Origin of the sequence: Micromonospora musae, assembly GCF_003626635.1 — a bacterium.
In the GTDB taxonomy this organism is placed as follows: Bacteria; Actinomycetota; Actinomycetes; order Mycobacteriales; family Micromonosporaceae; genus Micromonospora; species Micromonospora musae.
Window position 1 is genome coordinate 1 of the sequence record NZ_RAZT01000016.1, and the last position, 112,398, is coordinate 112,398.

The following is a 112,398-nucleotide window of genomic DNA, read 5'->3' on the forward strand; positions in this document are numbered from 1 at the left end:
CGAACCCGGAAGCTAAGCCCTCCAGCGCCGATGGTACTGCACTCGGGAGGGTGTGGGAGAGTAGGACACCGCCGGACATTCTTTCCGTTCAGGGTCACCCCTTTCAGGGGTGGCCCTGAACGCGTTTCCAGCTGTCTTCAGAAACGGCGCGGGCATCGCCGGCCCCGGTGAAGGAGCGGATGGCGCCGGCCCGCCGACGAACGGGCCGGCGATGTTCAGCCGCGGGTCTGGATGACGTTCCGAATGTCGCCGAAGAGCTGGCCCGCGTCGTCGACCGAGCGGCCGGGGAACATGCCCAGCACCACGCTGCCGTGGTCGGCCCATCCGCAAACCGCGAAGTCCCCGCCGTCCCCGCTGGTGGTGCCACACTTCATGACCCCACCCAGCTCGCCGGCCGGCACCTCGCGTAGCCCCGTCACCTTGCCCGTCTCGTCGGCCATCAGGCCGAAGAGGCTGTCCAGGTCGCGCTCCGGCTGCCACAGCAGGGTCGTGCCGCCGAAGAGCAGTACGGACCGCTTCTCATCGGTCGGGTCCCGGTAGACGGTGCCGAAGCTGCGGTCGAGCTCGATGTCCGCGGCGAAGCCGCTCCGCAGGTAGTCGGCCGTGCTCCGGGCCCGCTCGCTGTCGTCCCTGCTGAGACCGGCCACCTGGTCGGGCGAGGCGATCCTGGTGTCCTTCTCCTGAGCCACCCGCCAGCCCGCAACCCCGAGCACGCCCGCTCCCGCCAGGCCCACCACGAGCGCCGCACTCCACACGATCCGCCGTCGGCGGGACCAGCCCACCCGTCGCTCCGGGGCGGCGGCGGGGTCCCGGTTGCTCAGCTGGATGGGCTCCTCGGTCAGCTCGACGGGCTCCGGGCCGTCGGAGAGCTGCCGCTCGGTGAGATGTGCGTCGGACATAGCCGACACCGTACGCGAATGGCAGGTGGCGCACGCCGGGTCCGCCGAAGCCCTCCGTAGACTTTCTCGGGTGACCGAGAGACTGGATGCCCGACGCCCCGACGCCCCCACCCTGCCCGGCCAGTACCAGCCGGGTGAGGTAGAGCAGCGACGGTACGAGCAGTGGGTAGCCGCCGGCCACTTCCGGGCGTCGGCGGAGAGTGACAAGCCCCCGTTCACGATCGTCATCCCCCCGCCGAACGTGACCGGTTCGCTGCACATGGGGCACGCGTTCGAGCACACCCTCATGGACTCGCTCAACCGGCGCAAGCGGATGCAGGGCTTCGAGGCGCTCTGGCTGCCCGGCATGGATCACGCCGGCATCGCCACCCAGAACCTGGTCGAGCGGCAGCTCGCCACCGAGGGGCTCTCCCGGCACGACCTGGGTCGGGAGAAGTTCGTCGAGCGGGTCTGGCAGTGGAAGGCCGAGTCCGGCGGTGCGATCCTGGGCCAGATGCGGCGCCTCGGCGACGCGGTCGACTGGGACCGGGAGCGCTTCACCATGGATGCCGGGCTGTCCCGGGCCGTCCAGACCATGTTCAAGAAGCTCTTCGACGACGGCCTCATCTACCGGGCGAACCGGATCATCAACTGGTGCCCGCGCTGCCTCACCGCGCTCTCCGACATCGAGGTGGAGCACACCGACGACGAGGGTGAGCTGGTCTCGATCCGCTACAGCGACGACGTGGTCGTGGCCACCACGCGGGCCGAGACGATGCTCGGTGACACCGCGGTCGCCGTGCACCCGGACGACGAGCGGTACAAGCACCTGATCGGCACCGAGGTGCCCGTGCCGCTCACCGACCGGCGGATCCCGATCGTCGCCGACGAGCACGTCGACCCGAGCTTCGGCACCGGCATGGTCAAGGTGACCCCGGCGCACGACCCGAACGACTTCGAGATCGGCCAGCGGCACGACCTGCCCGCCCTGACGATCATGGACGAGCGGGGCATCATCACCGCGCACGGCCCGTTCCAGGGGCTGGACCGCTACGAGGCCCGCCCGGCGATCGTCGCGGCGCTGCGTGAACAGGGCCTGATCGTCAGCGAGAAGCGGCCGTACGTGCACGCGGTCGGGCACTGCTCGCGGTGCAAGACCACCGTCGAGCCGCGCCTGTCGCTCCAGTGGTTCGTGAACACGGCGCCGCTGGCCAAGGCCGCCGGCGACGCGGTCCGGGACGGCCGGGTGAAGATCGAGCCGGCCGAGCTGGCCAAGCGCTACTTCGCCTGGGTCGACAACATGCACGACTGGTGCATCTCCCGCCAGCTCTGGTGGGGCCACCGCATCCCCGTCTGGTACGGGCCGGACGGCGAGATCGTCTGCGTCGGCCCGGACGAGCAGCCGCCCACCGGCGAGGGCTGGCGACAGGACGAGGACGTCCTCGACACCTGGTTCTCCAGCGGCCTCTGGCCCTTCTCCACGCTGGGCTGGCCGGAGCGGACCCCGGACCTGGCGAAGTTCTATCCGACCAGCGTCCTGGTCACCGGGTACGACATCCTCTTCTTCTGGGTCGCCCGAATGATGATGTTCGGCCTGTACGCGATGGACGGGGTGCAGCCGTTCGACGTGGTCGCCCTGCACGGCATGGTCCGCGACGAGCACGGCAAGAAGATGTCCAAGTCGTTCGGCAACGTCGTCGACCCGCTGGACTGGATCGACCGGTTCGGCGCCGACGCCACCCGGTTCACGCTGGCGCGCGGCGCCAACCCGGGCCAGGACGTGCCGGTCAGCGAGGAGTGGTGCCAGGGCTCCCGCAACTTCTGTAACAAGCTCTGGAACGCGACCCGCTTCGCGCTGATGAACGGCGCGCACACCGACGGGCCGCTGCCGGCCGCCGAGCAGCTCTCCACCGTCGACCGGTGGATCGTGTCCCGGCTCGCGCACGTCACCGCCGAGGTCGACGAGCAGTTCGAGGCGTACGAGTTCGCGAAGGTCTGCGACCTGCTCTACCACTTTGCGTGGGACGACGTCTGCGACTGGTACGTCGAGCTGAGCAAGCCGGTGCTCGCCGAGGACGGACCGGCCGCCGCGGTCTCCCGTCGGGTGCTCGGACACGTGCTGGACCAGCTGCTGCGGCTGCTGCACCCGGTGATCCCGTTCGTCACCGACGAGCTGTGGACCGCGCTCACCGGCGCCGAGAGCGTGATGGTCGCGGCCTGGCCGGTGGCCGACCGTACCCTCGTCGACGACGCCGCGGAGGCGGAGGTCGGCACCCTGCAGCGGGTGGTGACCGAGGTGCGGCGGTTCCGCTCCGACCAGGGGCTGAAGCCGACGCAGCGGGTCGCCGCCCGGCTCGACGGTCTCGGGCCGGCGGGCATCGCCGCGCACGAGCCGCTGATCCGCTCCCTGGCGCGGCTGGACGCGGCCGGTGACGACTTCACGGCGAGCGCGACGCTGGCCATGCCGGGCGAGGTGAGCGTGGCCCTGGACACCCGGGGCTCGATCGACGTCGCCGCCGAGCGGGCGCGCCTCACCAAGGACCGGGCGGCCGCCGAGAAGGAGGTCGCGCAGGCGCGGGCGAAGCTCGACAACCCGGCGTTCGTCGGCAAGGCCCCGGAACCCGTGGTCGCCAAGATCCGTGAGCGACTGGCGGCGGCCGAGGCGGACCTGGTCCGCGTCGACGCCGCGTTGGAGGCGCTGCTCCCATGACCGATCACCACGCCTTCGCCGAGGTGGAGGCCGAGCTGGCCGAGCGGGGCTTCACCCGCATGGTCTTCGAGCTGGACCGGATCGAGTCCCTGCTCGACCTGCTCGGCAGCCCTCAGCGGGCGTACCCGTCGATTCACCTGACCGGAACGAACGGCAAGACGTCGACGGCCCGGATGATCGACTCCCTGCTGCGGGCGTTCGGCCTGCACACCGGCCGCTACACCAGCCCGCACCTGGAGACCGTCCGGGAGCGCATCAGCCTGGACGGGGAGCCGGTCAGCGAGGAGCGGTTCGTCGCCACCTACCGGGAGGTGGCCCCGCTCGCCCGGCTGGTGGACGAGCGCTCGGCAGAGCCGCTCACCTACTTCGACATGACCACGGCGCTGGCCTTCGCGACCTTCGCCGACGCGCCCGTCGACATCGCGGTGGTCGAGGTGGGGCTCGGCGGGGCCGAGGACTCGACGAACGTGCTGCAGGCCGGCGTAGCGGTCATCACCCCGATCGGCCTGGACCACACCGAGTGGCTCGGCGACACGATCGAGGACATCGCGCTGCACAAGGCGGGCATCATCCACCCCGGCGCCACCGTCATCTCGGCGGCGCAGGAGGAGGAGGCCGCCCGGCCGATCCTGGAGCGCTGCGCCGAGGTGGGGGCCACCGTCGCCCGGGAGGGTTCGGAGTTCGGCGTGCTGCGCCGGGCGGTCGCCGTCGGCGGCCAGGTGCTGACCCTCCAGGGCCTCGGCGGCGTCTACGAGGAGGTGTTCGTCCCGCTGCACGGCGCTCACCAGGCGCAGAACGCGGCGGTGGCGCTCGCCGCGGTGGAGGCTTTCCTGGGTGCCGGAGCCCGGCGGCAGCTCGACATCGACGCGGTGCGGGAGGGTTTCGCGGCGGCGAGTTCACCGGGTCGGCTGGAGCGGGTACGCAGCGCTCCCACGATCCTGCTCGACGGCGCGCACAACCCGCACGGAATGGCCGCCACCGTAACCGCCCTGCAGGAGGAGTTCGCGTTCAGCAAGCTGGTCGCGGTCGTCGGCGTGCTCGGCGACAAGGACGCCCCGGCCCTGCTGGAGCTGCTGGAACCGGTGGTCGACCAGTTGGTGGTGACCGGCAACAGCTCGCCCCGGGCGATGCCGCCGCGGGAGTTGGCGGCGCTGGCGGCCGAGGTGTTCGGCCCCGAGCGGGTCGAGGTGGCCGAGGAGATGCCGGACGCGATCGAGACGGCGGTGGCGCTGGCCGAGGAGGACGTGCCGGGGGAGCTGAGCGGGGTGGGTGTGTTGATCACCGGATCGGTGGTGACCGTGGCCGACGCCCGCCGGCTGCTGAAGCGATGACCGGGCCCGAGCAGCCGCGCCCTTCGGGGCTGCGTAACCCGCAGCGGTCGGTCCGCAGCCTCGGTGCCGCGACGCTGGCCATCGAGGCGTTCGTGCTGCTGCTCGCCATCCAGCCGATCCGGGTGGTCGGTGGTGACCTCAGCGGCACCGCGATCGGCGTGGTGGTGGCGTTGGCGCTGGTGGGGGTGGCGCTCGCGGGCATGATGCGTCGCCAGTGGGCGTGGCACGCCGGTACCGCCCTGCAGGGGCTGTTGCTGCTCTCCGGTCTGCTGCACTGGTCGCTGCTGGTGCTGGGCATCATCTTCGCCCTCGCCTGGGCCTACGCCCTGCACGTGCGCCGGGTCATCCTCGGCTGACCCGTCCGCGCCGGGCGTCCGCCCCGACGACGGCGCACGCTTTCACGGAAAGAGTGGCTGTTCCGCGCGGAACAGCCACTCTTTCCGTGTACGAGGCATCTCGGGGCGGGGCGGGGGTCAAGCGTCGGCGCGTTCGCGCAGCTGGGTGAGAGCGATGCCGTGGCCGTCGGGGTCACGGAAGGCCGCCGCCCACACCTCGAACTTGGTGCCCCGGTTGACCACGCGGGGGGCGTAGGTGAACCGCACACCGGAGTCGCGCAGCCGCCCGTACGCCGCCTGGATGTCGTCCACCTCCAGGTTGACGTGCACCAGCCGGCGGCTCACCGGCGCGGCCTCGGTCACCTGGCGCAGCACGAGCCGGGTCGGGCCCGAGGCGAGCAACGCGTTGCCGCTGCCCTGGTCGACCTCGGTGAAGCCGAGTACGTCCCGATAGAAGTCGAGCGACCGGGACAGGTCGGTGACCAGCACCGTGAGCCCGATCCCGCTGATCGGCGCCGCCGGATCGGAGGGGTCGTCCACCGGGTCGGCGCCGAAGATCGCTTCGTCCAGGTCGGCCGGCGTGACCCGCTCGTCGCGCGGCTCGCGAGCCGGGGTCGGCTCGTCCAGCGGCAGGTCGAGCGGGTCGAGGGGGTCGACCGGGTCGAGCGGATCCTCGCGGACGGTGGTGGGGGCGGCAGCCGTCGGCGCGACGGTGTCGAAGTCCTCCTCGGCGGGTGGTCGCGGTGCCGGGGTGGCGCGGCGCGGGAGCGGATTGCTGGCCGTCGGCTCGACGAGCGTGCCCTCCAGCACGACCGGTCCGCCCGGACGCTGGTGCACCACGACCGGCTCGCGCTCCTCCGGCGGGGCGCCCGGCTCGTCGCGCAGCGGGTCGCCGGCGAGCGGGTCGCCGAGCGGGTCGCGGAAGTCGTCGTCGGCGGAGCGTCCCGCCCACGGTGGGGCGTCCTGGGCGATAAGCACCTCGTCCACCGGCTCGGGGCCGGCGTACTCGGGCGGCAGGTCGGCCGCGGCCGCCGCAGTCTCCGCGTGCGTGGGCACCTCGTCCCAGAGCACCCGCACGTGCCGCTGGTCGTCGAGCGCCACCCGGATGGGCAGGGTCTGCCCGAGCGAGGGCCACTTGGCCACCGGCACCCGCGGTTCGATGATCTTCTTGCTGCGGGGCGGCAGTCCCGGCGCGTCGATGACCAGCTGCAGCTCGCACCGGCCGAACGCGTACTGGGTGGGGGGCTCGGTGGCGCTGTGCACGTGTCCCACGCCGATCACCCAGGTGCGCCCACCGGCGCGTACCGTCGCCAGCGCGATCGCCAGCACCAGGAGGGCGGTGCCGAGCGCCACGATGGGCCAGCTCGTCATGCCGAGGCCGAAGAGCATCACGAAGGTCGCCACGGTGCCGAGCACCGCGCCGATCAGCTTGCGTACCGGTGCGATGGGCCGGCTCCCGCCATTCGCCACAGTGGACCTCCCGGGGGTCAAGGGCCAGGCTAGGCCGCAGCGGCCACCGGGGGAAAGGCCAGCCGCCGCGCCGGCGCCGGGACCGGGTCGCTAGGCTGACCGTACCCAGCCAGACCCGCTTCCGCGCACAGGAGGAACTCAGCGTGTCCAGCAGCATCCCCGAGGAGCGCACGCTCGTACTGATCAAGCCCGACGCGGTTCGCCGTGGCCTGGTCGGTGAGATCATCTCGCGCTTCGAGCGCAAGGGACTGCGGATCGAGGTCATGGACGTCCGGACCATGGACGCCGCGCTGGCCGACGAGCACTACGCCGAGCACGTGGACAAGCCGTTCTACCCGCCGCTGAAGACCTTCATGACCGGTGGTCCGCTGGTCGCCCTGGTGCTCGCCGGCGACCAGGTCATCGACGTGGTCCGCAACCTGGTCGGCGCGACCGACGGGCGGCGGGCGGCCGCGGGCACCATCCGCGGCGACTTCTCCCTCTCCAACCGGGAGAACCTGGCGCACGCGTCCGACTCCGTCGACAGCGCGAAGCGCGAGATCGCGCTCTGGTTCCCCGAGCTCGCCTGACGTAGCCCGAAGGGCTCGGCCCAGCCGCGCACGGGCGCTGCTGCCGAGCCCGCCACGGCGCCACCCCGCCACGGCGCCACCCCGCCACGGCGCCACCCCGCCACGGCGCCACCCCGCCACGGCGCCACGGCCGAGCTCCGTCGGCTCGACTCGTCGTTCCGCGACGCCGGTGCGCGTCCGAACCCGTGCCCACCTGCGCTTTCTCGTCTCCGCCGCCGGTAGGACGGGCGGGCCGGAAGGGTTGTGGCAGCGGCAGCTGTGACGCCGGTCGTCAGCCGCCGTTCCGGTCACGGTCACTCGGGCCCCGGGAACCGGACACGTCCGGCCGGTACACCGACTGGATCAGTCCCCGATCCGGGAGGAACGATGACCGAACTTGATCGACGTGCGGTACTGCGGGCCGGTTTGGTGGCCGGCGCGGGAGTGGTCGGCGGCGGGCTGCTCGGTGCGGCCGGCGCGACGGCCGCACCCGCGTGGCGGCCGGCCGGCCGCCCGGTGCTCACACACGGTGTGCAGAGCGGCGACGCGACGGCCGACTCGGCGCTGGTGTGGACCCGCGCCGACCGGCCGGGCCGGATGCTGGTGGAGGTGAGCCGCCGGCCCGACTTCCGGGGCGCCCGACGGTTGACCGGCCCCGTGCTCGACCCGTCCGGCGACCTCACCGGCAAGGTGCGGCTGCGTGGGCTCCCTGCCGGTGAGCGACTGCACTACCGGGTGCGGGTGGAGAGCCTCGACCGGCACGGACTGGTCAGCGAGCCGCTGACCGGAACCCTGACCACCGCCGCCCGGGAGCACGACCGGCGGGACGTCCGCTTCGTCTGGACCGGTGACATCGTCGGGCAGGGCTGGGGCATCGCACCGGACTTCGGTGGCCTGTCGATCTTCCGAGCGATGCGGGCCACCCGCCCCGACTTCTACCTGTGCAGCGGGGACACCGTCTATGCCGACGGCCCGCTCAGCGAGACGGTGACCCTGCCGGACGGCCGAATCTGGCGCAACCTGGTCACCCCGGAGAAGAGCAAGGTCGCCGAGACGCTTACCGAGTACCGGGGGCAGTACGCGTACAACCTGCTCGACGAGCACCTGCGTCGGTTCGTCGCCGAGGTGCCGCAGGTCAACCAGTGGGACGACCACGAGGTGACCAACAACTGGTACCCGGGTGAGGTGCTGACCGACGACCGGTACACCGAGCGCCGGGTGGACGTGCTCGCCACCCGGGCCCGCCGGGCGTTCCACGAGTGGGTGCCCACCCCGCTGGACGGACGCCTCTACCGGCGGCTGTCGTACGGGTCGCGACTGGACGTGTTCGTGTTGGACATGCGGACCTGGAAGGACCCGAACGACGGCAACACGTACGCCGACCCGAAGCGGGGGCTGCTCGGCCGGGAGCAGCGCGAGTGGCTGATCCGTGAGCTGAAGCGGTCCCGGGCGACCTGGAAGGTGATCGCCGCCGACCTGCCGATCGGGGTGGTCGTACCGGACGGGCCCGGTACCCAGGAGGGTGTGGCCCAGGGCGATCCGGGCGCGCCGGCCGGGCGGGAGCTGGAGTTCGCCGAGGTGCTGCGGAGCGCGCACCGGGCCGGGGTGACCGGCATCGTCTTCCTCACCGCCGACGTCCACTACAGCGCCGCCCACCACTACGACCCGGCCCGGGCGGCGGTCGGCGACTTCACCCCGTTCTGGGAGTTCGTCTCCGGCCCGGCGCACGCGGGCGCGTTCGGACCGAACGCGTTGGACGGCACGTTCGGGCCGGAGGCCGTGTTCGTGCACGCCCCGCCGCGGGCGAACGCCTCTCCGGCCGAGGGATTCCAGCACTTCGGCGAGGTGGAGGTCGACGGCGACACCGGCGCGTTCACGGTCCACCTGCGCGACCGTGACGGTGTCTCGCTCTGGAGCCGGACGCTCCCGGCCCCGACGCGCTGATCCGCTCGACGATCGACGGCGGTGGCCCGGGACGCCGGGCCACCGCCGGCTGCGGGGGATCCGACCGTCGGGCCGTACGACGCCCGGTGGTTCGGTGGCACCTTCGAGTGACGGGGGCGCCGTCCGCCGGTGACGCCGGCGGCGCTTCGGGTAGATGAGGTACGCGCACCCCGCGATCCGTCCCCATCCGAGCACCTGGGGAGCACCACCCGTTCGGGGATCTGGGGTACGTCCGCTACCGTGACACCGCCCGCACGTACACGACCTGTCGGAGGACCAGTGCCGCTGCTCTACACCATCGGCAAGCTCACCGTGGGGCCCGCGATGCGGTTGGCGTTCCGTCCGACCGTGGAGGGGTTGGAGCACGTGCCGGAGACCGGTGGAGCGATCTTCGCCGGTAACCACCTCTCGGTCGCCGACGAGCTCTTCCTCGGTTCGGTGGTGCCGCGTCATCTGGCGTTCTGGGCCAAGTCCGAGTACTTCAAGGGCGTCGGCGTGAAGGGGAAGTTCTCGAAGTTCGTGCTCACCGGGCTCGGTGCGATCCGGGTCGAGCGGACCGGTGGACGGGCCGCGCTGTCCGCGTTCGACGCGGCGATCCCGGCGCTCAAGGCCGGTGAGCTGGTGGTGGTCTATCCGGAGGGGACCCGGTCGCCGGACGGTCGGCTCTACCGGGGCCGCACGGGCGCGGTGCGGCTGGCCGTGGGTGCGGGAGTACCGATCATCCCGGTCGGCACGATCGGTACGGAGAAGGTGCAGCCGGTCGGGGTCCGGATCCCGCGTCCCGGCGCCGGTAAGGTCACCATCCGGTTCGGCAAGCCCTTGGACTTCACCGGGCGTCCGAACGACAGTGCCTCATTGCGTGCCATGACGGACGAGGTGATGAGCGAGATCCAGAAGCTCACCGGCCAGGAGTACGTCTCGCGGTACGCGCCGATGCTGCGCGTCCAGCCGGATCAGCCCCGCCCCGACCCGGCCTGAGCCGGCAGCCCGGCCTGAGCCGGCAGCCCGGCCTGAGCCGGCAGCCCGGCCTGAGCCGGCAGCCCGGCCTGAGCCGGCAGCCCGGGCGGGGGCCGGCTCAGTTCCGGTCCGGGCTCACGATCCGGCCGCGCAGCTCGTCGAGCAGACCGGCGCTGTCCTGCAGGGAGAGACGGGTGAAGACTGCGGTGGCGATACTGCCGTGGTCGACCGACGTGCAGACCACGACGCCGTCCCCGTCGGCCCGTCCCACCGCGCAGCGCTGGTGCCGGCCGCGTACCCCCGTGTCGACGGTCTCGGCGGAGCCGAGCTGGTACTGCTGCGCGAGCCGCGCGATCTCTTCGTCGGCGGCCGACTCCGGGTCGAGCCGGAAACCGGTGCCGCCGAAGACGGTCACCTGCTTGCCGTCCGGGTTCGTGTAGACGCCGGCGAAGGTGTCCTCGGCCAGCAGGTGCGCCTTGCGCACCTCCGTCTCCAGCTGCCGGGCGGTCTGCGTGCTGGTGCCGTCCTGGCGCAACGACAGGTCGGAGACCTGGGCCGGGAGCGCGGCGTGGGCCGGGTACTGCGACCAGATCGGCAGGCCGTAGTACGCCGGACAGCCGCAGCAGCAGGCCAGGGCGAGCAGCAGCAGCCACGGCCAGCGGCGCCGCTTGCGGACCGGGACCGGGACGTACCCCTTCGGTGCTCGCCAGCCGGGCGGCGGCGCGGCCGGTGGCGGGGTGTCGCGTCGCTTCGACCGGCGCTGCTTCGGCGGCGCGGGTGGGGGCGGCAGTGGTCGCGATGCGGCGGCAGGTGGCGGCGCCGGTGGGCGGGCGGTGTGCTGCTGAGCCGGCGCGTTCGGCGCCGGGGGCAGCGGATGGCCGGGCGGCGGGTGGCCGGGCGGGGGTGCCGGCTGCGGAACCGGCTGCGGCGGTGGCGACACCGGCACCGGCGGACCGGAGTAGGGCCGGGTCGGCGCGGGAGCCGGGTACGGCTGCGTCGGCGGCAGGGGCGGCAGCGGCGGCAGTTCGCCGGAGGGCAGCTCCCAACCGCCGGTGTCCACTCCGGCCCACGGATCGACCGGCACCCGGTGCTCGGGCGGCTCGGGTGGCGGCGGCGCGGGGGTCGGCTCGGCCGACTCGCCCCAGGCGCGCCGCCGGGGCGGCGGTGGCGGCACCGGGGCGGAGCCGCTCCACCGGGGTGCCGGATCGGGCGCCTCGCCGACGGGCAGCTGCCGGGTGCCGGAGGGGCCGTCGGCCCGTGGCTCGTCCCGGGGTGCCGGAGCGGCCTCGCCGACGGGCAGCTGCCGGGTGCCGGAGGGGCCGTCGGCCCGCGACTCGTCCCCGGGTGCCGGAGCGGCCTCGCCGAGGTGGCGGGTGCCGTCGGGGCCGGCCGGTTCGGTGCCCGCACGGTCGTCGGTCACTGTCGGTTCGTCGAGACGGCGGGTGCCCTCGAGCCGATCGGTCGGAGCGGGCTCCGTCGGGTCGGTGCCCGCCTGTCGATCCGTCCGGGTCGGTTCGTCGGGCCGGCGCTCGCTCCGCTGCGCCGGTGCGACCTCGTCGGGTGCGGAGCCGTCGACAGGCCGGTCGGCCGGCCCGGTGGTGGCAGTCGTGTCCGCGTCGGCGGGGAGCGCGGCGTCGGCGGGGAGCGCGGCGTCGGACGGCGCCGTCGGATCCACGGTGGCGGCCTCCGATGGTTCGGGGGAGGAGGTGGGCTGCTGCTGCCCGGGGGCGGCCGATTCACGGTGCGGCCCCGGGCTCGGGGGCGTCTCGTGGGCCGGTCGGTCCGCTTCCGGCTGCGGCTCCGGCATCCGGCAATCTCCTCTCGCGCCGAACCGAGGTTAGTACCGATGCGCCACGAGCGGGGAGTCGGGCCACCGCGTGCGGGGCGATGCTCCCGGTCGACGAGGGCGGAGGTGGGCGGGTCGACGACGACCGTGACGGCGTGTCACCGCCGCGCGCGTGGCCGCGCGGGGCGGGCGCGTACCCTTGGGCATCATGAGCGTCCAGTCCACGACGCCGCGCCCGGTCGCGGCCAACTCTGTTTGGCCCCGGTTGGAGCCGCTGCTGCCCCAGGTGACGAAGCCCATCCAGTACGTCGGTGGTGAGCTGGGGGCGGTGGTCAAGGACTGGGACGCCGCGGTGGTGCGCTGGGCGCTGATGTACCCGGACGCGTACGAGGTGGGTCTGCCCAACCAGGGTGTGCAGATCCTCTACGAGGTGCTCAACGAGCTGCCCGACGTGCTGGCCGAGCGGACGTACGCGGTCTGGCCCGACCTGGAGAAGCTGATGCGCACGCACGGCGTGCCGCAGTTCACCGTCGACGCGCACCGGTCGGTACGCGATTTCGACGTCTTCGGCGTCTCCTTCGCCACCGAGCTGGGTTACACGAATCTGCTCACCGCCATCGACCTGGCCGGCATCCCGATGCTCGCCGCCGACCGCACCGAGGCCGACCCGGTGGTGCTGGCGGGCGGGCACGCCGCGTTCAACCCGGAGCCGATCGCCGACTTCGTCGACGCCGCCGTACTCGGTGACGGCGAGGAGGCGGTGCTGGAGATCACCGCGATCGTCCGGGAGTGGAAGGCGGAGGGCTGCCCGGGTGGGCGTGACGAGCTGCTGCTGCGGCTCGCCCGCACCGAGAGCGTGTACGTGCCGCGCTTCTACGACGTGGACTACCTGCCCGACGGCCGGATCCAGCGGGTCGTGCCGAACCGGGCGGACGTGCCGTTCCGGGTGCACAAGCGCACGACGATGGATCTGGACGCCTGGCCGTACCCGAAGAAGCCGCTGGTGCCGCTCGCCGAGACGGTGCACGAGCGGTACGCGGTGGAGATCTTCCGGGGCTGCACCCGCGGTTGCCGGTTCTGCCAGGCCGGCATGATCACCCGACCGGTACGGGAACGCTCCATCACCACCGTGGGACAGATGGTGCGGGAGGGCCTGGAGTTCTCCGGCTTCCACGAGGTGGGCCTGCTCTCCCTCTCCTCCGCCGACCACTCCGAGATCGGCGACATGTGCTCCGGCCTCGCCCAGCAGTACGAGGGCACCAACGTCTCGCTCTCGCTGCCCTCCACCCGGGTGGACGCGTTCAACATCGACCTGGCCCAGGAGCTGTCCCGCAACGGTCGCCGGACCGGTCTGACCTTCGCCCCCGAGGGCGGGTCGGAGCGGATCCGCAAGGTGATCAACAAGATGGTGTCGAAGGACGACCTCATCCGCACCGTCGTCACCGCGTACACCAACGGCTGGCGGCAGGTGAAGCTCTACTTCATGTGCGGCCTGCCCACCGAGACCGACGACGACGTCCTCGAGATCGCCGAGATGGCGCACGAGGTCATTCGGGCCGGCCGCGCGGCGACCGGTTCGAAGGACATCCGCTGCACGGTCTCCATCGGTGGGTTCGTGCCGAAGCCGCACACCCCCTTCCAGTGGGCGGCGATGGAGCGGCCCGAGGTGATCGACGGCCGGCTCCGGCTGCTCAAGCAGGCGATCAACGCCGACCGGTCACTCGGCCGCGCCATCGGCTTCCGCTACCACGACGGCGAGCCGTCGCTGATCGAGGGCCTGCTCAGCCGCGGTGACCGCCGGGTCGGCGCGGTGATCCACCGGGTGTGGGAGAACGGCGGTCGGTTCGACGGGTGGAGCGAGCACTTCTCCTACCAGCGGTGGGTGGACGCGGCGGCCGAGGTGCTGCCGGGGTTCGGCGTCGACCTGGACTGGTACACCACCCGCGAGCGCGACGAGCTCGAGGTGCTCCCGTGGGACCACCTCGACTCCGGGCTCGACAAGGACTGGCTCTGGCAGGACTGGCAGGACTCGCTGGGCGAGTACGAGCAGGACGACTGCCGGTGGACGCCGTGCTTCGACTGCGGCGTGTGCCCCGCGATGGACACCGAGATCCAGATCGGGCCAACCGGTAAGAAACTGCTCCCGCTCACCCCGGTCAACGGACTGAAGCTGCCCGCCGGCGCCGAGCAGTAGCGTCGAGACGTCTCCGCCCCGGCCGCGTACCGCCCAGAGCGCTGCGCCAGGATGGGGCGGAGACGCAGGTACCCCCGAGGAGCTCACGATCGCCAGAAAGCCTCAACCCGAGGGCGGCCAGGCACCCGTCGTCCAGCGGGTCCGGATCCGGTACGCCAAGCGTGGACCGCTCCGGTTCACCTCGCACCGGGACTTCGCCCGGGCCTTCGAGCGCGCGCTGCGCCGGGCCGGCGTACCGATCGCCTTCTCCCAGGGCTTCACCCCGCACCCGAAGATCTCCTACGCCTCCGCCGCGCCCACCGGCGTGGGCAGTGAGGCGGAGTACCTGGAGATCGGCCTGCGCGAGCCGGTCGATCCGGAGCAGCTGCGCGTGGCCCTGGACGCGGCGCTCTCGCCCGGCCTCGACGTGCTCGACGCCGTGGTGGCCGGCGGCGGGAGCCTCGCCGACCGGATCGAGGCGTCCCGGTGGCGGATCGAGCTGCCCGAGGTCGACCCGGCGACGGTGGAGCCGGCGGTGCGGGCCTTCACGGCCGCCGAGGAGATCCAGGTCGAGCGGATGACCAAGCAGGGGCGGCGCACCTTCGACAGCCGCGCCGCCGTCATCGGCATCGATGTGCTCTCGCCGTCGGAGACGCCTTCCGGGGCACCGGCCGTACCGTGTGCGATACTCGAAGTGGTCGTGCGGCAGGTCACCCCGTCCGTACGACCCGATGACGTCCTTTCCGGCCTCCGCGTGGTGGCCGGCCTGGAGCCGCCGGTTCCGCCGAGAGTGACCCGGCTGGCTCAGGGCACGCTGACCGCGCAGGGCGAGATCGTGGATCCGTTGGATGCGGACCGCGACGGGGCAACCATCGGCGAACACTGACCGACGGTCGGTGTTCGAGTAGGCAGACTTCGGCGGTCGCGCACCTTGCGCACCGGCGGAACACCTTTTGCGGCGACCCTGCGTGGCAGCGCTCACCCGCGCCCGGGGTAGCCAGAACTGGAGAACGTCCATGCTCGAGAACGAGCCCGAGGGCGGCGAACGGACCGGTTCACAGCCGGCCGGCGACACCGCCGATCAGCAGCACGACGCCGTCGACGTTGGCGGCGCGGAGAGCCGCGTCGGCGCGGAGGGCGCCGAGGAGTCCGGCGCCGCCGAGGCCGCGCCGGTCCGGCGGCGTACCACCCGGCGGCGCGCCAAGCCGGTGACCGAGCCGGAGCAGGCCGACGCGCCCGTGGCGGCGTCCACCACCAGCGTGGGCAGCGCCGAGTCTCCGCAGGCGGAGGTCCTCGCGCCCATCTCCGGTGACTCCGACATCGCCCCGAAGACGCCGCGCCGACGCCGCAAGGCCACCGCCGCGAAGGCGGTCGAGGAGCCGTTGGTCGCGGAGGCCGTCGAGGAGGGCTCCGCGGAGCTCGTCCCGCCGGTCAAGGTCACCCGTACCCGTCGGCGGAAGGCCACACCGGCGGTCGAGCCGGCCGCGGCGACGCCGGCCGAGCCCGTGGCGGAGCCGCCGGCCGAGGAGCCGGCGACCGCGACGAGCGAGGAGCCGGGGGAGACCGGCGAGGCGCGGACGGCGGACGCGGAGCAGCCCGGGCCCGACACCGGCACCGAGGCGCAGTCCGGCGACGTCTCGCCCGGGGTCGCCGTGTCGCCCGCCCAGGAACAGCTCACCGAGGCTGCCGGGGCGGAGGAGCTGCCGCGTGGTCGCCGTCGGCGGGCCGCGCTCGCCGCGCCCACCGTGCTGTTCATGGCCCCGCAGCCGGAGTCGGAGCCGATCGTCCGGGCACCCGAGCCCGCGCCCGCCGAGCCGCCGGCCGCCGAGGAGGCGGCCGAGCCGGCCGAGCCGGCCCGCCGCCGTCGGCGTGGCCGCCGCGAGGCCGAGCTGGTGGAGGCGGCCGAGGCGGAGCAGGAGCCGACCGAGGAGATCACCGAGGCCGAGGAGGCCGCCGAGGTCGAGGAGGACGAGGACGACACCCTCGCCGCCCGGCGCCGGCGTCGGCGCGGCCGTCGGGGTCGTGGCCGGGGCAAGGGCGGCGCCGACGAGGCCGACGAGGACGAGGCCGAGGAGGCGGCGCAGGCCGAGGTCGAGGCCGAGTCCGAGGCCGAGGAGGCCGACGAGGAGGACGAGGCCGAGGGCGGGGACGGGATGACCCGTCGTCGTCGCCGCCGTCGTCGTCGCGGTGCCGGTGACGTGGAGGCGGGCGCGGACGACGGCGTCCCGACCGTGGTCAAGATCCGTGAGCCGCGCCGGAGCGTGGACGAGGTCCAGGGCGTCTCCGGCTCCACCCGGCTGGAGGCGAAGCGGCAGCGCCGCCGCGACGGTCGGGAGCAGCGGCGTACCCGGCCGCCGATCCTCAGCGAGTCGGAGTTCCTGGCCCGCCGGGAGGCGGTGGACCGGGTGATGGCGGTACGCCAGCGCGGCGACCGCACCCAGATCGCGGTGCTCGAGGACGGCGTCCTGGTCGAGCACTACGTCACGCGCAACTCGTCGGGCACCATGGCCGGCAACGTCTACCTGGGCAAGGTGCAGAACGTCCTGCCGAGCATGGAGGCGGCCTTCGTCGACGTCGGCCGGGGCCGCAACGCGGTGCTCTACGCCGGCGAGGTCAACTGGGACACCACTGGCCTCGAGGGGCGGGCCCGCTCGATCGAGCAGGCGCTCAAGTCCGGCGACTCGGTGCTCGTGCAGGTCACCAAGGACCCGATCGGGCACAAGGGGGCGCGGCTCACCAGCCACATCGCGCTCTCCGGCCGGCACCTGGTCTACGTGCCGAACGGCAACGCGTCCGGGATCAGCCGGAAGCTGCCGGACACCGAGCGCAAGCGGCTGCGGGACGTGCTGAAGAAGCTGGTCCCGGACGGCGCGGGCGTGATCGTCCGTACCGCCGCCGAGGGCGCCAGCGAGGACGAGCTGGCCCGGGACGTCAAGCGGCTCCAGGCGCAGTGGGAGGACATCCAGGCCAAGGCGGCCGAGGGCGGCGCCCCGGTGCTGCTCTACGAGGAGCCCGACCTGGTCATCCGGGTGGTCCGGGACCTGTTCAACGAGGACTTCCGCGAGCTGGTCATCGAGGGCGACGAGGCGTACGACGTGGTCGAGTCGTACCTGTCGCACGTCTCGCCGGACCTGGTCCCCCGGCTGCGCCGGCACGCCGGCACCACGGACGTCTTCGCCGAGTACCGGATCGACGAGCAGATCCTGAAGGGTCTGGACCGCAAGGTCTTCCTTCCTTCGGGCGGTTCGCTGGTGATCGACCGCACCGAGGCGATGACCGTCATCGACGTCAACACCGGCAAGTACACCGGCTCCGGGGGCAACCTGGAGGAGACGGTCACCCGCAACAACCTGGAGGCGGCCGAGGAGATCGTGCGCCAGCTCCGGCTGCGTGACCTGGGCGGCATCGTCGTGATCGACTTCATCGACATGGTGCTGGAGTCGAACCGGGAGCTGGTGCTGCGCCGGCTGACCGAGTGCCTGGGCCGGGACCGCACCAAGCACCAGGTAACCGAGATCACTTCGCTCGGTCTGGTGCAGATGACCCGTAAGCGGATCGGCGCGGGGCTGTTGGAGGCGTTCAGCGAGACCTGCGAGTGCTGCAAGGGCCGCGGCGTGATCATCCACACCGAGCCGGTGCCGGAGAAGCCGCGCACCGGTGGGGCGGGGGAGAAGGTCAAGGCGGTGGCCTCCGCGGTCGTCACCCCGCCCGCCGAGTCGGGTGGCGCGACCCGCCGTCGGGCGCGCAAGTCGGCGGCCCCGGTGGAGCGCGCGGTGGCCGAGGTCACCGAGACCGATCCCGGCGCCGCCACCACCGAGGTGGACGCCACCACCCGCACGGCCGCCGTCACCGGCGCCGACACGACCGCGGGGCGCGACACCGAGTACTACGACACGATGGGCTACGACCTCTCCCGTTACGAGACGGCGACCGAGGCCGCCCCGGCGGTGGCCGACAGCCAGGAGGGCGACTCGGCCCGGCTGGCCGGGGCCGACGATCCGGACGCGCTCTCCGAGGAGGGCGACGAGGAGAGCACCACCCGGCGTCGCTCCCGGCGCGGCGGTGCCCGGCGGCGTACCCGCCCGTGACCTGACCGGTCGATCCACGCGTGGACGGCAGGGCCCCCACTCCGGCAGCATGAGGCCGGTGGGGGCCCGGCTCGTTCCCGGCGGGGCCCACCGGGCGAGAGGACCGCGGATGCGTCGGGTGCTCGTGGTGGTCGTGCTGGTCGCGGGCCTCTGGCCGGCCGTCGCCTGTACCTCCGAGCGGCCCGCCGCCGCGCCGAGCAGCCCCGCCGGTCCGGGGGCGACCGCCGCCGCGACGGCGGGGGGCGGCGCTCCGACCGGCGGGAACACTCCGGCGGTGTGCGCAGCGGTCCGGCGGGCCGGCGAGGTCGCGGTCCGGACGTACGACGAGGAGTTGGGCCGGATGGTCGCGGCGACCGGCGCCGGCGACGCCACGGCGGCCGAGACGGCCCGCCGGCGTGCCGGGGACGCCCTCGCCGGCTGGCGTGCGGTGCTGCGTGAGCAGTCGACCCGAGCCGCCGACCCGCAGTTGGGCGCGCTCCTCGACGACCTGGGCGCCGAGGTGGCGGGGATGGTCGCCGACGTGGGCGGGTTCGACGAGACCGGGCTGGACCGCCTCCGGCAGCGCCTCGATCGGCTCTGCCCACGCTGATCCGCCGGGGCGGTTTGGGCTGCGGGGCGGACATGGCGTACGCTGACCTGCGGCGCACTCTTGTGTGCCGAGTTCCCGCGTGCCCGCGCCGCCGTGCCACTGCTACCCGGCGAGCCGCCGCGGGGACGACCACCAGCAGCCTCAACGACAGGGAGTCCGCCTCCGATGTACGCGATCGTCAAGACCGGCGGCAAGCAGTACAAGGTCGCCGAGGGCGACGTGATCGAGGTCGAGAAGCTCGCCGGTGCTCCCGGCGACGCGGTGAAGCTCGCCGCGGTGCTCCTCGTCGACGGTGACGACCTGGTGACCGACGCGGCCAAGCTCGCCGAGGTCGCGGTGTCCGGCGAGATCACCGCGCACACCAAGGGCCCCAAGATCCGGATCCACAAGTTCAAGAACAAGACCGGCTACCACAAGCGCCAGGGTCACCGCCAGCCGCTGACCCAGGTCAAGGTGACCGGCATCTCCAGCGGGAAGTAGGTCGTCCTCAGATGGCTCACAAAAAGGGTGCGTCCAGCTCGCGTAACGGCCGTGACTCCGCGGCCCAGCGGCTCGGCGTGAAGCGATTCGGTGGCCAGGTGGTCAGCGCCGGCGAGATCATCGTCCGGCAGCGCGGCACCAAGTTCCACCCGGGTGACCTGGTCGGCCGTGGCGGGGACGACACGCTCTTCGCGCTGTCCGCCGGTGCGGTCCAGTTCGGCACCAAGCGCGGTCGCAAGACCGTCAGCATCGTGCCGCAGCAGTAGTTTTCCGGCGAAGCGGGCCGCGGACCTGGTGTCCCGGCCCGCTTTGCTTTTCTCGTGCGGGGCGTTCCCCGCTGGAAGGATTGACAGCGTGACGACGTTCGTTGACCGGGTCGTCCTGCACCTGCAGGCCGGCGACGGCGGGCACGGCTGTGTCTCGATCCACCGGGAGAAGTTCAAGCCCTTCGGTGGTCCGGACGGTGGCAACGGCGGGCACGGCGGCAGCGTACGGCTGGTCGTCGACCCGCAGGTGCACACGCTGCTCGACTTCCACTTCCGCCCGCACGTGAAGGCGCCGAGCGGCAACGGCGGCGCCGGGTCGAACCGGGACGGCGCCAACGGCGGCGATCTGGTACTCACGGTCCCCAACGGGACGGTGGTGCTCGACCAGGACGGCACCGTGCTCGCCGACCTGGTCGGCGCCGGCACGACCTTCGAGGCGGCGCGCGGCGGTCGGGGTGGCCGGGGCAACGCGTCGCTGGCCAGCTCCCGGCGCAAGGCGCCGGGCTTCGCCGAGCTCGGTGAGCCCGGCGAGCACCTCGACGTGGTGCTGGAGCTGAAGAGCGTCGCGGACGTCGGCCTGGTCGGCTTCCCATCGGCCGGCAAGTCCTCGCTGATCTCGGTGATCTCCGCGGCCAAGCCGAAGATCGCCGACTACCCGTTCACCACCCTGGTGCCGAACCTCGGCGTGGTCCGGGTCGACAGCCACACCTTCACCGTCGCCGACGTGCCGGGCCTGATCCCCGGCGCGGCCAGCGGCAAGGGGCTCGGCCTGGAGTTCCTCCGGCACATCGAGCGCTGCGCGGTGCTGGTGCACGTCGTCGACACCGCGACCCTGGAGCTCGACCGGGACCCGCTCGCCGACATCGACGCCCTCGAGGCCGAGCTGAGCGAGTACGGCGGCCTTGCGGACCGGCCCCGGCTGGTGGCGCTCAACAAGATCGACGTCCCGGACGGCCGTGACCTGGCCGAGATGGTGCGGCCGGACCTCGAGGCGCGCGGCTTCCGGGTCTTCGAGATCTCCACCGCCACCCGCGAGGGGCTGAAGGAGCTCACGTTCGCCATGGCGCAGCTCGTCGAGGAGAACCGCGCGGCGACGCCGATCATCGAGCCGACCCGGATCGTGATCCGGCCGACCGCGGTGGACGACGCCGGCTTCACCATCGAGGCGGAGTCGGACGGCTCCTACACCGTCCGCGGCTCGCGCCCCGAGCGCTGGGTACGCCAGACGAACTTCGACAACGACGAGGCGGTCGGCTACCTCGCCGACCGGCTGGCCCGGCTCGGCGTGGAGGAGAAGCTCGCGAAGGCGGGCGCCCAACCCGGTGATCTGGTCCGGATCGGCGAGCGCGAGTTCGACTGGCAGCCGACGCTCTACGCCGGAGCGGAGTTCGTTCCCAACGTGCGCGGGGCCGACCAGCGGCTGGAGGAGAAGTCGACGCGGGCCAACGCGGCCGAGCGGCTGGCCGCCCGGAAGGCGCGCCGGCAGCGACCGGCCGACGAGCTCGGGACCGAGACGTCCGCCGACGCCGATACGGCGGCCGAGGACGTCGACGACGTCGAATAGCTCGGTACCGTCCGCGATCGGGTCGTTTCATGGAAACCTGGCGGAAATCCGTCCGGCCTACCGTGAAGCGATGCTGATCGAGTTCCGCGTCGCCATCGATCCGGAGATCGCCGCCCTCGTCACCGCCCAGCAGCGTGAGCTGCGCGAGGCGGACGGCGGGCTGGACGGGCAGGCGACCGAGACCCATGACGGCATCCGGTACCTCGCCGTCGTGGTCAACGGTCGGGCGGTCGCCTGCGGGGGCCTCCAGTCCCTCGACGCGGAGACCGGCGAGATCAAGCGGATGTACGTCCGGCCGGCGTACCGGGGGCGGGGCATCGCCCGCCAGCTGCTGGCCGCGCTGGAGGAGTTGGCGTACCAGCGGGGGCACAGCACCATCCGCCTGGAGACCGGCACGTACCTGCCGGCCGCCATCGGGCTCTACACCTCCTGCGGTTACCAGCCCATCCCGACCTACGGCGAGTACGTCGGCAACCCGTACAGCGTCTGTTTCGCCAAGCGGCTGCCGGTGCCGGCCTGACCGGTGCGGGCCCGGGTCGCCGCTCGGGCTGCTACCGACGGCTCAGGCGCCGGTCTCGGCGTGCGCCCGGGTGACCGGCTTGGACTCCGGTGACGAGTGCTGACGCAGGAAGATGCTCAGCACGACCAGGGTGCCGACCGCCAGGAACTCGCTCTGCCAGTTCTGCATGGACTGGAACCAGAAGTCGCTGGTGCCGAGGAACTGGAGGGAGCTGATCGGCGGGGCGCCGCTCTGCAGCGCCTGCTCGGCGTTGTACTGCGCGGTGCCGCCGAAGAGGTGCCCGACGAAGGAGCCGGCGAAGATCAGCAGCAGGGCGATGGAGAGGCTGTTCCGGTAGATCACCAGCGGTAGCCCGCCGTGGCGTACCGGCCAGGGTGAGGCCGCGGTGGCCCGGCGCTCGTCGTCCTCGGGGCGGTCGGTCTCGTCCTCCGGCTTCGACTCCGCCGACCCCCGCTGCACCAGGTACGCGGTGAGCAGGACGTAGCCGCCCATCTGCAGGAACTCCGACTCCCAGTTCTCGAAGACCGCCTCGGCGAAGTGCCCGGTGGCCAGGTACGCCGGCCAGCTCAACGGGGCGGCCCCGAACTCGGTCAACTCCTCGTTGTGGCTCTGCCAGCCGAACACGCTCTGCAGTGCCAGGAAGACGAAGAACGCGCCGAACATGGCGACTGCGAGGGCGTTCTTCCGCAACCAACGCGGCATCTCGACCTCCTCGGCGCTGCTCCGGCAACTCTCCGTTGCCCAACCGGCTCAGCGGGCAAACCGGACCAGTCCGCCCCGGCGCGGGAGCACCCGTTCGGGTGACGGCGCCGGACAGGGGCGACCGAGCGGTCGGTGGCGGCACGCGAGGCGTACCAGCGGCGTCTGCGGCGGCGCGACGTCAGCGGCGCTCGGCGGGGGCGTCCAGGCGCCCGCCGGTGCCGTACCGGTTGGAGAGCAGCAGGCCGAGGACGAGCATGCCGAAGCCGAAGCCGAGGTGCAGCCAGTTGTCGGCGTTGTTCACCGGCAGGAAGTTCGCCGCGCCGTCCTGGTTGATCGCGAAGCCGAAGAGCCAGACGCCGAGGTAGAACGTTCCACCGCCGGCCAGGAAGAGCCGGGCGCCGGCGATGGTCCGGGCCATCACGAGGCCGAGCAGCCCGAAGAAGAGGTGTACCGCGTTGTCCAGGATCGAGATCTGGAAGACGTTGAAGAGCATGGCCTGCGAATTGCGCCCGGCGCCGGAGAGCTCGTCGTAGTTGGTGGTGACACCGGGAACGAAGCCGAACGCGCCGATGACGAGGAAGAACACGGCGACCGTCACGGCGGCCAGCTGCACGTTGGGCCTGGGCCGTGCCGGTCGGCCGGCGCGCGCGTCCCTTGCCATCGATGCCACCTCCGGAGATTCAGACCCGCCGACGGTCGGCCGGCCGCTGGCCGTGCGGACCGTTCACCTCACGATCCGAGGCGGTGACGTGACGCGGCCCAGCGATGCCCCATTTTCGAGTCGGCGTGCCCGGTGGCGCAGAGGAATGCGAGAACAGGTACGACGGCGGCGGCCGGGACGGGTGACTCGACGGGCGGCGCGGCCCCCTGCCCGTCGCTCCACAGCTCGATCGTTTCGTCGTGCCGAGTCCGGTCAGGCGGTGCGGCGTACGCCGGTGATGACGAATCCGCTCGGCGGCAGGGCCGGCATCCGGCGCAGGCTCACCGCCAGGTCCTGCGGTGGTACGTTGTACCGCATCCGGCTGGTCAGGTTGGTCACCGCGCGCTTCATCAGCTCGATGGTGATCCACTCGCCGGCGCAGCGGTGTCCGGTCGCGTGGTCCCCGCCGCCCTGCGGGATCAGCGCGAACGGGTCCGGTGGCCCGCCGTCGAAGCGCTCCGGCCGGAACCGCTCCGGCTCGGGCCAGAGCGCCGGATGGTGGTTGGTGCCGTACAGGTCGAGCAGGACCCGACGGCCGCGTGGGAAGTGGTAGCCCCGCCAGACGAAGGGGCGTCGTACCCGCGCGGCGGCGGCCGGGAAGAACGGGTAGTACCGCCGCACCTCCTGGACGAACCGCTCGGTCGCCGCGTCGTCGTCGCGCACCCGTTGCCGCCACTCGGGGTGGTCGTGCAGGGCGAGCGCGGCGAAGACCACGAACCGGTCGACGGCGACGGTCGGCCGCAGCAGGTTGAGCAGTTCGACGGCGGCGATCCGGCGGGGGAGCGCCCGGCCCCGCTCGTCGCGGTGCTCGGCGACGACCCGCAGCGCGCTGCCGGCGGGGGCGGGCACTGCGCCACTGCGGGTCCGGTCGACGAGGCCGGCCAGCCAGCGTTCGCCCCGGCGTCGGGCGAGCAGCCCGCGCCAGTGTCCCGGGCCGATCGCCGCGCCGCCTCCGATCATGGCGTGCAGGTCGCCGGCGCACCGGTCGACCTGCGCGTCGGGCAGCGGCACGCCGGCCCAGGCGCAGACCGCCCGGGTGAGCATCCGGCCCAGCTCGGGGTAGAGCACGACGCGGCCGGCACCCGCCCAGCGCGAGAGGTGGGCCTGCCACTCGTCGTCGAAGAGTTGGCCCAGGCGGCGGAGCGCGGTCGGGGTCATCAGCGACAGGAGCATCTCCTTGCGGGCCCGATGCGCCGCGTCGTCGAGCCCCTGCACCCCGCCGCGCCCGGTCAGCGTCCGCTGCACGCGCATCGGAGTGGCCTTCGCGCGTTCGAAGCGGTCCGTGTCGTAGAAGAGCGCCGCGGCGTCCCGCCCGCGTAGGCAGATGGTCGGCCGCAGCAGCAGCCGGGTCTGGAAGATGTCGCCGCCGTGCCTGTCGCATCGCGAGCCGATGAACCGGTAGCCGTCGCGGAGCAGCGCGAGGGAGCTCTCCGGACTCCGGTCGGCCGGGATGCTCGCCATCGGGGCCTCCTGACGCGGGTGGCGGCGGGGCCTCCGGGCGGGTGGCCCGTCGGCCGACTGCCGTCTACCCCGGTCCGGGGCGGCTGAATCCCGCGCGGCACCCGGAGTCGGCGTCGGCCGGCCGCTCCGGCCGCGGGCCGTGCGTCGCCTTGCGGGTGCCGAGCGGCGGCGGACGGTCGGGGGGAGGGGCCAGCGGACGACGACGTCCGCTGGCCCCTCCCAGGAGCGCGGAAACCTGGTTCGCTTCGGTGAGCGGCGCGGCCTCGCGGAGCGTCGCCCGGTGCGGCGCGGGGTGCGGCGCACCTGCGGAAGCAGGATCACGGGGAGGCGCAATGCGGGGTAGCAGCTCGTCGCGGTGGGGGCGGACGACCGGGGCGCCCGGCGGCCGGCCCGGCCTGGGCCCGGGCCCGCTCGGCCTCGCCCCGGGCGCGGCGGAGGCGCCGCTGATCGCTCCACCACGGCGGCCCGCGCCGCCACCCCGCCATTTCACGGTGCACCTGGGCTTCACTGCGCCGGGCCCGGCGCAGGCCCGTGAACTGGCCGTCGGCTACGCCGAGGCGTTGAGCCTGCTCCGGCCCGAGCTGGCGCTCGGTGCGGCGGCGCTCTCCCCGGCCGACGCCTGGCACCGGGCCGAACGACTCTTCTGCGGTGCGGTCGGCCCGGACGCCGAACACTGTGTCGACGTGGCCGGTCACCCCGGCTTCCACCACGCGGCAGGCCCGGGTGGCCTCGGCTGGGGCGACGGGGACTCGTGACCGGCCGTACCGCGCGGGGCCGTCGCGACGGGTCCACCCCGTCGCTCCGGCGGCCCGCGCCGGTCGCCTCCGCGCCCGGGTGTCAGGCCAGGTCGAACTCGCCGTCCTGGGCGCCGGCGACGAACGCGTCCCACTCGTCCTGGGTGAAGACCAGGACCGGCCCGTCCGGCTCGGCGGAGTTGCGCATGCCGATCAGGTCGTCGACGAAGGCGACCTCCACGGCGCCGTCGGTGGCGTCACCCTCGGCCCGCTGCCAGACCGCCCGGGACAGGTCGAAGTCTCCCTTGGGGTGCTGAGCCATGGTCAATCCTCCAGTGCACGCGTCGAAGCCGGGGAGCGCATACCGATCCCTATCGGGCAGGATAAGCGGATGCCCAGCCTTACCCGTGTAGAGGCGACCGCGCGTGGCGCGGCGATTACCGTCGAGTCCTACGAAGTGGACCTCGACCTGACCGGTGATGGGGGGCTGTTCCGTTCCCACGTGACGATCCGGTTCCGGGCGGCCGCGGGCACCGAGACCTTCGCCGAGGTCAAGCCGGCGAAGCTGCTGGCGGTACGGCTCAACGACGACGAGCTGGACCCCGCCGGGCTGACCGACAACCGGTTGCCGTTGCCGGGGCTGCGTGAACGCAACACGTTGACCGTCGAGGCCGAGATGGCGTATTCGAACACGGGCGAGGGCATCCACCGCTTCGTCGACCCGGCCGACGGCGAGACCTACCTCTACGCCATGTCGTTCCTCGACGACGTGCAGCGCATCTTCGCCGCCTTCGACCAGCCCGACCTGAAGGCGCCGTTCAGCCTCACCGTCACCGCCCCCGCGGAGTGGACGGTCGCGGCGAACGAGCGGGTCGTGGCGACCCCTCGACCCGGGCGTTGGGAGTTCGCCCCGACCCGGCCGCTCGCCACCTACCTCTTCACGCTGATCGCCGGGCCGTACCACGTCCGGCGGGACGAGCACGACGGGATCCCGCTCGCCGTCTACTGCCGTCGTTCGCTCGCCGAGCACCTCGACGCCGACGTCGAGGAGATCTTCACCGTCACCAAGCAGAGCTTCGACCGGTTCCACGAGCTCTTCGCCGAGCGCTACCCGTTCGGCAAGTACGACCAGGCGTTCGTGCCGGAGTTCAACGCGGGCGCCATGGAGAACCCCGGCCTGGTCACCTTCCGCGACGACCTCGTCTTCCGCTCCGCGGTGACCGACACCGAGCGCGAGCGGCGGGCCAACACCATCGCGCACGAGATGGCCCACATGTGGTTCGGCGACCTGGTCACCATGCGCTGGTGGGACGACCTCTGGCTCAACGAGTCCTTCGCCGACTACCTGGGCACCCGGGTGACCGCCGAGGCGACCCGGTTCGACCACGCGTGGACCACGTTCGCGCTGCGCCGCAAGGCGTGGGGATACGCGGCCGACCAGCGCCCCTCCACGCACCCCGTCGCCCCGCGCGAGGTGGCCGACGCCGCCCAGGGCCTGCTCAACTTCGACGGCATCTCGTACGCCAAGGGCGCGAGCGTGCTGCGTCAACTGGTCGCCTGGCTCGGCGACGACGCGTTCCTGGCCGGGTTGAACCGGCACTTCGCGGCGCACCGGTTCGGCAACGCGACCCTCGCCGACCTGCTCGCCAACCTCTCCGCGGCGAGCGGTCGTGACCTCGGCGATTGGGCCGAGCGCTGGCTGCGGCAGGCCCAGGTGAACACGCTGCGCGCCGAGGTGGCCGTCGACGCGGACGGGCGCTACCAGGAGGTCGCCGTGGTGCAGACCGCCCCCGAGTCGCACCCGGTGCTGCGTCCGCACCGGATCGGCGTGGGCCGGTACGCCGCCGACGGCACTGTCGACCGGATCGACGTGGACCTCGCCGCCGACGCGCCGCAGGGCCGGACGGTGCTGCCCGAGCTGACCGGCGTGCCGGCCGCCCGGCTGCTGCTGCCCAACGACGGCGATCTCACGTTCGCGAAGGTCCGCCTCGACCCCGCCTCGGCGGACGCCGTGCGGCTGCTGCTGCCTGCTCTGGCCGACCCGCTGGCGCGGGCGCTGCTCTGGCGCGAGGCGCTGGACGCGGCGACCGACGGGGAGCGGCCGGTGAGCGGCCTGGTCGCGCTGATCGCCGCAGCGCTCCCCGCCGAGACCGAGGTGATCATCGCGGAGGACCTGCTGACGCAGAGCCGTTCGCTGGTCGACCGCTACCTCGACGACACGACGCGCGAGGCGTCGCTCGCCCTGATCGCGGAGGCCTGCGCGGCTCTGCTGCACGGTGCGCCGTCCGGCGGATCGCTTCAGCTCGCCGCCGCGCGCGGGCTGATCGACGCCAGCAGCGACGCCGACCTGCTGATCGGCTGGCTCGCCGGCCGGGCGGTGCCCGCGGGGCTCGCCGTCGACGCCGAGCTGCGCTGGGCGGTGCTGCGCCGGCTGGTGGTGCTCGGCGCGGCCGGCGAATCGGAGATCGCCGCGGAGGCCGCGGCCGACCAGAGCGCGGCGGGCGCCGAGCGGGCCGCCGCGTGCCGTGCCGCGCTGCCCGACGCGGACGCCAAGCGCGCCGCCTGGGAGATCGTCGTACGCAACACGGAACTCTCCAACCGGCTGGTCGAGGCGGCCGCGGAGGGCTTCTGGCAACCCGAGCAGGCGGAGCTGACCGCGCCGTACGTCGAACGGTTCTTCGCCGAGATGGCGGCCGCCGCGCGGCTGCGTACGCCCTGGACGGCCGACCGGGTGGCCGGCCGCGCCTTTCCCAGGTACGCGGTGGCGCAGCCCACCCGGGAGGCGGCCGCGGCGCTGCTGGCGCGCGACGACCTGACGCCCGGCCTGCGCCGGGTGGTCACCGACGCCGACGACGACCTGCGCCGGGCGTTGGTCGCCCGGACGGCGATCGCGGCCGCCGCCGCCTGACCGCCGTCGGACGGCGGGCCGCCGCGGGGGCACCCGGCCGGCGTCGCCACGACCGGGCTGTGAGGTGTGCGACCGGCCGTAACCCGCCGGTCGCCACCCGGCCACGGCGTGGTGCGGGCCACGTCACCATCGAGGGTCTCCGTGCCGGCGTCCGGCCTACGATCACGGGGTGGAGGAAGATATCCGGCGGATCGGGATCATGGGTGGCACCTTCGACCCGATCCACCACGGACACCTGGTCGCGGCGAGCGAGGTGGCGGACCGGTTCGGGCTGGACGAGGTGGTCTTTGTGCCCACCGGTCAGCCGTGGCAGAAGGCGGACACACCGGTCAGCCCGACCGAGGACCGCTACCTGATGACGGTGATCGCCACCGCCTCCAACCCGCGCTTCCAGGTGAGCCGCGTCGACATCGACCGGGGCGGCCCGACGTACACGGTCGACACGCTCCGGGAGCTGCACGCCGAGTACGGCCCCAAGGTCCAGCTCTACTTCATCACCGGAGCGGACGCGCTGGAGAAGATCCTCTCCTGGAAGGACCTGGACGAGATCTTCGAGCTGGCGCACTTCATCGGGGTGACCCGGCCGGGCTTCGAGCTCACCGACAAGCACCTGCCCGCCGACACGGTCACCCTCGTGCGGGTGCCCGCCATGGCGATCTCCTCGACCAACTGCCGCGATCGCGTCGCCCGGGGTGAACCGGTCTGGTACCTGGTGCCCGACGGTGTGGTGCAGTACATCGCCAAGCGTGGCCTTTATCAGCGGTGATATGCCCCTCTGAGCCCCTGATCGGGTGGGTTATCCACCAGAACTGACAAGTCCGGACGACGCGACGTGTGAGACGCTTGAGGGGTCGCACGGTTGATCGAAGGAGAACGGTGACAGTTTCCGAACGCGCTTACGAGCTGGCGACCGCCGCGGCCCAGGCCGCCGCCGACAAGAAGGCACAGGACATCGTCATCATCGACGTCGGTGACCAGCTCGCCATCACCGACGCGTTCCTGATCGCCGCCGCCCCCAACGAGCGTCAGGTGCTCGCCATCGTCGACGCCATCGAGGAACGCCTGCTGGAGCTGCCCGAGAAGGCCAAGCCGGTACGGCGGGAGGGGGAGCGCGCCGGCCGTTGGGTGCTGCTCGACTACGTCGACATCGTCGTGCACATCCAGCACACCGAGGAGCGCGAGTTCTACGCCCTCGACCGGCTGTGGAAGGACTGCCCGACCATCCCGTTCGTCGACCGGGACCTGGTCGACGCCGAGTCCGGCACCGGCTCCGCCACCGAATGACCCGGCTGATCGTCTGGCGGCACGGCAACACCGACTGGAACGCCGCCGATCGGGTCCAGGGACAGACCGACGTACCCCTCAACGACCTCGGCCGCGAGCAGGCCCGAGCGTCGGCGCCGCTGCTCGCCGCACTGCGTCCGGACGTCATCGTGGCGAGCGACCTGAGCCGGGCCGCCGACACCGCTGCCGCGCTGGCCGCCGTGACCGGGCTGCCGGTGACCGCCGACGCGCGGCTGCGGGAACGCCACTTCGGGCACTGGCAGGGCCTCACCCTCACCGAGGTCGCCGAGCGCTTCCCCGACGAGTACGCCCGCTGGCGCGCCGGTGACCCGGACCCGGGCGCCGAGATCGAGACGCTGGGTGACCTCGGCGAGCGGGTCGGAGCGGCGCTGAGGGCCGCCGCGGCCGCCGCTGCGGGCGGCACCGTCGTGGTCGCCACCCACGGCGGCGGCGCCCGCCAGGGCGTGGGGCACCTGCTCGGCTGGGACGCCGCGATCCTGCGAACCGTGGGTTCCCTGCAGAACTGCCACTGGACGGAGCTGCGCCACGACGACGTGCGGGGCTGGCACCTGCGCGCGCACAACGCCGGCCTGGTGGCCGCACCCGTGGTGGCCGACGCCGTCTGAGCCGCCCCGCGCGCCAGCACCGGCCCCGCCGCCCGTCGGCCGGAGGCCCGGCCCGTCGGCCGGAGGCCCGGCCCGCCGTCCGTCGGCCGGAGGCCCGGCCCGGCGTCGAGGCGCGGCCCCGTCGTGGCCGACGGCGCACATCGGCCGGACGCGGGGCCTCGTCCTGACGAACGCCATCGGCTAGCGTGCCGGGCATGCCCGTCGCGGTCGTCACCGACTCCACCGCCTACCTCCCGCCCGAGCTGGTACGTACGCACCGGCTGACCGTCGTCCCTCTGACCGTCGTGCTCAACGGCGCGGAAGGGCTGGAAGGGGTGGAGATCTCCCCGGTCGACGCGATCCGGGCGCTCGGCGCTCGGCGGCTCTCGGCGAGCACCTCCCGCCCCGCGCCCGAGCAGTTCGCGCAGACGTACCGCCGGCTGCTCGACGCCGGCGCCGACGGTGTGGTGTCGGTGCACCTGTCGGCGGAGCTCTCCGGCACGGTCGAGGCGGCCCAGCTCGCCGCCGCCGACCTGGGCGACCGGGTCGTCGTGGTCGACAGCCGCTCCACCGGCCTGGGCCTGGGCTTTCCGGTGCTCGCGGCCGCCACCGCCGCCGCGCAGGGCGTGGACCTCGACGGGGTACGCCGGGCGGCGGTCGACGCCGCGGAGCGGACCACCATCTACTTCTACGTGGACACCCTGGAGTTCCTCCGCCGCGGAGGGCGGATCAACGCGGCCGAGGCGCTCTTCGGCACCGCGCTCTCGGTCAAGCCGATCATGCACATGCCGGACGGAACCATCGTGCTGCGGGACAAGGTGCGCACGGCCAGCCGAGGTGTGGCGCGCCTGGTCGACCTGGCCGTCGAGTCGGCCGGGGACGCCGAGGTCGATCTGGGCGTGCATCACCTCGCCGCGCCGGAGCGGGCGGAGGCGCTGCTCGCCGCGCTGACCGAGCGCCTCGGCGACCAGGTGCGCGAGACGTACGTCTCGGAGGCCGGCGCCGTCGTCGCGGCGCACGCGGGCCCCGGCCTGGCCTGTGTCGTCGTGCACCGCCGGCCGGCCGGAGCGGGGTGACCCGCTCCGGTCCTGAGCGCCGGGCCGGCTAGCAGACGCCCGCATGATCAGGGCGTTTCCCACAGGTGGCCCCTCCGTCCACAGGCGACGGCTCGGGAACCGCGCGGAGGCGGAGCGCCACCGTAGCGTCGCGCCGTGTCACACGACGACGAGACCGTGGTACGCCGCCGCCTGCTGCGGTTGACCGCGCCACCGCCGACCGGGTCGCTGCCCGCCGGCCAGTTGCCCTTGCTCGCCCCGGCCCCGGGGCGCGGCGAGCCAACCGCTGTGGTCGACCCTGTGCCCGGAACGCACCCGCTCGGCGATCGGCCGCTCCGATCGGCCGTCGACGACGGCCGACTGGAGCCGGAGTCGACCACCACGGAGCGTGTACCTGCCGACGAGTCGTCAGTCCCGGGCGGACCGGAGCCCGCGACCGGCCGCCGGCTGCCCGGCCCAGCCGCGTTCGACCCGGGACGGCGCGGGGTGCGCGCGCTCGCCGTCGTTGCCGTACTGGTGGTGCTCGGCGCCGGGTTCTGGGCCTGGCGGGCGCGACCGCAGGCGGAGCCCGTCCCGCCGGTGGCCGACGCCACCGTGCCGGCGGCCGAGGAGGTCGCCGAGCCGGCGGCGAGCCCGAGCGCCGAACTGGTGGTCGCGGTCGCGGGCAAGGTCCGCCGCCCAGGGCTGGTGCGGCTACCGGCCGGTGCCCGCCTCGCGGACGCGGTCGAGGCGGCCGGCGGAGCACTGCCAGGGGTGGACGTCGCCCTGCTCAACCCGGCCCGCAAGGTGGCCGACGGTGAGCTGATCGTGGTCGGGGTGACGCCGCCGCCCGCCGTCGCCGGGCAGGCGGCCGGGCCCGCGGCGGGGGCCGCCCCGGCCGCCGGCGGCCCGGTCAACCTCAACACGGCGACCCTGGCGGAGCTCGACGCGTTGCCCGGGGTCGGCCCGGTGCTCGCCCAACGCATCCTCGCCCACCGTGAGCAGCACGGCGGCTTCAAGTCGGTCGGCGACCTCCGGCAGGTCGACGGGATCGGCGACGCCCGCTACGAGCAGCTCAAGGAACTGGTGACGGTGTGAGCATGCCACCGGAGGAGAGCGGGACCGGGCTCGGCGGCGGCGAGCCGGATCTGCGGCTGGCCGGGCTCGCGGTGGCGACCTGGCTCACGGCGCTGGCCGGGCTGCACGTCGGTGCGCCGACCGTGCTGCTGGTCGCGGCGGTGGCGGCCGTGTTCTGCGTGGCCGGCTCGCTGCACCTGCTCGGTCTGCTCGGGCGGCCCGGCCGGCGCGCCCGGCGGCACGGCTGGATCGCCGTCGCGGTGGGGCTCGGCGTCGTCTGCGGCGGCACGGTCGGCGCCGCCCGGCTTGCCGTACGCGACGCCGCGGCCCTGCGCACCCTGGCGGAGCAGGGGGCGAGCGTCAGCGCCGAACTGGTGGTCCGCGAGGATCCCCGGCCGATCCGCAGCACGACCGGTCGCCCCGGCACCCTGTTGGTCCCCACGGAGCTGGTCGAACTCCGCCGGCCGGGCGGTACGCGGATCACCGGGCCGGCCCAGGTGCTGGTGCTCGCCGCGAATCCGGCCTGGCAGGGGCTGCTGCCCGGGCAGCGGCTGACCGCGCAGGGACCACTCGACGTGCCGCGCGGCGGCGACCTCACCGCAGCGGTGCTCAGCGCCGACGGGCCGCCGCTGCGGCACGGTCCACCGTCCTGGGCTCAGCGCGCTGCCGGGTCGCTGCGCGCCGGGCTCCAACGCGCCTGCGCGCCGCTCCCCGACGAACAGGGCGGCCTGCTGCCCGGGCTGGTGGTGGGCGACACGAGCCGGCTGTTGCCGGCCGTCGAGGAGGACTTCCGTGCCACCGGGATGACCCATCTCAACGCGGTCTCCGGCTCCAACGTGGCGATCGTGGTCGGTGCGGTGCTGCTGCTCGCCCGTTGGTGCCGGGCGGGCCCGTGGCTCGCCGCGGGCCTCTGCGGGGTCGCCCTGGTGGGTTTCGTGATCCTGGTGCGCCCGTCGCCGAGTGTGGTCCGGGCCGCGACGATGGGGGCGATCGGGCTGGCCGCGCTGGCTGCGGGCCGGCCCCGAGCCGCCCTGCCCGCCCTGGCCGCGGCGGTGACCGTGCTGGTGCTCGTCGACCCGGCTCTGGCCGGGGACGCGGGTTTCGCGCTCTCGGTGCTGGCCACCGGTGGGCTGCTGCTGCTCGCGCCACGCTGGCGCGACGGACTGCGCCGCCGCGGAGTGCCGCCCGGTCTGGCCGAGGCGCTCGCGGTGCCCGCCGCCGCGCAGCTCGCCTGCGCGCCGGTCGTCGCCGGCATCTCCGGCACGGTCAGCCTGGTCGCCGTGCCCGCGAATCTGCTGGCGGTGCCGGCCATCGCGCCGGCCACCGTCCTCGGTGTGCTGGCGGCCATTCTGTCGCCGCTCTGGTCGGCCGGTGCCGAGTTCGCCGCCTGGCTGGCGAGCTGGCCCGCCTGGTGGCTGGTGCTGGTCGCCCGGCACGGCGCCCGGCTGCCGGCGGGCACGCTGCCTTGGCCGGACGGCGTGTGGGGTGCCCTGCTGCTGGCAGCATCGACCGTGGCGCTGCTGGTCGCCGTCCGGCGGCCCGTGGTGCGCCGACTGGTGGCGGTGGTCAGCGTCGCGGCGGTGCTGGGTGCGCTGCCGGTACGCCTGGTCGCCCGGGGCTGGCCACCCGCAGGGTGGGTGGTGGTGGCGTGCGCGGTCGGGCAGGGCGACGCCGTGGTGCTGCCGATCTCGGCGGGGCGGGCGGTCGTTGTCGACGCCGGGCCGGAGCCGGCGGCGGTGGACGGGTGCCTACGCCGGCTGGGGGTGCGCGAGGTGCCGCTTCTCGTGGTGAGCCACTACCACGCTGACCACGTGGGCGGGGTCGCCGGAGTGTTCCGGGGACGTCGGGTGGCGGCCGTTGTCACTCCCGCCTGGGGTGAGCCGGAGGGCGGGCAGGGACTGGTACGGGCGGCGGCCGTCGCCGGGCGAGCGCGACTGTCGACGGTCTCGGCCGGCTGGGCGTATCGCGCGGGCGGGACGGAGCTCGTGGTGCTCGGCCCGCCTCATCCGCTGCGCGGCACTCGATCCGATCCGAACAACAACTCGCTCGTCGTACGCGCGACGGTGGCGGGGGTGCGGATCCTGCTCCCCGGTGACGCCGAGACCGAGGAGCAGCGCGCGCTGCTGGACCGGCTGCCGCCGGCTGCGCTACGCGCCGAGGTGTTGAAGGTCGCACACCACGGTTCGGCCTATCAGGATCCGGCGTTCCTCGACTCGGTTCGCCCAGCCGTGGCGCTGGTGCCGGTGGGTACCGGCAACACGTACGGGCATCCGCATCCGGAGCTGCTGGCCCACCTGGCCCGTGGTGGGGCGCGGGTGCTGCGGACCGACACCGACGGTGACGCGGCCGCGGTCTCCGGCGACCGTGGTCTCGCGGTGGTGGCCCGGGGTGTGCCGGCCGGTGGCCGGTAGCGACAGCCCACTGGGGCCGGCACGAACTGCCGGACCGGTAGCGATGGCGCGCTCGGGGCCGGCACGAACTGCCGGACCGGTAGCGATGGCGCGCTCGGGGCCGGCACGAACTGCCGGACCGGTAGCGATGGCGCGCTCGGGGCCGGCACGAACTGCCGGACCGGTAGCGATGGCGCGCTCGGGGCCGGCACGAACTGCCGGACCGGTAGCGATGGCCCTGAGGCTGGCGCGAACTGCTCGGACATGAAAGCGCTATTGCTGGGGAATTTGTGTCGTTTGATACATAAACAAGGCGAATGTCTGGATTTGCGCTGAGTGCAGGCTCCGCCGCCTGAGCGGCCGGTGAGCAGGCACGATCCCGCAGCGGGCCGTGCGAATATGGGCGACGTGACCCCCGCCAGCCTCGCCCCCATTCTGCTCGTCCTCGGCGATGAGGAGCTGCTCGCCACGCGCGCGGTGACCGAAGCCGTCGTCAAAGCGCGCAGCGTCGACCCCGACGTCGACGTCCGCGAGTACCAGGCCGGCGCGCTCGCCCCGGGCGAAGTGGCCGAGATGCTCAGCCCGTCGCTCTTCGGCGGCCGGCGGCTGCTGGTGCTCCGCTCCGGTCAGGACGCCCGCAAGGACCTGGTCGCCGCCCTGCTGGCGTACGCGAAGAATCCCGACCCGGAGGTGCAGCTGGTAGTACTGCACCTCGGGGCCGCCAAGGGAAAGGCATTCGCGGAGGGGCTGAAGGCGGCCGGTGCCACGGTGGTGCCGGCGGCGAAGCTCAAGGGGCACCGTGACCGGGTCGCCTTCGTCCGCGAGGAGATCCGTCGGGGCGGCGGGAAGTGCACCGAGGAGGCCGCCGAGGCGCTGATCGCGGCGATCGGCAACGACCTGCGCGAGCTGGCCGCGGCGAGCTCGCAGCTGATCGCCGACACGGACGGCCGGATCGGCGCGGACACGGTGGCCCGGTACTACCGGGGCCGGGTCGAGGTGAGCGGCTTCACGGTCGCCGACGCCGCCATGGTCGGCGACGTGCCGGCCGCGCTGGAGGCGCTGCGCTGGGCGCTGCACGTGGGGGTCGACCCGGTGCCGATCGCCGATGCGCTCGCCGACGGTGTGCGCACCGTGGCCCGGGTCGCGTCCGCCGGGCGGGGCAGCGCGTACCAGCTGGCGAGCACCCTCGGCATGCCGCCGTGGAAGATCGAGCGGGCGCAGCGGCAGAGCCGAGGCTGGACGCCGGAGGGGCTCGCCCAGGCCATGCAGGCCGCGGCCGAGTGCAACGCGGCCGTCAAGGGTGGCTCCGACGATCGGGCGTACGCCCTGGAACGGGCCGTCTTCTCGATGGCCGCCGCCCGGCAGGGCGGCGCCCGGTGACCGGATCTCCTCGTACGGCGTGGGCCACCCTGCCGGCCGACGAGGAGCAGTACCGCCCGCTCTACGCGCGAGTGCTGGGGCTGCGGTTCGTCAATCCGGGCGGGGTGCTCTGCTTCCTCTTCTTCGAGGGAGTGGTGGCGCTGGCGGTGCTGCTCGCCCTCGCCGAGCTGGTCAGCTGGTGGGCCGTGCTGATCCTGCCGGCCGCCGTCGCCGTCATGGTCAAGCTGAACGACATGGTGGCCGCGGTCGTGGTCCGGTCCGCGGCGCTCGTGCCGGAGCAGGAGCGCGACCGGTTCCGCCGACAGATGGAACCGGTGGTCGGACGGGCGCGGGTGGAATGGATCACCCACAGCGTTTCCGGCATCGTCGTCTCGGCCGAGCCGTCCGGTTCCACACCCCGACCGGACGGATCCGAGGTTCGGTCCGCCCGTCGCGAGATCGGTCCGAGCGTCGGCCCCGATCGGCACTGAACCGTCCGTCGCCGGGACGACGCTCGTTCTCCGTCCGCCCCCGGAGCGTCTGTCCCGGGGCCCCGCTCGACGTCCGGGCCTCAGCCCGTGATCAACCCGATCTCCCCGAGGCCGGGTGACCCGTCAGCCGGAACAGCCCGACCTCGGCGCAACTCGAGTCGACCGAGAGCGGGCGGGGCCCAGAACGCGGACAGCCGGAAGCCCCGGGCAACGCCCGGGGCTTCCGGCAATGTCTGACGCCGCGAGGGTCAGGCGGAGAACGACGCGACGCGCTTGGCGATCGCGGACTTCCGGTTCGCGGCCTGGTTGGAGTGGATCACGCCCTTGCTGACCGCCTTGTCGAGCTTGCGCGAGGCGTCCCGCATGAGGGCGGTGGCCTGCTCGACGTCGCCGGACTCGGCGGCCTCGTTGAACTTGCGGATGGCGGTCTTCAGCGACGACTTGACCGACTTGTTACGCAGCCGGCGCTTCTCGTTCTGCCGGTTGCGCTTGATCTGGGACTTGATGTTCGCCACGCGACAGCCTCGTCTTGATAGCTCGGGTTGGTCAGCTTCTCCGCACGACGAGCATGCGTCATCGCCGCGCGAAAAGCCAGGTTACCAGGTCGGCCGGGACGAGCCAAAACGGCACCCGACCGCGCCGTCGTCCCACCCGGGAGGCGGGCCCGCCTCGCGAGGGGCGCGGGCCGGGTCAGGCCCAGCCCTGCCGGGCGGCGAGCCAGGTCAGCGCCGTCTCACCGCTGAACCGGTGGTGCCGGTGGATCTGCGGAGAGGCGGTGGGCGGGGTCGCCTCGGCGGTGGTGAGAAAGTAGCCGGCCAGCGCGGCCAGCGTCACGTCCAGTGCGTCCGCGGGAGCGCCGGCGGCGGCCGGGTGCTCGGCGAAGAGGCCGTCGGCGTCCAGCCCGCTGGCGTACGCGGTGAGCAGCAGCGTGACCAGGTCGAACCAGGCCGGCCCGTGGCAGAGCCAGGTCCAGTCGCAGAACCAGGCGACGCGGTGGCTGTCGATCAGCACGTTGTCCAGGCGCAGGTCGCCGTGGATCAGCCCGGTGCGGGCCGCGGCGTAACCGGGCAGGCGTGACTCCAGCGCGACCAGCTCGGGCAGCCGCCCCTGCACCAGCGCGGGCAGCGGCGGCGCCGGTTCACGCCCGGCGGCCACCTCGCCCCACCAGAGGATGTCCTCGCGCGCCAGGTCGGCCAGGTGGGGCAGGTCGAGGGCGGTCAGCTCGGCCGGCGGGTGGGCCAGCGCGGCGGCGAGCTCGGCGTACCCGGCGAGGGCGGCCGCGAGATCGGCCGGCGACCAGGGCAGGTCGGGCGTACGGCCGTCGACGGCCTCGAGGCCCAACACGTACCAGTCGGCCGCGCTGAGGGTCCAGCGCAGTCGCGGCACCGGCAGCCCGGCCGGGAGCCGGGCGAGGACGGCGACCTCCCGGGCATACCAGTCGACCAGTCGCGGCTGGTCCGTCCTGGCCGCCGCCTTGACGAAGACCGACGAGCCGTCGGCCGTGCTCAGCAGGGCCGCGAAGCCCCGGGTGAAACCCGCTCCCGCCACGCGGGTGGCGGTGACCGGAGCGCCCAGCCGCGCGGTTATCGCCGACCGCAGCCCGGGCGGCAGGTCCGTCCAGGCCGGCCGTACGGCGGTCGCGTCGTACGGCGGAGGGGTGACCGACATGACCCCATGCTGTCCTATCCGTGCTGGCGCGGCCGGCCGCGCACGCCGACGATCCCTCGGCGATGATCGAGGCGTCGCGCCCGGTCGACGCCGTTCCGCCCGGTCGTCTGAGAGACTGCCAGGCCATGAGGACCGACGAGTTCTGGCAGTTGATCGATCGGGCCCGGGCCGGCGGCGGGGGAGAGGCCCCGGCGGTGGCCGCGCGGGCGACGGCGCTGCTGGCCGAGCACGACCCGGCGGAGATCGTCGGCTACGCGCGCCACCAGCGGCGGGTGCTCGTCGCGTCCCGCACGGTGGACCTCTGGGGGGCCGCGTACCTGATCAACGGGGGCGCCTCCGACGACGGCTTCGAGTACTTCCGTGGCTGGTTGATGACTCAGGGACGGGAGGTCTTCGCCCGGGCGGTCGCCGACCCGGACTCTCTGGCCGAGCTGCCGCAGATCCGGTCCGCCGCGCTCACCGGCGAGGAGTTCGAGTCGGAGGACATGCTCGCGGTGCCCTGGGAGGCGTACCGGAAGGCGACCGCCGCCGACCTGCCGGCCGATCCCGATCCCGCGCCCGGGCCCGCGCCGGAGCTCGACTTCTGGGACTTCGACGACGAGGAGTCGGCGCGGCGCCAGCTGCCGCGGCTCGCCGCGCTCTTCGTCGAGCCGCCGGAGGAGTGATCCGACCGCGCCGGAGACGGCGTGGGAGCATATAGGGGGCCGGCTCCGCGCCGGCCTGCTCACGTCAGCCGACCAGAACGGACAGCTGTGCCTCCGACGCTCGATTCCGGCGCGAACGCTCCTGGTGCCACCGACCCGGCCCGCATCAGGAACTTCTGCATCATCGCCCACATCGACCACGGCAAGTCGACCCTGGCCGACCGGATGTTGCAGCTCACCGGCGTGGTCGACCCGCGGCAGATGCGCGCCCAGTATCTCGACCGGATGGACATCGAGCGCGAGCGCGGCATCACGATCAAGAGTCAGGCCGTCCGGATGCCGTGGACGATCCGCGAGGGCGACCGGGCCGGCGAGCAGGCCGTGCTCAACATGATCGACACCCCGGGGCACGTCGACTTCACCTACGAGGTGTCCCGGTCGCTGGCCGCCTGCGAGGGCGCGATCCTGCTGGTGGACGCGGCGCAGGGCATCGAGGCGCAGACTCTCGCCAACCTCTACCTCGCGCTCGAGAACGACCTGCACATCATCCCGGTGCTCAACAAGATCGACCTGCCGGCGGCCCAGCCCGAGAAGTACGCCGAGGAGCTGGCTCACCTGATCGGCGGCGACCCGGCCGACTGCATCAAGGTCTCCGGCAAGACCGGCGAGGGCGTGCCGTACCTGCTCGACGAGATCGTCCGGCAGTTCCAGCCGCCGGTCGGCGACGCCGACGCGTCCGCCCGGGCGATGATCTTCGACTCGGTCTACGACGTCTACCGCGGCGTGGTCACCTACGTCCGGGTGATCGACGGTCGGATCGGCGCCCGCGACCGGATCAAGATGATGTCCACCGGCGCCACCCACGAGCTGCTGGAGATCGGCGTCATCTCCCCGGAGATGGTGAAGGCCGACGCGCTCGGCGTCGGCGAGGTGGGCTACCTGATCACCGGCGTGAAGGACGTGCGCCAGTCGCGGGTCGGTGACACGGTCACCATCAACGCCAATCCGGCGACGGAGGCGCTCGGCGGCTACAAGGATCCGAAGCCGATGGTCTACTCCGGCCTCTATCCGATCGACGGGTCCGACTACCCCAACCTCCGCGACGCCTTGGACAAGCTCAAGCTCAACGACGCCGCGTTGACGTACGAGCCGGAGACCTCCGGGGCGCTCGGCTTCGGGTTCCGCTGCGGCTTCCTCGGCCTGCTGCACCTGGAGATCATCCGGGAGCGGCTGGAGCGGGAGTTCAACCTCGACCTCATCTCCACCGCGCCGAACGTGGTCTACCGGGCCATCCAGGAGGACGCCCAGGAGATCGTGGTGACCAACCCGAGCGAGTACCCGACCGGCAAGATCGCCGAGGTGTACGAGCCGACGGTGCGGGCCACCGTGCTGACGCCGAACGACTACGTCGGTGCGGTGATGGAGCTCTGCCAGGGGCGACGGGGCACGCTGCTGGGCATGGACTACCTCTCCGCCGACCGGGTGGAGCTGCGCTACACGCTGCCGCTGGCCGAGATCATCTTCGACTTCTTCGACCAGTTGAAGAGCCGGACCAAGGGCTACGCCTCGCTGGACTACGAGCCCTCCGGCGAGCAGGCGTCCGACCTGGTGAAGGTCGACATCCTCCTGCACGGCGAGCCGGTCGACGCGTTCAGCGCCATCGTGCACAAGGACAAGGCGTACAACTACGGGGTGTCGATCGCCGCGAAGCTGCGCAGTCTGATCCCCCGCCAGCAGTTCGAGGTGCCGATTCAGGCGGCGATCGGTAGTCGGGTGATCGCCCGGGAGACGATTCGCGCGATCCGCAAGGACGTGCTCGCCAAGTGCTACGGCGGTGACATCAGCCGTAAGCGGAAGCTGCTGGAGAAGCAGAAGGAGGGCAAGAAGCGGATGAAGATGGTGGGCCGGGTGGAGGTCCCCCAGGAGGCCTTCATCGCCGCGCTCTCCTCGGACTCCGCCGAGGGCAAGTCCGCCGGAAAGAAGTAGTCCGGCTCCGGTCGGTACGACGGCCGGCACCCGTACGGCGCTCCGCCGCGGGTGCCGGCCGTCGGCGTTCGAGGCCGTCTGCGTTCGAGGCCGTCGACGTTCCAGGCTGTCTCGGGGTGCCGGCCGTCGGCGTTCCGGGCCGTCGAGACGGAAATTTTCGGCGGCGGGCGCTCGGTCGGCGGATACGTCCAACCGGCTTCGACCTGGGTGGACGGTGCTCCGGCCCGACCATTCGCATCGAAGCCGGTGGACGTTCTGCGTTCGGTCCGGTTTGGCCTCTCCGCGGCTCGGGAACTCTAGCGCCCACGACAGGAAGCACACCTCGTGTGGCTCATTCTTGAAGGAGGGCGGCCATGGAGCTGACCGTTTGGGGCATCATCACTGCGCTGATCGTTGGTCTGATCGTCGGGGCGCTGGGCCGCCTGGTCGTCCCGGGCCGGCAGGACATGCCGATCTGGCTGCACATGCTGATCGGTGTGGGTGCCGCGTTGCTCGGCACCGTTCTGGCGCGGGCGTTGGGGATCGCGACGGAGACCTCGGGTGTGGACTGGGGCGAGCTGCTGGTGCAGGTCGTGCTGGCGGCGATCGCGGTGGCCCTGGTGGCCGGGGTGGGCCGACGCCGCCACGTCACCCGCTGACCATCGCGCCGGCGTACGGCCGGTGACGTGCCGCGACGGGCGTCCGACCGAACGGGTCGGGCGCCCGTCGGCGTGCGTGGGGTCGCCGCCGCTCGACGACGAACACGGGCGGCGGGGTGCTGGCGGCGAGCCCGGGACGTGGTGGAAAGCAGCCTTCTCGACCTGTCCGGCGGGCACTGTCCCGGAACGTCGGTTTGCCGATCGGGCCGATCGGGAACCTAGTCGTCGAGACAGCACGCACACGACGTGAGGGACGTTTCGAAGGAGGGCGGCCATGGAGCTGACCGTTTGGGGCATCATCACTGCGCTGATCGTTGGTCTGATCGTCGGGGCGCTGGGCCGCCTGGTCGTCCCGGGCCGGCAGGACATGCCGATCTGGCTGCACATGCTGATCGGTGTGGGTGCCGCGTTGCTCGGCACCGTTCTGGCGCGGGCGTTGGGGATCGCGACGGAGACCTCGGGTGTGGACTGGGGCGAGCTGCTGGTGCAGGTCGTGCTGGCGGCGATCGCGGTGGCCCTGGTGGCCGGGGTGGGCCGACGCCGCAGCGTCACCCATCGGTAGTTCACGCATCGACTCACGAAGGGGCGTCCGACCAGCTGGTCGGACGCCCCTTCGGTTAGGTACGGCCGGATTCGTCTGTCGCGACCCCTGCCCTGCGGCCCCGACCTGCGATACGGTCGCGTCGCCTCCCGACGAAGCGCCCCACTGTCGTAAAGGATTTTTTCCTACTAAGGTGCGGCGGTAAAGGTTAGTGCCAGGCGGTGCGAGGGGAGATGTGGCGTGAACAGGTGGAAGCGGCTGGCCCCGGTCACCGCCGTGGTGACTGCGGCCGCGATGGTGCTGACCGGCTGTGGCGGCTCGGGTGACGACGAGGCGGCCGACACGAGCAAGCTCACGGTCTGGATGATGGGCGAGGGCGGCGACGCCCAGACCAAGTTCCTCGACGGCGTCGAGACCGAGTTCCGGCAGAAGCACCCGGACACCGACGTGGTGGTGCAGTACATCCCGTGGCTGGAGGCGCCGAAGAAGTTCCAGGCCGCGCTCGCCGGGGGTGAGGGGCCGGACGTCACCGAGCTCGGCAACACCGAGACCCAGGGCTGGGCGGCGCAGGAGGCCCTCGCGGACCTGAGTGGACGGATGGGCGGCTGGGCGGAGGGCAAGGACCTCCTGCCGGACCTGGTGCGCAACGCCCAGCTCGACGGCAAGCAGTACGGCGTGCCGTGGTACGCCGGTGCGCGCGCCATCTACTACCGCACCGACTGGTTCGCCGAGGCGGGCGTGCAGCCGCCGAAGACCTGGGACGAGCTGGTGAGCGTGGCGAAGGCCGTGCAGGCCAAGAAGCCGAACACGTACGGCATCGCCGTTCCGGGCAACTCGGAGCTGCCGTTCTACTCCTTCCTCTGGGCGGCGGGCGGCGAGATCGCCGCCGACCAGGGCGGCACCTGGAAGTCCGGCTACACCACGCCGGAGGCGCAGAAGGCGGTCAAGTTCTGGACCGACCTGGTGACCGTGCACAAGGTCGCCCCGCCGGCCGCCGCCGGTTGGAACGAGATCGACGCCCGGACCCAGTTCGCCACCGGCAAGGCCGCCATGGCGTTCGCCGGCAGCTGGCAGCAGGGCGCCATCAAGAAGGACAACCCGGACATCGAGAAGGTGTGGGGGACCTTCCCCATCCCCGGCCCGGACGGCAAGCCGGCGCCCGGCTTCGCCGGTGGCTCGGACATCGCCATCTGGAAGGACAGCGAGCGCCAGGACCTCGCCTGGGACTACATGACCGTGCTACTGAACAAGAAGAACGGTCAGACCTTCGCGGACAGCCTCGGCTTCTTCCCGGTCTACCAGGATCTGGTGAGCGGTGGCACGTACGCCAATGACAAGATCATGGCGGCGTTCGCGACCACGATGCAGAACACCAAGCTCACGCCGGTCACCCCGAAGTGGGTGGAGGTCAGCCGGACCAAGACGGTGACCCAGGCGATGAACAGCTCGGTCATGAAGGGTCAGAAGACGGTCGAGAAGGCTACCGCCGACGCGGCCGCGGAGATGGAAAGCATCCTCAACGCCAAGTGACCACGCTGACCGACGCTCCGGAGACGTCCGCCGCGCGGGAGACCCCCGCGCGGCGGCGTCGGCCGGTCGACCGCCTCCCGTACCTGCTGCTCCTACCCTGCCTGGTCGTCATCGGCGGGCTGCTGCTCTGGCCGCTCGGCCAGGTGGTGGCCATGTCGTTCCACCGGCTCAACAACGTCCGGCAGCTGCGCGGGGACCGGGAGTGGCCCTGGATCGGGCTCGAGAACTACACCCAGATCCTGGGGGATCCGTTCTTCCTCACGGTGCTGCGCAACACCGTGCTCTTCGCGGCGGCGAACGTGGTGCTCACCATGATCCTGGGCACCCTGGTCGGCCTGCTGCTCAACCGGCTCGGCCGCAGGATGGCCACCTTCGTGGCCAGCTGCGTGATGCTCGCCTGGGCGACCCCGGCGCTGACGGGCACGATCGTCTGGAAGTGGATCTTCGACGACACCAGCGGGCTGGTCACCTGGCTCTTCAACGCGCTGCCGGACGGGCTGTCACAGGCGCTCTTCGGGCGCAGCGACTGGACCGGCTACGGCTGGTTCAACTCCCCGCTGCTCTTCTTCTCGATCCTGACCCTCGTCGTGGTCTGGCACTCGTTCCCGTTCATCGCGGTGAGTGTCCTGGCCGGGCTGAAGAGCGTACCGAGTGAGCTGCACGAGGCGGCCCGGGTCGACGGGGCCAACCCCTGGCGGGTCTTCTGGCGGATCACGTTTCCGCTGCTGCGCCCCGTCTTCGGGATCCTCATCGTGCTCTCCACGATCTGGGACTTCAAGGTCTTCACCCAGCAGTTCGTGCTGGCCGGCGGCACCCAGGACCGGTCGACGTTCATGCTCTCCATCTACTCGTACGCGGAGGCCTTCTCGCCCCCGCCGAAGTACGGGCTCGGCGCGGCCATCGCGGTGATCCTCACCGTGATCCTGCTCGTGGTGACCGGCCTCTACGTACGGATGGTGCTCAAGCAGGAGGACGAGTTGTGAAGCGGGTCGCGCTCAACGGCGCCGGGCTGCTGGTGGCGCTCTTCGCGGCCTTCCCGGTCTACTGGATGATCGCCACGTCGTTGAAGCCCAGCCGGGACATCTTCTCCGCCACCCCGCAGCCGGTGCCGACGCATCCGACGCTGGAGCACTACCGGGAGATCCTGACCGGCAACCTGATCCCCGGGGTCACCTTCGCCGACTTCTTCCTCAACAGCGCCCTGGTCGCGGTCGCCACCGTGGTGCTCAGCGGCCTCGTCGCGCTGCTGGCGGCGACCGCCGTGGCCCGGTTCCGGTTCCGACTGCGGACCAGCTTCCTGATCATGCTGCTCGTGGTGCAGATGATCCCGTTGGAGGCGCTGGTCATTCCGCTCTTCCTGATGATCCAGCGGCTCGGGCTCTACAACACGCTGCCCAGCCTGATCCTCACCTACCTGGGCTTCTCGCTGCCGTTCGCGGTCTGGATGCTGCGTGGCTTCGTGGCCGCGGTGCCGAAGGAGCTGGAGGAGGCCGCCGCCATCGACGGGGCCAGCCGCGCCCAGACGTTCCGGCGGATCCTCTTCCCGCTGGTCGCCCCCGGACTGGTCGCCACCAGCATCTTCTCCTTCATCACGGCGTGGAACGAGCTGATCTTCGCGCTCACCTTCATCAACGACCAGGATCGGTACACCCTGCCGGTGGCCATGACGTTCTTCTTCGGGCGGGACGACACGGCCTGGGGGCCGGTGATGGCGGCGTCCACCCTCTTCACCCTGCCGGTGATCGTCTTCTTCCTGCTGGTGCAGCGGCGGATGGTCTCCGGGCTGGTGGCCGGAGCCGTCAAGGGCTGAACCCTCGGCGTCGGCTCGCACACCGGGACGGCGGTTAGGCTGACCGCCATGACGGGCAGAGTGGCATCGGTGAACGTCGGGGCGGCCACCGTGGCGGAGTGGGCGGGCGACGCGAGCGGTCGCAGCGGTATCGACAAGCGGCCGGTCGACGGCCCGGTGCTGTTCCGGGTCGACGGCGTGACCGGCGACTTCATCGGCGAGCGGGCCGTGCACGGCGGCCCCGACCAGGCGGTCTACGCGTACGCGGAGGAGGACGCGGCCTGGTGGGCGGGGGAGCTGGGCCGGCCGGTCGGGCCGGGCGGCCTGGGCGAGAACCTCACCACCTCCGGGGTGGACGTGACCGGGGCGGTGATCGGTGAACAGTGGCTGATCGGGTCGGCGCTGCTCGAGGTGACGAAGCCGCGTACGCCGTGCCGCACGTTCGCCGGTTTCTGGGGGCTGCCGGATCTGATCAAACGGTTCACCGTGCGGGCGCTGCCCGGGGCGTACCTGCGGGTGCTGCGCGCGGGGGAGGTCGGCGCGGGTGATCCCGTCCAGGTGGTGGAGCGGCCCGCGCACGGGGTGACCGTCGGCGAGGTGTTCCGGGCGCTCAACCTGGAGCCGGAGCTGCTGCCGCGGCTGCTGGACGTGGCCGAGCTGCCGGAGAAGACCCGGGAGAAGGTGCGCCGCCGGGTCGCCGGACGGGCCTGACCGGGGGCGGTCGCCGGGCGGTCCGGGCCGGTCGTGGTCGCCGGACGGGCCTGACGGGGTATCCCCGGCTGCCGGCCCCGAGCCGGGTGTGCGGAAAGGCCCCCTGCTCCACCCGGAGCAGGGGGCCTTTCTCAATGGTTCAGCGGAGCCAGGGGATCTTGCGGTCGAGGAGGTTGCGCTCCTTGAGCTCCTTGCGCAGCGGGATCTCGTCGTCGACGTAGCCGTCCCAGTTGATGCCCCAGTAGTTCGCGGTGTGGGTGCCCTCACCGCAGAGCTGGCGCTGCACCGGCGTGCGGTTGGCCCACCACTCGCTGTCCTGGTCGATGTGCAGCTCGTCCAGCGGGCGGATCCACCGGTAGGTGTAGCCCACGAAGAGCATCTTGCGGGTGATGTTCGACAGGTTCGTCGACCGGGAGTGCCACTGGCGGCGGTCGAAGATGAACGCGTCGCCCGGGTTGGCGGTGATCTCCACCGTGCCCTCCGGGTCGGGGTTGTGCACCGTCACGTCGTCCGGGCGGGGCAGCGAGTTCCACAGGTGGCTGCCGGGGATGACCTTCGTGGCGCCGCGTCCGGTCTCCGAGAGGTCGGAGAGCACGTAGGCGACCTTCAGCGAGAACATCGGCCGCGGGAGGTTCGGGTCCATCGTCTCCGGGTCGGAGTTCTGCCGGTACCCGTCCTGGTGCCAGCCCCAGTACGGCTTCTCCGGCTCCAGCGCCGGCGGGGTCACGTCCAGGTGGTTGTGGTGGGAGTAGAGGTTCCACCCGGCCAGGCCCCACATGTACGGGAAGGCGATCGGGTGGGTGAGCAGGTCGCCGAAGAGCTCGTCCCGGTCGAGGAAGCCCAGCAGGTGCAGGGTGCCGTCCTTCTTGGTGTTGCCCTTCGCCTTCTCCTCGGCGTAGACGCGGTCGACCGCCTCCTCGAGCGCTGCCCGGTGCTCCTCGGTCAGGACGTTGCGCAGCAGCAGGAAGCCCTGCTCCTGGAACTCCTTGCGGTCTACGTCACTGATCGGTTCGTAACCGGTGCGGCCGTCGTAGTCGAACGCCACGTCGTACCCCTCCCCATGAGGCGAAACATTCTCTGGCACAGGGCGCCGATCGTAACGCGGTCACCCGTGAGCCGGGAGGGGCGGAAGGCGGTGATTTGCCGGATCGCGGACCATGGGGAGTGGGTCGATCACGGAGCGTGGCGATCGCAAGGTCAAAGCGGCGATTTGGGTAGTTTGCCGGATTGTGCGATAACCGACGGTAGAGAAGTCGGGATCGACTCAACCCTCGGCGAAGACCTCGGCGACCACCCGGGCGCCGGCGTCCGAACTCCCGGACACCTCGACCCACTTGCCGTCGCGGGCGGTCCACTCCAGGTCCTCGAACCGGACGCGTTTCACCCCGTGGTCCTGGGCGTGCGAGACGAGCCAGTGCGCGTACCGCCAGCCGTCCCGCTGGCCGGTCGCGGCCAGGGTGAGCCCGGTCAGCTCCGCCGGCGCGGCGCTGCCGACCACGCCCCAGTCCAGCTCCAGGCTCCGGGTCAGCGCCGCCGCCGCGGCCGCGCCCCGCATCACCGGCGTACGCCCCACCGAGCAGGCCACCGCCCGCGTCGCGTCACCGAGCAGGGCCCGGCTCAGCACCTCCGACTCGTCGGCCCACTTCTGGTACGCCTCAGGGAAGGCGGAGCGCTGCACCCGCTGGGCGGCGTCGGTGATCCGCATCCCCTCCCAGCCGCGCACCTTCTTCAACGCCCCGTAGAACCGTTTCGCCGCGTAGCGCGGGTCGCTGATCTGGGTCGGCTTGCCCCAGCCCTGGCTGGGCCGCTGCTGGAACAGGCCGATCGAGTCCCGGTCGCCGTTCGGGAGGTTGCGCAGGCCGGACTCCTGGTAGGCGGTGGCCAGCGCCACCACCACACCCCGCTCCGGCATGCCCAGCTGCGCGCCGATCGCCGCGATGGTCGCCGCGTTGGCCATCTGGTCGGCGTCGAGCACCACCCGACCGTCGGCCTGCACGGTGCAGGACTGGTTGGCCAGGGGCAGGCGCAGCTCGCTGCCGAGCTGTCGGAGGAGGACCAGGACACCCACCACGGCGAGCAGTACGAGGACGACGCCACCCGCCACCACGGTCCGAGTTCGCACCCACACCCCCAGTTCGACAGTTCGACAAGCGTACGTCCCCCGTGGCCCCGCGCGGGCCGTCCGAGCGGTTTCCGGCCCGTCCGCCCCGAAGCGGTGCCGCCGTCCCGGAGCACGTCGGCGCTCGCGTTCCCGCTCCGACCGGCCTCTCACCCGCCGGTCGCGGCGGCGTTCGCCTAGGGCCCGTTTCGTAAGGCCGTGTCCGGCTGCGCCGGCCCCGGGCCTCGGCTCGCTCGGGCGAGCCTTGTGAAACGGGCCCTAGCCCGCGGAATCCTCCTCGAGCGCGGCCACCCAGCGGGGCGACCGCTTCTCCCGGAACGCCAGCACGCCCTCCCGCCCCTCCTCGGAGAGGAAGTAGCCGGTCGACAACGCGCCCAGCTCGGCGGCCTCGGCGCGCAGCTCCGTGGCCGGGGGCCGGCGCAGCAGCCGCTTGGCCCCGGCGAGCGCCGCCGGCGCGCCCCGGACCAGCGAGTCGCAGTACCGCTCGACCGCGCCGTCCAGCTCCTCGGCCGGCACCGCGGCGGTGACCAGACCGATCTCGGCGGCGCGCCGGCCGTCGAACGTGTCCCCGGTCAGGTAGAGCTCCGCCGCCGCCCGCGGAGACAGGCGGGGCAGCACGGTCGCCGAGATCACCGCGGGGATCACCCCGATCCGCACCTCGGTGAAGGCGAACGTGGCCTCCTCGGCGCAGACCGCCAGATCAGCGGCGGCGATCAGCCCCAGGCCACCGGCGCGGGCCGGCCCGGCCACCCGGGCCACCACCGGCTTCGGGCACTCCCAGACCGCTGCCAGCACGTCGCCGAGCATCCCGGCCGGCACCGACCCGCTGGCGTAGGCGGCGGCGGTCTCCTTGAGGTCCGCGCCCGAGCAGAAGACCGGCCCGGCGTGGTCGAGCACGACGACCCGAACCCCGTCGTCGGCGACCGCGTCGGCCAGGCCGGCGAGCAGCTGCGTCATCAGCGGGGTGGAGAGCGCGTTGCGGTTGTGCGGGCTGTCCAGGGTGAGGGTGGTCACCCCGCGGGCCGTGGCGACCCGCACGAGCGCGTCGGGAGAGGTCATGCCGGGCACACTAGTGGCCATGCCCGGCGTCCTTCCAGATGGCGAACCCGTACCGGCGGACGGTTCGCTGCCCGCCACCGCGACCCGCGAGGTCGGCGCGCGGGGTTTCGGCGTCTACGTCCACGTGCCGTTCTGCGCCAGCCGCTGCGGCTACTGCGACTTCAACACGTACACCTCCGCCGAACTCGGCGGCGGCGCCACCCGCGAGGGGTACGCCGACACCGTGCTGGCCGAGCTGCGGCTCGCCGCCCGGGTGCTCGGCGACGGCCCGCCCCGGCAGGTCGACACCGTCTTCGTGGGCGGGGGCACCCCGACCCTGCTGCCCGCCGACGACCTGGCCCGGATCCTGGACGCCGTCGACCGCACCTGGGGGCTCGCCGCCGACGCGGAGGTGACCACCGAGGCCAACCCGGAGTCGGTCACGCCCGAGTCGCTGAAGGCGCTGCGGGCGGCCGGTTACACCCGGATCTCGCTGGGCATGCAGTCCGCCGCGCCCGGCGTGCTGGCGATCCTGGACCGTCGGCACAGCGCCGGCCGGGCCACCGCCGCCGCCGCCGAGGCGCGGGACGCCGGATTCGACCACGTGAACCTCGACCTGATCTACGGCACGCCGGGCGAGCGGGCCGAGGACTTCGCCCGCTCGCTGGACGAGGTGATCGCCGCCGGCGCCGACCACGTCAGCGCGTACGCCCTGATCGTGGAGGACGGCACGCGGCTCGCCGCCCGGATGCGCCGCGGGGAGCTGCCGTACCCCGACGACGACGTGGCCGCGGACCGTTACCTGGCCGCGGAGGAGGCGCTCGGCGCGGCCGGCTTCTCCTGGTACGAGGTCTCCAACTGGGCCCGCACCCCGGCCGCCCGCTGCCGTCACAACCTGCTCTACTGGGCCGGCGGGGACTGGTGGGGGCTCGGCCCGGGGGCGCACAGCCACGTGGGTGGGGTGCGCTGGTGGAACGTCAAGCACCCGTCGGCGTACGCCCAGCGCCTCGCCGAGGGACGGTCGCCGGGGCTGGCCCGGGAGGTGCTCGGCACGGACGAGGCGCACATGGAGGACGTGATGCTGCGGCTGCGCCTCGCCAGCGGGCTGCCGCTCGACGTGCTGGACGGCGCGGGGCGGGCCGGGGCTGATCGGGCGCTCGCCGCCGGTCTGCTGGCCCCGGACGAGTACGCGGCCGGCCGCGCCGTACTCACCCTGCGCGGCCGGCTGCTCGCCGACGCCGTCGTCCGGGACCTTTTGCCGTAGGCCGAAGGCCCGGCCGGTGTCCGGCCGGGCCCGGAGGTGGACCGGGGCGGCCGACCGGACGTCGGCCGGCCGGGGTCACTTGATGAAGCTCGCGGACATCGGATAGCGGTAGGCGTTGCCCTCGTTGGCCTTCATGCCGGCGATCACCCCGAACGCGATCTGGATCACCACGACGGCCACGCTGGGCAGGAAGAGCAGGCACCAGCTGACGAAGAGCAGCACGAAGGCGATGCCGGACCAGAGGATCTGGAAGTTCAGCGCCGCCAACGCCTGCGCCCGTACGGCCGGGGACTGCTGCCCGCGTGCCAGGTAGGCGATGAGCGGGGCGACGAAGCCGAGCGGCCCGAAGCTGATCAGCGCGCCGAGCGCCCCGCCGAAGTGGGCGACCAGCGCCCACGTCTTGTCCTCGTTGCTGGCGTAGCCGGCCGGCGGGCCGTAGCCGCCTCCGGTCGGATATCCGGCACCGGGCGGGTAGCCACCCGGCGGGGGATAGCCGCCCGACGGGGGTTGGCCGCCGCTGGGCGGCGGATAGCCACCGGGCGGGGGATAGCCGGCTGGTCCGGGTGACCCGGACAGTGGTGCGGTGGGCTCGTCCGGGGCGGACGGGCCGGGAGCTGCCGGCGGCGGGGTCGGATCCGGGTGGTCGCCGGGGTCAGCCGCGCCGGGAGGGCGAGGTGGTTCAGTCATGAACGTCACGGTAGGGGGCGGCCACAATGACGCGCCAGAGCGGCGTCGCCGGGTGGTTCCGGCCGGCGGGCCGAGCGCCGGTGGGCGGCCGGAGGGCCCCGGGTGGGCGGAGACCGCACCCGTGGTCCGTCCTTGATCATCGCGCTGCCGGGTCTGCCGACGTAGACTGGCACTCGCTACAGTCGAGTGCCAGGAATGTCGCGGGTGGTGTGGAACACCGGCGGCCGATGCGCGTAGGAGGTGGGGAGGATGGGTCTCGACGACCGCAAGCTCGCCGTGCTCCGCGCCATTGTCGAGGACTACGTCGCCACGCAGGAGCCGGTCGGCAGTCGGGCGTTGGTCGAGCGGCACCAGCTCGGGGTCTCCCCGGCGACCGTCCGCAACGACATGGCGGTCCTCGAGGAGGAGGGCTACATCCGGCAGCCGCACACCAGCGCCGGCCGGGTGCCCACCGACCGCGGCTACCGCCTCTTCGTGGACCGGCTCTCCCGGGTCAAGCCGCTCAGCCCGGCCGAGCGGCGGGCGATCGAGCGCTTCCTGCTCGGCGCCGTCGACCTGGACGACGTGGTGCACCGCACGGTCCGCCTGCTGGCCCAGCTGACCCGGCAGGTCGCCGTCGTGCAGTATCCGAGCCTCGCCCGCTCGTCCGTCCGGCACCTGGAGCTGGTGCCGATCTCCACCACCCGGCTGATGCTGGTCATGATCGCCGACACCGGGCGGGTCGAGCAGCGGCTCGTGGAGATGCCCGGCCCGATCCCCGCCGACGATGTCACCGACCTGCGCCGCCTGGTCAACGAGAAGCTCGTCGACACCCGGCTGTCGGAGACCCCGCCGCTGGTGCAGGCGCTGGTCGACGAGGTCGGTCCCGACCTGCGTCCGGCCATGGCCACCCTCGCCAGCGTGCTGCTGGAGACGCTGGTCGAGCGGCACGAGGAGCGGATAGCGCTGGCCGGCACGGCGAACCTCACCCGCGGTGGCCTGCTCGACTTCCAGGGCTCGCTGCGACCGATCCTCGAGGCCCTCGAGGAGGAGGTCGTCCTGCTGAAGCTGATCGGCGAGGTCGAGGAGAGCACGATGCGGGTGCGCATCGGTGACGAGAACGAGATCGACAACCTCCGCGCCGCGTCGGTGGTGAGCACCGGCTACGGCCCGAATTCGATGATCGTCGGTGGCCTTGGCGTGCTGGGGCCGACCCGGATGGACTACCCCAGCACCATCGCCACCGTGCGGGCCGTGGCACGCTACGTGGGCGATCTGCTGGCCCAGAACTAGAGCAGTAACCGTCCGGCCGGTTCCGGCCGGCGCAACGCGACCGAACATGAGGACACGGAACGCAGTGGCCAGGGACTACTACGGCATTCTCGGTGTGAACCGGGACGCCTCCGACGACGAGATCAAGCGCGCCTACCGCAAGCTGGCGCGCCAGTTCCACCCGGACGTCAATCCGGATCCGGAGGCGCAGGAGAAGTTCAAGGACATCAACGCCGCGTACGAGGTCCTCTCGGACGACCGGAAACGGCAGATCGTCGACCTCGGCGGCGACCCGCTCGCCCCGGGCGGCGGGGGCGCCGGTGGCCCGGGCGGCCCCGGTGGGGCCGGACCGTTCGTCGGCTTCCAGGACATCATGGACGCCTTCTTCGGCGGTGCGGCCGGTGGCTCCCGGGGGCCCCGGCCACGGACCCGGCCGGGCGCCGACGCGATCCTCCGCCTCGAGCTGGACCTGCACGAGACGGCGTTCGGCGTCGAGGCGCCGATAACCGTCGACACCGCCGTGCTCTGCACCACCTGCTCGGGCGCGGGCACCGCCGCCGGCACCCACCTCGCCACCTGCGAGGCGTGCGGTGGCCGGGGCGAGGTGCAGTCGGTGCAGCGCACCTTCCTCGGCCAGGTGGTCTCCGCCCGCCCGTGCACCGTCTGCCAGGGCTACGGCACCACCATTCCGCACCCCTGCCCGACCTGCGCCGGCGACGGTCGGGTGCGTACCCGCCGCTCGCTCACGGTGAAGATCCCGGCCGGTGTCGAGGACGGCATGCGGATCCGCCTGGCCCAGCAGGGCGAGGTCGGCCCCGGCGGCGGCACCGCCGGCGACCTCTACGTGGAGATCCACGAGCGCCCGCACGACGTCTACTCCCGCAAGGGCGACGACCTGCACTGCCGGGTCACCGTGCCGATGACCGCGGCGGCGCTCGGCACCCGGCTGACCATCAAGACGCTGGACAGCGAGGAGACGGTCGACGTCAAGGCCGGCACCCAGCCGGCCAGCACGCTGCGGCTGCGCGCCCGGGGCGTGCCACACCTGCGCGGCACCGGCCGGGGTGACCTCTACGTGCACCTGGACGTACGTACGCCGAGCAAGCTCGACGCCGACCAGGAGCGGATGCTGCGGGAGTTCGCCAAGACCCGGGGCGAAGAGGTGGCCGAGCTGAGCAAGCAGGGCGGCTTCTTCTCCCGGATGCGCGACGCCTTCAACGGTCACGCCTGAGCCGACGGCTTGCCGTCCCGGCCGGGTGCCGAGGAGGTTAGCCTGTTGACCGTGTCCGCCCCGCTCTTCCTGGTCGAGTCGCTGCCCACCACTGACACGCTGACCCTCGGTGGCCCCGAGGGTCACCACGCCGCCACCGTGCAGCGGTTGCGGGTGGGCGAGGAGCTGCTGCTCGCCGACGGTCAGGGCGGTACCGCCACCGCCGTGGTCACGGCGGTCGGTCGGGGCAGCCTGGAGCTCGAGCTGACCGCACGGGGGTACGTCGACGCCTCCGTCCCGCGACTGGTCGTGGTGCAGGGCATCGCCAAGGGCGATCGCGGCGAGCTGGCCGTACAGGCGATGACCGAGGTCGGGGTGGACGAGATCGTGCCCTGGGCGGCGTCCCGCTCGGTGGCGCAGTGGCGCGGTGACCGGGGCGTACGGGCCCGGGAGAAGTGGGTGGCGACCGCCCGGGAGGCGGCCAAGCAGGCCCGCCGCCCGTGGCTGCCGGTGGTGGCCGGGTCGCCGGACGAGTCGACCGGCCGGGTCGCCGGGCGTCTCGCCGGGTCGGCCGCCGCGTTCGTGCTGCACGAGGAGGCCACCGACCGGCTCACCACCGTGGAGCTTCCCGACGCCGGCGAGATCGTGCTGGTCGTCGGCCCCGAGGGGGGAATCACGGCGGACGAGGTGGACGCGTTCGTCGCCGTGGGGGCCCGCCCCGTACGCCTCGGCCCCGCGGTCCTGCGCACCTCGACGGCGGGCGTCGCCGCCCTCACCGTCCTCGCCACCCGCCTCTCCCGCTGGTGAGTCCCCGCGATCGGTGATCCGAACCGGGGTTCGGCGCGGGTGGGTCGCCGCGGGGGGAGCGGAACTCGGGTCAGCTGCGCAGGTACGACGCGCCGTTGAGGTCGACGATGGTGCCGGTCGCCCACTCGGCCTCGGGCGAGGCGAGCCAGTGCACCGCGGCGGCGATCTCGTCGGGGCGGGCGATCCGGTTGAACGGGCTCTGGGCGCGTACCGCGACACCGCGCTCGGCCTTGAGGTGCTCGTTGGTCATGTCGGTCTCGACGAATCCGGGCGCGACCGTGGCCACCGCGATGCCGTACGGCGCGAGCGCCACGGCCAGCGACTGGCCCATCGCGTTCATGCCCGCCTTGCTCGCCCCGTACGCCGGGTTCGCCGGCTCACCGCGGAACGCGCCCCGGGACGAGACGTTGACGATCCGGCCACCCCGATCGCGCATGTGCTGGGCGGCGCACCAGGCGGCGTTGGCCGCGCCGAAGAGGTTGGTGTCCAGCACCTCACGCCAGCGCTGCCGCCACTGCTCGTAGGTGCTCTCGAAGACCGGGTGCGGCGGGTCGGCGGGTCCGAAGGTGCCCGCGTTGTTGACCAGTACGTCCAGCCCACCGAGCCGGTCGGCCGCCTCGTCCACCATCGCCCGGACCGCGTCCGGGTCGGCGAGGTCCGCCCGGACCACCACGTGTCCCTCGCCGGGCAGCTGCGCGCGCAGCTCCTCGGCCAGCTCCGCCGAGTCCCGGTGGTGGATCGCCACCCGGTCGCCGCTCGCCGCGAAGGCCTTCGCCACCGCTCGCCCGATGCCGCGCGAGCCTCCCGTCACCAGTACCGCCCGTGAAGTCACGCCGGCCATCCTGCCGCACCGGACGCCGGTGCCGAGCAGCGGTCCTTCCCCGCGCCGAAACCCCTGACAACGGGCCGTTCCTTACACTGCCCGGATGGGATCAGACTGCCTGTTCTGCCGCATCGTCGCCGGGGAGATCCCGGCCACCGTCGTCCGGGAGACCCCCAGGACCCTCGCCTTCCGCGACATCGCCCCGAAGGCGCCGGTGCACGTGCTGGTGATTCCCAAGGAGCACTACGCCGACGTGGCGACGCTCGCCGAGGGTGACCCGGCGCTCGCCGGCGAGGTGCTCGCCACGGCCGCCGCGGTGGCCGAGGACGAGGGTCTGCTCGGCGACGGTTTCCGGCTGATGTTCAACACCGGGGCGTACGGCGGCCAGGAGGTCTTCCACGTGCACGCGCACCTGTTCGGTGGGGCGCCGCTCGGTCCGATGCTCGCCCGGGATCTCGCGTGAGCGCCGTGCCGGAGAAGTTGGAGCGGCTGGTGCGCCGGGCGCAGGCGCAGCACCGCGTCCCGGCGGTCTCGGCGGCCCTGCACCGAGCCGACCGGCCACTGTGGGCGTTCGCGGTCGGCGGCGCCGGCAACGACACCCCGCTCGGGCCGGGGACGCAGTTCCGGATCGGCTCGGTGACCAAGACGTTCACCGCCGTACTGACCCTGCAGTGCCGCGACGACGGCCTGCTCGACCTGGACGATCCGGTGGGCCGCCACCTCGACCTGCCCGCGCACGGGGAGCTGACGGTGCGCCGGCTGCTGTCGCACACGGCGGGCCTGCAACGTGAGCCGTACGGCGACGTCTGGGACACCCTGCGCGCGCCCGACACCGAAGAGCTCCTGGCCGACCTGGCCCGGGCCGAGCGGGTACTGCCCGCGGGTCGCCGCTACCACTACTCGAACCTCGGGATGGCGCTGCTCGGTCAGCTGGTCGGCCGGCTGCGCGGCGGTACGTGGGCCGAGGTGCTCGGCGACCGGGTGCTGGCGCCGCTGGGCCTCGCCGACACGACCGTGAGCCCGGGCCCGGCCGCGGCCACCGGCTTCCTCGTCGACGCGTACTCGGACGAGGCGCGTCCGGAGCCGCCTACCGACTTCGGCGCCGTGGGGCCGGCCGCCCAGCTCTGGAGCACCGCCGGGGACATGGCTCGCTGGGCGGCCTTCCTGGCCGATCCGGCGGCGGTCGACCCGGCCGGTGCGGTGCTCGCTCCGGCCACGCTGGAGGAGATGCGCTGGCCGGTGACGGTGACCGACGAGGCGCTGTGGGGCGGAGGCTTCGGGCTCGGTCTGATCCTGGTGCCGCAGGGGGAGCGGGTGATGCACGTGGGGCACGACGGCGCGATGCCCGGCTTCCTGGCCGGCGTCTACGGCCGGCGGGGCGGGGAGGGCACCCCGGGCGCGATGGGCTGTGCCGTGCTCGTCTCCTCCGGCACCGCCTCCGAAGCCCTCGATCTGCCGCATCAGCTGCTCGCCGCCGCGGTCGAGCACGATCCGGCGGAGATCGAGCCGTGGCGACCCGGCCCGCCCGCCCCCGCCACGCTGCGCGGTGTGCTGGGCCGTTGGTGGGGGGAGGGCTACGAGTACGTCTTCTCCTGGCACGACGGCGCGCTGCGGGCCCGGGGCGCCGGCGATCCGCCGGGCCGGCCGCCGGCGGTCTTCACGCCGCTGCCCGACCGGCCGGACGTGTTCCGCACGGTCTCCGGCCGGGAGGTCGGTGAGCTGCTCCGGCTGAGCCGGGACGACCGGGGCGCGGTGGTGCGGATGCACTGGGCGACCTACCGGTTCACCCGCAACCAGGAGACCTTCGACCGGTACGACTTCCGCGTCGGGGAGTGACCCGGTAGGGGCGCGGGGCGGGGTTCCTCCCGCTCCGCGCCGACCTGGCTTTTCGCCCTTTTTATCGCTTTTGTTGGTCAGTGCGGCCGCGCCCCGGGGGCGGGGAAATGCAGACGATGTCGCCGCTGTTGAACCGATACGATGAGTGGAACGTCCGTACGCCGCGCCACCAGGGCCGGCGCCGAAATCGAGAGCAGGTGGCACAGGGCCCCTCGGCCCGAGCTATGACCGGCACCCCACCTCCCGGCCCGCCCCAGGTGCAGACCCGGATCACCGTTCCCGATCCGAAGATCATGGTCAACCTGCTCGGTGCGGGTGACGAGATCCTGCGACTCGTCGAACGCTCGGTCAACAGCGACGTGCACGTCCGGGGCAACGAGATCACCATCTCCGGTGCGCCCGCGGACAACGCCCTCGCCGAGCGTCTCTTCACCGAGCTGCTCGAACTCATCGAGAAAGGCGAGACCCTGACCACTGACGCCGTCCGGCGTACCGTCGGCATGCTCGAGCAGGGCAGTGCCGAGCGGCCCGCCGACGTCCTGACGCTCAACATCCTCTCCCGCCGCGGCCGCACCATCCGTCCCAAGACGCTCGGGCAGAAGCGCTACGTCGACGCGATCGACTCGCACACCATCGTCTTCGGCATCGGCCCCGCCGGCACCGGCAAGACCTACCTGGCGATGGCGAAGGCCGTCCAGGCGCTCCAGGCCAAGCAGGTCAACCGGATCATCCTCACCCGGCCCGCCGTCGAGGCGGGGGAGCGGCTGGGCTTCCTGCCCGGCACGCTCAACGAGAAGATCGACCCCTACCTGCGCCCGCTCTACGACGCGCTGCACGACATGCTCGACCCGGACTCGATCCCGAAGCTGATGGCCGCGGGCACGATCGAGGTGGCGCCGCTGGCGTACATGCGCGGTCGGACGCTGAACGACGCGTTCATCATCCTCGACGAGGCGCAGAACACCACGCCCGAGCAGATGAAGATGTTCCTCACCCGGCTCGGCTTCAACTCCAAGATCGTGGTCACCGGTGACGTGACCCAGGTCGACCTGCCCGGAGGGACGACCAGCGGCCTGCGCCTGGTGCGAGAGATCCTCACGAACGTGGAGGACGTCCACTTCGCCCAGTTGTCCAGCTCCGACGTGGTTCGGCACCGGCTGGTCGGCGAGATCGTCGACGCGTACGCCCGCTGGGACGCCGAGCGGGAGAACCAGCAGGCACAGAGCGTGCACGCCGTACCGGGGCGGACCGCCCAGGGCGGCGGCCGATCCGGCCGCCGCCGCTAGATCAGGGGAAACAGTTGTCCATCGAGATCGCCAACGAGTCCGGTGTCGAGGTCGACACCGACGCCGTGCTCGCCGTCGCCCGGCACGCCCTCGACGAGATGGGGGTCAACCCCCTCGCCGAGCTCTCCGTGCTGCTGGTCGACGTCGAATACATGACCGAGCTCAACCATCGCTGGATGGGGGGCGACGGGCCGACCGACGTGCTCGCCTTCCCCATGGACGAGGGCAGCGTGGACCACGGCCCGGGCGAGAGCGCCCCGGCCGCCGGTGAGCCGGCGCTGCTCGGCGACATCGTGCTCTGCCCCGACGTCGCGGCCAAGCAGGCGGCCACGGCGGGCCACTCGGCCGCCGACGAGCTGCACCTGCTGACCGTGCACGGGGTGCTGCACCTGCTCGGGTACGACCACGCGGAACCGGAGGAGGAGCGGGAGATGTTCGCGCTCCAGGCCCGACTGCTGTCCAGTTGGCGGTCGAGCCGGTCACAGTGATGTCCGTACAGGCCTCCACAGCCGCCGCCGGCCTGCCCGACGTGCAGCTACTCGTCTTCGCCGCCGGTCTGGTGGTGCTGGCCGGGCTGATCGCGATGACCGAGGCGGCGCTCGCCGCGGTCTCGCCGGCCCGCGCCGCGGAGCTGGCCCGCGACGGCGCCCGCGGCGCCCGCACGTTGCAGACCGTCGCCGGTGACGTCGTCCGGCACCTCAACCTGCTCCTGCTGCTGCGACTGCTCGCCGAGCTGACCGCCACCACGCTGGTGGCGCTGGTCGCCGTGGACACCTTCGGCGCGGGGTGGCGGGCGGCGCTCGTCACCGCCGGCGCGATGACCGTGGTCAGCTTCGTGGTGGTCGGCGTCGCCCCACGCACTCTTGGCCGGCAGCACGCCTACGTCGTCGGTCGGGTGGTGGCCCCGCTGGTCCGCTGGCTGGGGCGCGCGCTCAACCCGCTCGCCTCGCTGCTGATCCTGATCGGCAACGCGGTGACGCCGGGGCGCGGCTTCCGCGAGGGCCCGTTCGCGACCCAGGTGGAGCTCCGCGAACTGGTCGACCTCGCGGAGCAGCGTGGGGTGGTCGAGCACGGCGAGCGGCAGATGATCCACTCGGTCTTCGCCCTCGGAGACACCATCGCCCGCGAGGTGATGGTGCCCCGTACGGAGACGGTGTGGATCGAGTCGGGCAAGACGCTCTCGCAGGCGCTCGCCCTCTTCCTCCGCTCGGGCTTCTCCCGGATCCCCGTGATAGGCGAGAACGTCGACGACGTCCTCGGCGTCCTCTATCTCAAGGACCTGATCCGCCGGGTGCGCGGCGGCGATCCGTCGGCCGAGCAGCTGCCCGTCTCCGAGCTGATGCGTCCGGCCACGTTCGTGCCGGAGTCGAAGCCCGTCGACGACCTGCTCTCCGAGATGCAGGCGGCCCGCAACCACCTGGTCATCGTCGTCGACGAGTACGGCGGCACCGGCGGCCTGGTCACCATCGAGGACATCCTCGAGGAGATCGTCGGTGAGATCACCGACGAGTACGATGTCGAACGCCCACCGGTCGAGCAGCTGGAGGACGGGTCGGTGCGGGTCACCGCCCGACTTCCCGTGGAGGACCTGGGCGAGCTGTTCGACATCGAGTTGCCCACCGACGAGGTGGAGACGGTCGGCGGCCTGCTGGCCCAGTCGCTGGGTCGGGTGCCGATCCCGGGAGCCCGGGTCGAGGTGGCCGGCCTGCGGCTGATCGCCGAGGGCACCACCGGCCGACGCAACCGGATCGACACCGTGCTGGTCAGCCGGGTCGTGCCGACCGACGAGCAGGAGAGCCCGGGGCGTGGCGAGCGCGCCGAGTCCCGGGGCAGTCACCAACCGATCGAGGAGAGGCAACCCGCCGATGCCTGAGTCGCCCACCGTGCCGGCAGCCCGGCCCACCCCGTCCGCTCCGGCGGAGCTGAGCGCCGAGGACGCCAAGTTGGTCGTCCTGGCCCGAGGCGCCCGTGGCCGGGTGGGAGCCGTGGAGGGTGCGGCGGTCCGCGACCAGGACGGTCGGACGTACGCCGCCGCCAGTGTCGCGCTGCCCTCGCTGACGCTCACCGCGCTGCAGCTGGCGGTGGCTTCGGCGGTGGCCGCCGGCGCCGGCCGGCTGGAGGCCGCCGTGGTGGTGACCGAAGCCTCGACGCTCGACGGCGCCGGGCACGCGGCGGTCCGCGACCTCGCCGCCGACGCGCCGATCCACGTGGCCGCGCCGGACGGCACCGTCCTCGGCACGGTCGTCCAGTGAAGGACCCGGAGGAGCGCCCCTACCGAGCCGGCTTCGCCTGCTTCGTGGGGCGGCCCAACGCGGGCAAGTCGACCCTGACCAACGCGATCGTCGGTCAGAAGATCGCGATCACCTCGAACAAGCCGCAGACCACCCGGCACGTCATCCGGGCCGTACTGCACCGGCCGGACTCGCAGCTCGTCCTCGTCGACACCCCGGGCCTGCACCGCCCCCGCACGCTGCTCGGCGAACGCCTCAACGACCTGGTCCGTCAGACCTGGAGCGAGGTCGACGTCATCGGGCTCTGCATCCCGGCCGACGAGCCGATCGGACGCGGAGACCGGTTCATCACCGGCGAGCTGGCCGAGCTGAAAGCGACCGTACTGGCCGTGGTCACCAAGACCGACCTCGTCGACCGCGGGCGCCTCGCCGAGCAGCTGCTCGCAGTGAGCGAGCTGGGTGAGTTCGCGGCCGTGGTGCCGGTGAGCGCCGTCTCCGGGCACCAGCTCGACACCCTGGTCGACGTGATGACCGGGTACCTGCCCGCCTCCCCGCAGCTCTACCCGGACGACATGCTCACCGAGGACCCGGAGCAGGTGCTCGTCGCGGAGCTCATCCGGGAGGCGGCACTGGAGGGGGTGCGCGACGAGCTGCCGCACTCCATCGCTGTGGTGGTGGAGGAGATGATCCCCGAGGGGCAGCTCATCCGGATCTTCGCCGACCTCTACGTCGAGCGGCCCAGCCAGAAGGCGATTGTGATCGGTCACCGGGGCAGCCGGCTCAAGGAGGTCGGCACCACCGCACGGCGGCAGATCGAGGAGCTGCTCGGCAGCCGGGTCTTCCTGGACCTGCACGTACGGGTGGCGAAGGACTGGCAGCGCGACCCGAAGCAGCTGCGCAAACTCGGCTTCTGACCGGCTCGTCCCGTTCGTTCCGTCGGTCAGCCGGACGGCCGCGTCGTCCGGCTGATCAGCATCGGTCGAACGGCCGACCGGGGCGGGCCGTACGGGGAGAGCGGCTGATCCTACTCGGTCGGGCGTATGGCTAGATTCACGTCCGGGTGGGGCGTGCGGCCGTTTACCGGGAACGCGGCGGAGGGTAGGAGACATCCGCCGCGCCCCCGAGACAGATGCAGGCTGATGCGTAACAGATACCTGGACCTGCTCCGCTTCCTCGCCATCGTTCGAGTCGTCGTCTACCACGTCACCGGCTTCGCCTCGCTCACCCTGGTCTTCCCGGCCATGGCGGTGATGTTCGCGCTGGCCGGCTCGCTGATGGCCGCCTCGCTGGAGCGATCCGGGCCGGCTGCGGTGCTGCGCCGGCTGCGCCGCCTGCTGCCGTCGCTGTGGGTGCTGGCCGCGATCTTCGTACCGGCCATGCTCCTCACCGGGCTGCCGTTCACCCCCCGCGTGCTGCTCTGGCTCTTCCCGATCGCCGATCCGCCCGCCAACGGCTGGGGGGCGATGGCCCTGAGCCCGATCTGGTACCTACGGGACTACCTGTGGTTCGTCTTCGCCTCGCCGGTCGCGCTCTGGGCGTTCCGGCGGGCGCCGCTGCCGACCCTGCTGGCCCCGTACGTCCTGCTCGTGGTGATCGAGTCGGGCATCTGGCCGAACGCCCCCGGCCCGTACCGGGAGTTCGGTCTCTACTTCGGCGCCTGGATGCTGGGCTTCGCGCACCACGCGGGCATGCTGCGCCGGCTCGCCAACCGGGTGCTGGTCCCGGCGGTGCTGGTGCTCGTCGCGGCGGGCGGCGCGTGGATCCTCACGCATCCCGGCCCACGCGGCTACGACCTCAACGACATCCACCTCGGCAACGCCCTCTGGTCGACGGCGTTCATCCTGGTCGTGCTCGGCCGGGGACCGGCCGGCGCGGCCTGGGTCGATCGCAGCGCCCTCTTCGGGCGGGTGGTCACCGTGCTGAACCGGCGGGCCCTGACGATCTACCTCTGGCACATGCCGTTCGTGGTGGCGATCACCCCGCTCTTCGACCCACTGGGCTGGACGCACGAGGACCCGCGTGGGCTGGCGATCCGGGTGGTGCTGGTCTTCGCCCTGGTCGGCGTGGTGACGCTCGCCGTGGGATGGGTGGAGGACCTCGCGGCGCAGCGGCGGCCGGAGCTGATCCCCGGCGGCCGGCGACGGACGAGGCCCGTCGGTCCGCCCACGTCGACCGGCCACCAGGTGCCCGCGCAGCGGGCCGCCCCGGAGGCGGAGGTCACCGCTGGGCGACCCTGAGGTCGCCGCTGTCGGCGCTCACCGCGAGGACCAGCTTGGCGGCCGGGTCGTCGGCGACGGCGACGTGCTCGTCTCCCGAGTTGCCGTTGGCCCGGACCCGGTACGGGCCGGGCGGAACGACGAGGTCGACGTCACCGCTGTTCGCGTGCGCCCGGACCGAGGCGGCCTTGTCCAGCTCGATCCGTACGTTGCCGGATTTGGCCTCGGCGTCCACCTCGCCCTGCAGCCGCCGGGCGGAGATGTCGCCGGAGGAGGCGCGCAGCGTGACCGGACCGGTGGCCTCGGACACCTCGATGTTGCCGGAGCTGGCCTCCAGCCGTACCGGACCACTGGCGCCGGTGAGCTGGACGTCCCCCGAGTGGACCTGCAGCTCCACCGCGCCGACCCGGATCAGCTCGACGTCGCCCGAGTTGCTCTCGCCCCGCACCGCGACACCCTCGGGGGCGGTCACCTCGTACGACACGCTGCACCGGGACCCGCAGTCGGTGTCCAGCACCAACTCGCTGCCCTTGATCTCGTACTTCGCCCGCGGCTCGGCGCCCTGGTAGCGGACCACCCGCTTGATCCGCACCTCGGTGGCGGTGCCGGTGGCCCGGACGATCACGTCACCCGAGCCGGGCAGCACCCGGATCGTGGTGATCCGGGCGGACTCGGTGTTGTCGAAGTCCAGGCGCCGGTAGGAGAGGTTGTCGCACCCGGTGAGCAGGATGAGCGCGGTGACGGCACCGAACGCGACCGGTGCCACGGCACGGCGGCGGAGCAGAGCGGCACCGGAGGAGGCGGTGCCGACGGGGCGCTGAGCGGTCATGGCGAGAACGCTACGGCCGGCACCGCCCCAGACACATCCGGGTTCCGCCGCCGCCGGACCCCGAAGGAACCCTGATTTCGTACCCCGAGGGAGAATGGTCCGATGACCGGGTACCGCCGACAGCTCTACCGCGACGACGCGGTGGTACTGCGGGTGCAGAAGCTCGGCGAGTCTGATCGGATCATCACGCTGCTCACCCGACGGCACGGCCGGATCCGTGCGGTGGCCCGGGGCGTGCGGCGCACCACCAGCAAGTTCGGTGCCCGGTTGGAGCCGTTCGGGCACGTGGACCTCCAGCTCGCCGGGGACCCGAAGGGCAACCAGGGCAGCTCGCTGCACACGGTGAGCCAGGTCGAGGGGATCGACCTCTACGGCAAGCGGTTCCTCGGCGACTACCCGCGCTACACCGCGGCCAGCGCCGTCGCCGAGACGGCCGAACGGCTCACCCCGGTCGAGCGGGAGCCGTCGCTGCGGCTGTTCCAGCTCACCCTCGGCGCGGTGCGTGCGCTCGCCGAGGGCAGCCACGCCACCACCCTCGTGCTCGACGCGTACCTGCTGCGGGGGATGGCCCTGGCGGGCTGGGCGCCGGCGTTGATGGCGTGCGCGGTCTGTGGCACGCCCGGGCGGCACCGGGCCTTCTCCGTACCGGCCGGCGGTGTGGTGTGCCCGGACTGCCGACCACCCGGCGCGGCCCATCCGGCGCCGGCCACCATCGAGCTGATGTTCGCGCTGAGTAGCGGTGACTGGCGGATCGCCGACGCCGCGGAGGCCGGCGTACGACGCGAGTGCAGCGGGCTGGTCGCGGCTCACCTGCAGTGGCACCTGGAACGCGCGCTACGCTCGCTTCCGCTGGTAGACCGGGGCGTTTCGACGCCCGGCGCCGATGGCGTGAACAGGGAGTAACGAGTGATCCGATCAATGAGGGCCGGCCGGCGGCAGCCGGTGCCACCCACGCCGCACCCGTCCGGTGCCCGTCCGCCGGCACTGCCGGCCGACGCGGTGCCTCGGCACGTCGCAGTGGTGATGGACGGCAACGGTCGGTGGGCCAAGGAGCGTGGGCTGCCCCGCACCAAGGGCCACGAAGCCGGGGAGTTCTCCCTCTTCGACACGATCGAGGGCGCCATCGAGATGGGCATCCCCTACCTGTCGGCGTACGCCTTCTCCACCGAGAACTGGCGGCGCTCGCCGGACGAGGTCCGCTTCCTGATGGGCTTCAACCGCGACGTGATCCGCCGCCGCCGTGACCAGCTGGTCGACCTCGGCGTACGGGTGGTCTGGTCGGGTCGGGCGGGGCGGCTCTGGAAGAGCGTCATCTCGGAGCTGCAGACCGCCGAGGAGATGTCCCGCGGCAACTCGACGCTCACCCTCCAGTTCTGCGTGAACTACGGCGGTCAGGCGGAGATCGCCGACGCGGCGGCGGCGATCGCCCGCGAGGTGGCCGCCGGCCGGCTCGACCCGGCCAAGGTCAACGAGAAGACCGTCGCGAAGTACCTCTACCACCCCGAGGTCCCCGAGGTGGATCTCTTCCTGCGCCCGTCCGGGGAGCAGCGGACCTCCAACTTCATGCTCTGGCAGAGCGCGTACGCCGAGCTGATCTACCTCGACACGCTCTGGCCGGACTTCGACCGCCGGCACCTCTGGTACGCCTGTGAGCTCTACGCGCAGCGCGACCGGCGCTTCGGCGGAGCCCTGCCCAACCCGGTCGCCCCGCCGACCCAGGGCTGAAACCGGCGTTCGCGGTGGTCCGCCCGTTGCCGGGCGGGCCGCCGCCCAGGCTTACCGTGCCGTCACCCTGGGTATCTGTTCTCCCAGGAGCCACTGACGGAGGTGAACCCACATGATTCAGAAGCGCATCGTCCAGTGGGCGCTGATGGCGATCGCCGTTCCGGTGGCGGCGGCCGGCGCACGCCGGCTCAGCCGCACGATCGAGGCCCGTCGCGGCCCCTCCGGAGTCAGCCGCCTGCTCGCCAAGGGCGCGGATCGCCTCCGCCCGCAGAAGGCCAAGCGGCACGCCTTCTGGTGAGCCCGACCTTCTGGTGAGCCCGACCGGTCCGCCGCGCGCCGGTCGGGCTGGGTCGTTGCCGGGGTGGTGCGGCCCGGGCGCGCCTAGGATCGAGAGGCGCGGGGCGTGTCGCGGGGGTGCGTCCCTGACGCGGGGGTGGTCATGCGGGATCTCCGGTTCGAGATGACGGCCGCGCTGGCGGGCGCGAACCTGGTCGACGCCGCGCAGCGGGAACGGGTCGCGGACGTCTGCGCCGACGTGGCCGAGCGGTACTGCGCCGAACTCGGTCACACCGCCGCCATCCGGTCCGGCGAGATCGGTGAGCTGGCCCAGGGCGAGCCGGCCGCCGGATGGGCCCCGACGCCGGCGGAGGAGACCCAGCGCGCCTGGTGAGGACCGGGCCCGCCGTCGCCCCGGCCCGTCCGCGGGCCTGCTGTCGCCAGGCCCCGTCCGCCTGCCGTCCGGCGTGACCGCCACAGGTGTTTCTCGCTGAGCCCGATACCTCAGCGGCATCAATATGCCGCTGAGGTATCAGGCTCATCCTGGTCGTCGACGGGCTACCAGCCCTCCGCGACCTCGCGCCGACCGGACGGGGTCCGCGGCCGGCGGCCGGGACCACCGACGACCGGCCGGCGCGGTTCAGGCCTCCACTTCGGAGCGGTCGCCCGCCCAGAGGGTGTGGAACGTTCCCGCCCGGTCGACCCGGTGGTACGTGTGCGCACCGAAGTTGTCCCGCAGCCCCTGGATCAGCGCGGCGGGCAGCCGCTCCGCGCGCAGCGCGTCGAAGTACGCCAGCGACGAGGCGAACGCCGGAACGGGCACCCCGGCCCGGGCGGCCTCCGCCACGATGCGACGCCAACCGGGCACGCCCGCGCTGACCGCCTCGGCGAAGTACGGCGCCACCAGCAGGGTGGGCAGGTTGGGCTGCTCGTCGTACGCCTCACGGATGCGGTCCAGGAACCGGGCCCGGATGATGCAGCCGCCCCGCCAGATGGTGGCGGTGCCGCCCAGGTCGATGTTCCAGTCGTACTCCCGGCTGCCCGCGCTGATGTGGTCGAAGCCCTGCGCGTAGGCGACGATCTTCGAGGCGAGCAGCGCCCGGCGGACGTCCTCGACGAATGCGTCGCGGTCCTCGACCTTCAGCTGCGCGCCGCCGCCGGGGAACGCCCGGCGGGCCGCCTCGCGCTGGTCGGCGTGCCCGGAGAGGGAACGCGCGAACGTCGCCTCGGCGATGCCGGTGATCGGGATGCCCAGGTCGAGCGCGCTCTGCACGGTCCACCGCCCGGTGCCCTTCTGCTCCGCCTGGTCGCGTACGACGTCGACGAACGGGCGGCCGGTGGCGGCGTCGGCGTGCGCCAGCACGTCGCCGGTGATCTCGATGAGGAAGGACTCCAGCTCGCCGCGGTTCCACTCCCGGAAGATCTCCGCGAGCTCCGCCGGCTCCGCGCCCAGACCGGCCCGCAGCAGGTCGTACGCCTCGGCGATGAGCTGCATGTCGGCGTACTCGATGCCGTTGTGCACCATCTTCACGAAGTGGCCGGCGCCTCCCGGGCCGATGTGCCGGCAGCACGGCACCCCGTCGACCTGCGCGGCGATCTTCTCGAAGATCGGTCCCAGCTTCTGGTACGACTCCGCCGAGCCGCCGGGCATGATGCTCGGCCCGTGCAGGGCACCCTCCTCGCCGCCCGACACGCCGGTGCCGACGAAGTGCAGCCCGTGCTCGCGCAGCGCCGCCTCCCGGCGTTGGGTGTCCGCGAAGTGCGCGTTGCCGCAGTCCACCACGATGTCGCCCGGCTCCAGCAGCGTGGCCAGCTCGTCGATCACCGCGTCGGTCGGCGCACCGGCCTTCACCATCACGATCACCGCGCGGGGCCGCTCCAGTGCGGCGACGAAGTCGGCCATCGACTCGGCGGCCACGAACGTGCCCTCGTCGCCGTGCTCGGCGATCAGGCTCCGGGTGCGCTCCCAGTTGCGGTTGTGCACCGCCACCCGGAACCCGTTGCGCGCCAGGTTGCGGGCCAGGTTGCGGCCCATAACGGCGAGTCCGGTAACCCCGATCTGCGCCTTCGCCTGCTCGGCCATGCGCCGCCACCTCTCACTGTCGCTGTTCGCGTTTCGAACCTATCGCGACGGACGGCGGCGGGGACCAGTGATCGTGATCCCGTCACGGTGGGTAGCGGGACGGCTTCCGGTCAGCCCTCGGCGAGCCGGGCCTCGATCCGGGCGACCTTCTCGGTCAGCGCGTCGGTCACCCCGGGGCGGACGTCGGCCTTGAGCACCACGCTGACCCGTGGCGCCTGTTGCGCGACCACGTCGACGGCCCGCTTCACCACCGCCATGACCTCGTCCCACTCGCCCTCGATCGTGGTGAACATGGCGTCGGTCCGGTTGGGCAGGCCGGACTCGCGGACCACCCGGACGGCCTCGGCGACGAGGTCGCCCACGGAGTCACCGGCCCCGAGCGGGGTGATCGAGAACGCGATCAGCATGGGGCGATCGTAATTCGGGTGCGCGTACGCGGGCCGGTGACTACGCTCACCTCATGCGCTGATGACGCCCCAGCTCCGAGCCGGCCCGCTGCCCGTGCGCGCGGTCCGTGCGCTCCCGGGCGTTCGCATCTCCTCCCGCCGCCTTCGCGGTGTCGGGCGTGGCCGATCCCGGGACCAGTCCCAGCCCGTTCCGACCGTGGCTCACTCCAGCCCGGTCCCCGCCCAGCCGTGACCGGCCGGGGCGGTGCGGCGCCGCGATCCTCGGCGTCGGCACCTCCCGCCCGGCCGGACGCGGAGAAGGAGGCCCGGATGCCTGCCAAGCGCACCGCGAAGAAGTCCCGTACGACCCGTCCCGCCCCGAGCGTCGAAGCCCTGACGCCTGTCGACCTCGACCGGCTGTCGGTCACGCCCGCCGTGCCACCGCTGCCCGACGGTCTGGCCGAGCCGGTGTCGCGTACGGCGTCACCGAAGGCCGGTCCCCCGGTCGTACCGGGCCGTTCGGGGTCGGGCCGCGGCAGCCAGCGGGCCGGCCAGCCCCGCCGGTACGCCTTCCGCCGCAGCTGACCGGTCCCGGGTGCGGTCCACCGTCGCGGCGGTGGGCCGTACCCGCCCGTACCGGGCCGGGGCCAGCGCGCCGGGCGGCCCGGTCAGCCGATCAGCGGGCGGAACGTCCCGAGCACGATGCTGGTGGTGAGCGCGGCCGCGGCCACCGCCACCGCACCGGCCACGAGCAGCGCGTCGACGGCGGTGAACCGCTGCCGTCGGGCGACGGTGCGCGCGATGCCGGCGTCGAATCCCCGGGCGTCCATCGCGACCGCGAGCCGGGTGCCGCGCCGGATCGCCCCGACCAGCAGGGCGAACGCGGTCGAGACGAAGAGCCGCAGCTTCGCCACCGGGTTGCGTCCCGCGTCCACTCCGCGGGCCCGGCGGGCCATGCTGATCGCCTGCCACTCCTGCCCGAGCAGCGGCACGAGGCGGAACGCGGCGAGTGCGCCGATGGCGAACCGCGCCGGTGCCTTCGCGTTCTGGACCAGGGCGTCGGCCAGGTCGGTGGGGTCGGTGGTGGCGAACACGATCACGCCGGGCAGCGCCACCGCGAACATCCGCAGCACCAGGCCGAGCGCGGTCAGCAGCACACCCGAGGTGACCACGACCGGGCCGGCCTCGACCAGCAGCTGGCCCGAGCGCTCGGCCGCGAAGAGGACCAGGGTGACCACGATGCCGACCGCGCTCACCAGCAGCGGCCAGGCCCGCCGGGCGAGCACCCGGTAGCGGACCCCGAAGAGCGGCAGCACCGCCAGTTCGACGGCGATGGCGATCGCCGGGGCCACCGGGTCGAGCGTGGCGACCAGGACGAAGGAGAAGAGCAGGGCAGCGAGGAGCTTCGCGACCGGGTTGCGTCGGGCCAGCGGCGCTCCGGGGGCGGCGACCGGTTCGAGGCTGATCACGAGGACTCCCCGGCCTGAGCCGCCGGCCCGTCACCGGGCGGCGCGGGGCGGGTCAGCGTGACCTGCCGGTCGGCCAGCGCGGCGACGAACTCCGCGTCGTGGGTCACCGCGACGACACCGTGCCCGGCGTCGCGCAGGTCGGCGAAGAGGTCGACCAGCTCCAGCCAGGTCCGCCGGTCCTGACCGAAGGTGGGCTCGTCGCAGATCAACAGCCGGGGCGCGGTGGCCAGGGCGGTCGCCACGCTCAGCCGCCGCGCCTCACCGCCGGAGAGGGTGTACGGGTTGGCGCGCGCCAGCGCGGTCAGCCGTAGCCGGTCGAGCAGGTCGTCCACGGTGGAGTCGACCTCCGCCTCGGTGCGACCGGTGCGGCGCGGGCCGAGGGCCAGCTCGTCGAAGACCGTGCCGGTGACGAACTGGTGCTCCGGATCCTGGAAGACCGAGCCGATCCGGGTGGCCAGCGCCGGGGCGCGCCAGCGGTGCGGGGGAGCGGAGGCGTCCCGACCGGCCAGCTCCGTGCTCGCCGTGACCGTGCCGGTGCCGGGCTTGAGCAAGCCGCCGAGGAGCAACGCCAGGGTGGATTTGCCCGCCCCGTTCGGACCGAGCACGGCGAGTGCCTCGCCCGCGCGTACGGTCAGGTCGGTCGCGGCCAGGCGGGGGCGCAGGCCCAGCCGGTCCGCGGTGAGCAGCGCCGCGCCGGCGGTGGTGGCGGCGCGGCGCGGCGGCACGGTCCGGCCCGGCACCCAGACGCCTTCGGCGGCGAGCGCGTCACCGTACGCGTCGAAGACCGCCTCCGGCGTTCCGTCGGCCCGTACGCCGCCACCGGCCTCCAGGACCACCACCCGGTCGACCAGCGGCAGCGCCTCGGCCACCCGGTGCTCGACCAGGATCAGCGTCGTGTCGGCGTCCAGCGCACCGGCGATCGCCGAGCGCACCAGGGCGGCGCCGGCCGGGTCGAGGTTGGCGGTCGGCTCGTCGAGCAGGAGCAGCCCCGGGCGCAGTGCGAGTGCCCCGGCCAGTGCCAGCCGCTGCTGTTCGCCGCCGGAGAGCGCGGCGGTGGGCCGGTCCCGGTGGTACGGGAAGCCGACCCGGCGCAGCGCCTCGTCGACCCGCGGCCAGATCTCGTCGCTCGGTACGCCCCGGTTCTCCAGCCCGAAGGCGACGTCGTCGCCGCAGCGGGCCATGACCAGCTGGCTCTCCGGATCCTGGAAGACGATGCCGACGCGCTCCCGGGCCTTGCGCGGGTCGAGTCCGTCGATCTCGACGGTGCCGCTCTGCTCGCCCGAGTCCTCGGGCAGCAGCCCGGCGAGCGCGGCGAGCAGGGTGCTCTTGCCGGCGCCCGAGGGGCCGAGCAGCAGCACCCGTTCGCCGCGCTCGACGCGCAGGTCCACGCCCTGCACGGCCCAGCGTTTCCGCCCGGCGTGCCGCCACCCGAATCCCCGCAACGTGACACCGCTCACCACCCTCACCTCCTTCCGGCCCACGAACCAGCAGCGTTGATCAAGAGGTTTGCGTCAGAATCGCGATCCCCGTTGACGCAAACCTCTTGATCAACGGGGTCGAGGCCCGGGGGTGGGGGTTAGATGGCGGCGCGTTCGCGGCCGGCGGGGAAGCGGTCCAGGGTGCCGGTGTTCGCGAGCGCGCGGGTCAACGCCCAGCCGCCGACGCCGGCCACGATCGTCGAGCTGACGACGGTGAGCAGGGCGTACGGGAGCCGGTAGCTCGCCAGGTCGGTCGCCGTGTTCCAGTAGACGAAGTCGAAGATCGCCGCGCTGACGCCGGTGAGCGCGCCCGCCAGCACCGAGGCCGGGAGGCGGAACGAGTGGTACCGGAACGCCGCGAAGGCCAGTTCGGCGCCGAGGCCCTGCATAACGCCCTGGACGATCGTGATGCTCGCCCACTGGCTGCCCAGCAGCGCGGAGAGGATCGCGGCCACCGTCTCGCAGTAGAGCGCGGCGCCGGGCTTACGGATGACCAGACCACCGAGCACGGCCGGGACCAGCCAGACGCCGTAGATCAGCGTCTGCGCCGGCGGGAAGAAGGCGAACGCCGCGTCGGTGGCGCTCCAGACCAGGTTCCAGGCCCAGAAGATGACGCCGAAGGCGACGGCGATCACGGACGCGACCACGATGTCGATGGTGCGCCAGCGATTGGTGTCGGTGCTTTTCATCTGTTTACTCCCAGTTCGGCAGAGGGAACCAGGAGAAGACGCACGCCGCGCCCGGTATCACCGGACGGCGACGCGGCTGGAGGTCGACCGAACTCCCTGCGCTGGCATTACCCAGATCAGGTTCGAGGGTCTGCGGGCGTGCCCGCACTCTCAGCGCTGTGCGCTCCCCTGTCGGATGTGAAATTGATACGGAGACGCTAGCACCGTGGGCAGGGGCCGGGCCACGCCGCCCGACCTGGGTAGGCTGCCGATCATGCGCATCGACGCCCGTGGTCTGGAGTTCGTGGTACGCGCCGGCGGCCCGGAGGGCGGCGAGCCCGTCCTGCTGCTGCACGGCTTCCCGCAACACGGCGGAGAGTTCGACGAGGTGGTGCCCGTCCTGCACGACGCGGGGCTGCGCACCTACGCGCCGGACCAGCGCGGCTACTCACCCGGTGCCCGGCCGACCGACGTCGAGGCGTACCAGCTGCCGGAGCTGGTGGCCGACGCGGCGGCGCTGCTCGACGCGCTGGGCGTCGAGGCAGCGCACCTCGTCGGGCACGACTGGGGTGCCGCCGTCGCCTGGGCGCTCGCCGCGGCGCACCCCGAGCGGGTCCGGACGCTCACCGCCGTGTCGGTACCGCACCCGGCCGCCATGGCGCACGCGCTCGCGCACGACCCGAAGCAGAAGGCCCGCTCGTCGTACATGGCGCTCTTCCGCCAGGCCGGGACGGCGGAGAAGATGCTGCTGGGAATGCGGGCGGCCGGGCTGCGCCGGGTGCTGAGCGGCGTCGGAGACAGCGCCCGGGTGGCCGCGTACGCGGAGCCGATGCGTGAGCCCGGCGCGCTGACCGGGGCGCTGAACTGGTACCGGGCGATGTCGGGGGCCGCGCTGGGAGCCGTCGGGCCGGTGACGGTGCCCACCACGTACGTCTGGAGCGACGGCGACACCGCGATCGGTCGCGGCGCCGCCGAGGAGTGCGCGCGGCACGTGACCGGCGACTACCGCTTCGTGGAGCTGCCCGGGGTGAGCCACTGGATCCCGGACGAGGCGCCCGCGCCGCTGGCCGAGGTGATCCTGGCCCGAGTCGCCGGCGATGCACGTACGGATGGGACGGAGGAGCTGTGACGTTGAACGCCGAGGGTTACCTGGCGATGGTGACCGAGACGATGAACCGGGTGGCCGAGAGCCAGCGGGAGGCGGTCGGCCGCGCGGCCGACCTGATCGCCGAGTCGATCGGCGCCGACGGCGTGGTGCACGCCTTCGGCACCGGCCACTCCGAGGCGCTCGCCATGGAGCTCGCCGGTCGGGCCGGCGGGCTGGTGCCCACCAACCGGATCGCGCTGCGGGACCTGGTGCTGCTCGGCGGCGCACCCGTCGACCTGCTCGGCCCGACCCTGGAGCGGGACCCGACGGTCGCGCACCGCCTCTACGCGCTGGCCCCGGTACGCCCGCAGGACGTCTTCGTGCTCGCCTCGAACTCGGGGGTCAACGGCGCGATGGTGGAGTTCGCCTCCGTGGTCAAGGAGAACGGCCATGCCCTGGTGGCGATCACCTCGGCGCAGCACTCCGCCCGGATGACGTCCCGCCACCCGTCCGGGCGCAAGCTCGCCGACTTCGCCGACGTGGTGCTCGACAACGGCGCCCCGTACGGCGACGCGACGCTGCCGCTGCCCGGTGGCGGCGCGGTCGGCGCGGTCTCCTCGATCACCGCCGCCCTGCTCGCGCAGCAGATCACGGTCGAGGTGGTGGCCCGGCTGCTCGCCGAGGGGCAGCAGCCCCCGGTCTACCTGTCGGCCAACATCGCCGGCGGCGACGAGCACAACAACGCCCTCGAGGCCCGCTACGCCGGCCGGATCCGCCGGGGCGCCTGACCCGGCTCCCGCGTTCGGCGTGGCACGTCGGCCTGTCATGAGTCGGTTTCAGATGACGGGCCATCGGGCACTGGCGTTCCTGCCGGCGGCGCCCTCCGTCGGCATTAGCGTCGGAGCGGGAGGTAGCGCGTGTCCAAGGAGACGGAGCGGCAACGCTGGCAGCGCAACTTCGCCGATCTGCTCCAGGAGCTGCGGGTGGCGCAGACCGGGGTGCAGATCCTGTTCGCCTTTCTGTTGACGCTGCCGTTCAGCAACGGCTTCACCCGGACGACCGACTTCCAGAAGGACGTCTACGTCGTCTCGCTGCTCGCCGCGGCGGCCGCCACGGCGCTGATCATCTCTCCGGTGGCGTTCCACCGGGCGCTGTTCCGGCAGGGGCGCAAGCCGGAGCTGGTCCGGTTCGCCCACCGGATGGCCTCCGGTGGGCTCGCCTTCATGCTGGTCTCGATGGTCAGCGCGGTACTGCTGATCACCGATTTCGTCCTCGACCGTCCGCTCGCGTTCGTGCTCAGCGCGCTGACCGCGCTCTGGTTCCTCGGCTTCTGGGCGTTGCTGCCGTTCGCCCGCCGCAACTGGGGCGAGGACGACATCGACGACGAGGACGACGACCCTCGTACGCTCACCGGCGACTGACCCCCGCCCTGGTGACCGGGCCCGGCCGGCTCACCGGCTTACCCCACGCCATCGCCGAAAATCGATCTTTACGCAGCGCTACCCCTGGGTAACAACCGGGGGTAGCGTGGCGTTTGTCGAGCACGTTGACGCAGCGGACCGAGGTTCGAGGGGGCAGCCGTGACCACGACGCAGGACAGCCGACCCGAGCCGGGCTCCTCCGGCGGCGCTCCGGAGCGACCCGACACCAGTGGCGGCACCGCGGCCCCGCTGCCGAGCGAGGCGGGGCAGGTCTCCGAGAAGGAGGCCCGCCAGGTCGCCGAGGCGGCCCGAGAATCCACCTGGGACCGACCGAGCTTCGGCAAGTCGCTCTTCCTCGGCCGGTTCCGACTCGACCTGATCAACCCGTGGCCGAGCTCCGACGCGGACGAGGACGCCCGGGCCGAGGAGTTCCTCGGCCGGCTCCGGGAGTACCTCGCCACCGAGGTGGACGGCGCGGCGATCGAGCGGGACGCGCGCATCCCCGACGAGGTGTTCCAGGGTCTCGGTCGCCTCGGCGCGTTCGGCATGAAGATCGACCGGGCGTACGGCGGGCTCGGGCTGAGCAACCTCCAGTACTGCCGGGCGTTGATGCTCGCCGGCTCGGTCAGCCCGGCGATCGGCGCGCTGCTCTCCGCACACCAGTCCATCGGTGTGCCGCAGCCGCTGAAGATGTTCGGTACGCCGGAGCAGAAGCAGCGTTTCCTGCCCCGGCTGGCGGCCGGCGAGGTCTCCGCGTTCCTGCTGACCGAGCCGGACGTCGGCTCGGACCCGGCCCGGTTGGCGACCACCGCCGAGCCGACCGAGGACGGCGCCGGCTACCGGCTCAACGGTGTGAAGCTCTGGGCGACCAACGGCACCGTGGCGACGCTGCTCGTCGTGATGGCCCGGGTGCCGGCCGCCGAGGGGCGCCGCGGCGGCATCACCGCCTTCGTTGTGGAGGGCGACGCCGAGGGCATCACGGTGGAGCGGCGCAACAGCTTCCTCGGCCTGCGGGGCCTGGAGAACAGCGTCACCCGGTTCCACGACGTCTTCGTGCCGACGGAGAACGTCATCGGGGGCGAGGGTAAGGGGCTGAAGATCGCCTTGACCACGCTCAACACCGGTCGCCTCTCACTGCCGGCGATGTGCGTGGGCGCCGGCAAGTGGTCGTTGAACGTGGCGCGGCAGTGGGCCGCCGAACGGGTGCAGTGGGGCCGGGCGGTCGGTGAGCACGAGGCGGTCGCCCAGAAGCTCGCCTTCATGGCCGCGACGACGTACGGCATGGAGACCATGCTGGAGATCTGCTGCCGGCTCGCCGACGACGACCGCAACGACATCCGGATCGAGGCGGCGCTGGTCAAGCTCTACGCCAGCGAGATGGCCTGGCGGATCGTCGACGACCTGATCCAGATCCGTGGCGGTCGTGGCTACGAGACGGCGGATTCGTTGGCCGCTCGCGGCGAGCGGCCGGCCCCCGTCGAGCAGATCCTTCGTGACCTGCGGATCAACCGGATCTTCGAGGGGTCGACCGAGATCATGCATCTGCTGATCGCCCGCGAGGCGGTCGACGCGCACCTCGCGGTCGCCGGGGACATCATCGACCCGGACGCGGGCCTGGGGCGCAAGGCGAAGTCGGGGGCCCGGGCCGGGGTCTTCTACGCGAAGTGGCTGCCCACGCTCGCGGTCGGGCGGGGCCAGAGCCCCCGGGCGTACGCCGAGTTCGGGCCGCTCGCCCGCCACCTGCGGCAGGTGGAGCGGGTGTCGCGCAAGCTCGCCCGGTCGACGTTCTACGCGATGTCGCGCTGGCAGGGGCGGATGGAGCGCAAGCAGGCGTTCCTGGGGCGGATCGTGGACATCGGGGCGGAGTTGTTCGCGATGGCCGCGGTCTGCGTCCGCGCCCACGCCGAGCGGGACGCCCGGCCGGAGAACCTCGAACTGGCCGACCTCTTCTGCCGGCAGGCCCGGGTACGGGTCGACGCGCTCCTCACGTCGCTCTGGGAGAACACCGACTCGGTCGACGTCGCGGCGGCGAAGCGGATCCTCGCCGGCCGATACACCGATCTGGAGTCCGGTGTGATCACCCCGTCCGACGAGCTGCCCTGGGTGGCCCCCTGGTCGGCAGGCCCGTCGACCGCCACCGACGCCCGCCGGAGGATCCCGCCACCCCAGTGACCTCCGCCACTGTCCGCACCGCCCCGGGGCGCCGTCCGCCAGGTCTCGGCCTGGCCCGTGGCGGAGCCCGCCGAGATGGCGGCCGGCGGCGGAGCCCGCCGAGGTGGCGGCGGTCAAGACGGCCAAGCGCCCCGCCCACCAGCCGCACGAGGCACCAGGTGGGGCGGGGCGCTTTGCTGACCGAAGCGGCGCGGGCCGCGTGGTTGAAAGTCAGCTCAACGCGAGCCGTTCGCCGTCGAACACGGCCACGAAGTCGGCTCGCCCGTCCAGCGCCTCGATGTAGCGCTGGACGGTGCCGACCTCTGTCCGTGGCAACTCGCCGTTCTCGATCGCGGCGACGCGGGGCTGTGTGACCTGCATCCGGTCGGCGACCTGCTGCTGCGTCATGCCGCGCCCCTCGCGAAGCTCCCGCAGCCGGGCGCCGCGCTGCTCGGCGACCATGCGCTCCCTGATCTGCGCGATCTTCTCTTCGTCGAGGTTCATGCGAGAGCGGACGTCCCGCCAGCTACGCGCCATCACTGCCTTCCCTTCAGCTCTCGCAGGTGTTCGGCGAACTTCTGGTCTGCGGCGAGGATGCCCTTCTCGTACCAGCCCTTCCAGTTGCCCGACTTGTCTCCGGCGACCAGGAGAATGGCTTCCCGCTGGGGATCGAAGGCAAACAGGATCCGCATTTCAGTCGTTCCCGCCGAACCCGGGCGGAGTTCCTTCATGTTGCGGTAGTTGGATCCCTTGACCTGGTCGACCAGCGGTCGACCCAGCGCAGGCCCTTCGGCCTCTAGCATGTCGATGGCGGCGGCCACCTGGTTGGCCGAGTCGGGATCGCTCTTCGAGAGATCAAGCAGCCAGTCCTCGACCTCTTCAGTGAGGTTGACTTCCCAGCTGCCCATGGGTGGACTATAGCCCACCGCATCACGTCTGCGTTATGAATTCATCCGCTGCCGACGACGAGCCCTGAATGCGGCCGCCGGGTCCGGGGGCCGTGCGCGGGTCAGCGGGCGACGGCCCAGGCCAGGATCGCCGCGAGGATCAGCCCGTTGAGCGCCGCCAGGACGAGGTAGGCCGCAGGCGGGATGCGACGACCCTTGCGGACGAAGGTGACCAGTACAGCGGCGTAGCCGATCAGCAGGACGGCGATGGCGACCAGGAAGTAGAACACCCGAAGACCTTAGCGGCCCTCCCGCAGGCCGAGCCGACGCAGCTCCAGTGCGGCGAGCGCGTCGACGGTGGCTTCGTCGCCGCGTCGCCACGCCTCGGCCACGTCGGGCGCGATCCGGGTCAGCCGGCCCAGCGGCTGACCGGCCAGCGCGCGTAGGGCGAGCAGGTCCCGCCCGGCGGGTGCCGCGGCCAGCTTCGCGGCCGACCCGGCGCGGCGCATCCAGCGCACCCGCAGCGGCAGCCAGCCGACGAGCACCAGGCCGAGCGGGAAGATCAGCACGGCCACGGCGAGCGCGAGGGCCAGCTGGTCGACGAGTTCCTGCTGGTCGCGGCCGGCCTCGGCCAGCGCCCGGGCCGCATCGGCGGCGCGTTCGAACGGAGCGGTCAGCTCGTCGCCGACCAGCGGCACCCGGCCGACCTTGCCGCCGGCGTCGGCGAGGTTGTCGGCGAGCCCACCGCCGGCGCCCTCCAGCTTCTGACCGGGCACGGCGAGCTTCTGCACCAGGTCGTGCAGCCACAGCGCGCCGCGGATCGCGGCGTACACCCAGACGACGACGAGCAGGTCGGTGAGGAACTGTCGGACGGCGGTCGGGAAACGATCGGCATAGATCTTCACGCCGGACAGCGTGTCACGGGCGACGACCGGCGGCGAGGGTCAGCCGGCGCAGCCGGGGCAGGTGCCGAAGATCTCCATGGTGTGGCTCACGTCGGCGTAGCCGTGCTGGGCCGCGACCCGCTCGGCCCAGCTCTCCACGGCCGGGCCCTCTACCTCGACCGTCCGCCCGCAGACCCGGCAGACCAGGTGGTGGTGGTGTCCCTCGCTGCACCGGCGGTAGAGGTGTTCGCCGCCCGGCGGGCGCATCACGTCGATCTCGCCGGCGTCGGCGAGACTCTGAAGCGTCCGGTAGACCGTCGTGAGACCGACCCGCTCACCGCGGTCGCGCAGCATCGAGTGCAGGTCCTGCGCGCTGTGGAACCCCTCGACCTCGGCCAGCAGGGCGCTGACCGCACTGCGCTGACGGGTGTTGCGCAGGGTGGCGTTCATCTCGCTCATCGAGGACCCCCTCCCGCCCGTCGCTTCGTCATGATCCCTCCCCGGCGTGGCTGACGGCGTCCGCCACGATGTGCGCGACGTGCTCGTCGACCAGGCAGTACGCGATCTCCCGACCCCGTCGGGAGCCGCGCACCACACCCGCCCCCCGTAGCACCCGCAGGTGCTGGGAGACCAGCGGCTGCGCCACGCCGAGCTTCTCCACCAGTTCGTGCACGCACCGCTCGCCCGCGGCGAGTTCGCTGACGATGGCCAGCCGGATCGGGGCCGAGAGCGCGCGCAGCAGCTCGCTGGCACCTTCGAAGCCGTCGTAGCCCGGTCCGTCGCTCACCTCGCAACGATAACCACTTCCGCCCGGCTCGTGCGCGCCGCGGTCAACCGATCAGGACCTCGTGCGGCTCCGGGGCGGCCGGCGCCGCCGCGGGCACCCGCCGGCGACGCAGCACCCGCCAACCCGCGGCGGCCAGCGCGATCACCAGGAACGAGGCGATCGCCATCAGCACCACCGACGCGCCGGGGGCGGTGTCGGCGTTGGCCGCCACCCAGACGCCCGAGCCGGCGGCGAAGAGCCCGAGGGCCATCGCCGCCGTCATGGTGCTACGGAATCCGCGGGTGACCTGCTGGGCGCTCGCCACCGGCACCACCATGAGCGCGCTGATCAGCAGTACGCCTACCGCGCGCATGGCGATCGTCACGGTGACCGCGGTGGTGATCGCGATCAGCATGTTCAGCGTCCGCACCGGCAGGCCGGAGACCCGGGCGTACTCCTCGTCGTGGCTGACCGCGAAGAGCGCCGGGCGCAGCACGAGCATCGCGACGAGGATCACCACGCCGAGCACCACGATGGTGGTCAGGTCGGTCGGCGAGATGGTGGTCAGCGACCCGAAGAGGTACGCGTTGAGGTTCGCGCTGGGGCTGTGGGAGAGCCCGACGAGCATCACGCCGCCGGCGATGCCGCCGTAGAAGAGGAGCGCCAGGGCGAGGTCGCCGGAGGTGCGTCCGCGGGAGCGGACCAGCTCGATGGCGATCGCGCCGAGGGTCGCCACGATCACCGCCACCAGCACCGGGGAGCGGTTGAGCAGCAGCCCGGCGCCGACGCCGGTCAGCGCCACGTGCCCGATCCCGTCGCCGATCAACGCCAGCCGACGCTGCACCAGGTAGATGCCGAGCGCCGGGGCGGCGAGACCGATGACCAGCGCCGCGATCAGGGCGCGCTGCATGTACGGGTACTGGAAGAGTTCCATGGGGTCAGATGCTCCAGAGCCGTGCCGGCTCGTCGTCACAGTGTGGGTGAACGTGGTCGTGGTCGGGCTCGGCGTGGTGCCCGGCCGGCTCCGGCACCGGGCCGTCGTGGCAGATGCTGCCGTCGTGGACGACGATCGCCCGGCTGATCACCGGCCGCAGCGGGCCCAGCTCGTGCGCCACCAGGAGCACCGTCCCGCCGTCGGTGACGAACTCGCGCAGCGCTCCGGCGAACGCCTCCTGGCTGGCCGCGTCGACGCCCGCGGTGGGCTCGTCGAGCACCAGCAGTTCGGGCCGGCCGGCGAGCGCCCGGGCGATCAGGGTGCGCTGCTGCTGGCCGCCGGAGAGGGTGGCGACGGCGTCGTTCGCCCGGTCGGCGAGCCCCACCGCGTGCAGGGCGCGGTCGACCTCGGTCCGGTCGGCGGCACCGGGCGGGCGGAGGATGCCCCGTCGGGCTAGCCGGCCGGAGGCCACCACCTCCCGGACCGTGGCCGGTACGCCACCGCCCGCGCCGAGCCGCTGCGGGACGTACCCGATCCGCTCCCACTGCCGGAAGCGGCGCAGCGGGCGGTCGAAGAGCGTGACCGACCCGGCGCTAAGCGGCACCAGCCCGAGCACGGATCGGACGAGGGTGGACTTGCCGGACCCGTTGGCACCGAGTACGGCGACCACCTCGCCGGCGGTGACGGTCAGCGAGACGTCACGCAGCACGGCGCGGCCGTCGTAGCCGACGGCCGCGTGTGCGACGGTGATCACGGGTGGGTTCACGAGCAACCCAGCGCCGTACGCAGCGCTTGCAGGTTCGTACGCATGACTGAAAGGTAGTCCGCCGAGCCGCCGTCCTCGGTGAGGCCCTCGATCGGGTCCAACACGGCGGTCTTCGCGCCGACCTCGGCGGCGATGGTCTCGGCGATCTTCGGGCTGACCAGCGTCTCGAAGAAGATCGTCGTGGTCTTGTGCTCCCGCGCCTCCTCGGCCACCTCGGCGAGTCGCTGCGGCGAGGGCTCGCTCTCCGGGGTCAGGCCGGTGATGCCGACCTGCTCCAGCCCGTACCGCTGCGCCAGGTAGCCGAAGGCGGTGTGGCTCGTCACGATCTCCTGGCGCTGGCACGTCTTGAGCCCGGTGGCGTACTCGGTGTCGAGCTTCGCCAGGTCGGCGTGGAGCGCCTCGGCGCGGGAGGTGAAGTCGGCGGCCCGGTCCGGGTCGGCCTTCCCCAGCCGGTCGGCGAGCTGGTCGGCGACGGTGGCGAGCCGGGTCGGGTCGAGCCAGAAGTGCGGGTCCTTGCCGCCGAGCGCGGCCGTCTCCTCGGCCTCCTCGCCCTCCTCACCCTCGTGTTGGTGGCCACCGGCGGCGGCGTCCCGCAGCGGTTCCACGGTCGCGACGTCGAAGGACCGGTCGGCGGCGTTCTGCTGGACCGCCTCGTCCAGCGCCGGCTGGAAGCCCTTCAGGTAGACGACCACCTCGGCCTGGCTGACCTCGCCGACCTGGCTCGGGGTGAGTTCGAGGTCGTGCGGCTCGGCGCCCGGCTTGACCAGGTTGGTCACCCGGACCGCGTCCCCGCCGATGCGCTCGGCGATGAACTGGAGGGGGTAGAACGCGGCCACCACGTCCACCCGCTGCGGGTCGGCACCGGCGCTGCCGCCGGAGGAGCAGGCGGCGGCACCGCCGAGAGCGAGCAGTGCGGCGGTGGTGGCGGCCAGGGTGCGGACAGCGGCGCGGTTGTTCATGTCGTCAACTGTCCGCGATAACGACAATGATTGTCAAAAACGCATGTGTGCATGTCACAGCAGCTTGACCAGGGCCACCGCCACCAGCAGCGTCAGCATCAGCAGCCGGATCAGGCGGGTCTGCGGCGCCTGCACCGGCCAGGTCTTGGCCAGCAGCGCGACGAGGCCCCCGGCGAGCGCCAGCAACAGCACCCCGCCGACCGGACCCGGCGCGAAGAGCGCGACCAGCACCAGCGCCAGGGTGATCAGGAACACCGCCGTCGGGTTCACCCGGGCCAGCCGACCCAGCAGGGGGCTCTGCGTACGCTGCATCCCACAGACTCTACGAGGAGGACGCCCGTGCTGGTGACCAACCGGTTCGTGGTCGACGTCGATGTCGCCGACGAGTTCACCGAGCGCGCGCACGCCGCCCTCACCGCGCTGGCCGCCCGCCCCGGCTACCTGCGCGGCCAACTGGTCCGGGCGCTCGACGACCCGGCGCACTGGTGCCTGGTCACCGAGTGGGAGTCGGTCGGGGCGTACCGGCGCGCCCTGGGCGGCTTCGAGGTCAAGGTCAGCGCCGTGCCGCTGCTCGCACAGTCGCTCGACGAGCCGTCCGCCTACGAGGCGCTCGCCACCGCCGCGCCCGGCGGGGCGGTGGTGATCACCGCCAGCGATCGTGCCGCAGGTCCTTACCGCTGAGCCGGCGGGCACTAGATTGCTCGTATGACCGCTCCCGGACCGGCAGCCCCACCGCCGCACCACTCGCCGCCCGGGCCCCCCGGCGAAGAACCTCCCGCCGTGCCCGGTCCGCCGGCCGGGCCACCGGCCCCGCCGCCCGGGCCCGGGGTGTCGCCGCCGTTCGCCGCACCCCCCACCGAAGGACGCCGGGCCCGGCTCTGGCTGGGCCTCGGGGTCGGCGCGCTGGCCGTGCTGCTCTGCTGCGGTGGTGGCGGCGGCGCAGTGGTCGGCCTCGCGGTGAGCGGCGTGCAGGCGGTCCGTGAGCAGGGCCGGACGGTCTCCACCGACTACTACCAGGCGCTCGTCGACCGGAACTTCGGGCAGGCGTACGACCAGCTCTGCGACGACGCGCAGCGGCGCGAGTCGCGGACGGACTTCGAGCGCCGGGTGGCCGCGGAGCCGCAGGTGACCGCCTACCGGCTCGGTGAGGTCGACACCAACAACCTCACCGTGCCGGTCGACGTGACCCTGGAGGGCGGCCGGCGGGAGCGGCAGCAGGTCGTCCTCGGCCAGGACCAGCAGTCCGGCGGCCTGGAGGTCTGCGGGATCAACTGAACGGTCCCCGGTATTCTGCTGGGCTCGGGGCGCCGCCGTGGCTAGCGTTGTCCCGAACTGCTCGTTCCGTTCCCAAATCACGTCCCCGCCGACCGCCAGCCGGCGTAGGAGGAAACATGCCAGTCGACCGTATCGACGCCGTCGTCAGCCTCGCCAAGCGCCGAGGCTTCGTCTTCCCCTCCAGCGAGATCTACGGGGGCACCCGGTCGGCGTGGGACTACGGTCCGCTCGGCGTGGAGCTCAAGGAGAACGTCCGCCGGCAGTGGTGGAAGACCATGGTCCAGCAGCGCGACGACGTCGTCGGCCTGGACTCGGCCGTCATCCTGGCCCGCAAGGTCTGGGAGGCCTCCGGTCACATCGCCGAGTTCGTCGACCCGCTCACCGAGTGCCAGTTCTGCCACAAGCGGTTCCGCGCCGACCACCTGGAGGAGGCGTACGCCGAGAAGCACGGCAAGCCGCTGACCTCGCTGGCCGAGCTGAACTGCCCGAACTGCGGCAACAAGGGCACCTTCACCGAGCCGAAGATGTTCAACGGCCTGATGAAGACCTACCTCGGCCCGGTGGAGAGCGACGAGGGGCTGCACTACCTGCGCCCGGAGACCGCCCAGGGCATCTTCGTCAACTACAAGAACGTGGAGACGGTCGCCCGCAAGAAGCCGCCGTTCGGCATCGCGCAGACCGGCAAGTCGTTCCGCAACGAGATCACCCCGGGCAACTTCATCTTCCGCACCCGCGAGTTCGAGCAGATGGAGATGGAGTTCTTCGTCGAGCCGGGCACCGACGAGGAGTGGCACGAGTACTGGCTCCAGGAGCGCTGGAACTGGTACCTCGACCTCGGCCTGTCGACGGACAACCTGCGCCTCTACGAGCACCCGAAGGAGAAGCTGTCGCACTACTCGAAGCGGACCGTCGACATCGAGTACCGCTTCCAGTTCGGCGGCACCGAGTTCGCGGAGCTCGAAGGCGTTGCCAACCGGACCGATTTCGACCTCTCCACGCACAGCAAGCACTCCGGCGTCGACCTGTCGTACTTCGATCAGGCCAAGAGTGAGCGCTGGATGCCGTACGTGATCGAGCCCGCCGCCGGCCTCACCCGGGCGGTGCTCGCCTTCCTGCTCGAGGCGTACGACGAGGACGAGGCGCCGAACACCAAGGGCGGCGTGGACAAGCGGACGGTCATGCGTTTCGACCCGCGGCTCGCGCCGGTCAAGGTCGCGGTGCTGCCGCTCTCCCGCAACGAGGCGCTCTCGCCGAAGGCCAAGGAGCTCGCCGCCAACCTGCGCAAGCGCTGGGTGGTGGAGTTCGACGACTCGCAGGCGATCGGCCGGCGCTACCGCCGCCAGGACGAGATCGGCACGCCGTTCTGCGTGACCGTCGACTTCGACACCCTGGACGACAACGCCGTCACCGTGCGCAACCGGGACACCATGGGTCAGGAGCGGATCTCCCTGGACCAGGTCGAGCGCTACCTGATCGAGCGCCTCCCCGGCTGCTGAGCTGCGCTGCGGGGCTCCGGCGCTGCGCGAGAGCGCCGGCCGGAGCCCCGTACACTTGTGCGGTGAGTGCTCCGACCCTGCCCCGCCTGCGCCCGCTCACGCTCGGACGTCACCAGGTGTGGCCACCGGTCGTGCTGGCGCCGATGGCCGGGATCACCAACGTCGGCTTCCGGCAGCTCTGCCGGGAGCAGGGTGGCGGCATCTACGTCTGCGAGATGATCACCACCGTCGCGCTGGTCGAACGGAACCCGAAGACCCTGCGGATGATCGCCTTCGGTGCGGACGAGCAGCCCCGCAGCCTCCAGCTCTACGGCACGGACCCGGAGACCACCGCGGCGGCCGTGCGGATCGTCGTCGAACGGGATCTCGCCGATCACATCGACCTGAACTTCGGCTGCCCGGTACCGAAGGTGACCCGCAAGGGCGGGGGAGCGGCGTTGCCGTGGCGGCGTCGGCTCTTCGCCCGACTGGTGAAGGCCGCGGTGGACGCCGCGTCGCCGGCCGGGGTGCCGGTCACGGTCAAGATGCGCAAGGGCATCGACGACGACCACCTGACGTACGTCGAGGCGGGGCTCGCTGCCCAGGACGCCGGGGTGGCCGCGGTGGCGCTGCACGGGCGCACGGCCGCGCAACGCTACTCGGGCACCGCCGACTGGGACGCCATCGCCACCCTCAAGCAGGCGCTGGACGTGCCGGTGCTCGGCAACGGCGACATCTGGGAGGCAGACGACGCGCTGCGGATGGTCGCCCACACCGGCGTCGACGGGGTGGTGGTCGGCCGGGGTTGCCTGGGCCGACCGTGGCTCTTCGCCGACCTGGAGGCCGCCTTCAACGGCCGACCCGAGCGCCGGCTGCCCACCCTCGGCGAGGTGACCACGACCATGCGCCGGCACGCCGAGCTGCTGGTCGAGCAGTTCAGCGCCGGGGCGCGTACGCCGGAGCGGGGCGAGCGGGACGGCTGCACCGACTTCCGCAAGCACGTCGCCTGGTACCTGAAGGGGTTCCCGGTCGGCGGCGAGCTGCGCCGCGAGCTGGCGATGATCGAGAGCCTCGCCCAGCTCGACGACCTGCTCGCCAAGCTCGACCCGAGCGTGCCGTTCCCGGTGGAGACCCTGGGCCAGCCGCGCGGCCGTACCAACTCGCCGGGCAAGGTCTTCCTGCCCGACGGCTGGCTCGCGAGCCGGGACGACGACACCGTGCCGGAAGGCGCCGAGCTGGCCGACTCGGGCGGCTGACCGTCGGCGAGAATCCGATGCGGCGCCCGGCCGAAGTTCCGGACCCGGCCTTCGGCGAGACGACGAAAGGGCCGGCCCCGTTTGGGGCCGGCCCTTTCGGTTGGTGCTGCGGTCAGTTGGTGGAGTAGCCGCGGGTGGCGATCCAGTCGGCGAGGTGCTCGACGCTGATGCGGTAGGAGGCCATGTTCGGGTCGGCGCTGTCGGCGATGGTGACGGTGTTGCCGCCGTCGCGGTAGCCGATGACGCTGATGTAGTGGCCGCCTTCGTAGGAGTGGGTGTTGCCGTCGGTGTCGGTGCTGGTGCCGGCGATGTTGGCGACTACGGCGTGGCCGTCGTCGACGGTGCGGACGATGTCGTCACGCAGCTTGTCGGTCTGCTTGTCGTCGGCCATCTTGCTGGAGATTTCGACGGAGTGGTAGGCGTTCTTGCCGGTCTCCTTGTTCAGTACGGGGGTGATGTCGTTGATGGAGTTGGTGCCTGCCTCGGTGGTGCCCATTTCCTTGGCCATGGCGTCGACGTTGATGTCCTTGCCCTGGACGGAGAGGGCGTTGCGGGTGGCGGCGGGGCCGCAGTAGTAGAAGTTCGGCTGCGCCTCGTAACGCACGTTCAGCTCACGCTCGCTGTGGCCCTTGCGGTCCTGGACCTGGCTGGCGGGCTTGGACTCGGCGGGGGCGGCGTTGGCGGCGATGGCGGGGCCGGCGATGCCTCCGCCTGCGGCGGCGATGCCGGCGGCGGTGAGGACGGTCTTGCGGATCAGATCGGTACGCATGATGTGTGCCTCTCTGTTCGGGGGTGCACGCGGAAGTGTGTCGGGGTCCGCGTGTGGTGAGGGGGAGGTTCGAAGGCCCGGCGGCGTGGCCTGCTCGGGCGGGTCCGGGGTGTAACGCTGCGGGGCGGCCGGTGATTCCGGGGGCCTCGTGTGGGTGGCCCGTCGGTGGTCGGGGCGCGTCCCGGAGGTGGTGTAACGGCCTCGGTCGGCCGGTCATTTGGGTGGCCCGACGGGTGGTCGGGGCGCGTCCCGGAGGTGGTGTAACGGCCTCGGTCGGCCGGTCATTCCCGGGGGCCCGGCGGGGCGGCCCTGATGGGGTGCGGTGCCGGGGTGTGCAACGGCCTCGGTGGGCCGGTCGTTCCCGGGGGCCGACGCTGGCGCTCGCGGATGGTGCCGGGGCTGGCGGCGGCGGGGTGTTCAACGACCCTTGGCCGGTGATGATTCCCGGCCGGGCCGGTCTCTCGGGGGCCGGCGACCGGGGTCGCGCGCCTCGACCATGTTCAACGACCCGGGCCCGGCGATGATTCCGCCGCCGGGGTGGCCCCGACCACGGGACGCCGACCCCGAACCGGGCTATTCAGGCAGGAGCCGGCCAAGTCGGAACCGGACATCTCTCGCGAAACTCTGCGGACGTCGCGCGGCGGGGTCGCGGTTCCGTGCATGTCGTGGTGGCCGCCGAAGCGGACAGCCCGACATCCCGGTACCCGAATCGGCCCCGACCCCGATCCGCCTGATGGTCAACTCGGGTTCATTGATGTCGGGGCGTCCCGATGACGCGGATACCCCGACATCAAGGAACTCGAGTCGATCATCGGCCGGACGCCGGCTCGGCACGCCCGACTCGCTAGGCCGACGTCCCCCCGGCCCGACACCGGCGTCCCTGGATGGCACCCGCGTCCTCCGCCGGCACCCGCGTCCCGGCCCCGGCACCCGTGTCCCGGCCCGGCACCCGTGTCCCGGCACCCGTGGGGCGGACGCAGAATGGACGTCAGGGTGCATTTCGCCGCCGCAGACCTTCGGCGGCCGTTGATCGACTCGGGGTACGCGCATGTCGGGGTCTCCCGGTGGGCGGATACCCCGACATCAAGGAACCCGAGTTGACCATGGCACGGATCGGGCCCGCGCCACCGGATCAGGTCGGCGGTACGAGCCTGGATCGCGGACGGGCCGCGCTCGCTCAGGCGGGCCCGGCACGACTTCCGTGCATGTCGGGGTGACCGCCGAGGCGGACAGCCCGACATCCCGGTAAATCGAGTCGATCGTGGCGTGGACGGCCCGCCAGCCACCGGTTCCCTCCGCGTCGACGGTCGACGGGGTTCCGGCCGGTCGCCGGATCGGGGCGGCCGGTCGATACCGGCGGCTGGTCAGGCGGGATCGGGCGCGGTGTCCGGTCTTGGCTGGCGGGGGATCGCCGCGGTCTCCGTCACCGGTGCGCTGTCCGTCGCCCGATCGGCTTCCGGCGCCGGGTCGGTGCTCGTTCCGAGAGCCGCCGCCGGGTCGCTGGACAGAGCTGCGCCGGATGCGCTGGTGGCGTTGGCGGCGGCCACGGGCCAGGGCAGCTCCGGCGACGCGTGGTACGCGATCCCGGCGGCCGCCCAGCGTGGGCCGTGCCCGGCGAGCCGCTCGCGGAACCCGTCCCAGTCGTGCGTCGAGCGTGGTGACCAGCCCAGCTCCGCGAGGGCGGGGAGCCGCGGGAAGAGCATGAACTCGATCTCCGGCAGCGTGGTCACCGACTCGGTCCAGAGCGGCGCCTCCACGCCGAGCACCGCCTCGGCCGGTACGTCGGCGAGGTGGCTGCCCGGATCCCAGTCGTACGCCCGGCGCACGTCGATGAGGCCTGCCCAATCCTGTCCGAGCGGGGTGTCCGGCGCGTACTTCATGTCGAGGTAGGCGTGGTTGCCGGGGGAGAGGATGAGCCGCGCGCCCCGGCGTACCGCCTCGGCGGTCGTCGGGTCGTCGCCGTCGGTGCCCCACCACTGCACGACCCGTCCGTCGAGGTGCGCGGCCGGGGCGATCTGGTGCCAGCCGACGACGGTCTTGCCGGTGTCGGCGACGATGCGCTGCACCCGCTCGACGAAGTCGGTGTACGCCGTCCCCTTGACCTTGAACGCCTCGTCGCCGCCGATGTGCAGGAACGGGCCGGGGCTGTTCGCCGCGACCTCCCCGAGCACGTCGGCCACGAACTCGTAGGTTCGTTCGCTCGCCGGGTCGACGTAGCTGAAGCCGACCTCGGTGCCGGTGTACGGCTGCGGCGCCACCCGGTCGGGGGCCAGTTCGCCGTAGGCGACGAGCGCGGAGTTGGTGTGTCCGGGCAGGTCGATCTCGGGTACGACGGTGATGTGCCGGGCGGCCGCGTACGCGACGATGCGGCGGTAGTCGGCGGTGCTGTAGTGCCCGCCCGGCCCGCCGCCGACCTCGGTCGCGCCGCCCACCTCGGTGAGGCGCGGCCAGCCGGGCACCGGGATCCGCCAGCCCTGGTCGTCGGTGAGGTGCAGGTGCAGCTGGTTGAGCTTGTACCGGGCCAGGTGGTCGAGGACCCGGAGCACGTCGGGGACCGAGAAGAAGTGCCGGGCCACGTCGAGCATCGCGCCCCGGTAGGCGTAGCGGGGCCGGTCGAGGATCGACCCGCCGGGCAGCGTCCAGCGTCCGGCGACCGGCGTCCGGCTCTCGACGGCCGGCGGTAGCAGTTGGCGCAGGGTCTGCGCGCCGTAGAAGAGGCCCGCCGGCTGCGCCGCCGTGATCCGTACGCGGTCGCGGGTCACATCGAGGCGGTAGCCCTCGGGGCCGAGGGCTTCGTCGCCGGTGAGCGCGAGGACGATTCCGCGGTCCGAGTCCGGGTCGGCCGTGTCGGTCACCGGGAGCGGATAGCCGGTGGCCGGTCGGAGCAGCTCGGCGAGGTGCTCGGCGACGGGGAGCGCGCTCTCGGCGCTGACCCGGATCACCGTGTCGGCGGTCAGCAGGTGATCGTCGGCCGGCTCCGGGCGTACCTGCTCCGGCGCCGGGACGACGTCGGTGAGGCGTACCGGGGCGGCGGGGGCGAGCAGTTCGTCGGCGACTCGGGCGGCGCTGCGCGCGAGGTCGCCGGTTTCCGGCGTGCGCAGCGACAGCTGTTCGCGGTCGGCGGCGGAGGGGAGGGACGACACGGCGGCGGCTCCGGGGGTGTATTTGCGTCGGTTGTGGCAAATATGACGTTCACCGAAATCTGTGCCGTCAAGGGTACGGCGAAGGGCGGATCTGCGTGATCTTGCGCGTGGAACCGTTCCCAAAAACCGGTACGAACGCGGATAGTGGTGATGGCTGTGCCTATTGTCACCGAACGGTCCCAGTCCACGCTTTGTTCGCTTAGCCTTCGCCCACCGATTGCTGACGACACCGGGATTAACGGTGATCGCGCCCGGGGTATGTCCGAACTGAACCTTCGTTAAGTGTCGATGGCGTGCGGGAGGCTCTGGTGGCAGCGCAAGAGACGGTGGACCACAAGTACGTCTACGACTTCGCCGAGGGGAACAAGGACCTTAAGGACCTGCTCGGCGGCAAGGGCGCCAACCTGGCCGAGATGACCAACCTCGGCCTGCCGGTGCCGCCCGGCTTCACGATCACCACCGAGGCCTGCAAGGCGTACCTCGCCACCGGTGAGGAGCCGGCCGGGCTCGCCGACCAGATCGAGGCGCACCTGGAGGCGCTGGAGCGGGAGATGGGCCGGCGGCTCGGCGATCCGGACGACCCGCTGCTGGTCTCCGTCCGCTCGGGCGCGAAGTTCTCGATGCCCGGGATGATGGAGACCGTCCTCAACGTCGGTCTCAACGACCGCAGCGTCATCGGCCTCAGCGCGCAGGCCGGGCGGAACGACCGCTTCGCCTGGGACTCGTACCGCCGCCTCATCCAGATGTTCGGCAAGACCGTCTGCGACGTGCCCGGCGAGGAGTTCGAGCACGCCCTCGACGAGGCGAAGCGCGCCAAGGGCACCACCGACGACCTCGACCTGGACGCCGACGACCTGCGTGGGCTGGTCGACGCGTACAAGAAGATCTTCGCCAAGCACACCGGGCGCGAGTTCCCGCAGGCGCCCCGGGAGCAGCTCGACCTCGCCATCCGGGCGGTCTTCGAGTCGTGGAACGCCGAGCGGGCCGTGGTCTACCGCCGGCAGGAGCGCATCCCGGCCGACCTGGGCACGGCCGTCAACGTGGTGGCGATGGTCTTCGGCAACCTCGGGCCGGACTCCGGCACCGGCGTCGCCTTCACCCGCGACCCGGCCAGCGGCGCGCAGGGCATCTACGGCGACTACCTCGCCAACGCGCAGGGCGAGGACGTCGTGGCCGGTATCCGCAACACCGTCCCGCTCCAGGAGCTGGAGCGGATCGACAAGACCTCCTACGACGAGCTGCTCAGCTACATGGCCCGGCTGGAGGAGCACTACCGCGACCTCTGCGACATCGAGTTCACCATCGAGCGCGGCAAGCTGTGGATGCTCCAGACCCGGGTCGGCAAGCGGACGGCGGCCGCCGCCTTCGTGATCGCCGGCCAGCTCGTCGACGAGGGCCTGATCGACCTGGACGAGGCGCTGCACCGGGTCAACGGCGCCCAGCTGGCCCAGCTGATGTTCCCGCGGTTCCGGCTCGACCACGAGTTCGAGCCGGTGGCGAAGGGCGTCGGGGCCTCACCGGGGGCGGCCTCGGGGAAGGCGGTCTTCAGCTCCGACCGGGCGGTCGAGCTGGCCGCTCAGGGTGAGTCGGTGATCCTGGTCCGCCGCGAGACCAACCCCGACGACCTGAACGGCATGATCGCCGCCAACGGCATCCTCACCTCGCGGGGCGGCAAGACCAGCCACGCGGCGGTGGTCGCAAGGGGGATGGGCAAGACATGCGTCTCCGGTGCGGACGCGCTGGACGTCAACGTCCCGCAGCGGAGGTTCACCGTCGGGGAACACACCGTCGGGGAGGGGGACGTGATCTCGGTCGACGGCACCACCGGGAAGGTCTACCTCGGCGAGGTGCCCGTCATGCCCTCCGAGGTGGTGCAGTACTTCGAGGGCAACCTCGAGCCGGAGCGCAGCGAGAACCCACTGGTCCGGGCCGTACACCGGATCATGACCCACGCCGACCAGCGGCGGCGACTGGCCGTGCGGACGAACGCCGACACCGCCGAGGACGCGGCGCGGGCTCGCCGGTTCGGCGCGCAGGGCATCGGCCTGTGCCGTACCGAGCACATGTTCCTCGGCGACCGGCGGGAGCTGGTCGAGCGGCTGATCCTCGCCCGCACCGACGACGAGCGTGAGCAGGCGCTGGCCGCGCTGCTGCCGCTGCAGCGGGCCGACTTCGTGGAGATCTTCCGGGCGATGGACGGGCTGCCGGTCACCGTCCGCCTGATCGACCCGCCGCTGCACGAGTTCCTGCCCCCGCTGGAGCAGCTCGCGGTGAACGTGGCGGTCGCCCAGGAGCGCGGTGAGGACGTGGCCAAGGAGGAGGCGCTGCTCGCCGCGGTGCGGCGGATGCACGAGGAGAACCCGATGCTCGGCCTGCGCGGCGTACGCCTCGGGCTGGTCATCCCGGGCCTCTTCGCCATGCAGGTCCGCGCGATCGTCGAGGCCGCCGTCACGGTCGTCCGGGACGGCGGGTCGGCCCTCCCGGAGATCATGGTGCCGCTGGTCGGCGCGGTGCAGGAGCTGGAGACGGTACGCGCCGAGGCCGAAAAGATCATCACCGAGGTGGTCGGGGAGAGCGGCGTCGAGGTGCTGATCGGCACGATGATCGAGGTGCCCCGGGCGGCGCTGACTGCCGGGCAGATCGCCGAGGCCGCCGAGTTCTTCTCCTTCGGCACCAACGACCTCACCCAGATGGGCTGGGGCTTCTCCCGCGACGACGTGGAGGCGGCGTTCTTCTGGCGCTACCTGGAGCTGGGCATCTTCGGCATCTCGCCGTTCGAGTCGATCGACGCGGAGGGTGTGGGCCGGTTGGTCCGGATCGCCGCCGAGGAGGGGCGGGCCGCCCGACCCGGGCTCAAGCTTGGCGTCTGTGGTGAGCACGGCGGCGACCCCGACTCGGTGCACTTCTTCCACTCCGTCGGGCTGGACTACGTCTCCTGCTCGCCCTTCCGGGTGCCGGTGGCGCGGCTGGAGGCCGGCCGGGCCGTCCTGGAGGCGGCCGGCTCGGACAGCCGTTGAGCCGCGCCTGCGGCGGGGCGCCGTCCGCCCCGCCGCAGGCGGTCCTCAACGCCACCCGATCCGGGTCGCCGAGGCGGATTCACCCGGCCCCGACCCGGGAACTGTCACTCCGCGAGCGGGGATCGCCGGCGCGCCGTACGGCGGTCGCGGGCGTAACCTTGGCTCGCTCGTACTCCGTCGATGCGGAAGGGTGGCTGCATGACCAGCGTCTGGGAGAGCCTGACCGTCGACGCCCACGACCCGCCGCGGCTGGCCCGGTGGTGGGCCGAGGCCCTCGGTTATCAGCTCGTCACCGAGAAGCCCGACGAGGTGGAGATCCGACAGTCGTCGCAGCGGCTGCCCGGCATCGTCTTCGTGCCGGCCACCGAGGGCAAGGAGACCAAGAACCGCCTCCACATCGATCTGCGTCCGGACGACCGGGAGGCCGAGGTCGAGCGGCTGGTCGACATGGGTGCCCGGCACGTCGACATCGGGCAGGCCGACGTCGAGTGGACCGTGCTCGCCGACCCGGAGGGCAACGAGTTCTGCGTGCTGCGGCAACGTGACTAGGTCGGCTGTCGAAGTCCGGGCCGGGGACTTCGGCCCGGGCGCTCGGACGACCGGTTGAGCGGGCAACCGTCCGCCGCGCCGGACGCGCAGCGGCGGGTCGCGGAGACGCCCAAGGACACCGGGCACGGCCGGTCCCCGTACGAGCGGGATCGCGCCCGGGTGCTGCACTCGGCGGCCTTCCGGCGGCTGGCCGCGAAGACCCAGGTGCACACGGCGGGCACCGACGACTTCCTGCGTACCCGGCTGACCCACTCGCTGGAGGTGGCGCAGATCGCCCGGGAGATGGGTGCCCGGCTGGGCTGCGACCCGGACGTCGTCGACGTGGCCGGGCTCGCCCACGACCTCGGGCACCCGCCGTTCGGGCACAACGGCGAGGCCGCGCTGGACCTCCTGGCCGGGGAGTGCGGCGGTTTCGAGGGCAACGCGCAGACGCTGCGGGTGCTGATCCGGCTGGAGGCGAAGGTCTTCGCCCCCGACGGCTCCTCCGCCGGCCTGAACCTGACCCGGGCCTCGCTCGACGCCGTCGGCAAGTACCCCTGGCCGCGCAGTCCCGGCCGGCGCAAGTTCGGGGTGTACGCCGACGACGCCGAGGTGTTCGGCTGGGTCCGCGCGGGCGCGCCACCCGGGGAGCGGCGCTGCCTGGAGGCGCAGGTGATGGACTGGGCGGACGATGTGGCGTACTCGGTCCACGACGTCGAGGACGGCATCCACGGCGGGTACGTGTCACTGCGGCCGCTGCTCGACGATGCCGACGAGCGGGCGGCGCTCTGCGCCGACGTGGCGGAGATCTACTCCGGCGAGTCGCCGGCGGATCTCGGTGCGGTGCTGGTCGCGCTCCTCGCCGACCCGGCGCTCGCCCCGCTCGCCGGGTACGACGGCAGCCACCGCGCCCAGGCGGCGCTCAAGGCCACCACGAGCGTGCTGACCGGCCGCTTCGTCACCGCCGCGGTGGCCGCCACCGAGGAGCGGTTCGGCGCCGGCCCGCACCGCCGGTACGGGGCCGACCTGGTGGTGCCACGGGAGGTGCGAGCCCGCTGCGCGCTGCTCAAGGGGATAGCGCTGCGCTACGTGATGCGCCGCCCCGGTGCGCACGCCCGGTACGAGTGGCAGCGGCAGGTCCTCGCCGAGCTGGTCGCCGCCCTGCTCGCCCGGGCGCCGGAGGGGCTGGACCCGGTCTTCGCCCCGCTCTGGCGGGCGGCCCCGGACGACGCCGCGCGGCTGCGCGTGGTGATCGACCAGGTCGCCTCGCTCACCGATCCGGCGGCCGTGGCCTGGCACGATCGCCTGGTCACGGATGAGGTACCCCGCCGAACCGGCATCGAAAGTTAGGGTAGCCTAACCGCATGACGGAGCGCCGAACGAAGGTCAAGTCCGCCCGGGTCCTGCGCACCGAGCGGCTCACCCCGCACCTGATCCGCCTGGTCCTCGGTGGTGAGGAGCTCACCGGCCTGCCTCTGGGCCACTGCACCGACCACTACATCAAGCTGGTCTTCCTGCAGCCCGGTGTGGCCTACCCGACCCCGCTCGACCTCGGCGACATCCCTCGTGCCCAGTGGCCCCGGCTGCGGGCGTACACGGTGCGGGCCTGGGACGCGGAGGCCGGCGAGCTCACCGTCGACGTGGTGCACCACGGTGACGAGGGGCTGGCCGGGCCGTGGGCGGCGGCGCTGCGCCCCGGCGACCCGGTGCGCTTCATCGGCCCCGGTGGCGGGTACGCCCCGAGTCCGGAGGCGGACTGGCACCTGCTGGTCGGGGACGAGAGCGCGCTGCCGGCGATCGCCGCGTCGCTGGAGCGGCTGCCGGCCGGTGCGCCCGCGAAGGTCTTCGTCGAGGTCGACGGCCCGGCCGACGAGCTGCCCCTGATCAGCCCGGGGAACGTGGAGCTGCACTGGCTGCACCGGGACGCCCGGCCGGTCGGTGAGGCGCTGGTCGCCGCGGTGCGGACGCTCGACTTCCCGCCCGGGGCGGTGCACGCGTTCGTGCACGGTGAGGCGACGTTCGTGAAGGAGCTGCGCCGGCTGCTGCGCATCGAGCGGGGCATACCCCGGGAGATGCTCTCCATCTCCGGCTACTGGCGGCGGGGCATGGACGACGAGGGCTGGCGGGCCTGGAAGTCCGAGTGGCGGCGGCAGGCCGAGGCCGAGGAGGCGCTGGCGGCCGCCTGAGCCGACGTACGCACGGTGGGGTGGGGCTTCGGTCCCACCCCACCGGTGTCTCCGGCGGCGGTTCGGAGATCCGCCGATGGCAGCGGTCCTACCCCGAGATGTAGTAGGTCTGCTACATTCTGGCGCAGTGATTCGTCAGTTAGGGAGGGCCATGACCGCCGTCGAGCTCCCCGGAACCGTTGCCGCCCCGCCCCCGCCCGACGGGGACCTCGTCCTCGACGTGCGCGACCTGCGCATGCGCTACGGCACCGTCGACGTCCTGCACGGTGTCGACCTCACGGCCCGCCGGGGTGAGGTCCTCGCGCTGCTCGGCCCCAACGGCGCCGGCAAGACCACCACCATCGAGATCCTCGAAGGCTTCCGGATGCGCTCCGCCGGGGAGCTCCGCGTCCTCGGCGTCGACCCGGCCCGGGGCGACGAACGCTGGCGCGCCCGGATGGGCGTGGTGCTCCAGTCCTGGCGCGACCACGGCAGGTGGCGCGTCCAGGAGCTGCTGACCCACCTGGGCAGCTTCTACGCCCCGTACTCCACCGACCGGGTCCGCCGGCCGTGGCCGGTGCCGGAGCTGCTGGACGCCGTCGGTCTCGCCGAGCACGCCCGCAAGCGGGTGAGCCAGCTCTCCGGCGGCCAGCGCCGCCGGCTCGACGTGGCCGTCGGCATCGTGGGCCGCCCCGAGCTGCTCTTCCTGGACGAGCCGACGGTCGGCTTCGACCCGGCCGCCCGGCGCGAGTTCCACGAGTTGGTGCACCGGCTGGCGGACCTGGACGACACCACGATCCTGCTCACCACGCACGACCTCGACGAGGCGGAGAAGCTCGCCGACCGGATCCTCATCCTGGCCGGTGGCCGGATCATCGCCGAGGGCTCGCCGGACGAGCTGTCCCGCCGGATCGCCGGGAACGCGGAGATCCGCTGGACCCGGGACGGCGACCGGTTCGTCCACTCCGCGGCCGACGCCACCGCCTTCCTCCGCGAGCTCTTCCGGCAGCACGGCGACGAGGTGCAGGAGCTGGAGGTCCGCCGGCCCAGCCTGGAGGACGCGTACATGGCACTGGTCTACGAGCAGGAATCCGGGGCCCGCGACGGCGGGGCAGCCCGGGTGTGGCAGCAGGGGAGCCAGGAATGAACCCGACCACAGTGGCCGTCCGGGCCGGATTCCGGCGCGGGGTGATCGAGCTGCGCAACACCTTCACCAACGCACAGGACCTGTGGGGCTACCTCTTTCCCACTCTGATCCTGGTGGTCACCATCTTCTTCATGCGCGGCTCGACGGTGCCCGGCACCGACTTCTCGCTCGGCGCCCGGACACTCCCCAGCGCCCTCGGCATGGGGTTGGCCTTCGGCGGCCTGATCGCGCTGGCGCAGCAGCTCGTCGTCGAGCGGGAGGACGGCACGCTGCTGCGCGCCAAGGCGACTCCGAACGGCATGCTCGGCTACCTCGTCGGCAAGCTCACCCTGATGTCGACGACCGCGCTGGCGAGCATGCTGATCCAGCTCGTACCGTCGCTCTTCCTCGTGGACGGGCTCCGGCTGACCAGCGCCGGCGCCTGGCTCACCCTGCTCTGGGTGGCGGTGCTCGGCCTGGTGGCGACCCTGCCCCTCGGCGCGGTCATCGGGTCGCTGATCGAGAGCGCCCGCAACCTCGGGCTGGTCATGCTGCCGATGATGGGGCTCATCGCGTTCTCCGGCATCTTCTACCCGATCAACGGCTACCCGGGCTGGCTCCAGGCCGTCGCGCAGGTGTTTCCGATCTACTGGCTAGGGTTGGGGATGCGCTCGGCGCTCCTGCCGGACGCGCTGGCGGCGGTCGAGCTCGGCGGGTCGTGGCGACACCTGGAGACGCTCGGGGTGCTCGGCGCGTGGGCGGTGCTCGGACTGGTGCTGGCGCCCGTCGTGCTGCGGCGGATGGCCCGTCGTGAGTCCGGCTCGCGGGTGGCCGCCCGCCGGGAACGGGCCATGCGGCAGGTCTTCTGAGAGGGCGTCGATGAGCGAGACCGTGCACAACCGCCTCGCGGTGCTGCGGGCCGAGCGGGGCATCTCCCGACGGCAGCTCGCCGACGCGTTGGGTGTGCACTACCAGACCATCGGCTACCTGGAGCGCGGCGAGTTCCGCCCCAGCCTGCACCTGGCGCTGCGGATCGCCGCGTACTTCGAGGTGCCGGTCGAGGTGGTCTTCTCGATCGAACCGTTCCCCCGGATCGGGGACGCCGCCACGGGGGCGCGCCGCCCGGCGTGAGCCCGCCACACCGGGTCAGCTCCGCCCGGGTGACGCCCCGGTGTGGGCGTGTTCGCGGCTCAACCGGTTCAGCTCACGGGTACGCAGCACCGTCTGCCCGAGCATCGCCGCGGCGAGCAGCGCCAGCAACAGGGCCGGCGACGGCACCAGGAAGACGACGAGTCCCACCGAGGTGACTCCGTACGCGGCGACCGCCCAGCGCTCCCCGCTGATCGACGCGAGCAGCCCGCGCAGGGCCAGCTCGCAGCCCATCCAGACGAAGAGCGAACCGGCCAGCACCAGCCGCAGCTCGATCGACACCCGGCCCGCGCCGGAGTCGACCATGCGAACCAGCTGGCCCAGGGCCCAGCCGAGCAGCAGCAACGCGCCGAGCAGCGGGGTGTGGATGTAGGAGTACGCGTGCCCGGCCTTGAGCCGATCGACACCGACCCCGGTGCCCACGAAGGTCGTGTAGATCCACCAGATGGAGGCCGGGACGACGAAGGCGAGCGCCGCGTACAGGACCATGCTCGCGTCCGAGTAGCGCGGCATCGCCGCGAGCAGGTCCGCCACCGAACTGCCGAGCACGATGATGGTGAACTGCCCGATGCGCTCCGGCAGGTGACGGGCGTCCACCGGAAACCGGTTGAGCCGCCGGTAGCCCACCCACGGGGTGGCGAGGTCGACGCAGATGCCGACCACCCAGAACCATGGCCGCAGGTGCGACGGCACGAAGAGGGAGACCAGCCAGATCAGCCAACCGGCGCCGAACCCGATCAGGTAGACCGTGGTCACCATCCGGGCGCCCTCGCTGGTCGGTCGCGCCCGCAGGTAGAGCAGGAGCAGCACCCCCCGGACGATCAGGTAGCCCACCGGGAAGAGGAGCCCCTTCGGCACCTCGTCGACGCCGAGGGTGATCGCACCCGCCCCGAGCAGCGCGCCGAGCATCATCAGCCGGTGCACGCTGTCGTCCGGGTCGTACCGGGTGTCGTAGTAGACGTGACCCACCCAGGCCCACTCCACCACCACGAAGATCCCGGCGGCGGCGAGCACGCTGGTCAGCCGTGGGGTCGGATCGTGCCCGAGCCGGCCCGCCACGGCGGCCAGGGCGAAGACGAAGACCACGTCGAAGAAGAGCTCCAGCCAGCTGGCGTGCCGGTGCCCGGCCTCGTCCCCGAGGACCGCGGGACGGCTCTGGACCAGGCGGTCGGTCAACCACCGCCACCGGGAACCGTCATCGGGCCGTACCGTCCGCACCTGGTCATGATTTCCGTAGCCGGGCGATCCCGGTGGCGGAACCGGCGACTCGCTCGCGGCCCCCGCCACACGCCGTGCCCCCGGGGGCACGATCGTCGGCCCGGCAGGGCAGGATGTAGGCCGAGGAGGTGGCGGAGATGGCGGGGCGGATCCGGGACGAGGACATCGCGTTGGTCCGGGAACGCACCTCGATCGAGGAGATCATCTCCGAGACGGTGACGCTCCGGTCCGCCGGCGGTGGCAACCTCAAGGGGTTGTGCCCGTTCCACGACGAGAAGAGCCCCTCGTTCAACGTGTCCCCGGCGCGCAACGTCTGGTACTGCTTCGGCTGCGGCGCCGGCGGCGACGCGATCAAATTCCTGATGGACGCCGACCACCTCAGCTTCGTCGAGGCGGTCGAGCGGCTCGCCGGCCGCGCCGGGATCCAGCTGCGGTACCTGGAGACGGACTCGGGCCCGTCGCGGAGCCGCCCGCAGCAGGGGCAGCGGCAGCGGCTGGTCGCCGCGCACGCCGCGGCCGTCGAGTTCTACCAGTCCCAGCTCACCACGGCCGGCGCGCGACCGGCCCGCGAGTTCCTGGCCGCGCGCGGCTTCGACCGGGCGGCGGCCGAGCGCTACGCCTGCGGCTTCGCCCCCGACGCGTGGGACCAGCTCACCAAGCACCTGCGCCAACGTGGGTTCACCGCCGACGAGCTGGTCACCGCCGGGCTGTCCCGCCCGGCCCGGTCGGGCTCGCTCATCGACCGGTTCCGCCGCCGGCTGCTCTGGCCGATCCGGGACCTCACCGGGGACGTGATCGGCTTCGGGGCGCGCAAGCTCTTCGACGACGACGACGGCCCGAAGTACCTGAACACCCCCGAGACGCCGATCTACAAGAAGTCGCACGTCCTCTACGGCATCGACCAGGCCAAGCGGGAGATCGCCAAGCAGGGCAAGGTCGTCGTCGTCGAGGGCTACACCGACGTGATGGCCTGCCACCTGGCCGGCGTCACCACTGCCGTGGCCACCTGCGGCACCGCCTTCGGCGCCGACCACATCGGCGTGCTGCGCCGGCTCCTGCTCGACACCGACGCGGTGGCCGGCGAGATCATCTTCACCTTCGACGGGGATGCCGCCGGGCAGAAGGCCGCCCTGCGCGCCTTCGAGGACGACCAACGCTTCGTGGGGCGTACCTTCATCGCGGTCAGCCCCGACAATATGGACCCGTGCGAGCTGCGCCTGGCCAAGGGTGACCTCGCCGTCCGCGACCTGGTCGCGCGCCGCGAACCGCTTGTCGACTTCGCGCTGCGGCACGTCATCAGCCGCCACGACCTCGACACCGTCGACGGCCGGGTGGAGGCGATGCGCCGCGCCGCACCCCTGGTCGCCAAGATCAAGGACCGGGAGAAGCGCCCCGAGTACGTCCGCAAGCTCGCCGGCGACCTCGGCATGGAGATCGAGCCCGTGCAGCGGGCCGTGCAGGCCGCCGCCTCGGGCGCGGGGGAGCGCGAGGCGCCCGCCCGGACACCCCGACCGGCCGCCGAGCCCGGCGTGGACAGCCCGCAGTCGATGGTCGAACGCGAGGCGTTGAAGCTCGCCCTCCAGCAGCCGGTGCTCGCCGGCCCGATGTTCGACGCGGTGGAGGCCCCCGAATACCGGCAGCCGGTCCACGTGGCCGTCCGCGAGGCGATCGCGGCGGCCGGTGGTGCGGTGGCGGCGGCCGGCGGGGCGGTGTGGATCGAATCGGTCCGGGACGCCTGCGCCGACCTGGCCGGCCAGGCCCTCGTCGCGGAGCTCGCCGTCGAACCGCTGCGGATCGACGGCGAGCCGGACCCCCGGTACGTCTCGGTGACCATGGCCCGACTGCAGTGGGGTTCGGTGACCGCGCGGATCAAGGACCTCAAGTCCCGGATCCAGCGGATCAACCCGATCAGCAACAAGGACGAATACTTCGCGCTCTTCGGCGAACTGCTGTCGCTGGAACAGCACGCCCGGGCGCTGCGCGAGCAGGCCGCGGGAGGACTGTAGATGGGACTGTTCAACCGTCGACCGAAGCTCCGACCGGCCGACCGGCCACCCCTCGCCCGCGACGAGCGGGTGCTCGCCTGGGCCTCGGCCGGGAACGGCGAGGGCGGCGGAGTCCTGGTCGCCAGCAACCTCGGCATCTGGCTGCCCGGCCGGTCGGAGCGGGTGGGCTGGCACGAGCTGATCAAGGCGACCTGGTCCGGCCGGGAGTTGACGCTCACCGTGGCCGAGCACGTCGGCGAGCGGGACGGCTACCTGGTGGTCGCCGACGCCGTCCCGCAGACGTACCTGCTGCTCGACCCGGGTGACCTGCCGCACCAGGTGCGGGCGCGGGTCACCCGGTCGGTCGCGTACACCCAGCACCACCGGGTGCCCGGCGGCGCCGGCCGGATCGCCGCCCGGCGGGCCCCCGGCGTCGACGGCCTGACCTGGACCGTCCGCTACGACCCGGGGACCCCACCCGACGACGCCGAGGTGACCGCGGAGACCGACCGGTTGGTGGAGGCGGCCCGGGCCGCCACCGCCCCCGCCGACGTCTGAGCCGCAGCGGCCGGCGACCGCGGATCAGCGGGCGCCCAGGTCCTGCAGGGCCTTCTCCGCGCCCCGGTGCAGCGGCACCGGGTCGGTGCGCCGGGCGTTCTCCAGCGAGATCCCCTTCGCGGCCGGGTTCGCCTGCGCCAACGCGTCCTTGCGGTCGAAGACCGTACGGGTGATGGCGCAGGCGACGTTCGCGTCCAGGTTCGTCCGCACCAGCAGCACGTTCGGCACCACGATGGTCGGGGTGTCCGCGGCGGTCCGGTACGCGTCCCGGCCGATCGTGCCGGCCTGGTAGGCCGGGTTCAGCTCGGCCATCTTCGGCAGCAGCGGGGTGATGTCGAGGAACCGCACCCGGTCACCGGCGGTGGTGAACAGGTCGGTCACCCCGCCCGTGGGGAGCCCGCCGGACCAGAAGAAGGCGTCGATGCTGCCGTCCTTCATCCCCTCGACGGTCTTGGTGAGGTCGAGCCGCTGCGCCTGGATGTCCTTCGCCGGATCGAGCCCCGCCGCCTGGAGCAGCCGGTGGGCGATCACCTCGGTGCCGGACTTCGGCGAGCCGGTGGAGATCCGCTTGCCCCGCATGTCGGCGACCGAGGAGATCCCGGCGTCGTTGCGGACCACGACCTGGGTGTAGTTGTCGTAGATGCGGGCCAGCGCCTGCACCGGCTGGGCGGCGGTGAAGCTCTCCTTGCCCTGGACCGCGTTGACCGCCGTGTCGAAGAGGGAGAAGGCGACGTCGTACTGGCCGGCGACCAGCTGCTCGATGTTCTGCACCGAGGCGCCCGTCTCAGCGGCGGTGCCGCTCAGCCGGCCGCCGGTGGCGTCGGGGAGTTGACCGGCGAGGGCGTTGCCGACCACGTAGTAGACGCCTGTCGAGTTGCCGGTCGCGATGCCGACCCGGGTGTCCCGGTCCACCTCGCAGCTGACCTCGCTGGCGGTGTCGTCCTCCGCCGCGCCACCCTGCCGGCCACCGCAACCCGCCAGTCCCGCGGCCGCGACGGCGAGCACGCCCACGCCCGCGAGGAGCCGAACCTTCATCCCGCTCACCGTGTTACCTCCCTCAGCTCAGCAGTTGTCCCGGCCTGCCCGCCGGACCGACCGGCGGAGCCGCGTCGTACGAGCACCCCCGCGACGGCCACGGCGGCCAGCCCGACACCGATCGCCACCGACACCGGCTCCAGGCGGAGCAGGACCACGCCGGCGAGCGCGGCGAGCACCCGTTCCGGCGTACCGGCCGGTCCCACACCGGGCAGCCAGCCGCCGGCCGCGACGGCGAGTACGGCGACGCTGAGCGCGAGGACCACGGTGGCCGTCAGGATCTGCCGCGGCCCGCCGATGCCGAGCAGCCCGAGGCCCGCGGGTGTGATCACGAAGGCGATCGGGATGAGGTACGCCGGCAGCGCGTAGCGCAGCGTCTGCCACATGGTGGGCACCAGCCGGCCGCCGGTGACCGCCGCCGCGGCGACAGCGGCGAGGGCGGTCGGCGGGGACGCCTCGGAGAGCACCGCGAAGTAGAAGACGAACATCGCGGCGGCCGGCGTGGCCACCCCCAGGTCGAGCAGCGCCGGCCCGATGATCACCCAGCCGATCACGAAGGAGGCGGTGACCGGCACGGCGAGCCCGAGCAGGGTGAGCGCGACCGCGGCGAGGAGCGCGGTGAGCACCAGCACCACGGCCGGGTCGTCGGTGACCGCTCGGGCGCCGTCCAGCAGCAACGCCGCCGTCTGCGGGCCGAGCCCGGTCTTCGTGGTGGTCGCCGTGATGATGCCGGCGGCGGCGCAGACGGCGGTGACCGCCAGCACGCCGCGTACGCCGCCGACCAGGGCGGCGGTCAGCCGGCCCGGGGTGAGCCGGTGGGCCCGGTCCAGGAAGGAGAGTGCGGCGGCGAGCACTGTCGCGAGCACCACGGCCCGGGTGGCCGACATGCCCACGGCGAGCAGCACGATGATGACGACCAGGGACGCGAAGTGGTAGCCGAACCGGCCGAGCAACCGCCACGGGGAGGCCACGTCGACGAAGACCGCCCGGACGCCCGAGCGGCGGGCGTCGATCTCCACGGAGAGCAGGATGCCGAGGTAGTAGAGGACGGTCGGCACGGTGGCCCAGCCGAGCACCTGCAGGTACGAGACGCCGAGGTACTCGGCGATGATGAACGCCGCCGCGCCGAGCGTGGGCGGGGAGAGGATCGCGCCCACCCCGGCCGCGGCCAGCATGCCGCCGGCGCGCTCCGCCGGGTATCCGGCCCGCCGCAGGATCGGCCAGGTCACCGCGCCGATGCTGACCGTGGTGGCGGCTCCCGAACCGGAGACGGTCCCGAGCAGGAATCCGGAGGCGACCGCGGTGCGTCCGGCGGCCGTCCGGGACCGGCGGAACGCCGCGCTGGAGAGCTCGACGAAGAACCGGCCCGCGCCGGAGAGGTCCAGCACCGCGCCGTAGATGGTGAAGAGCACGATGTACGACGCGGCGACGTCCAGCGGGGTGCCGTAGAAACCGCTGTCGGAGTTGTAGAAGGCGTCGACGAGTTGGCTGAAGTCGAGCCCGGCGTGGGCCACCGGCCAGGACTGCGGGAGCAGGCCGCCGTAGTAGCCGTAGCCGAGGAAGAGCAGGCAGACCGCGGGCAGGATCCACCCGGTGGTACGCCGGCACGCCTCCAGCAGCAGCAGGAGCAGCACGGTGCCCATCGCCAGGTCGGCCGGGGCGAGCAACCCCTGCCGGTCGAGGAAGGCGTCGTAGCCGCCGCCACCCGAGCCGAACGGGATCGGTAGCACCGGGTAGAGGCAGGCGACCAGCGCCAGCGCGGCGAGCGACCAGTCCGCCACGGTGGGCCGGGACCGGCTGCCGGCCGCGCCCGGTCGTACGGTTCGCGGTTCGGGTTCGGCCCCGGCCGGTGGGCGCTCATCGGACTGCGGCCCGGCGTGCTCGTGCGTCGGCTCACCACTCGGCCCGGCGTGGTCGTGCGTCGGCTCACCACTCAGCCCGGCGTGGTCGTGGGTCGGCTCGGCACCCGGCCGGGCGTGGAATCCGGCGGGCTGATCGGCGCGGCGGCGCAGCCGCAGGCCGGAAGGGTAGGCGAGGAAGACCAGCGGCAGCACACCCGCGAGGAAGATGATCAGGTAATACTTGCTGCCCTGCGGCAACGGCCGGAAGACCTGCCAGAGGGCGAGCACGCCGACGGCCACCGCCGCCGCGCCGACGAGCAGGTTGACCGTGCCGGTGAGCGCCCGGCCGGGCTTCTCGTCCTCGAACTGCGCGGCCAGCTCGGGCAGCCCGTCCGGGTCGGGCCGCGGCACTGTGCCGGAGCGTCCACTGTGCTTCCCGGCCGGAGCCTCGTCGACGGCGGCGCGCGCGGTCTCGCCGGGCGCGGCGGATCCCTCGGGCGCGCGGGCCGGGTCCGGGCCGGTCGCGGCCTCGGTCGGGCCGTCCACGGCCTCCTCCGGGGCCGGGCGGCGCGGTGCCGGCGGCGAACCGTCGGGAGAGCGGGTGGACGCCACAAAGGGAAGATACACGCCGATTGATGGCCGGCGGGGGTGGCGCCGCCCGGGTAAATCGGGTGGAGCTGTCGGACCCGGCGGTTAGGGTCGGGCGGTGACCAGGGCACTCATCGAGGCACGTCGGCTGGTGAAGAGGTTCGGTGACTTCACCGCGGTCGATGGCATCGACGTAGCGGTTCTTCCCGGGGAGGCGTTCGGCTTCCTGGGGCCCAACGGCGCCGGCAAGTCGTCGACCATGCGGATGATCGGTTGCATCTCCCCGCCGAGCGGGGGCGCGCTGCGCATCCTGGGCATGGACCCGGTCCGCGACGGGCCGGCGATCCGGGCCCGGCTCGGGGTCTGCCCGCAACTGGACAATCTCGACCCCGAGCTCACCGTTCGGGAGAACCTGACCACCTACGCCCGCTACTTCGGCATTCCCCGTCGGGTCGCCCGGCAGCGGGCGGGCGAGCTGCTCGACTTCGTCCAGCTCGCCGAGCGCGCCGACAGCAAGGTCGAGCCCCTCTCCGGTGGCATGAAGCGGCGGCTCACCATCGCCCGCGCGCTGGTGAACGAGCCGGAGATCGTGCTTCTCGACGAGCCGACCACCGGGCTCGACCCGCAGGCCCGGCACCTGGTGTGGGAGCGGCTGTTCCGGCTCAAGCAGCAGGGGGTGACGCTGGTGCTGACGACCCACTACATGGACGAGGCCGAGCAGCTCTGCGACCGGCTGGTCGTGATGGACGGCGGCCGGATCGTCGCCGAGGGGTCGCCTCGCGTGCTGATCGAGCGGCACTCCACCCGTGAGGTGGTGGAGCTGCGCTTCGCCGCCGAGTCGCAGGAGGCGTTCGCCGGAAAGCTCGACGGGCTGGGTGAGCGGATCGAGGTGCTGCCCGACCGGATCCTGCTCTACGTCGCCGACGGTGACGCGGCGGTGGCCGAGGTGCACGCGCTCGGCCTCAACCCGGCCAACGTGCTGGTCCGCCGCAGCAGCCTGGAGGACGTCTTCCTGCACCTCACCGGCCGCACCCTCGTCGACTAGGGGCAACGGTGCGGGGATGGCAGCCCTAAGATCAACTCCGCAGGTTTCGGCGAACGTACGAGCGAGGGGTGATCCGGTGTCCGGTGTGGAGGTCGGCCTGCGACGCCAGGAGGGGCTGGGCGCTCTATACCTCGGTATCTTCGCCACCATCTGGTTCAGCGTCCCGGCCGCGGAGCAGCCACTGCGCGGCCTGCTGGTGGCGGGCAGTGTGGCGGCGCTGCTCACCGCGGTGGCCGGCGGTGTCGTCACGGCCCGGTCCCGGGGTGCGGCCGCCGGCCCGCGTGATCGGGCGAATGACCGCCGTTACCTCCTGATCGTCGTGGCCGAGTTCGCGCTCGCCGGCCTCGGTGCGGCGGCGTTGGCCGTCGCCGGCTGGTCGGAGTACATCCCTGTGCTGGTCTGCGCCGTGGTGGGGCTGCACTTCTTTCCGCTCGCACCCGTGCTGGGCAGCCCGCTGCTGCGACACCTCGGCGTCGCGACCTGCGCCGTGGCGGTGGCCGGTTTGTTTACCGGGCTGCTGACGGGGGTGTCGGCCGGCGTGGTCGTGGGCACCGGCGCCGGAGTCCTGCTGCTCGGCTACGCCCTCCGGTCGCTGGTGCGCGGCGTCCGCGGCTGAGCCACCGCCACCGCCACCGTCGCCGGTCATCGCTCCGCTCTGCGACGGACCGATCCGGCGCGGGGTGTGGCGTCAGCCGGCGATGAGCAGACCCGCCCCGGCCAGCAGGGCCAGGGTGAACACCGCGGCGAGGGCGGCGGCGCGCCGGCGTGCGCCGGCACCGCCGACGAGACGTAGGGCGAGGGCGAGCGGGCCGATGGGCAGCATGGTCCGGGTCTCCTTCCGGTCGACGACGGCGATCAGGGCGGCAGCACCGAGGATGCCGGCGGCGAGCCGTAGCGGTGACACGCCCAGCTCGGTCGCGCCGTGCACGTCGGCCTGCCACTGTTCGAGGTAGCGGGCGCGCCGTTCGCGGGCGAGCAGGCGCGTGGCGCAGCGGACGACGGTGAGCGCGACGCGCTCGGACGGCGTCATCAGGCCTCCCGGGGTCGGGTGAGACGCTGCCGGGCCTTCCGCGTGGCGGCCTGCGCGCAGACTCGTCGTGCCGCCACGGCGCCGTCGACGGTCAGCTCGTACATCCGCCGTCGGGGACCGCGACGCTCGGTCTCCTCCCAGCGCGACGTCAGCCAGCCGTGGCGTTCCAGCCGCTCCAGCAGCGGGTAGACGCTGCCCGAGGGGCGCCCGGTCAGCTTGATGATCTCCAAACCCCACCGGGGCCGGTCACTGTCGAGCAGCACGCGGAGTACGTCGACCGTCGCGGCGCCGATGCGTTCGAGTGGCTGCACGCATCAAGGCTACCTATGTAGATTAAGCCTGTCCAGCGAATGCGGAACCGAGACTGTCGCTGTCTTCTCGTTCCCCGCCCGCCATGCTCCCGCACCGGTCCGAACTCGTGCTCACCCTCCCGGCGGGCGGCGGGCGGCGCGGCGGAAACTGCCGCGACACGTACGCCGGCCGGCCGTAGGGTGGCGGCGGCTGTCGTACCCCTCCGGTACGAAGGCCGCGACGGGCGGAGAGCGGTCGGGGGTGGTCGTGGTGGGCGTGGCCCCATCGGTGCGGGAACGGACCCGCCCGCCGCTGCCACGGGTGCCGGCGTTCACCGTCCTCAATTTCTTCCTGGTGGGCTATCGCCGCACCTGGCGGGCCGGGGTCTTCTCGTCCTTCCTGCTGCCGGTCCTGACGGTGCTCGGGTTCGGTGTCGGTGTCGGCACCTACGTCGACCAGGGCGTCGACGGCGTCAGCTATCTCGACTGGTTGGTGCCCGGCCTGATCGCGTCGACGGCGCTGCAGGTGGCGCTCGGCGACTCGACCTGGCCCGTGTTCAGCAACTTTCAATGGATCAAGACGTACTACGCGCAGAGCGCCGCGCCGCTGCGGGTCGGTGACATCCTCGTCGGCCACCTGCTGTACGTGATGTTCCGGGTGCTCACCACGATCGCCGCCTTCCTGTTGGTCACCGCGCTCTTCGGCGCGCTGCGATCACCCTGGGCGCTGGCCACCTTGCCGGTGGCGGCGCTGCTCGGCCTGGCGGTCGCCGCACCGACCTTCGCCTACAGCGCGGCCGTCGACAGCGACAGTTGGCTCGCCCTGTTGTTCCGCTTCGCAGTCATCCCGATGACCCTCTTCGCCGGGGTGTTCTTCCCGGTCGACGGCCTACCCGAGGGGCTGCGCTGGCTGGCGTACGCGACACCGCTCTGGCACGCCGTCGACCTGTGCCGGGCGGCGACCCTCGGCGTCGCCGCGGAGTGGTCGGTCGCCGGTCACCTGCTCTACCTCGTGGCCTGGGCGCTCGCCGGCGGCCTGCTGGCCCGCCGGGCGTTCCGCCGCCGACTCGTCGTCTAGGAAGGGCCGATCGTGGTCGCTCTGGTCCTGCCCCGGCTGATCGACGTCTCCGCCGCGTCCCGGCGGTCGGTCTCCGTCACCGAGCGCAACATCGCGGCGCTGCGATCGGTCTACTGGCTGCTGCTCGCCTCCGGTTTCGTCGAGCCGCTGCTCTACCTGCTCTCCATCGGGGTGGGCGTCGGCGCGTTGGTCGGTGACCTGAACCTGCCCGACGGGCGGCTCGTGGGCTACGCGGCGTTCGTCGCCCCCGCCATGCTCGCCTCCTCGGCGATGACGGGGGCGCTCGCCGAGACCACCTTCAACTTCTTCGGAAAGATGAAGTACATGAAGCTGTACGACGGGGTGATCGCCACCCCCGTACGGCCGTTCGAGATCGCCCTCGGGGAGCTGGGCTGGGCGATGCTGCGGGGCAGCGCCTACTCGGCCGCCTTCCTGGTGGTGATGACCGCGATGGACCTGACCACCGTCGGGCGGGCGGCGATCGCCTTCCCGGCCGCCGTGCTGGTCGGCTTCGCGTTCGGCGCGTCGGGCATGGCGCTCGCCACGTTCATGCGCAGTTGGCAGGATTTCGACCTGATGGGCTCGGCCCAGTTCACCCTCTTCCTCTTCTCCGGCACGTTCGTTCCGGCCGAGGCCTACCCGACAGTGCTGCGCTGGCTGGTCGAGGTCACTCCGCTCTACCGGGCCGTGCACCTGATCCGCGACGTCGCGCTCGGCACCGCGGGTCGGTCCTGGCTGATCGACGTGCTCTACCTGCTCCTCGTCGTCGCGCTGGGGCTGCTGGTGGCCTCGCGCCGGATGGGGCGGTTGCTCTACCGGTAGGTGGTTACCCACCGCGTCGTCGGGGCATCTCCGCAAGGCACACGCGACGACGAGGAGGGGTGAATGGCCGCCGACGAGTCCGCCCGCCGAGGACCCGACCGTGACGACGGCGCCGCGCGGGAAGCCGCCGGCCGCCCCCAGGGAACCCGGGAGCCGGCCGGGCCGGAGGCGGGCCCGGAAAGCCCCGCTCAACTGCCGGGCACCGGGTGGCTGGCGGCGCTGCGCCGGACGGTTAAGGAGTTCCAGGAGGACAATCTGACCGACTGGGCCGCCGCTCTGACCTACTACGGGGTGCTCTCCATCTTCCCCGGCCTGCTCGTGCTCATCTCCATCATCGGCCTGCTCGGCCCGGGGGCGACCGAGGGCGTCAAGGACACCGTGGGTCAGGCCATCCCGCAGGGCAATATCCAGCAGATCCTCGAGAGGGCGATCGAGCAGGCGCAGAAGTCCGGAGGGTTGGCCAGCGCCGGGGCGGTGCTCGGTCTGCTCGGTGCCTTCTGGTCCGCGTCCGGCTATATCGCGGCCTTCATGCGCGCCTCCAACGCCATCTACGACGTGCCGGAGGGGCGACCGATCTGGAAGACGCTGCCCACCCGGATCGGTGTGACCGCCGTGATCGGAGTGATGCTCCTGGTCAGTGCGGTGATCGTGGTCTTCACCGGCCGTCTCGCCCGGTCGGCCGGGGAGGCGATCGGGCTGGGCTCCACCGCGGTGACGGTCTGGAACATCGCGAAGTGGCCGGTTCTGCTCATCCTGGTCAGCCTGATGTTCGCGATCCTCTACTGGGCCTCGCCGAACGCCCGGCACGGCGGCTTCCGCTGGGTCAGCCCCGGCGGGGTGCTGGCCGTGGTGATCTGGCTGGTGGTCTCCGCGCTCTTCGCCCTCTACGTGAGCAACTTCGGTTCGTACAACAAGACGTACGGGACCCTCGCCGGTGTGATCATCTTCCTGGTCTGGCTCTGGCTCACCAACGTCGCGATCCTGCTCGGGGCCGAGTTCCAAGCCGAGCTGGAGCGCGGCCGGGCGATCTCGGCCGGTCACGATGCCGACGAGGAGCCGTACGTGGAGCTGCGCGACGACCGCAAGCTCCGCAAGGCGGCGCGTCGGCGTCCGGAACGGTGAGCCGGTGCGCGCCTTGCGTGCCGGCGTACCGCCTGCCGCGCCGGTGGACGGCGCGGCAGGCAGCGGCAATTCAATGCGACCGGGTCAGCTGCAGAAGTCCAGGTCGCACCAGCCGTTCAGGGTGATTTCCTGAAGGTCGTTGACCTTGTGCCACCCCGGGTAGTACCTGTTTCCGACGGTGTCGGAGTAGTAATAGCCGGCCGGTACCTGGAATCCGTCGGTGTCCCGGAATTCGTAGTAGCTGCTGGAATCGGAGCCAGAGCCGGCACCCGCCGGGAGCATCATGGTCTTCGTGTTCGACGGCCAGTTTCCCGAGATCTTCACGGACCGGCCGAGTCGGTTCTTCACCTCGCCGCAGAAGATGCCCGCGGTGCAGTTGCCGAGCGGCGCGAAGTCCCCACCGGCTGCCGTCGGTGCAGCCTGCGGCGCAGTTACGGGGGCGATGGTTCCGGTCGCGGAAGCCGACCCCGGCGCTGCCGCCTCGGCGGCGGACGGTGCGACGAGCGCGAAGAGCGCCGCCGCTGAAACGGCCGTGAGAAAGCGCGTCCTGCGATTCATGGAATTCCTTCCTGCCGGGGTGTTCGGGCACGCCAAAACGGAAGGTGGCCGCAATGCAGCAATTGCGGTCCGCGACCTCGCCCCCGTCGCTCGGGACGCTATCCGCCACGTTGATCGATGTCAATCGATTGAGAATGCCGGCCGGGACGGTAATCGCGCGCTGATCATGAGGTTGGCGGCTTCTTTGGAGATCGGATCCCTCGTCAACCTCATGATCAGCGTGGCGGCGGGCGTTGGGTGACGCGGAGAGGTCGGCCCGGTTCGGCCCCAGGGGCTCTGCCGTGGTTGCGGGACCTTGCGATGCCCGCTGCTACCAAAACTTCTGTCCGAATGAGCAAAAGTTAGCGACGGATCAGCCGAAGCCCTGGACATGCGGCGCGGAAGGCTCCTACTGTGTCGGACACAACGCATAGACGGTTCGTCGATGTGAAGGATGCCGATGTGGAGGTGAGTCCAGTGCGGAGCGACGACCCACTGCACGTACGCCTTCTGCGGTTGCTCCGCGACGAAGGTGCCGTCTCGCGGGCCGAACTCGGCGACCGGTTGCAGATGCCACGTCCTCGGCTCCTCGCCGAACTGGAGCGGCTCGTCAACCTCGGCTACGTCGCCGAGGCCGGGCTCGCCGCCTCCCGCGGCGGACGGCGGTCCACCCTGGTCGAGCTCAACCCTCGGCTGCGGTTCGCCGCTGTCGACCTCGGCGCCTCCTCGATCGACGTCGAGGTGGTCAACGGGCGGCTCGAACCGGTCGCGGCGTACGGGGAGGCGGCGGACATCCGCTCCGGCCCGAAGGTGATCCTGCAACGGGTCAACGAACTGCTGCACAAGGCGAAGGTCGACGGCGCGTACGAGCGGCTGGACGGCGTCGGTGTCGGCGTACCCGGCCCGGTGAGCTTCCGCGACGGGCTGCCGGTGTCACCGCCGATCATGCCCGGCTGGGACCGCTACCCGGTGCGCGAACTGCTCAGCCGCGAGCACGGCTGCCCCGCCGTGGTCGACAACGACGTCAACATCATGGCGATCGGCGAGCGACACGGCGGCGTCGCGCACTCGGTCGACGACTTCCTGTTCGTGAAGATCGGTACGGGCATCGGCTGCGGCATCTACCTCAGTGGCGAGGTCTACCGGGGCACGGACGGCTGCGCCGGCGACATCGGGCACATCCAGGTCGACTCGCACGGTCCGATGTGCTCCTGCGGCAACATCGGCTGCCTGGAGGCGCTCTTCAGTGGCGCCGCGCTGGCCAAGGAGGCCGCCACCGCCGCCCGCAGCGGAACGTCGGCGGCGCTCGCCGACCGGCTGGCCGCCAACGGCGTGGTGACCGCCCTCGACGTCGCCGAGGGCGCCGTCGAGGGAGACGTCACCTGTATCCAGCTGATCCGCGACGGGGGGCGGCGGGTCGGCGGCGTGCTGGCCGGACTGGTGAGCTTCGCGAACCCGTCCATGATCGTGATCGGCGGCGGCCTCGCCCAACTCGGTCACATCCTGCTCGCCGAGATCCGCAGCGTGGTCTACCGCCGGTCGCTGCCGCTGGCCACCGGCAACCTGCCCGTCGTCCTCTCCGAGCTCGGCCCACGGGCCGGGGTCGCCGGCGCGGCGGTGCTCGCCAGCGACGTCGCTTTCGGGGAGGCATCGTGAGCGCGAGGAGTGAGCCGGGTTTGCGAGCCCCGCAGTCGCGATCTGTGGGTGTGGTGAGCGCGAGGAGTGAGCCGGGTTTGCGAGCCCCGCAGTCGCGATCTGTGGGTGTGGTGAGCGCGAGGAGTGAGCCGGGTTTGCGAGCCCCGCAGTCGCGATCTGTGGGTGTGGTGAGCGCGAGGAGAGTGAGCCGGGTTTGCGAGCCCCGCAGCCGTAGGTGGACTGGTTGTGACCGAGCGGGAGGAGGCGTGGTGACCGAGAGGGA

General features: G+C 72.6%; 111 protein-coding genes, 1 rRNA gene and 1 riboswitch. Of the genes, 74 read left to right on the plus strand and 38 right to left on the minus strand.

What is annotated here, in order from left to right; all coding sequences use genetic code 11:
• Window positions 1-77, plus strand: a 5S ribosomal RNA gene (rrf, locus tag D7044_RS33645); the annotation flags it as partial.
• A gap of 138 nt (window positions 78-215) precedes the next feature.
• Here rrf and D7044_RS26535 read toward each other — a convergent pair.
• The gene (locus tag D7044_RS26535; protein WP_120690517.1) at window positions 216-899 is read right to left on the minus strand and encodes a hypothetical protein; all 684 of its coding nucleotides are present in this window, start codon (window positions 897-899) and stop codon (window positions 216-218) included.
• A gap of 70 nt (window positions 900-969) precedes the next feature.
• Here D7044_RS26535 and D7044_RS26540 point away from each other — a divergent pair, with 70 nt between their 5' ends.
• The 3 genes from D7044_RS26540 to D7044_RS26550 are packed head-to-tail and all read left to right on the plus strand — an operon-like array spanning window position 970 to window position 5,275.
• Window positions 970-3,588 carry a valine--tRNA ligase gene (locus D7044_RS26540; RefSeq protein WP_120678859.1) on the plus strand — a complete coding sequence of 873 codons (2,619 nt, stop codon included), beginning with the start codon at window positions 970-972 and terminating at the stop codon, window positions 3,586-3,588.
• On the plus strand, window positions 3,585-4,919 hold the full coding sequence (locus tag D7044_RS26545; RefSeq protein ID WP_120678857.1) for a bifunctional folylpolyglutamate synthase/dihydrofolate synthase: 1,335 nt from the start codon (window positions 3,585-3,587) through the stop codon (window positions 4,917-4,919). Before D7044_RS26540 ends, D7044_RS26545 begins: the two co-directional genes overlap by 4 nt.
• Window positions 4,916-5,275 carry a DUF4233 domain-containing protein gene (locus D7044_RS26550; RefSeq protein WP_120678855.1) on the plus strand — a complete coding sequence of 120 codons (360 nt, stop codon included), beginning with the start codon at window positions 4,916-4,918 and terminating at the stop codon, window positions 5,273-5,275. The genes D7044_RS26545 and D7044_RS26550 overlap by 4 nt, the downstream gene beginning before the upstream one ends.
• A gap of 117 nt (window positions 5,276-5,392) precedes the next feature.
• Here the strand turns inward: D7044_RS26550 and D7044_RS26555 are convergent, their stop codons facing one another.
• The gene (locus D7044_RS26555; RefSeq protein ID WP_120690518.1) at window positions 5,393-6,724 is read right to left on the minus strand and encodes a VOC family protein; all 1,332 of its coding nucleotides are present in this window, start codon (window positions 6,722-6,724) and stop codon (window positions 5,393-5,395) included.
• A gap of 143 nt (window positions 6,725-6,867) precedes the next feature.
• Between D7044_RS26555 and ndk the strand changes: the two genes are divergently transcribed.
• The 3 genes from ndk (at window position 6,868) to D7044_RS26570 (ending at window position 10,194) form a co-directional block, all read left to right on the plus strand.
• Window positions 6,868-7,293, plus strand: a complete 426-nt coding sequence (ndk, locus tag D7044_RS26560; RefSeq protein ID WP_120678851.1) for a nucleoside-diphosphate kinase — start codon at window positions 6,868-6,870, stop codon at window positions 7,291-7,293.
• A 366-nt stretch (window positions 7,294-7,659) separates the two neighbouring features.
• Window positions 7,660-9,216, plus strand: a complete 1,557-nt coding sequence (locus tag D7044_RS26565) for an alkaline phosphatase D family protein (protein ID WP_120690519.1) — start codon at window positions 7,660-7,662, stop codon at window positions 9,214-9,216.
• A gap of 279 nt (window positions 9,217-9,495) precedes the next feature.
• Window positions 9,496-10,194, plus strand: a complete 699-nt coding sequence (locus D7044_RS26570) for a lysophospholipid acyltransferase family protein (RefSeq protein WP_120678847.1) — start codon at window positions 9,496-9,498, stop codon at window positions 10,192-10,194.
• A gap of 97 nt (window positions 10,195-10,291) precedes the next feature.
• Here D7044_RS26570 and D7044_RS33130 read toward each other — a convergent pair whose 3' ends face one another.
• Window positions 10,292-11,980, minus strand: coding sequence for a hypothetical protein (locus tag D7044_RS33130; protein WP_411711002.1), 1,689 nt, complete (start codon window positions 11,978-11,980; stop codon window positions 10,292-10,294).
• Window positions 11,981-12,167: 187 nt separating this feature from the next.
• On the opposite strand from D7044_RS33130, the gene D7044_RS26585 reads away from it, so the two are divergent.
• From D7044_RS26585 to D7044_RS26620, 8 genes are all read left to right on the plus strand, one after another.
• Window positions 12,168-14,153, plus strand: a complete 1,986-nt coding sequence (locus D7044_RS26585) for a TIGR03960 family B12-binding radical SAM protein (RefSeq protein WP_120678975.1) — start codon at window positions 12,168-12,170, stop codon at window positions 14,151-14,153.
• Between the two features lie 145 nt (window positions 14,154-14,298).
• The gene (locus D7044_RS26590) at window positions 14,299-15,018 is read left to right on the plus strand and encodes a TIGR03936 family radical SAM-associated protein (RefSeq protein WP_120678845.1); all 720 of its coding nucleotides are present in this window, start codon (window positions 14,299-14,301) and stop codon (window positions 15,016-15,018) included.
• A gap of 130 nt (window positions 15,019-15,148) precedes the next feature.
• The gene (locus tag D7044_RS26595; RefSeq protein WP_120690520.1) at window positions 15,149-18,220 is read left to right on the plus strand and encodes an Rne/Rng family ribonuclease; all 3,072 of its coding nucleotides are present in this window, start codon (window positions 15,149-15,151) and stop codon (window positions 18,218-18,220) included.
• A 109-nt stretch (window positions 18,221-18,329) separates the two neighbouring features.
• Window positions 18,330-18,809 carry a hypothetical protein gene (locus D7044_RS26600; protein ID WP_120690521.1) on the plus strand — a complete coding sequence of 160 codons (480 nt, stop codon included), beginning with the start codon at window positions 18,330-18,332 and terminating at the stop codon, window positions 18,807-18,809.
• Window positions 18,810-18,974: 165 nt separating this feature from the next.
• The gene (gene rplU, locus D7044_RS26605) at window positions 18,975-19,289 is read left to right on the plus strand and encodes a 50S ribosomal protein L21 (RefSeq protein ID WP_120678839.1); all 315 of its coding nucleotides are present in this window, start codon (window positions 18,975-18,977) and stop codon (window positions 19,287-19,289) included.
• A gap of 11 nt (window positions 19,290-19,300) precedes the next feature.
• Window positions 19,301-19,555 carry a 50S ribosomal protein L27 gene (rpmA, locus tag D7044_RS26610; RefSeq protein ID WP_120678837.1) on the plus strand — a complete coding sequence of 85 codons (255 nt, stop codon included), beginning with the start codon at window positions 19,301-19,303 and terminating at the stop codon, window positions 19,553-19,555.
• Between the two features lie 88 nt (window positions 19,556-19,643).
• Window positions 19,644-21,119, plus strand: coding sequence for a GTPase ObgE (obgE, locus tag D7044_RS26615; RefSeq protein WP_120690522.1), 1,476 nt, complete (start codon window positions 19,644-19,646; stop codon window positions 21,117-21,119).
• A 70-nt stretch (window positions 21,120-21,189) separates the two neighbouring features.
• Window positions 21,190-21,639, plus strand: a complete 450-nt coding sequence (locus tag D7044_RS26620; RefSeq protein WP_120690523.1) for a GNAT family N-acetyltransferase — start codon at window positions 21,190-21,192, stop codon at window positions 21,637-21,639.
• 42 nt (window positions 21,640-21,681) lie between these two features.
• Here D7044_RS26620 and D7044_RS26625 read toward each other — a convergent pair whose 3' ends face one another.
• From D7044_RS26625 to D7044_RS26635, 3 genes are all read right to left on the minus strand, one after another.
• Window positions 21,682-22,341: a DUF6766 family protein gene (locus D7044_RS26625; protein WP_120678831.1), complete on the minus strand. Its 660-nt coding sequence runs from the start codon at window positions 22,339-22,341 to the stop codon at window positions 21,682-21,684.
• Window positions 22,342-22,519: 178 nt separating this feature from the next.
• Window positions 22,520-23,002 (minus strand): DUF4383 domain-containing protein, encoded by a 483-nt coding sequence (locus tag D7044_RS26630; RefSeq protein ID WP_120678829.1) that lies wholly within the window; start codon window positions 23,000-23,002, stop codon window positions 22,520-22,522.
• A 252-nt stretch (window positions 23,003-23,254) separates the two neighbouring features.
• The gene (locus D7044_RS26635) at window positions 23,255-24,502 is read right to left on the minus strand and encodes a cytochrome P450 (protein ID WP_120690524.1); all 1,248 of its coding nucleotides are present in this window, start codon (window positions 24,500-24,502) and stop codon (window positions 23,255-23,257) included.
• Window positions 24,503-24,834: 332 nt separating this feature from the next.
• Here D7044_RS26635 and D7044_RS26640 point away from each other — a divergent pair, with 332 nt between their 5' ends.
• On the plus strand, window positions 24,835-25,257 hold the full coding sequence (locus tag D7044_RS26640; RefSeq protein ID WP_233565136.1) for a hypothetical protein: 423 nt from the start codon (window positions 24,835-24,837) through the stop codon (window positions 25,255-25,257).
• Between the two features lie 82 nt (window positions 25,258-25,339).
• Here the strand turns inward: D7044_RS26640 and D7044_RS26645 are convergent, their stop codons facing one another.
• Window positions 25,340-25,558: a DUF397 domain-containing protein gene (locus D7044_RS26645; RefSeq protein ID WP_120678825.1), complete on the minus strand. Its 219-nt coding sequence runs from the start codon at window positions 25,556-25,558 to the stop codon at window positions 25,340-25,342.
• A 69-nt stretch (window positions 25,559-25,627) separates the two neighbouring features.
• On the opposite strand from D7044_RS26645, the gene pepN reads away from it, so the two are divergent.
• The 9 genes from pepN (at window position 25,628) to D7044_RS26690 (ending at window position 36,384) form a co-directional block, all read left to right on the plus strand.
• Window positions 25,628-28,144 (plus strand): aminopeptidase N, encoded by a 2,517-nt coding sequence (gene pepN / locus D7044_RS26650; protein ID WP_120690525.1) that lies wholly within the window; start codon window positions 25,628-25,630, stop codon window positions 28,142-28,144.
• A 169-nt stretch (window positions 28,145-28,313) separates the two neighbouring features.
• Window positions 28,314-28,910 carry a nicotinate-nucleotide adenylyltransferase gene (gene nadD, locus D7044_RS26655; protein ID WP_120678821.1) on the plus strand — a complete coding sequence of 199 codons (597 nt, stop codon included), beginning with the start codon at window positions 28,314-28,316 and terminating at the stop codon, window positions 28,908-28,910.
• Window positions 28,911-29,020: 110 nt separating this feature from the next.
• Window positions 29,021-29,428, plus strand: a complete 408-nt coding sequence (rsfS, locus tag D7044_RS26660) for a ribosome silencing factor (RefSeq protein WP_120678819.1) — start codon at window positions 29,021-29,023, stop codon at window positions 29,426-29,428.
• Complete coding sequence (locus D7044_RS26665; protein WP_120678817.1) at window positions 29,425-30,054, plus strand: histidine phosphatase family protein; 630 nt, start codon at window positions 29,425-29,427, stop codon at window positions 30,052-30,054. The genes rsfS and D7044_RS26665 overlap by 4 nt, the downstream gene beginning before the upstream one ends.
• Window positions 30,055-30,248: 194 nt before the next feature.
• Window positions 30,249-31,109 carry a DegV family protein gene (locus tag D7044_RS26670; protein ID WP_120678815.1) on the plus strand — a complete coding sequence of 287 codons (861 nt, stop codon included), beginning with the start codon at window positions 30,249-30,251 and terminating at the stop codon, window positions 31,107-31,109.
• Window positions 31,110-31,244: 135 nt separating this feature from the next.
• Window positions 31,245-32,165, plus strand: a complete 921-nt coding sequence (locus D7044_RS26675) for a ComEA family DNA-binding protein (RefSeq protein ID WP_120690526.1) — start codon at window positions 31,245-31,247, stop codon at window positions 32,163-32,165.
• A 2-nt stretch (window positions 32,166-32,167) separates the two neighbouring features.
• On the plus strand, window positions 32,168-34,555 hold the full coding sequence (locus D7044_RS26680; RefSeq protein WP_120690527.1) for a ComEC/Rec2 family competence protein: 2,388 nt from the start codon (window positions 32,168-32,170) through the stop codon (window positions 34,553-34,555).
• 378 nt (window positions 34,556-34,933) lie between these two features.
• Window positions 34,934-35,914: a DNA polymerase III subunit delta gene (holA, locus tag D7044_RS26685; RefSeq protein ID WP_120678808.1), complete on the plus strand. Its 981-nt coding sequence runs from the start codon at window positions 34,934-34,936 to the stop codon at window positions 35,912-35,914.
• Entirely contained in the window at window positions 35,911-36,384 is a 474-nt protein-coding gene (locus D7044_RS26690) for a hypothetical protein (RefSeq protein ID WP_120678806.1), read from the plus strand. The genes holA and D7044_RS26690 overlap by 4 nt, the downstream gene beginning before the upstream one ends.
• Before the next feature lie 248 nt (window positions 36,385-36,632).
• Here the strand turns inward: D7044_RS26690 and rpsT are convergent, their stop codons facing one another.
• Entirely contained in the window at window positions 36,633-36,899 is a 267-nt protein-coding gene (gene rpsT / locus D7044_RS26695; RefSeq protein WP_120678804.1) for a 30S ribosomal protein S20, read from the minus strand.
• Between the two features lie 175 nt (window positions 36,900-37,074).
• Window positions 37,075-38,052 carry a phosphotransferase gene (locus D7044_RS26700; protein ID WP_120690528.1) on the minus strand — a complete coding sequence of 326 codons (978 nt, stop codon included), beginning with the start codon at window positions 38,050-38,052 and terminating at the stop codon, window positions 37,075-37,077.
• Window positions 38,053-38,177: 125 nt separating this feature from the next.
• Here D7044_RS26700 and D7044_RS26705 point away from each other — a divergent pair, with 125 nt between their 5' ends.
• The 8 genes from D7044_RS26705 (at window position 38,178) to D7044_RS26740 (ending at window position 45,891) form a co-directional block, all read left to right on the plus strand.
• The gene (locus tag D7044_RS26705) at window positions 38,178-38,717 is read left to right on the plus strand and encodes a DUF4240 domain-containing protein (RefSeq protein ID WP_120678973.1); all 540 of its coding nucleotides are present in this window, start codon (window positions 38,178-38,180) and stop codon (window positions 38,715-38,717) included.
• Between the two features lie 87 nt (window positions 38,718-38,804).
• A complete protein-coding gene (gene lepA, locus D7044_RS26710) occupies window positions 38,805-40,682 on the plus strand; it encodes a translation elongation factor 4 (RefSeq protein ID WP_120678800.1) in 1,878 nt (625 codons plus the stop codon).
• 353 nt (window positions 40,683-41,035) lie between these two features.
• On the plus strand, window positions 41,036-41,320 hold the full coding sequence (locus D7044_RS26715) for a GlsB/YeaQ/YmgE family stress response membrane protein (RefSeq protein ID WP_120690529.1): 285 nt from the start codon (window positions 41,036-41,038) through the stop codon (window positions 41,318-41,320).
• 274 nt (window positions 41,321-41,594) lie between these two features.
• The gene (locus D7044_RS26720) at window positions 41,595-41,882 is read left to right on the plus strand and encodes a GlsB/YeaQ/YmgE family stress response membrane protein (protein WP_120690530.1); all 288 of its coding nucleotides are present in this window, start codon (window positions 41,595-41,597) and stop codon (window positions 41,880-41,882) included.
• Window positions 41,883-42,101: 219 nt separating this feature from the next.
• Window positions 42,102-43,391 carry a sugar ABC transporter substrate-binding protein gene (locus D7044_RS26725; protein ID WP_120690531.1) on the plus strand — a complete coding sequence of 430 codons (1,290 nt, stop codon included), beginning with the start codon at window positions 42,102-42,104 and terminating at the stop codon, window positions 43,389-43,391.
• Window positions 43,388-44,374, plus strand: a complete 987-nt coding sequence (locus D7044_RS26730) for a carbohydrate ABC transporter permease (protein ID WP_120678792.1) — start codon at window positions 43,388-43,390, stop codon at window positions 44,372-44,374. The genes D7044_RS26725 and D7044_RS26730 overlap by 4 nt, the downstream gene beginning before the upstream one ends.
• Window positions 44,371-45,201 carry a carbohydrate ABC transporter permease gene (locus D7044_RS26735; protein WP_120690532.1) on the plus strand — a complete coding sequence of 277 codons (831 nt, stop codon included), beginning with the start codon at window positions 44,371-44,373 and terminating at the stop codon, window positions 45,199-45,201. The genes D7044_RS26730 and D7044_RS26735 overlap by 4 nt, the downstream gene beginning before the upstream one ends.
• Window positions 45,202-45,249: 48 nt before the next feature.
• Window positions 45,250-45,891, plus strand: coding sequence for an MOSC domain-containing protein (locus D7044_RS26740; protein ID WP_120690533.1), 642 nt, complete (start codon window positions 45,250-45,252; stop codon window positions 45,889-45,891).
• 139 nt (window positions 45,892-46,030) lie between these two features.
• On the opposite strand, the gene D7044_RS26745 is transcribed toward D7044_RS26740, so the two are convergent.
• The 3 genes from D7044_RS26745 to D7044_RS26755 all read right to left on the minus strand — a co-directional run bounded on the left by D7044_RS26745 (window position 46,031) and on the right by D7044_RS26755 (window position 49,069).
• On the minus strand, window positions 46,031-46,936 hold the full coding sequence (locus tag D7044_RS26745) for a phytanoyl-CoA dioxygenase family protein (RefSeq protein WP_120690534.1): 906 nt from the start codon (window positions 46,934-46,936) through the stop codon (window positions 46,031-46,033).
• 219 nt (window positions 46,937-47,155) lie between these two features.
• Entirely contained in the window at window positions 47,156-48,019 is an 864-nt protein-coding gene (locus tag D7044_RS26750) for a hypothetical protein (protein WP_120678784.1), read from the minus strand.
• 249 nt (window positions 48,020-48,268) lie between these two features.
• Window positions 48,269-49,069, minus strand: coding sequence for an enoyl-CoA hydratase family protein (locus tag D7044_RS26755; RefSeq protein ID WP_120690535.1), 801 nt, complete (start codon window positions 49,067-49,069; stop codon window positions 48,269-48,271).
• A 19-nt stretch (window positions 49,070-49,088) separates the two neighbouring features.
• Between D7044_RS26755 and hemW the strand changes: the two genes are divergently transcribed.
• On the plus strand, window positions 49,089-50,312 hold the full coding sequence (gene hemW / locus D7044_RS26760) for a radical SAM family heme chaperone HemW (protein ID WP_199716780.1): 1,224 nt from the start codon (window positions 49,089-49,091) through the stop codon (window positions 50,310-50,312).
• A 75-nt stretch (window positions 50,313-50,387) separates the two neighbouring features.
• On the opposite strand, the gene D7044_RS26765 is transcribed toward hemW, so the two are convergent.
• Window positions 50,388-50,999 carry a DUF4870 domain-containing protein gene (locus D7044_RS26765; protein ID WP_120678779.1) on the minus strand — a complete coding sequence of 204 codons (612 nt, stop codon included), beginning with the start codon at window positions 50,997-50,999 and terminating at the stop codon, window positions 50,388-50,390.
• Window positions 51,000-51,248: 249 nt separating this feature from the next.
• Here D7044_RS26765 and hrcA point away from each other — a divergent pair, with 249 nt between their 5' ends.
• From hrcA to D7044_RS26780, 3 genes are all read left to right on the plus strand, one after another.
• Window positions 51,249-52,271 carry a heat-inducible transcriptional repressor HrcA gene (gene hrcA, locus D7044_RS26770; RefSeq protein WP_120678777.1) on the plus strand — a complete coding sequence of 341 codons (1,023 nt, stop codon included), beginning with the start codon at window positions 51,249-51,251 and terminating at the stop codon, window positions 52,269-52,271.
• Window positions 52,272-52,335: 64 nt separating this feature from the next.
• Window positions 52,336-53,481 carry a molecular chaperone DnaJ gene (dnaJ, locus tag D7044_RS26775; protein WP_187398848.1) on the plus strand — a complete coding sequence of 382 codons (1,146 nt, stop codon included), beginning with the start codon at window positions 52,336-52,338 and terminating at the stop codon, window positions 53,479-53,481.
• 51 nt (window positions 53,482-53,532) lie between these two features.
• Complete coding sequence (locus D7044_RS26780; protein ID WP_120678773.1) at window positions 53,533-54,267, plus strand: 16S rRNA (uracil(1498)-N(3))-methyltransferase; 735 nt, start codon at window positions 53,533-53,535, stop codon at window positions 54,265-54,267.
• Window positions 54,268-54,337: 70 nt separating this feature from the next.
• On the opposite strand, the gene D7044_RS26785 is transcribed toward D7044_RS26780, so the two are convergent.
• The gene (locus D7044_RS26785) at window positions 54,338-55,099 is read right to left on the minus strand and encodes an SDR family NAD(P)-dependent oxidoreductase (RefSeq protein ID WP_120678771.1); all 762 of its coding nucleotides are present in this window, start codon (window positions 55,097-55,099) and stop codon (window positions 54,338-54,340) included.
• A gap of 94 nt (window positions 55,100-55,193) precedes the next feature.
• Here D7044_RS26785 and D7044_RS26790 point away from each other — a divergent pair, with 94 nt between their 5' ends.
• The 8 genes from D7044_RS26790 (at window position 55,194) to D7044_RS26825 (ending at window position 62,680) form a co-directional block, all read left to right on the plus strand.
• Window positions 55,194-55,553, plus strand: a complete 360-nt coding sequence (locus D7044_RS26790; RefSeq protein ID WP_120690536.1) for a histidine triad nucleotide-binding protein — start codon at window positions 55,194-55,196, stop codon at window positions 55,551-55,553.
• A complete protein-coding gene (locus D7044_RS26795) occupies window positions 55,550-56,926 on the plus strand; it encodes a serine hydrolase domain-containing protein (protein ID WP_120690537.1) in 1,377 nt (458 codons plus the stop codon). The genes D7044_RS26790 and D7044_RS26795 overlap by 4 nt, the downstream gene beginning before the upstream one ends.
• 224 nt (window positions 56,927-57,150) lie before the next feature.
• Complete coding sequence (locus D7044_RS26800; RefSeq protein WP_120678765.1) at window positions 57,151-58,212, plus strand: PhoH family protein; 1,062 nt, start codon at window positions 57,151-57,153, stop codon at window positions 58,210-58,212.
• Window positions 58,213-58,226: 14 nt separating this feature from the next.
• Entirely contained in the window at window positions 58,227-58,700 is a 474-nt protein-coding gene (gene ybeY / locus D7044_RS26805) for an rRNA maturation RNase YbeY (RefSeq protein WP_120678763.1), read from the plus strand.
• Window positions 58,676-60,085, plus strand: a complete 1,410-nt coding sequence (locus D7044_RS26810) for a hemolysin family protein (RefSeq protein ID WP_120678761.1) — start codon at window positions 58,676-58,678, stop codon at window positions 60,083-60,085. The genes ybeY and D7044_RS26810 overlap by 25 nt, the downstream gene beginning before the upstream one ends.
• The gene (locus tag D7044_RS26815; RefSeq protein WP_120678758.1) at window positions 60,078-60,464 is read left to right on the plus strand and encodes a cytidine deaminase; all 387 of its coding nucleotides are present in this window, start codon (window positions 60,078-60,080) and stop codon (window positions 60,462-60,464) included. Before D7044_RS26810 ends, D7044_RS26815 begins: the two co-directional genes overlap by 8 nt.
• A complete protein-coding gene (era, locus tag D7044_RS26820) occupies window positions 60,461-61,357 on the plus strand; it encodes a GTPase Era (protein ID WP_120678756.1) in 897 nt (298 codons plus the stop codon). Before D7044_RS26815 ends, era begins: the two co-directional genes overlap by 4 nt.
• 225 nt (window positions 61,358-61,582) lie before the next feature.
• Entirely contained in the window at window positions 61,583-62,680 is a 1,098-nt protein-coding gene (locus D7044_RS26825; protein ID WP_120678754.1) for an acyltransferase family protein, read from the plus strand.
• Here the strand turns inward: D7044_RS26825 and D7044_RS26830 are convergent.
• Complete coding sequence (locus tag D7044_RS26830; protein ID WP_120690538.1) at window positions 62,661-63,488, minus strand: DUF4097 family beta strand repeat-containing protein; 828 nt, start codon at window positions 63,486-63,488, stop codon at window positions 62,661-62,663. The two genes, D7044_RS26825 and D7044_RS26830, sit on opposite strands and share 20 nt — an antisense overlap.
• 102 nt (window positions 63,489-63,590) lie before the next feature.
• Here D7044_RS26830 and recO point away from each other — a divergent pair, with 102 nt between their 5' ends.
• The 4 genes from recO to D7044_RS26850 all read left to right on the plus strand — a co-directional run bounded on the left by recO (window position 63,591) and on the right by D7044_RS26850 (window position 65,883).
• A complete protein-coding gene (recO, locus tag D7044_RS26835; RefSeq protein ID WP_120678750.1) occupies window positions 63,591-64,391 on the plus strand; it encodes a DNA repair protein RecO in 801 nt (266 codons plus the stop codon).
• Between the two features lie 15 nt (window positions 64,392-64,406).
• The gene (locus D7044_RS26840) at window positions 64,407-65,213 is read left to right on the plus strand and encodes an isoprenyl transferase (protein WP_120678748.1); all 807 of its coding nucleotides are present in this window, start codon (window positions 64,407-64,409) and stop codon (window positions 65,211-65,213) included.
• Between the two features lie 112 nt (window positions 65,214-65,325).
• Window positions 65,326-65,511, plus strand: a complete 186-nt coding sequence (locus D7044_RS26845) for a hypothetical protein (RefSeq protein ID WP_120678746.1) — start codon at window positions 65,326-65,328, stop codon at window positions 65,509-65,511.
• Between the two features lie 141 nt (window positions 65,512-65,652).
• Window positions 65,653-65,883: a thioredoxin reductase gene (locus D7044_RS26850; RefSeq protein WP_120690586.1), complete on the plus strand. Its 231-nt coding sequence runs from the start codon at window positions 65,653-65,655 to the stop codon at window positions 65,881-65,883.
• 246 nt (window positions 65,884-66,129) lie between these two features.
• On the opposite strand, the gene gndA is transcribed toward D7044_RS26850, so the two are convergent.
• Both gndA and D7044_RS26860 read right to left on the minus strand, forming a co-directional pair.
• On the minus strand, window positions 66,130-67,572 hold the full coding sequence (gene gndA / locus D7044_RS26855; protein ID WP_120690539.1) for an NADP-dependent phosphogluconate dehydrogenase: 1,443 nt from the start codon (window positions 67,570-67,572) through the stop codon (window positions 66,130-66,132).
• A 110-nt stretch (window positions 67,573-67,682) separates the two neighbouring features.
• Window positions 67,683-67,979 (minus strand): MTH1187 family thiamine-binding protein, encoded by a 297-nt coding sequence (locus tag D7044_RS26860; protein WP_120690540.1) that lies wholly within the window; start codon window positions 67,977-67,979, stop codon window positions 67,683-67,685.
• 309 nt (window positions 67,980-68,288) lie between these two features.
• On the opposite strand from D7044_RS26860, the gene D7044_RS26865 reads away from it, so the two are divergent.
• Window positions 68,289-68,543, plus strand: coding sequence for a hypothetical protein (locus D7044_RS26865; protein ID WP_120678740.1), 255 nt, complete (start codon window positions 68,289-68,291; stop codon window positions 68,541-68,543).
• A gap of 83 nt (window positions 68,544-68,626) precedes the next feature.
• Here the strand turns inward: D7044_RS26865 and D7044_RS26870 are convergent, their stop codons facing one another.
• The 3 genes from D7044_RS26870 to D7044_RS26880 form a co-directional block, all read right to left on the minus strand.
• The gene (locus D7044_RS26870; protein ID WP_120690541.1) at window positions 68,627-69,427 is read right to left on the minus strand and encodes an energy-coupling factor transporter transmembrane component T family protein; all 801 of its coding nucleotides are present in this window, start codon (window positions 69,425-69,427) and stop codon (window positions 68,627-68,629) included.
• A complete protein-coding gene (locus D7044_RS26875) occupies window positions 69,424-70,884 on the minus strand; it encodes an ABC transporter ATP-binding protein (RefSeq protein ID WP_120690587.1) in 1,461 nt (486 codons plus the stop codon). The genes D7044_RS26870 and D7044_RS26875 overlap by 4 nt, the downstream gene beginning before the upstream one ends.
• A gap of 119 nt (window positions 70,885-71,003) precedes the next feature.
• Window positions 71,004-71,594: an ECF transporter S component gene (locus D7044_RS26880; RefSeq protein WP_120690542.1), complete on the minus strand. Its 591-nt coding sequence runs from the start codon at window positions 71,592-71,594 to the stop codon at window positions 71,004-71,006.
• Between the two features lie 75 nt (window positions 71,595-71,669).
• A riboswitch (TPP riboswitch) is annotated at window positions 71,670-71,774 on the minus strand.
• A 73-nt stretch (window positions 71,775-71,847) separates the two neighbouring features.
• On the opposite strand from D7044_RS26880, the gene D7044_RS26885 reads away from it, so the two are divergent.
• The 4 genes from D7044_RS26885 to D7044_RS26900 all read left to right on the plus strand — a co-directional run bounded on the left by D7044_RS26885 (window position 71,848) and on the right by D7044_RS26900 (window position 76,253).
• Complete coding sequence (locus D7044_RS26885) at window positions 71,848-72,702, plus strand: alpha/beta fold hydrolase (protein ID WP_120690543.1); 855 nt, start codon at window positions 71,848-71,850, stop codon at window positions 72,700-72,702.
• Window positions 72,699-73,448 carry a sugar isomerase domain-containing protein gene (locus tag D7044_RS26890; protein WP_120690544.1) on the plus strand — a complete coding sequence of 250 codons (750 nt, stop codon included), beginning with the start codon at window positions 72,699-72,701 and terminating at the stop codon, window positions 73,446-73,448. Before D7044_RS26885 ends, D7044_RS26890 begins: the two co-directional genes overlap by 4 nt.
• 129 nt (window positions 73,449-73,577) lie before the next feature.
• Window positions 73,578-74,081, plus strand: a complete 504-nt coding sequence (locus D7044_RS26895; protein ID WP_120678730.1) for a DUF6328 family protein — start codon at window positions 73,578-73,580, stop codon at window positions 74,079-74,081.
• A gap of 159 nt (window positions 74,082-74,240) precedes the next feature.
• Window positions 74,241-76,253: an acyl-CoA dehydrogenase family protein gene (locus D7044_RS26900; RefSeq protein ID WP_120690545.1), complete on the plus strand. Its 2,013-nt coding sequence runs from the start codon at window positions 74,241-74,243 to the stop codon at window positions 76,251-76,253.
• A gap of 210 nt (window positions 76,254-76,463) precedes the next feature.
• Here the strand turns inward: D7044_RS26900 and D7044_RS26905 are convergent, their stop codons facing one another.
• The 10 genes from D7044_RS26905 to D7044_RS26945 all read right to left on the minus strand — a co-directional run bounded on the left by D7044_RS26905 (window position 76,464) and on the right by D7044_RS26945 (window position 81,740).
• The gene (locus D7044_RS26905) at window positions 76,464-76,769 is read right to left on the minus strand and encodes a helix-turn-helix domain-containing protein (protein ID WP_147434723.1); all 306 of its coding nucleotides are present in this window, start codon (window positions 76,767-76,769) and stop codon (window positions 76,464-76,466) included.
• Window positions 76,769-77,140: a type II toxin-antitoxin system RelE/ParE family toxin gene (locus tag D7044_RS26910; RefSeq protein ID WP_120690547.1), complete on the minus strand. Its 372-nt coding sequence runs from the start codon at window positions 77,138-77,140 to the stop codon at window positions 76,769-76,771. The genes D7044_RS26905 and D7044_RS26910 overlap by 1 nt, the downstream gene beginning before the upstream one ends.
• A 101-nt stretch (window positions 77,141-77,241) precedes the next feature.
• On the minus strand, window positions 77,242-77,409 hold the full coding sequence (locus D7044_RS32720) for a hypothetical protein (RefSeq protein ID WP_187398843.1): 168 nt from the start codon (window positions 77,407-77,409) through the stop codon (window positions 77,242-77,244).
• A 9-nt stretch (window positions 77,410-77,418) separates the two neighbouring features.
• Window positions 77,419-78,024 (minus strand): hypothetical protein, encoded by a 606-nt coding sequence (locus D7044_RS26915; protein ID WP_120690548.1) that lies wholly within the window; start codon window positions 78,022-78,024, stop codon window positions 77,419-77,421.
• Between the two features lie 39 nt (window positions 78,025-78,063).
• On the minus strand, window positions 78,064-78,462 hold the full coding sequence (locus D7044_RS26920) for a Fur family transcriptional regulator (protein WP_120690549.1): 399 nt from the start codon (window positions 78,460-78,462) through the stop codon (window positions 78,064-78,066).
• A gap of 28 nt (window positions 78,463-78,490) precedes the next feature.
• On the minus strand, window positions 78,491-78,790 hold the full coding sequence (locus tag D7044_RS26925; protein ID WP_120678718.1) for an ArsR/SmtB family transcription factor: 300 nt from the start codon (window positions 78,788-78,790) through the stop codon (window positions 78,491-78,493).
• Window positions 78,791-78,833: 43 nt separating this feature from the next.
• Window positions 78,834-79,703 carry a metal ABC transporter permease gene (locus D7044_RS26930; protein ID WP_120678717.1) on the minus strand — a complete coding sequence of 290 codons (870 nt, stop codon included), beginning with the start codon at window positions 79,701-79,703 and terminating at the stop codon, window positions 78,834-78,836.
• A 4-nt stretch (window positions 79,704-79,707) separates the two neighbouring features.
• Window positions 79,708-80,469 carry a metal ABC transporter ATP-binding protein gene (locus D7044_RS26935; protein WP_120690550.1) on the minus strand — a complete coding sequence of 254 codons (762 nt, stop codon included), beginning with the start codon at window positions 80,467-80,469 and terminating at the stop codon, window positions 79,708-79,710.
• Window positions 80,466-81,428 carry a metal ABC transporter substrate-binding protein gene (locus D7044_RS26940; protein WP_120678713.1) on the minus strand — a complete coding sequence of 321 codons (963 nt, stop codon included), beginning with the start codon at window positions 81,426-81,428 and terminating at the stop codon, window positions 80,466-80,468. The genes D7044_RS26935 and D7044_RS26940 overlap by 4 nt, the downstream gene beginning before the upstream one ends.
• Window positions 81,429-81,482: 54 nt before the next feature.
• The gene (locus D7044_RS26945; protein ID WP_120678711.1) at window positions 81,483-81,740 is read right to left on the minus strand and encodes a DUF6703 family protein; all 258 of its coding nucleotides are present in this window, start codon (window positions 81,738-81,740) and stop codon (window positions 81,483-81,485) included.
• A 27-nt stretch (window positions 81,741-81,767) separates the two neighbouring features.
• Between D7044_RS26945 and D7044_RS26950 the strand changes: the two genes are divergently transcribed.
• The 4 genes from D7044_RS26950 to dusB all read left to right on the plus strand — a co-directional run bounded on the left by D7044_RS26950 (window position 81,768) and on the right by dusB (window position 85,434).
• Window positions 81,768-82,109 carry an antibiotic biosynthesis monooxygenase family protein gene (locus D7044_RS26950; protein WP_120678709.1) on the plus strand — a complete coding sequence of 114 codons (342 nt, stop codon included), beginning with the start codon at window positions 81,768-81,770 and terminating at the stop codon, window positions 82,107-82,109.
• Between the two features lie 24 nt (window positions 82,110-82,133).
• On the plus strand, window positions 82,134-82,703 hold the full coding sequence (locus D7044_RS26955; protein ID WP_325050661.1) for a hypothetical protein: 570 nt from the start codon (window positions 82,134-82,136) through the stop codon (window positions 82,701-82,703).
• A 116-nt stretch (window positions 82,704-82,819) separates the two neighbouring features.
• On the plus strand, window positions 82,820-84,199 hold the full coding sequence (locus tag D7044_RS26960; protein ID WP_120678706.1) for a glycine--tRNA ligase: 1,380 nt from the start codon (window positions 82,820-82,822) through the stop codon (window positions 84,197-84,199).
• 62 nt (window positions 84,200-84,261) lie between these two features.
• On the plus strand, window positions 84,262-85,434 hold the full coding sequence (gene dusB / locus D7044_RS26965; protein ID WP_120690551.1) for a tRNA dihydrouridine synthase DusB: 1,173 nt from the start codon (window positions 84,262-84,264) through the stop codon (window positions 85,432-85,434).
• 112 nt (window positions 85,435-85,546) lie between these two features.
• On the opposite strand, the gene D7044_RS26970 is transcribed toward dusB, so the two are convergent.
• Together D7044_RS26970 and D7044_RS26975 are read right to left on the minus strand one after the other, a co-directional pair.
• A complete protein-coding gene (locus D7044_RS26970; RefSeq protein ID WP_120690552.1) occupies window positions 85,547-86,203 on the minus strand; it encodes a C39 family peptidase in 657 nt (218 codons plus the stop codon).
• Between the two features lie 1,364 nt (window positions 86,204-87,567).
• Entirely contained in the window at window positions 87,568-89,346 is a 1,779-nt protein-coding gene (locus tag D7044_RS26975) for a beta-N-acetylhexosaminidase (protein ID WP_411711003.1), read from the minus strand.
• A 308-nt stretch (window positions 89,347-89,654) separates the two neighbouring features.
• On the opposite strand from D7044_RS26975, the gene ppdK reads away from it, so the two are divergent.
• The 7 genes from ppdK to D7044_RS27010 all read left to right on the plus strand — a co-directional run bounded on the left by ppdK (window position 89,655) and on the right by D7044_RS27010 (window position 97,313).
• Window positions 89,655-92,363 (plus strand): pyruvate, phosphate dikinase, encoded by a 2,709-nt coding sequence (gene ppdK, locus D7044_RS26980; RefSeq protein WP_120678963.1) that lies wholly within the window; start codon window positions 89,655-89,657, stop codon window positions 92,361-92,363.
• A 198-nt stretch (window positions 92,364-92,561) separates the two neighbouring features.
• The gene (locus tag D7044_RS26985; protein WP_120678703.1) at window positions 92,562-92,912 is read left to right on the plus strand and encodes a VOC family protein; all 351 of its coding nucleotides are present in this window, start codon (window positions 92,562-92,564) and stop codon (window positions 92,910-92,912) included.
• 54 nt (window positions 92,913-92,966) lie between these two features.
• Entirely contained in the window at window positions 92,967-94,241 is a 1,275-nt protein-coding gene (locus tag D7044_RS26990) for a deoxyguanosinetriphosphate triphosphohydrolase (protein WP_120690553.1), read from the plus strand.
• A 14-nt stretch (window positions 94,242-94,255) separates the two neighbouring features.
• Window positions 94,256-95,077, plus strand: a complete 822-nt coding sequence (locus tag D7044_RS26995; protein WP_120690554.1) for a siderophore-interacting protein — start codon at window positions 94,256-94,258, stop codon at window positions 95,075-95,077.
• Between the two features lie 151 nt (window positions 95,078-95,228).
• On the plus strand, window positions 95,229-96,203 hold the full coding sequence (locus tag D7044_RS27000; protein ID WP_120690555.1) for an ABC transporter ATP-binding protein: 975 nt from the start codon (window positions 95,229-95,231) through the stop codon (window positions 96,201-96,203).
• Entirely contained in the window at window positions 96,200-97,051 is an 852-nt protein-coding gene (locus D7044_RS27005; protein WP_120690556.1) for an ABC transporter permease, read from the plus strand. The genes D7044_RS27000 and D7044_RS27005 overlap by 4 nt, the downstream gene beginning before the upstream one ends.
• A gap of 10 nt (window positions 97,052-97,061) precedes the next feature.
• Window positions 97,062-97,313: a helix-turn-helix transcriptional regulator gene (locus D7044_RS27010; protein WP_120678695.1), complete on the plus strand. Its 252-nt coding sequence runs from the start codon at window positions 97,062-97,064 to the stop codon at window positions 97,311-97,313.
• Window positions 97,314-97,328: 15 nt separating this feature from the next.
• Here the strand turns inward: D7044_RS27010 and D7044_RS27015 are convergent, their stop codons facing one another.
• Window positions 97,329-98,549 (minus strand): low temperature requirement protein A, encoded by a 1,221-nt coding sequence (locus tag D7044_RS27015; protein ID WP_158610034.1) that lies wholly within the window; start codon window positions 98,547-98,549, stop codon window positions 97,329-97,331.
• A gap of 137 nt (window positions 98,550-98,686) precedes the next feature.
• Between D7044_RS27015 and dnaG the strand changes: the two genes are divergently transcribed.
• Together dnaG and D7044_RS27025 are read left to right on the plus strand one after the other, a co-directional pair.
• On the plus strand, window positions 98,687-100,555 hold the full coding sequence (gene dnaG, locus D7044_RS27020) for a DNA primase (protein WP_120690589.1): 1,869 nt from the start codon (window positions 98,687-98,689) through the stop codon (window positions 100,553-100,555).
• On the plus strand, window positions 100,556-101,092 hold the full coding sequence (locus tag D7044_RS27025; protein WP_120690558.1) for a hypothetical protein: 537 nt from the start codon (window positions 100,556-100,558) through the stop codon (window positions 101,090-101,092).
• A 24-nt stretch (window positions 101,093-101,116) separates the two neighbouring features.
• Here D7044_RS27025 and D7044_RS27030 read toward each other — a convergent pair whose 3' ends face one another.
• Window positions 101,117-102,127, minus strand: a complete 1,011-nt coding sequence (locus D7044_RS27030) for a TAXI family TRAP transporter solute-binding subunit (protein ID WP_120678688.1) — start codon at window positions 102,125-102,127, stop codon at window positions 101,117-101,119.
• Window positions 102,128-102,132: 5 nt separating this feature from the next.
• Entirely contained in the window at window positions 102,133-104,379 is a 2,247-nt protein-coding gene (locus D7044_RS27035; RefSeq protein ID WP_411711004.1) for a TRAP transporter permease, read from the minus strand.
• A 295-nt stretch (window positions 104,380-104,674) separates the two neighbouring features.
• Between D7044_RS27035 and D7044_RS27045 the strand changes: the two genes are divergently transcribed.
• Together D7044_RS27045 and D7044_RS27050 are read left to right on the plus strand one after the other, a co-directional pair.
• Entirely contained in the window at window positions 104,675-105,601 is a 927-nt protein-coding gene (locus tag D7044_RS27045; RefSeq protein WP_120678686.1) for an ABC transporter ATP-binding protein, read from the plus strand.
• 76 nt (window positions 105,602-105,677) lie between these two features.
• Window positions 105,678-106,217, plus strand: a complete 540-nt coding sequence (locus tag D7044_RS27050) for a hypothetical protein (protein WP_120690559.1) — start codon at window positions 105,678-105,680, stop codon at window positions 106,215-106,217.
• 72 nt (window positions 106,218-106,289) lie between these two features.
• Here the strand turns inward: D7044_RS27050 and D7044_RS27055 are convergent, their stop codons facing one another.
• Both D7044_RS27055 and D7044_RS27060 read right to left on the minus strand, forming a co-directional pair.
• Window positions 106,290-106,631, minus strand: coding sequence for a hypothetical protein (locus D7044_RS27055; protein WP_120678681.1), 342 nt, complete (start codon window positions 106,629-106,631; stop codon window positions 106,290-106,292).
• Window positions 106,631-106,942: a PadR family transcriptional regulator gene (locus tag D7044_RS27060; RefSeq protein ID WP_120678679.1), complete on the minus strand. Its 312-nt coding sequence runs from the start codon at window positions 106,940-106,942 to the stop codon at window positions 106,631-106,633. The genes D7044_RS27055 and D7044_RS27060 overlap by 1 nt, the downstream gene beginning before the upstream one ends.
• Before the next feature lie 256 nt (window positions 106,943-107,198).
• Between D7044_RS27060 and D7044_RS27065 the strand changes: the two genes are divergently transcribed.
• From D7044_RS27065 to D7044_RS27075, 3 genes are all read left to right on the plus strand, one after another.
• The gene (locus tag D7044_RS27065) at window positions 107,199-107,999 is read left to right on the plus strand and encodes an ABC transporter permease (RefSeq protein WP_120690590.1); all 801 of its coding nucleotides are present in this window, start codon (window positions 107,199-107,201) and stop codon (window positions 107,997-107,999) included.
• A gap of 12 nt (window positions 108,000-108,011) precedes the next feature.
• Window positions 108,012-108,821: an ABC transporter permease gene (locus D7044_RS27070; RefSeq protein ID WP_120690560.1), complete on the plus strand. Its 810-nt coding sequence runs from the start codon at window positions 108,012-108,014 to the stop codon at window positions 108,819-108,821.
• Window positions 108,822-108,884: 63 nt separating this feature from the next.
• The gene (locus tag D7044_RS27075; RefSeq protein WP_120690561.1) at window positions 108,885-109,943 is read left to right on the plus strand and encodes a YihY/virulence factor BrkB family protein; all 1,059 of its coding nucleotides are present in this window, start codon (window positions 108,885-108,887) and stop codon (window positions 109,941-109,943) included.
• An 84-nt stretch (window positions 109,944-110,027) separates the two neighbouring features.
• On the opposite strand, the gene D7044_RS32175 is transcribed toward D7044_RS27075, so the two are convergent.
• Window positions 110,028-110,501: a hypothetical protein gene (locus D7044_RS32175; protein ID WP_147434724.1), complete on the minus strand. Its 474-nt coding sequence runs from the start codon at window positions 110,499-110,501 to the stop codon at window positions 110,028-110,030.
• On the opposite strand from D7044_RS32175, the gene D7044_RS32180 reads away from it, so the two are divergent.
• Together D7044_RS32180 and D7044_RS27090 are read left to right on the plus strand one after the other, a co-directional pair.
• Window positions 110,500-110,742, plus strand: coding sequence for a hypothetical protein (locus D7044_RS32180; RefSeq protein ID WP_147434725.1), 243 nt, complete (start codon window positions 110,500-110,502; stop codon window positions 110,740-110,742). The two genes, D7044_RS32175 and D7044_RS32180, sit on opposite strands and share 2 nt — an antisense overlap.
• 215 nt (window positions 110,743-110,957) lie before the next feature.
• Window positions 110,958-112,136: an ROK family protein gene (locus D7044_RS27090; protein WP_120678670.1), complete on the plus strand. Its 1,179-nt coding sequence runs from the start codon at window positions 110,958-110,960 to the stop codon at window positions 112,134-112,136.
• Window positions 112,137-112,398: the final 262 nt, after the last annotated feature.

Bases quoted from the DNA above. Each gene is read 5' to 3' on its own strand.
- D7044_RS26585 (WP_120678975.1), top strand. From the start codon at position 12,168: ATGAGCGTCCAGTCCACGACGCCGCGCCCGGTCGCGGCCAACTCTGTT.
- D7044_RS26715 (WP_120690529.1), top strand. From the start codon at position 41,036: ATGGAGCTGACCGTTTGGGGCATCATCACTGCGCTGATCGTTGGTCTG.
- D7044_RS26670 (WP_120678815.1), top strand. From the start codon at position 30,249: ATGCCCGTCGCGGTCGTCACCGACTCCACCGCCTACCTCCCGCCCGAG.
- D7044_RS26550 (WP_120678855.1), top strand. From the start codon at position 4,916: ATGACCGGGCCCGAGCAGCCGCGCCCTTCGGGGCTGCGTAACCCGCAG.
- D7044_RS26955 (WP_325050661.1), top strand. From the start codon at position 82,134: ATGACCGCTCCCGGACCGGCAGCCCCACCGCCGCACCACTCGCCGCCC.
- D7044_RS32180 (WP_147434725.1), top strand. From the start codon at position 110,500: ATGGAATTCCTTCCTGCCGGGGTGTTCGGGCACGCCAAAACGGAAGGT.
- D7044_RS26845 (WP_120678746.1), top strand. From the start codon at position 65,326: ATGATTCAGAAGCGCATCGTCCAGTGGGCGCTGATGGCGATCGCCGTT.
- D7044_RS26640 (WP_233565136.1), top strand. From the start codon at position 24,835: ATGCGGGGTAGCAGCTCGTCGCGGTGGGGGCGGACGACCGGGGCGCCC.
- D7044_RS26985 (WP_120678703.1), top strand. From the start codon at position 92,562: ATGACCAGCGTCTGGGAGAGCCTGACCGTCGACGCCCACGACCCGCCG.
- D7044_RS26920 (WP_120690549.1), bottom strand. From the start codon at position 78,462: ATGAGCGAGATGAACGCCACCCTGCGCAACACCCGTCAGCGCAGTGCG.
- D7044_RS26850 (WP_120690586.1), top strand. From the start codon at position 65,653: ATGCGGGATCTCCGGTTCGAGATGACGGCCGCGCTGGCGGGCGCGAAC.
- D7044_RS26595 (WP_120690520.1), top strand. From the start codon at position 15,149: ATGCTCGAGAACGAGCCCGAGGGCGGCGAACGGACCGGTTCACAGCCG.
- D7044_RS33130 (WP_411711002.1), bottom strand. From the start codon at position 11,980: ATGCCGGAGCCGCAGCCGGAAGCGGACCGACCGGCCCACGAGACGCCC.
- D7044_RS26565 (WP_120690519.1), top strand. From the start codon at position 7,660: ATGACCGAACTTGATCGACGTGCGGTACTGCGGGCCGGTTTGGTGGCC.
- D7044_RS26865 (WP_120678740.1), top strand. From the start codon at position 68,289: ATGCCTGCCAAGCGCACCGCGAAGAAGTCCCGTACGACCCGTCCCGCC.
- D7044_RS26535 (WP_120690517.1), bottom strand. From the start codon at position 899: ATGTCCGACGCACATCTCACCGAGCGGCAGCTCTCCGACGGCCCGGAG.
- D7044_RS26885 (WP_120690543.1), top strand. From the start codon at position 71,848: ATGCGCATCGACGCCCGTGGTCTGGAGTTCGTGGTACGCGCCGGCGGC.
- D7044_RS27030 (WP_120678688.1), bottom strand. From the start codon at position 102,127: ATGAAGGTTCGGCTCCTCGCGGGCGTGGGCGTGCTCGCCGTCGCGGCC.
- holA (WP_120678808.1), top strand. From the start codon at position 34,934: ATGGGCGACGTGACCCCCGCCAGCCTCGCCCCCATTCTGCTCGTCCTC.
- D7044_RS32175 (WP_147434724.1), bottom strand. From the start codon at position 110,501: ATGAATCGCAGGACGCGCTTTCTCACGGCCGTTTCAGCGGCGGCGCTC.
- rplU (WP_120678839.1), top strand. From the start codon at position 18,975: ATGTACGCGATCGTCAAGACCGGCGGCAAGCAGTACAAGGTCGCCGAG.
- D7044_RS26995 (WP_120690554.1), top strand. From the start codon at position 94,256: ATGACGGAGCGCCGAACGAAGGTCAAGTCCGCCCGGGTCCTGCGCACC.
- D7044_RS26720 (WP_120690530.1), top strand. From the start codon at position 41,595: ATGGAGCTGACCGTTTGGGGCATCATCACTGCGCTGATCGTTGGTCTG.
- D7044_RS27000 (WP_120690555.1), top strand. From the start codon at position 95,229: ATGACCGCCGTCGAGCTCCCCGGAACCGTTGCCGCCCCGCCCCCGCCC.
- D7044_RS26625 (WP_120678831.1), bottom strand. From the start codon at position 22,341: ATGCCGCGTTGGTTGCGGAAGAACGCCCTCGCAGTCGCCATGTTCGGC.
- D7044_RS26700 (WP_120690528.1), bottom strand. From the start codon at position 38,052: ATGTCGGTCACCCCTCCGCCGTACGACGCGACCGCCGTACGGCCGGCC.
- D7044_RS26830 (WP_120690538.1), bottom strand. From the start codon at position 63,488: ATGACCGCTCAGCGCCCCGTCGGCACCGCCTCCTCCGGTGCCGCTCTG.
- D7044_RS26970 (WP_120690552.1), bottom strand. From the start codon at position 86,203: ATGCGTACCGATCTGATCCGCAAGACCGTCCTCACCGCCGCCGGCATC.
- D7044_RS26880 (WP_120690542.1), bottom strand. From the start codon at position 71,594: ATGAAAAGCACCGACACCAATCGCTGGCGCACCATCGACATCGTGGTC.
- D7044_RS26945 (WP_120678711.1), bottom strand. From the start codon at position 81,740: ATGCAGCGTACGCAGAGCCCCCTGCTGGGTCGGCTGGCCCGGGTGAAC.
- D7044_RS26930 (WP_120678717.1), bottom strand. From the start codon at position 79,703: ATGGAACTCTTCCAGTACCCGTACATGCAGCGCGCCCTGATCGCGGCG.
- hemW (WP_199716780.1), top strand. From the start codon at position 49,089: ATGCCCGGCGTCCTTCCAGATGGCGAACCCGTACCGGCGGACGGTTCG.
- D7044_RS26635 (WP_120690524.1), bottom strand. From the start codon at position 24,502: ATGGCGAGCATCCCGGCCGACCGGAGTCCGGAGAGCTCCCTCGCGCTG.
- D7044_RS26815 (WP_120678758.1), top strand. From the start codon at position 60,078: ATGCCTGAGTCGCCCACCGTGCCGGCAGCCCGGCCCACCCCGTCCGCT.
- recO (WP_120678750.1), top strand. From the start codon at position 63,591: ATGACCGGGTACCGCCGACAGCTCTACCGCGACGACGCGGTGGTACTG.
- pepN (WP_120690525.1), top strand. From the start codon at position 25,628: ATGCCCAGCCTTACCCGTGTAGAGGCGACCGCGCGTGGCGCGGCGATT.
- D7044_RS26765 (WP_120678779.1), bottom strand. From the start codon at position 50,999: ATGACTGAACCACCTCGCCCTCCCGGCGCGGCTGACCCCGGCGACCAC.
- D7044_RS26600 (WP_120690521.1), top strand. From the start codon at position 18,330: ATGCGTCGGGTGCTCGTGGTGGTCGTGCTGGTCGCGGGCCTCTGGCCG.
- D7044_RS27005 (WP_120690556.1), top strand. From the start codon at position 96,200: ATGAACCCGACCACAGTGGCCGTCCGGGCCGGATTCCGGCGCGGGGTG.
- D7044_RS26790 (WP_120690536.1), top strand. From the start codon at position 55,194: ATGGGATCAGACTGCCTGTTCTGCCGCATCGTCGCCGGGGAGATCCCG.
- D7044_RS26645 (WP_120678825.1), bottom strand. From the start codon at position 25,558: ATGGCTCAGCACCCCAAGGGAGACTTCGACCTGTCCCGGGCGGTCTGG.
- hrcA (WP_120678777.1), top strand. From the start codon at position 51,249: ATGGGTCTCGACGACCGCAAGCTCGCCGTGCTCCGCGCCATTGTCGAG.
- D7044_RS26705 (WP_120678973.1), top strand. From the start codon at position 38,178: ATGAGGACCGACGAGTTCTGGCAGTTGATCGATCGGGCCCGGGCCGGC.
- D7044_RS26680 (WP_120690527.1), top strand. From the start codon at position 32,168: ATGCCACCGGAGGAGAGCGGGACCGGGCTCGGCGGCGGCGAGCCGGAT.
- D7044_RS26665 (WP_120678817.1), top strand. From the start codon at position 29,425: ATGACCCGGCTGATCGTCTGGCGGCACGGCAACACCGACTGGAACGCC.
- D7044_RS27055 (WP_120678681.1), bottom strand. From the start codon at position 106,631: ATGACGCCGTCCGAGCGCGTCGCGCTCACCGTCGTCCGCTGCGCCACG.
- D7044_RS26860 (WP_120690540.1), bottom strand. From the start codon at position 67,979: ATGCTGATCGCGTTCTCGATCACCCCGCTCGGGGCCGGTGACTCCGTG.
- D7044_RS26545 (WP_120678857.1), top strand. From the start codon at position 3,585: ATGACCGATCACCACGCCTTCGCCGAGGTGGAGGCCGAGCTGGCCGAG.
- D7044_RS26960 (WP_120678706.1), top strand. From the start codon at position 82,820: ATGCCAGTCGACCGTATCGACGCCGTCGTCAGCCTCGCCAAGCGCCGA.
- D7044_RS26940 (WP_120678713.1), bottom strand. From the start codon at position 81,428: ATGAACAACCGCGCCGCTGTCCGCACCCTGGCCGCCACCACCGCCGCA.
- D7044_RS26840 (WP_120678748.1), top strand. From the start codon at position 64,407: ATGAGGGCCGGCCGGCGGCAGCCGGTGCCACCCACGCCGCACCCGTCC.
- D7044_RS26620 (WP_120690523.1), top strand. From the start codon at position 21,190: ATGCTGATCGAGTTCCGCGTCGCCATCGATCCGGAGATCGCCGCCCTC.
- D7044_RS26630 (WP_120678829.1), bottom strand. From the start codon at position 23,002: ATGGCAAGGGACGCGCGCGCCGGCCGACCGGCACGGCCCAGGCCCAAC.
- rpmA (WP_120678837.1), top strand. From the start codon at position 19,301: ATGGCTCACAAAAAGGGTGCGTCCAGCTCGCGTAACGGCCGTGACTCC.
- D7044_RS27010 (WP_120678695.1), top strand. From the start codon at position 97,062: ATGAGCGAGACCGTGCACAACCGCCTCGCGGTGCTGCGGGCCGAGCGG.
- D7044_RS26910 (WP_120690547.1), bottom strand. From the start codon at position 77,140: ATGGGCAGCTGGGAAGTCAACCTCACTGAAGAGGTCGAGGACTGGCTG.
- dnaG (WP_120690589.1), top strand. From the start codon at position 98,687: ATGGCGGGGCGGATCCGGGACGAGGACATCGCGTTGGTCCGGGAACGC.
- D7044_RS26800 (WP_120678765.1), top strand. From the start codon at position 57,151: ATGACCGGCACCCCACCTCCCGGCCCGCCCCAGGTGCAGACCCGGATC.
- D7044_RS26825 (WP_120678754.1), top strand. From the start codon at position 61,583: ATGCGTAACAGATACCTGGACCTGCTCCGCTTCCTCGCCATCGTTCGA.
- D7044_RS27075 (WP_120690561.1), top strand. From the start codon at position 108,885: ATGGCCGCCGACGAGTCCGCCCGCCGAGGACCCGACCGTGACGACGGC.
- D7044_RS26740 (WP_120690533.1), top strand. From the start codon at position 45,250: ATGACGGGCAGAGTGGCATCGGTGAACGTCGGGGCGGCCACCGTGGCG.
- D7044_RS26905 (WP_147434723.1), bottom strand. From the start codon at position 76,769: ATGGCGCGTAGCTGGCGGGACGTCCGCTCTCGCATGAACCTCGACGAA.
- D7044_RS26755 (WP_120690535.1), bottom strand. From the start codon at position 49,069: ATGACCTCTCCCGACGCGCTCGTGCGGGTCGCCACGGCCCGCGGGGTG.
- D7044_RS27025 (WP_120690558.1), top strand. From the start codon at position 100,556: ATGGGACTGTTCAACCGTCGACCGAAGCTCCGACCGGCCGACCGGCCA.
- gndA (WP_120690539.1), bottom strand. From the start codon at position 67,572: ATGGCCGAGCAGGCGAAGGCGCAGATCGGGGTTACCGGACTCGCCGTT.